Raw genomic sequence first — 115,343 nt, 5'->3', positions numbered from 1 at the left:
CGTTTAAAGTACTGGCTATTAAAAATGAAGGAACTCCCATATCGATTAACCTAGAAACCGTTCCCCATGCAGAATTTGTGTGTATAGTAGATAAAACTAAATGACCTGTTAAAGCTGCTCTAATGGCCATATTTGCAGTAGCTACATCTCTGATCTCTCCTACCATAATAATATCAGGATCTTGTCTTAAAAATGTTTTTAAGGTACTTGCGAAATCTAAACCAATATCTTCTTTTAATTGTACTTGGTTCACTCCTTCCAGAGTGTATTCTATAGGATCTTCAATAGTTAGAATATTAGTATCTTCTTTATTCAATTCTTTTAAAGTAGCGTACAATGTTGTTGTTTTTCCTGAACCAGTTGGACCAGAGATTAGTATAATTCCATTAGGCTTTTTAACGGCTTTTTTATATGATTGTAATTCTTCTAATGTAAATCCTAGTTTATCTAATTGAATAGCAACATTATTTTTAGATAGAATACGAAGTACTAGTTTTTCTCCATGTAAAGTTGGTAGTGATGAAACACGAATATCAAAATCTTCGTAGGCTGTTGTAATATTTATTCTTCCATCTTGTGGCAAACGCTTTTCTGAAATATCCATTCCAGACATAATTTTTAAACGGTTAACGATTTTAGGATACTCATCGAGCGAGATTAAATATTTCTCTATTAGTTTACCATCTATTCTAAAACGGACTTTATTTTGCTCTTCAAATGCCTCAAAATGGATATCACTACTTCCTATTTCTTTAGCTTCATGAATAATGTTTAGTAAAAAATCATCGGAATAGCTTAATGTAGATGTTTGTGTGTTTCTTTTTCTATAATTAATTAGTAAAAACTTATTAATTATTTCTTTTTCTTCTTGTTCTAAATTTACTGTACTACCTAATACAATTTCTAGTTCATTTTTAAGTTCAACTGAATCTTCAGTATCTGTTAAAAAGGTAATTTCTGTCTCTGTTTTTAACTTAGGTATTATTCTATATTCATAGGCCAATTCAGAAGTAATTAACTGTACTAAATCGGTTGCTAAGTCGTATTTTTTCTCTTTCATTTAAATAGTATATAAATTCACTATATCAAACATCAAATTTAGCAATAAAATTAAAAATAAAAATATTGCTTGAAATCCTGCTAAAGGTACTGTCTTGTATTTCATTCTAGATTTCATGATTACAAATAAAAGCAATGAAAACAGCAATGAACTAACGAATAAAATTAAAAAATTAATCGTCGGAAACGCAACAGCCAAGCCCGTAAAAAACAATAGATCTCCCAAACCTATAGCAGAAAAAAAAGGTAATTTCAATTTAAACTTTGTGTAGCCCCACAAACATAAGATTAGAAACAATAAAAAGGAAAAATTGAGGGTAATTGATAATAAATATAATTCTAAAAATGTATTTTGATAAAATACTATACCTCCTAAAAGAACAAACGTTAATAATAAAAAAACATGTACTTTTCTTTCTTTGAAATCTTCAAAAAAAATAGTGATTAAAATGAATAAATACAGGTATAGCAATACGATACAATTTTAAAAGTGTGTAAACTTAATATTTATTTTTCTTAAGAGATGACCGGATTAAAATAAAAATACAATCTTAAAATCATTCATAAAATGCTTACTTATAAAATTTCTTCAACGAAAACTTGATTTCCTTATTAATAACAAAAAACTACCTCAATTATATTTAGATTAAGGTAGCTTATAATATTTTTATTTTATTTGCTCAGCTTGAACGGTACTCGACAGGAGTCGAGCACTAGCTGCAACGTTTATTTATTAATTTGGACACGAGTTAGAATTGATCTGAAATATTTATATTTTTTTTAGGACGAAACAAACAAAAACACACCTAAAATAAAAGCACTAAGAGCAAAATATTTTAAATTAAAATTATTAATAATTTCATCGTTATTATAATCTAAAAAAGAGCTCTCTTTTCTAAAAATATAACTATCTATCAAGTCCTTATGTTCTTGCCATATAATAGCAAGCTTGATAAAAAAATAAACACTAAGTATTCCTAAAAAAAACTTTATTAAAATTTCCATTTCCAAATAGATTATATTCTTGCATCAACTTTCCCGTTCAATCCTTGTTAGCGCTCGATTTCTATCGAGTGACAAAATAAAGATAAATCGTAATGTTTTAATATTATAGTTTACTTGCTCAGCTTTTATTTACTCATTAAAACTTAACAAAAATTTAGGTTCGTTAAGATAAAATAGGGGTCTAAAATCATTCATAAAATGCTTACTTATAAAATTTAAAAATTTCTTCAGTAAAAACTTAATTTCTCACTAATACCAAAAAAACTACCTCAATTATATTAGATTAAGGTAGTTGATAATATTTATATTTTGTTTGCTCAGCTTGAACAGGACTCGAGCACTAGCTGCAACATTTATTTATTAGGGCGCAAGCTGGATTATAAGGTTAATTTGTGATGTTTAAATATTAACTTTTTTTACCTCTTTTAATTAAAAAATAATAAAGAAAACAAAATATTATTACTAAGACTATGAGTGTTAACCATAATGACTGATCAGATGTAATACTAAAAGACATTATAAAAAATAACTTAATCAACTCTATCAGCTTTAAAAATAATAACCTAAACCACGAGCAATCAAAATTATAACTAATGTTAAAACAAACATTTTAAACTTTAATTTCATTCTAATTAGTGTAATATTTTATTGATGATCCTGTATATACTTGATAATTTTTTGTTCTCCACTTCTCAATGTACCATTAATTATTACTTCTGGAAGCATAATTATTTTTTTCTTGAATTTAATTTGAAAAATTTGTGTGCATAGAATTTCCCTGCTAGCGCTCGATTCCTATCTAGTGACCAAATAAAGATAAATCATAATATTTTTATTTTATAGTTTTACTTGCTCAGCTTTTATTTACTCATTCAAACTCCACGAAAGTTTAGTTTCGTTAATATAAACGATAGAGTCCTAAAATCTTTCATAAAATACTTACCAATAAAATTTAAAAAATTCTTCAGTAAAAACTTAATTTCTCACCAATATCGAGAAACTACCTCAATTATATTTAGATTAAGGTAGCTTATAATATTTTTATTTTATCTGCTCAGCTTGAACGGTACTCGACAGGAGTCAAGCATTAGCTGGAACGTTCATTCATTCGTGCGTTAGCGGGGGATTCTGGCGCTAGCATTGAGTTTCATTGCCTAATCTTTAAACTATCTAAATAACTTTTCACAGAATAAGGCTCCATTTTTTTCAATTTATTTTTTATACTAAAACTCCATTCTTTTTGTTTTTCTTTATTTAAAGAGTGCTGTGTCTCCCTATCATAAAAGTCTTGATTTTCATCTAATTTCTTGTTGACACTTTCATAAACTAAAAAATAATCATCTAAACTTACTCTCTCTTTCTTTAAAAGTAGAAATTGTTTTCTTAATTTTCTTGCATATAATTCAACTATATCAAAATGTAGCTGTTCATGCTTTAGTAAATGATTATTTTTTTTAAAAACATACGATTCAAATTTATAAAATTTCGAATGTATATTAAAGCGTATATTATTACCAATTTTTCTGTATGATATAGAAAGCCCAACAGATGCACCAGCTCCGTGTAAATTATCTTTACAAAAATTATGATCTTTAGTTAAAAATTGAAAGTCACTCCAAAATAACGGTCTATCTTTACTCCATAATACAACAGAATCATTGTCACTTAACATACTATTCTGAGCATGTATGCATGATAATGTAAAGAAAATTAAAAAAAATGTAACTATTTTATTCATTACTTAATATATATAGCTATTCGATTATTGTAATCCCTTGCTAGTGCTCGATTCCTATTGAGTGACAAAATAAAGATAAATCGTAACGTTCTAATATTACAAGTTTCACTTCCTCAGCTTTTATTTACTCATTCAAACTTAACAAAAATTTAGGTTCGTTAAAATTAAAATAGAGTCCTAAAATCATTCATAAAATGCTTACTTATAAAATTTAAAAATTTCTTCAGTAAAAACTTAATTTCTCGTTAACACTAAAAAAACTACCTCAATTATGTTAAAATTAAGGTAGTTCATCGTATTCTGATGTTACTTGTTTAGCTTGTACGATACTCGACAGGAGTCGAGCACTAACTGCAACGTTTATTTATTAGTGCTCGAGCGGTTGCACCTAAAATAATATTTACTGTTTTACTAGTTGACTTTTATCTCCATCTAAAATAACTTTATTTAATCTAAGAGTTAACGATTATTAATTATCTTATTTATTCTTTTGGGCGAAAAGTAAAAATGATTGAAAAGACCTATAATCAAAGTAGATGAACAAATTAAAATCACCCTAATTAATTCAAATTTCTGACCGAAAAAAATATTTTCAAGTCCCATTTGTTTTCGTAATACATATATTGAAAAAATTAAAATAAAATATTGTAGTAGTAATATTACTATTTTTACACTATATCTTTTTTTAGAAAAAGATATAGTGTAAAATATAATTTATCTAAAAAATACATTTCATTAATTTAAATTAATACTATAATTCACTTATTCCCTTGCTAGCGTTCTATTCATATCGAGTGACAAAATAAAGATAAATCGTAACGTTTTAATATTATAAGTTTCACTTGCTCAGCTTTTATCTACTCACTTGGTGACGAACGGGAATTTCTATTATAAAAACTAGTAAAAATTAATAAAATTTATATTCATTTAATTTTTTAATAATTTGTTTTCTAGGATTTCGAGTTAATCCATTCTTACATTTCTCTCCTTCTGAAACTATTCCTACTACCTTCATGGTTTCCCTATCAGAAACATTCCAACAAAATGAAGAAAGTTCATATTCAAATGTCTGTAGAGAAGCTATGCTAACTTTAGCTAATAACTTATCTCCATCATACATTAGTAAAAACTGTTGTTTATCATTTAAAGTTTGCAAATAAAAGGCGTTGGCTTTTTTAACACTTTGAAAAAACTGTTTTCTTCCAACTACCTTTAAAGTTGTTATTATTGCTAATTCCGGATTTTTTAGAAGATAATCTCTTATATTTTCATTATTAGCATTTATCGTATTAACTATAGCTACTTTATCTTGAATTTCTAGTTGTACATAATTTGGCACATATTCTAGAGAGTCATTATATTCTATCAGTTCTTGAAGTGAAGTATTTTTTATGTATTCTTTGTAACTTTTGTAATTAGATGTATTGAAACTTTTAAGAGTTGTACTTAATTTAATTTTTTCTGAATATTCAGGAACTCCTATTACTTGGAATTGCGATTTTCTAATTCCTTTTTTATTCAGCCCTAGAACACCAAGATCTAAAGTTGTATAAGATTGATAAAGTTTGTCTTTTTTTGGTAAGGTATTACAAGAAGTAACAATCAAACATAAAATTATTATGTAGCTAATTCTTTTCATATTAATTTTTTAAATTCCCACAACAAAAATACTATTTTAAGTAGAACTTAAAATAGTATAGATAATAAAATTACTCAGCTTATCAACAGCTTATTAACTAGTAGTTCCTATACTGTTTTGACTGTTCAAAAACAGCGGAAAGAATTTTTTGCTCTAGTTCGTCATAAACTATATTTCTTCTTTTCATAACTACTTCTGCTACTTCATTTACTTTATTCATTTTATATTCTGTAAAGCCTGAAGCTCCTCCCCAACTAAATGATGGGACAAAGTTTCTTGGGAAACCACTTCCAAAAATATTAGCAGAAACTCCAACAACTGTTCCTGTATTAAACATCGTATTGATACCACACTTGGAATGATCTCCCATGATTAAACCACAAAATTGTAATCCAGTTTTAGCAAACCTTCCAGTTTCATAACTCCATAAACGAACTTCTGCGTAATTATTTTTTAAGTTAGAATTATTTGTATCCGCTCCTAAATTACACCATTCACCCAATACAGAATTTCCTAAAAAACCATCGTGTCCTTTATTAGAATATCCAAACAACACAGAATTATTTACTTCTCCTCCTACTTTACAATATGGACCTAAAGTTGTTGCTCCATATATTTTAGCTCCAAGTTTTAAAACAGAATTTTCACACATAGCTAAAGCTCCGCGAACAACAACTCCTTCCATGATTTTTGCATTCTTTCCAATGTAAATTGGACCTGTTGTAGCATTTAAGGTTGCAAAAGTTAATTTAGCTCCCTCTTCTATAAAAATATTTTCTCGACCAATACATTGAACAGTTTCAGGAATCGGTTGAGTTTCTCTTCCTTCGGTTAATAATTCAAAATCCTGACGAATTGCTGTATCATTATTTGAGAAAATATCCCAAGTATTATTAATCTTTATAATATTTTCTTCAAACTCTATTTGCGTGTAATCATCAAAATTAACTTCTTCTTGATCTATAACACTGTAAAAAGCAATAACATCTTCACCTTTAAAAATAGCTTCATTTCTTTTTAAATTCTGAACCATATTTACAAGTTCTGGTGTCGGTAAAAAAGAAGCGTTAAGCATTATATTTTCTTCCATTTCAACCATTGGATATTTTTCTTCTAAATACTCTTCTGTTATAGTAGTTGTTGTAAGTCCTAAATACTTTTCCCACTTTTCTCTAATGGTTAAAATACCAATTCTAATATCTGCAACTGGCCTTGTGTATGTAAATGGTAAAAGAGAAGTTCTAACATCTCCGTCGAATAAGATATAATTCATTTTAATCCTTTTTTGAAGCTGCACAAAATTACAATAAAAAACCGATTGTTATTCACAATCGGTTTAGATATAAATATTTAATTTTTCTATTATTTTTTAAGGATTTTTTTTATTCCCAATTTATTCTCAGCTCTAATTACAAGCGTATAAAATCCGCTTCCAACTCCTGAAAAATCAATCTCTTTATCTAATTGAGAAACTTCTCCTGTTTTTATAACTCTACCTGAAAAATCATAAACATCAATTAAAGCAGATTCTACATCTAAAGGTAATTGTACATTCATATTATTAGAAACTGGATTTGGAAATGCATCGAAAGCTAATGTTTCAAAATCATCTTTACCAAGTGTAACTCCTAAAGTTGTAGCTCCTCGGTTGGTAGAACCATGATAAGCATATGTAGTAGATGCACCAAAAGCCCAGATAATATCAATACTTCCAGCAGTATTACTAAATATAAAATCGTTAGAATCTCCTGTATTATTAGCTCTTGTTGCTGTAATAGTTCTAACTCCTCCAGAAACTGAGTTAGATACCATATTCCAATCTTGACTTGTATCTGCAGGAGGCAGCTGATTTCCTACTGTTCTAGCATCTGTAATCGTTATTCCATCTGTTCTGAATACATCAGTATTACTAAACATATTTGTTGCGTTATCATCAAAACCAACAGCAAACCAAGCGTTAGATGGACCTGTTAAAATTAAGGTTGTAGTTGTTGCGTCCGTTTCTAAGTTTATACTTAAATCGCCTCTAAGAACTTGAGTTCCTGTAGAAAAAGTTTGTGCAAATGTTACGCTAGAGATTAGCACAACAAAAAGGAGTAATTTTCTTACCATAATTTAGTTTTTAAATAGAGTTAATAATTTTTGATTTTTCTTTAAAACCGCATAATCTTTAGCTGTATTACCACGATTATCTTTTATATCATATTTTGCTCCTGCATTAACCAATTCTTCAGCAATTGGATTTAAATTAAAAATTACTGCATAATGCAAAGCTGTCGTTCCGTTCGCATCATAAACGTTAACATCTGCTTTTTTAGATAATAAATATGAAACTAATTCTTTATTTCCTTTAACTACCGCTGCCATTAAAGCAGTTCCATAACCATTATTTAAATTGATATTATTAGATTTATCTACTATGTATTTAGCTACCTCATTATTTCCACTATAACAAGCCAAAATAAGAGGCGTATAACCTGCCATATTTTTTTGGTCAATTAATTCAGGTTTTTCTTCTAAAATATTCTTTAAATCTGTTATACTACCTGAACGCGCAATTGAGAATATATCTTTATTGCTTTCTTGTGAAAACAAATTGATATAAGAGAATAATAGAAGAGCAATTGATAATTTGAGATAGTTTTTCATTGGTTTAATATTTGGTTATATATAAATATAATTAAATAAATGTTAAGTATATAAATTACTAAGTCGTAAACTAATTAAAAACCTGACTTTATTTCTATTAAAATATTTGAAAAGGAAAAAAAAGCTTTAAACGAGGAAAAAAAAGCTTTAAAAAAACCGTTAAACTTTAATTAATTTGACTTTTATTTTTGTGGTCTATTGAATTAGGAATATTTTTAATCTTAATTTTGTTTCATGAAAAAAATTCTATTCAAAATTCTAGCAGTTATCTTATTGTTAGCGGCAGCTTATTACACTTTCATTTATTTTGTTCCATACAGTGAAGGAGTTCGTTCTGGAGAATTAATAAAATTTAGTAGAAAAGGTATTACGTTTAAAACATGGGAAGGAGAAATTAGTCAAGGGATTTCTGGAGCTCAAATCTTCAGTTTTTCAGTTGAAGATAAAGAAGAAAAGGCTATCAAAAATCTTCAAAAGTATCAAGGTCGATATGTAAAATTAACCTACAAAGAAAGATTTGGAAAGTTTTTTTGGCTTGGCGATACTAAATATTTTATAACTAAAGTAGAAGAAGAAAACTCTCCACACTTTAGTGGTTTAAGATCTAAAAAAGATGAATAAAACATACAAACACGTAGAAGAAACTAGAATTACAATTTCCGAATTAATGTTACCTTCTCACGCTAACTTTAGTGGAAAAATTCATGGAGGCTACATTCTAAATTTAATGGATCAAATTGCTTTTGCTTGCGCATCTAAATACTCTTCAACATACTGTGTTACTGCTTCAGTAGATACTGTAGATTTTTTAAATCCGATTGAAGTTGGCGAGTTGGTAACCATGAAAGCCTCTATTAACTATGTAGGAAGAACTTCTATGGTCGTAGGAATTAGAGTTGAATCACAACATATTCAATCAGGAAATGTAAAACATTGTAATTCTTCATATTTTACTATGGTTGCAAAAGATGATAATGGAAAAAATGTACCTGTGCCTGGTTTGATTTTAAACAGCGAACTAGAAATAAAACGTTTTTTAAAAGCTATAAAACGCACAGAAATGAAAAAGACAAGACAAGATGAATTTGATAGAGATGATTTTATTCCTGAAAACTATTTAAAAGATTTAGAAAACTACAATGTAAAAATTGAATTAAATGGTTGAAATAGTAGATCTCAGCCAAGAGATATATGAAGGAATGCCTGTATTTAAAAGTTTACCACAAGTTAAAATGCAGGTACATAATACACATGAAGAATGGAATGACGAAATTAACCCTACTACTCAAACTCCTGCTGTTTATAAATTAGAACTCGGTGAACATACTGGCACTCATGTTGACGCTATAAATCATATGGCAAAGGAACATATTGGAAAATCTATCGATACCATGCCACTTTCTATGTTTTATACAGAAGGAATATGTTTAGATCTTTCACACAAAGGGTTTAAAGAACTAATTACTTCTGATGATTTAAAAAAAGCTTTAGAAAAAGAGAATTTATCAATAAATAAAGGAGATACCGTATTAATTTATACAGATCATTATAGAAAAGCTTTCAACACTGAAAATTGGGGAAATGGACCTGGAATAACAGCTGAATGTACAAGATGGTTAGGAAATTATGAGATTTCAGCTTTTGGTGTAGAGACGATGTCTCCAGGTGTTCCGAAAGTTTCAAATAAAGAAGTACATTATATCTGCGGAGAAATAGGATTTACTCATTATGAAAACATGATTAATCTCCATAAACTTATTGGGAGAGGAAGATTCCGTTTTATAGCATTACCCTTAAAAATACGTGGTGGCACAGGCTCTCCTGTGAGAGCTGTTGCTATTTTTAATGAATAAAAAAAGTCAAAGTTTAAACTTTGACTTTTTTATCTTTTTATTGTTATACTTACCAACGAATCACAACCGATCCCCAAGTAAATCCACTACCAAAGGCTGCTAAAACAACTAAATCATCTTCCTTAATTTTTCCTTCTTCCCAAGCTTCTGTTAAAGCTATAATAATAGAAGCTGCTGTAGTATTACCATAACGCATAATGTTATTGTATACTTTATCGTTAGATAACTCAAACTTCTTTTGAATAAATTGAGCGATTCTTAAATTCGCTTGATGAGGAATTAACATATCAATATCATCTTTCTGTAACCCATTCGCTGTTAATCCTTCAATAATAGCTTCAGAAAAACGTACAACAGCATGTTTAAATACAAACTGACCATTCATATGAGGAAAATAAGAAGCATCTTCAGGATCATTTGCTTCTATAATTTCTGGAACCCAACGGTTTGTTGATGGTCCAATTAAAGCTAATTCCTTTGCATGTTTACCTTCAGAATGTAAATGAGAAGATAAAATCCCTTTTCCTTTCTCTTCTGTTCTAGATAAAACTGCTGCTCCTGCTCCATCTCCAAAAATTACAGTAACTCCTCTACCTCTTGTCGATTTCTCTAAACCTCCAGAGTGATTTTCAGCACCGATTACAAGAATATTTTTATACATTCCAGTTTTAATAAACTGATCTGCTACAGATAAAGAATAAATAAATCCAGAACATTGGTTACGTACATCTAACGCACCAATTGTTGGCATGTCTAACATATCTTGAATTTGTACTCCACCACCAGGGAAATACATATCTGGACTTAACGTTGCAAAAATGATAAAATCGATATCATCTTTAGTTAACCCAGCTCTTTCGATAGCTATTCTAGCAGCTTTTGCTCCCATAACAGCTGTAGTATCTTCAGTTTTAGGGTCTATCCAACGACGCTCTTTAATTCCTGTTCGCTCCTGGATCCACTCATCACTTGTCTCCATCCATTGGGTTAAATCGTCGTTAGTTACAACATTTTCAGGAACATAATATCCTAAACCCGTAATTTTTGAACTATACATATTTAAAGTTATAATTTAGTTGTTTGCAAATTAAAAGCCCGTAAAAGTATGAATTTTATCATTTTTGTACAAAAATGCGTAAAGACAATATTATTAAAATGTCAAGGTGTCAGCTGAGTTTATCAATTTTTACGTTTTGTATGAATTCAATTCTTTATTTTTTTTTACCTTTAGAGTATACCTCATTACTTAAGGACTAACCAATATTACTATAATTAACGTTTTACTACTTTGAAGAACTACAAAAAAACGGTACAAATTATTTTTCTGATTTTAGCAGCAGAAATTACATATGCATTACCTTTTGTATTACTTCGCATTTTTCGTCCTACATTTTTAGAAGCCTTTAATATTACCAATAAAGATATAGGAATTTGCTATACATTATATGGTATTACAGCTGTAATTTCATATTTTTTTGGCGGGCTAATCACAGATAAATTTAAGTTAAAATATTTAATGAGTATTGCATTATTTTTAACGAGTTTAGGTGGTTTTGCTTGGGTATGTTATCCTTATTTAACTACGCTTTACGTGTTATACATATATTGGGGATTTACAACTATTATGCTTTTTTGGTCTCCACTTATAAAAGCTACACGTTTATGGGGTGGAAAAGAAAGTCAAATATTAGGTTTTGGATTATTAGAAGGAGGACGAGGAATTGTAGCTGCTTTAATTGGCACCATTGGTGTTTTTATTCTTACTACAATAACTTCTGAAGAAAATTCATCTAGCTTACTTTTACAAAGCGCTATGAATAAAGTATATTTAATTACTTCTGCTCTCGTAATGCTTGTTGCTTTTTTAATTTTATTACTGCCTAATTTTGGAGAACATTCAAAAATTAAAACTACTAATAGCCATAAGTACAATATAATTAAAGCATTAAAATACCCTATAGTCTGGATTTTAATGATTATTGTATTAACCTCATACATAGGTTTTAGAATAGCAGATATTTTTACCCAATACTCTAGTGAAGTGTACGGTTATAATTCTAGAAAATCGGCTGAATTAGGTACATTTATTTCTTACATCAGACCTATAATTTGTTTACTAGTTATATTTTTTGCAAAGAACTCTAATCCTTCTAAGTGGCTGATTATAGGATTCTCAATAATGTCTTTAGGTAGTTTCTTATTTGTTTTTAATATCGATATTTTTAACTTTTCATTATTACTACCTTTAGTTTGTTCCTTAATTGGTGTTTACACAACCAGAGTTTTATACTTTACTGTACTTGAAGAAGCTAAAATTCCAATCACAATGACAGGTACAGTTGTAGGTATCGTATCTGTAATAGGATTTTCTCCTGATATTTTTCTTGGCCCAATAGAAGGGTATTATTTAGATGAAGTTGGTGGTGTATTAGCTTATCAATACTTGTTTATTTTCTTCTTAGCTAGTTCTTTAATTGGTTTGTTTGCTTCAATTTTATACAACAACTCATTAAATTCTAAAAATAAGTTACTGTCAACCTGACATTCTTTAACAATTTGGTATTTTTTTTGACAAGTTTACCTTGAAAATTTAGAATAAAAAATCAAACACATATCATTATGAGTAAAGGAAGTATTAATGTATCGGTGGAAAATATTTTCCCGCTAATTAAAAAATTCTTGTATTCAGATCATGAAATTTTCCTTCGTGAGTTAATTTCAAATGCTACAGATGCAACAACTAAACTAAAACATTTAATTTCTATTGGAGAAGCTAAAGTTGAATATGGTAATCCTCAAATAGAAATTAAGATTGACAAAGAAAACAAAACGCTTCATATTATAGACCAAGGTCTAGGTATGACAGCAGAAGAAGTTGAAAAATACATCAATCAAATTGCTTTTTCAGGAGCTGAAGAGTTTTTAGAAAAGTACAAAGATTCAAATAACGAAACTGGTGTAATTGGTCACTTCGGATTAGGCTTCTATTCTGCATTTATGGTTGCAGATAAAGTTGAAATTATCACAAAGTCTTTTAAAGATGAAGCTGCTGCTCACTGGACTTGTGACGGTTCTCCTGAATATACTTTAGAAGCACACGATAAAACAGAAAGAGGAACTGAAATTATTCTTCATATTTCTGAAGATGAAAAAGATTTCTTAGAAGACTCTAAAATTTCTGGATTATTAACAAAATACAACCGTTTCAACCAAATTCCAATTAAATTCGGAACCAAAACTGAAACATTACCATTACCAGAAGGTGCTGCTGAAGATGCTAAGCCAGAAACAAAAGAAGTTGATAACATCATTAACAATACAAACCCGGCTTGGACAAAAAAGCCTGCTGATTTAGAAGAGGATGATTATAAAAACTTCTACAGAGAATTGTATCCAATGCAGTTCGAAGAGCCTTTATTCAATATTCATTTAAATGTTGATTATCCTTTTAATTTAACTGGTATTTTATATTTCCCTCGTTTATCTCAAAACATGGATATTCAAAAGGATAAAATTCAGTTATATCAAAACCAAGTATTTGTAACAGATAATGTAGAAGGAATTGTTCCAGATTTCTTACAAATGCTAAAAGGAGTTATTGATTCTCCAGATATTCCATTAAACGTTTCTCGTTCTTACTTACAAGCAGATGGAGCGGTAAAGAAAATTTCTGGTTACATTACTAAAAAAGTTGCGGATAAACTTTCTTCTTTATTCAAAAAAGATCGTGAAGATTTCGAACAAAAATGGAACGATATTAAAGTAATTATTGAGTATGGTATGTTATCTGAAGATAAATTCTTCGATAAAGCTAAGAAGTTTGCCTTATACCCTACTGTAAATGATACTTTCTTTACTTACGAAGAGTTAGTTGAGAAAACTAAAGATTCTCAAACGGATAAAGATGGAAATCATATCATTTTATATGCAGCAAATAAAGATGCTCAACACAGTTATATTGAAGATGCTAAAGCTAAAGGATATGAAGTTTTATTATTAGACTCTCCTATTGTTTCGCATTTAATGCAAAAATTAGAAACATCTTCTGGAGATGCTAAATTGCAGTTTAAACGTGTAGATGCAGACCATGTAGATAATTTAATTAAGAAAGATGATGCTATTATTTCTAAACTTTCTGATGAAGAAAAAGAGAAATTAAAACCAGTTATCGAAGGTGCTGTAAACAACACTAGTTATACTGTTCAGTTAGAAGCTATGGATTCTTCTGCTTCTCCTTTCTTAATTACTGTTCCTGAATTTATGCGTAGAATGAAAGAAATGAGTGCTACTGGTGGCGGCGGAATGATGGGAATGGGTAATATGCCAGAAATGTATAATTTAGTAGTTAATACAAATCATGAGCTTGTTTCTGATATTTTAAATGCTGATGAAACAAAACAAAAAGAATTAATTTCTCAAGCTTTTGATTTAGCTAAACTTTCTCAGAACTTATTACACGGTGAAGAACTAACAAACTTTATTAAACGTTCTTACGAATTGATTAAATAAGATAAAACTTTATCATAAATAAAAATCTCTTTACACAACGTAAAGAGATTTTTTTTATGTTTTTATTTACTTCTGTGTAGTAAAAAAAGTATATTTTAAATTCATCTTTTTACTTTTTAATGCACTTATATTATCCATAATATCATTTATACTAACACGTACATGAAATAATTACTTACGTTCATACACTGTGTATTGTAACGATAAGCATTGGCACTTATTTTTACCGAAAAATCATAATAAAATATAGTACATTTTATAAAACCACAATACTCAATGAGTGTGTTATAGACTTAAAATCAGAAAGCTAAAATAATTTACATTACATTTGCATCTTTAAAAATTTAATCCCTTTCTATGAAAAAAATTTACTTTTCATTGCTTTTTTTAAGCATAACTTTAACGATTAACGCACAAATTGTCACGATCCCTGATGCCAACTTTAAGGCTATATTATTGGCTAATACTTTGATTAATAGCAATGGAGATAATGAAATACAAGTAACTGAAGCCGAAGCTTATAATTCTGGGCTTAATGTAAACAATGCTAATATTGCAGATCTTACAGGAATTGAAGCATTTGTAAATCTTCAACAACTATCATGTAATCAAAACCAATTAACAGCTTTAGATGTTACTGCAAATACTAAGTTAACCAGTTTAAGTCTTTTTGGGAATAACGTAGCCAGTTTAGATGTATCGCAACTCATAGAATTAACTTTTCTTGATGTTGGGTTTAATGAATTGATTAGTTTAGATATTTCTAATAATACTAAAATCACAAGCTTGCGTTGTTCTTTTAATGAGCTAACCTCATTAAATCTTGCTAATGGTAACAATGCTTTAATGAGTATAGATTTATCCAGTAACTTTGAATTATATTGTGCAAAGGTGGATAATGTAAATATCGCCACAAATGCTGCTTGGGGTAGAGATGATATTCTTGGATATAGTGAAGAAGACTGTAGTACAAAAACAAGTATCGTTTTAACAGCTTTTAATGGTAGTGTAAATATAAATCCAAGTTCACTTGGAAATTTATACACCATTGGTTCTAGCATTACATTAACAGCGACCCCTGCAACAGATTACGAATTTAGAAGTTGGTATGGAGATTCGAATGAAACTATAAATCCGCTGACAATAACTTTAAATGAATTTACAAGAATTGAGGCATTATTTAGCAGAATTAATGACCCGATAGTTAACATTCCAGATACAAACTTTAAAAATGCATTATTGAACCACAATGTTAATATAGACACGAATAGAGATGGTGAAATTCAAGTTTCAGAAGCTGAAGCTTACAATGGAGAACTCATTATTAATAATAACAATATTTCTGATTTAACAGGTATAGAAGCTTTTACCAATATTATAACATTAAGTTTTGAAAATAACAATGTAACTAATGTCGATTTGTCCCAAAATACAGAGCTAAAAAATCTCAATTGTTTTAATAATAAAATCAATTCGTTAGATCTAAATAATAATATTGAATTAACAAATTTAAGGGCCTATAGTAACCTTATTACAGGAATTGATATTTCAAACTGTGACAAACTATCGGTTATAGATCTCAGAAACAATCTATTAAACACCATTAATACCAATGCACAAGCTGATTTATTTTTATTGGATCTAGGTTCAAATAACCTGTCATCAATAGATTTAACTCAAAATACCAAATTACAATTTCTATCCTTAGGACAAAATCAAAATTTAAGCACTTTAGATGTTAGCAATACTCCTTTGTTAAGAAGGTTGGAAATACGAGGTACTGGTATTGCTGCTGTAGATATTAGTATGCTTTTAGATCTTGATGATTTGGATATTTCTAGAACTCCAATAACGACTATCAATATTGATGCAAATACAAAACTAACAAAATTTGAAGCTCAAATCATGAATGATTTAGAAAACATCTCATTCATTAATAATGTTCTATTAGAGAGAGTAACTGTGTCTAGTAGTAAAATTTCTGAATTTGATCTTTCTTCAAACCCTAATCTAGATGATTTATTTTTGTCTGGAGGTAATGTATTAACACGAATTAATATCGCCAATGGAAATAATGCGAATATTTCCAGATTTTACAGTAATCCTAATTCAAATATCACATGTATTCAAATTGATAGCGGATTTACACCTCCTAGTTCTTGGGTAAAAAGTGCTGCTGCCAGTTTTAGTGATAATTGTACTCAGTATACTGTTAATTTAACTAGTACTAATGGAAAGATCGATACGAATCCTGATCGAAATACACTTGTATTTGAAGAAGATTTAGAGGTAATATTAACCGCTACTCCTGATCCAGGTTACCAATTTGATGGTTGGTCGGGTGATGCTACTGGAAACACGAATCCATTAACTATTACAATGGATGCCGATAAAACTATAACAGCTATTTTCAGTAAAATTCAGCATACATTAACTACAAATGCAACTAACGGAACTATCACTAGAAATCCTGTAACTCCAACTTCTGGAACTTATGATTTTGGAACTGAGGTAGAATTAACAGCAACACCAAATGCTGGTTATCAATTTGATGGTTGGTCGGGTGATGCTACTGGAAACACAAATCCATTAACTATTACAATGGATGCGGATAAAACTATAACAGCCCTTTTCAGTAAAATTCAGCATACATTAACTACAAATGCTACAAACGGAACGATTACCAGAAATCCTATAACTCCAACTTCTGGAACTTATGATTTTGGAACTGATGTAGAATTAACAGCAACACCAAATGCTGGATATCAATTTGATGGTTGGTCAGGTGATGCTACTGGAAATACAAATCCATTAACTATTACAATGGATGCCGATAAAACTATAACAGCTATTTTCAGTAAAATTCAGCATACATTAACTACAAATGCAACGAACGGAACTATCACTAGAAATCCTGTAACTCCAACTTCTGGAACCTATGATTTTGGAACTGAGGTAGAATTAACAGCAACACCAAATGCTGGATATCAATTTGATGGTTGGTCAGGTGATGCTACTGGAAATACGAATCTGTTAACTATTACAATGGATGCCGATAAAACTGTAACAGCTATTTTCAGTAAAATTCAGCATACATTAACTACAAATGCAACGAACGGAACTATTACTAGAAATCCTGTAACTCCAACTTCTGGAACTTATGATTTTGGAACTGATGTAGAATTAACAGCAACACCGAATGCTGGATATCAATTTGATGGTTGGTCTGGTGATGCTACTGGAAATACGAATCCATTAACTATTACAATGGATACTGATAAAAATATAACAGCTTTATTTAGTAAAATTCAGCATACCTTAACTACAAATGCTACAGACGGAACGATTACTAGAAATCCTGTAACTCCAACTTCTGGAACTTATGATTTTGGAACTGAGGTAGAATTAACAGCAACACCAAATGCTGGATATCAATTTGATGGTTGGTCGGATGATGCTACAGGAAATACAAATCCATTAACTATTACGATGGATGCAGATAAAACTATAACAGCTCTTTTCAGTAAAACATCTAATTTAGACATTGAAATCTTTGCTACTGGTTTTACTTCTTTAGAAGGAATTGGAATTAACTCTAATAATGAAGTATTTGTTTCTGAATATAACTCAGGGAAAATTTTTAAAATTGATACTAATGGAAATAGTACAGAATTTGCATCGTCTGGTTTTAGACTTAATGACATTTCCTTTGACAAAAACAACCAGTTATTTGTTGCCCAAGGCTTTATAGATGATATTTTAATATCTGATACAACAGGTAATCTTTCTGAATATGTAGATGCTTTTAATAAAAAACCTAATGGATTAACTTTTTATGATAATGCTTTATACTACACTTCTGATTTTGGAGATGTGTATAAGGTTGATAGTAATAAAAATGTAACAGTTTTTGCCAACGGTTTCTTTGCTTCTGCTGGTATCGATTTTGATTCTAATGGAAATGCATATATTGCTGATAGAAGTGATAGAAAACTTTTTAAAGTAACTCAAAGCGGAATTAAAACAGAAATTACAGGAGGTAGTAAAATTATTTATGGTGTAGCTGTTGTTAATGATATTGTATATTACACTTCAGGAAATAAAATAATTAAATACAATCCTACAGATAATACTTCTGAAGATTATGTTACTACTGATTTAAATGAACCAGGGCATTTAGAAGTAGATCTTCTAGGAAATATGTATATCGTAAATAGAGGTAATGGAACGATAGTTAAAGTTTTTGATGAAAATTTAAAATCCACTACAGCTAGTATTAATGATGAAGAATTTAATAATCAAATAGTACTATATCCAAATCCTGTTAGAGATTACCTAACAATTAGATCTAAAGATTTTTCTGATATACAAAAAGTTACTGTAGTTAACTCAATAGGTAAAGAAATTATAACTACGAAAAAAACTAATGATATAGATGTTACAACATTGGCTAAAGGTCTTTATTTAATAAAGATAAAAGCGACTAACAATAGAGTAGCAATTAAAAAGTTTATAAAAGAATAAAGATCATTTTTTAATATTTTATCCCTTTCTTTACTTTCATAAAGAAAGGGATTTTTTATTTCTAAACTTTTATTATCTCTAAAAACTCAACACTTCGTTATAAAGAATAATCATAATGAAGTTTTTTTGTAACATTGCGTATCAAACCAATACTAATCTAATAAACTATGAAAAGCAATTACACTAGTATTAAATTTAAGCAATGGTTAGATAAACTTCAACAAGAGAGTTGGCAACTAGAATTACTTATATCTGGTTTTGCTGTTCTTGGTTTATTTAATGCTTTTTTTCCACTTAGGAAAAGATTTAGAGAAGCTGGTGCTGTAGATAGTCCTTATGAATTTTTCTACTTCGTTTTATTAACATTCAGTTCTATACTTATTTTAAACCTTATTGTTCATGTAATCTTAAGAGGTATTTGGATTGGTGCTATTGGTTTACGATATATTTCTGGAGAAATAGATTACGACAAACTAAACTACAGTAAGAAATTTACTAATTATCTAGAAAAAAAAGTAGGTCCGTATGACAAATATGTATCTAACTTAGAAGATTTATGTAGTATAATTTTTGCTTTAACGTTTATTGTACTTTTCTATTTTTTAGCATTCTTCATATGCATAATTATCCCAGGAATTGTCATAGCCTTTTTATTTAGTCCAACTAGTGAACCAACATATACACAAGAAGTAATTGGTGGTAGTATCATAATCACAATAATTACAGGTGGATTTATTGTTTTTATTGATTTTATAACTCAGGGTGGCCTAAAAAAGAAAAAATGGACTTCAATTGTATACTTCCCTATTTATAGATTCTTTAGTATTATAACCTTATCTTTTCTTTATAGACATTTAGTTTACAATTTTTTAGATAATAAATTCGGAAAACGTATTTTATTTTTCTTAATTCCAGCTTATTTATTAATAATTACGGTTAGTACTATTGAAAATACTCAATCTAATTTCTTTGACAATTACACACGATCTAATACAAACTACGCATTTAAAAATAACTACCTTAATTTACTAGAAGATGATGATTTTGTAAAAGATGTAGCAATACAATCTAGAATTGTAAATGATACTTACTTAAAAGTATTTATTGTGTACAATAGTAGAATTGAAAATATTATTCTAAAAAAGAATAAAACTTTAGTTCCTGAAAAAGATTCTAGAGGAATGAAGAGTAAAATCATAACAATTGGAAGAGTTAGAAACAAAAAAGATTTGAATGCGTTACAAACAGAATATTTACATACTTTTAAAAAAGTATATAACCTCATGATTGATGATGTAAAAATTGAAACTGATTTTATTGCTACTAAAGTGAATGATTTATTAGGTTTTGAAACTATTCTCCCATTAAAAAATATACCTGAAGGAAAACACGATTTAAAAGTTACCAGAATCAATTATTCCAGTAAAGACAAATCAGAAATCACAGAAAAAGTAATTGAAATTCCTTTTTGGTATTATAAAAATTAAACTTAAATACAACTTAATGTAAACTCACTATAATTAAAAGATGTCAGTTCGAATAAAATTCTGGTAGGGTTTTATATCAAGAACAATCTTTTAGTGATCAGAATTCACGTTATTAAAATTTCACTAAACCAAAACGACTATTCACTCATTAGTCGTTTTGGTTTTTTGTTTTACTATTTATGTTTGAACAGATTTAATCATAAAAAGTAGAACTCTATGAAAAATAAAATTACACTTGATATTGAGAAACCTTGTTCTAAAAAATTTAGTGATTTTACTAAAACAGAATTAGGCGGTTTATGCGATAGTTGCCACAAACAAGTAATCGACTTTACAGGAATGACTTCTCAAGAAATTATTCATTACTTTAAAAATAACAGTAAAAAGAAAACCTGCGGTCAATTTTCAAAGCATCAACTTTCTACAACAATCACAGCAGAACCTACTCCTAAAAAACCATATCTTTTTAAAACGTTAGGTTTAATGTTACTCTCGCTATTCAGTATAAATCATGTAGATGCGCAACAAGCTAAAGCTGCTAAAGAAGTAACCTCTATTCAAATTAAAACAGACAAGACTAGTACACAAAAGAGAAAATTCTCAGTAAAAGGTACAGTTTCAGATGATAGTGGTCCACTACCTGGTGTTTCTGTTCATTTAGAAGGAACTGTACTAGGAACAGAAACCGATTTTGACGGTCATTTTAGTTTTCCTGAAAAATTAAAAGAAGGAGATGTACTTATTTTCAGTTTTGTAGGCATGGAAACAAAGAAAGTCATTATCAAAAATGAAAAATCGGCTTCCACTATAGAAATGAAAATAAATATTGACATGGCAAATTGTAATCTTATTGGTGAAGTATCTGTTAAAAAAGTTTTCTCATCGAAAAAGAAATTGTGGAAAAAGACACCTAAGAAATAATGAGATTAATCATAACTATCTTCTTTTTTATATTCACTATACAACTAAACGGTCAAATTTCTGATTTCAAAAACATTGACTTTACCAAAGCTGATAATACTGCAAAACTATTTCATGGTGAAAGTTTAAAAAATCTTCCTTTATTAACGTATAAATTAACTTCTAAATTAAACACTGATGTAGAAAAATTTAGAGCAATTTATATCTGGGTTTGTAACAATATACAAAATGATTATACTGGTTTTTTAACGATTAATAGAAAGCGTAAAAAATATAAGAACAATCTTGTTGCTTATCAAAAATGGCATGATAATTATAGAAAAAAGGCTTTTAAACTTTTACTGAATAAAAAAAGAACAATTTGTACAGGCTATGCATATCTAATTCAGCAAATGTCTTATATCGCTGGTTTAAAATGTAAAATGATTGATGGATATGGCAGAAACACTATTTCAAATACAGACGAATTAGGAATTCCTAATCATACTTGGAACGCTATAAATTTAAATAACAAATGGTATTTATGTGATGCTACTTGGGCCAGTGGTTACATAGACGAAAATTTTAAATTCTTAAAAACTTATAATAATGGCTACTTTTTAACATCTCCCCTATTGTTTGCAAAAAATCATCATCCGATAGATAAGAAATGGTTATTGGGCATACATCAAACCGCTGATGAATTTGTAAGTTCGCCTTTAGTTTATGATACCACTTTTGAGCATAAAATAATTCCTATCCAACCTCAAAGCTTATATCTAGAAGTTGAAAAAAACAAACCAATAACTTTTCAGTATAAAACTATAAAAAGTATAAACCTGAAAGATGTAAAATTAGTTTACTATACTTTAAACAACAGTGAAAGAAAATTAAAGCTACATAATATAAGTTTAATCAATAATATTTTAAAATTCAACACCATATTTAAGAAAAAAGGTACTTATGATATCCATTTAAAAACAGCTAGCGAAATTGTAGTTTCTTATGCAGTACATGTTAAGAAAACTATATAATGACAAAAAATATTCAGTTTACCTGTAAAATAGCATCGTTTACTCAATAAAAGTATTTATTTACTCATTTTTACTTCAATTAAAATAAATAATAAAGTATATTCGTTTTGCTTAGATTATGTAAAGAGTTTATGAATAAACTACTCATATATTTTAGTATTAACCTGTTGTAAACTAAAGAAGAAACATCTGTATAAAACTGTCTAGAAAAAATTGCATTGCTTAAAAAAAGTCAAAACTTACATAAGTTTTATCATCCCTAGGTATTATTATTTAGATATTCTTTCTTACTAATTATTTTAAAAGATGTCTATGAATATTTCAGCTATCATAATAGATAGCAAAAAAACTGCTAGAATTAAAATTGAAAATTTAATTAACGATCATTCTTCGATTCATATTATTGGAAATTTTGAAACTGGTAAAGAAGCCTTAAAACAAATCAATATTTTAAAACCTGATCTTATTTTTCTTGAAACCAAATTAGATGATATTACTGGTTTTGATATTATAGATCAAACATCACTTTCCTTTAAACCTAAGTTTATTTTTGTAACAGCGCATGAAAATTTTGCCCGAAAAGCCTTTGATTATTTAGCGTTTGATTACATATTGAAACCTTATAAAGAAGAACGTTTTTTAAGATGTTTGCATAAAGTTTTAGATTACATCAGAAGAGAAAAACTCTTAAGTGTTAATATGCAAAATATTATAACAGCAATTGATAACAAGAAAAATGTTGGAAACGGTAAAATTTCGGTAAAATCTGGTAATAAAATTTTCCTGATAGATATAAATTCAATACAATACATTATTGCGTCAGGCTACTATATAGAAATCTTTACAAGTGATAATAAGAAATACTTATTACGTGAATCTTTATCGAGCATTATTACCAGATTAAACTCTAGTTCTTTTATAAGAATTCATCGATCTACTATTATCAATTCTGATTTTATAGAAGAAATAATTTCTTCAAACTATGGAGAAATGGATGTAAAAATTACAGGTACAATGACCAACTTTAGAGTCAGCAAAAGTTATAAGAAAATGTTTCAAGGTACTATAAGAATATAAATCAGCAATATACATTTCAATATCTTTGTGAGACATTGTAAATAATTTATTAATGAAAAAAATATTCTTATCCCTGGTTATAAGTACAATTGTATTTGCTTCTTGTAAAACTGAATCTAAAGAAGAAAAATCTAAAATTAGTGTGCCTAATATTGCATTTAATCAGCTTTTAAATGATTATAATGAAGGTAAATTAGAACTAAATCCAATAAATGCTACTTCTACTGGAGATAATCGATTTAATGATAAATTTCCAAATTTTTTATCTGATGAATATGCTTTAAAAGCAAAAGACTTTTTTACTACGTATAAAATTAAACTGAATGAATTTCCCAAGGATTCATTAACAGAAAGTCAGCAAATGAGTAAAGCCATTCTTGCTTGGGATTGTAATATGATGTTACAACAAATGAGTTTCAAAAACGATCAATTACTTCCTATCAATCAAATGTGGTCTATTAATTTAAAAGTTGGTCAATTCGCAAGCGGTAGCAGTGCACAACCTTTTAAAACGGTTAAAGATTACGATAACTGGCTCAGTAGATTAAATCAATATAATATTTGGTTACAATCTGCAAAAAAAAGAATGCAACAAGGAATTAAAGAAGGTTATGTATTACCTAAATCTTTAATAAAGAAAGTGATACCTCAGTTTAAAGGTTTAGCTAAAGTTGAAAAAACTTCTGAAGGTGTCAAGGATTTTTCTAAACATTTATTTTATACCCCGATAAATAATATACCAGAAAGTTTTTCTAAAGAAGATCAGAAAAGACTAATCGTAGCTTATTCTGAAATGCTAAACGATAAATTAATTCCTTCTTTTAAATCTTTATATGAATTTTTAAAAGAAGATTATTTAGCCGCAGGATTAGAGTCAAGTGGAATCGATGCTATTCCTGAAGGAAAAGATTATTACAATCACGCGATAAAAAATTATACAACCACAACTATGACTGCTGATGAAATTCATGAATTAGGCTTAAAAGAAGTAGCTAGAATTTTATCTGAAATGAAAAAAGTTAAAAAACAAGTTGGTTTTGATGGTGATTTAAAAGCTTTTTTCGATTACGTTAGAAACAATAAGGAATTAATGCCTTATACAAAACCTCAGCAGATCATTAATAATTTTAATGCGATTCATGATAGAATGAAACCTCAACTAGAGAAACTTTTCGATAACAAACCTAAAACTGACTTTATCGTTAAACAAACTGAAAAATTTAGGGAAGCTTCTGCTAGTGCAGAGTATAACCCTGGTTCTTTAGATGGAACAAGACCTGGAGTTTTCTACACTCCTATTCCAGATGCTTCAAAATACAATGTTTTTTCTGATGAAGCTTTGTTTTTACACGAAGCAATTCCCGGTCATCATTATCAAATTTCGTTAACTCAAGAAAATAAGAGTTTACCTGCTTTCAGAAAAACACTTTGGTATAGTGCCTATGGTGAAGGTTGGGCACTTTATACTGAAAGTTTAGGTAAAGAGTTAGGGTTATATACAGATCCGTATCAATATTTTGGAATGTTAGGTATGGAAATGCACAGAGCAATTCGTTTAGTTGTCGATACAGGAATACATGCAAAAGGTTGGAGTCGTGAAAAGGCAATTCAATACTCTTTAGATAATGAAGCAGAAAGTGAAGCTAGTATTATTTCAGAAATTGAACGTTACATGGCAAATCCTGGACAAGCTTTATCCTATAAAATTGGACAATTAAAAATTCGAGAATTACGTGAAAAAGCAAAGAAAGAATTAGGTGATAAATTCGATATCCGTCAATTTCATAATCAAGTTTTAGAAACAGGTTGCATTCCTTTAGCTCTGTTAGAAGATAAAATTGATCAATGGATAACATCAATAAAGTAAAAACACAAAAACAGTAAAAGAAAGAGAAGCTTTAAAAACTTCTCTTTTTTTGTTTAATATAAACACGTTAAACCTTGAAGATGATCAGATGAAATTGCATGCACACAAACTCCAGAACAACAGGCTGAAAAATCATGATCTGGACTTGCACAATCTGCATGTTGTTTGCATTCGTGTCCAAAAAAGTGACGTAATCCTCCTTTTATTTCCTTTTGAGATTCTTTATTTAATAGTTTTCCTAAGTTTAATATTGATGTTTTCATTTCTATTTTTTTAATGATGATTTGTATTATATCCCCACTCGTTTGCATGCCATTCATCAAAAGAACACATTGCACACCTACCAAATTTATTCATGCAAGTCATAAAACCACATGGATTACCTCCCGGACTTTCATCAGGATCTCTTAATCTTCCTCCTAATATTTGTTTCTGATCTTCTCTTGTTAACGATTTTCCTAAGTTTAATATCGATTTTTTCATATTTCGAATTATTTAAGTAAAAGTTATAGCCTTACTATTTTAAGACATAAGGCACTTTAATGTCTTTCTTCGCGAAAAATAAAATGGATAAATACGTATTGGAATTATTTCCTTTTTCCACTTCAAAGAAAAATCAACTAATAATGTTCTACAAGAAGTGTATTCATAGTTTTATAAATTTAGGGAACTTAATCTCTTCAAAGTCAATAAATAAAAGTGTTACAGTAATGATAGAAGTAAAACCCATATTTATAAATTTAGGTATAGAACATCTTTATTATTACTTTTTTTAAGATTTATAATGTTACGTTAGCTATTACTATCCTACTTATAGGTATATGAAAAACACCTCTATTTTTATTATTGCTATCTATTTTTCCATTGTTCATTGTTATACTCAAAATGAAAATTTTGAATTATTAGACTCTTTTGAAAGTTTGACTGGACTCACCTTATATCAAGTATTAGAGAATTACCAACAGAAAAACTATAAATCAATCGAGAAGATAATGGATGGTATAACCTACAAAATTGAAAAAACTAACAATTATCAATTAAAGGGAGATCTTCTGTTTTTAAAAGCATTTATTGCAATGAAAAAAGGAGATAAAACGTATAAAAAAGCTTTGAATAATTATGAGGAATTTGCCAAAGTTAAACTCATAAATCATCCGTACAAAGCCAAACTAAGTATCCTCAAAGCATATAAAACTTATTTTAAAGGAAAATGGTCAGAATCATTACATCATTTTGATCGTAGTTTAATCCTTTCTGTTTCAGAAAAAGATCAAATAATAGAAACTATTTCAAAATTATATAAAGCTTATATTTTTTCTTTTACTATAGATAAGGCTAAAGGTTTAAACAACTTAAAAACACTATATCGAGAACTAGAATTAAAAGAAACGACAAAAGAAAATCAAAAAAACGTTCTAATATATACATCGAGAACACTTGAGCTAATTCTTCGTCACTATATATTGTATGAATCTAAAAACACAGATTCTATTGTGAAGTATAACACTATTTACAGTTCTAAAATCAAATCTTTAAACGATACACTACTATTTCCTAGAATGTTTCTTTTAAACGCTTATACCAAAGCTAGATTGGATGATAAAAAGAGTTCTGAATATTATTTAAATAAGGCTAAACATAATCAACAAAATTATTTTAATCATTTTATTTTAATAAATACCTATTTTCATCAAGATGAATTTTATAAAACTATTTTTACTACTGAAGCACATAAAGCTTTACAAAATATAGATAAAGAGGATTATCCTTGGTTGAGCCCAGAGTTTCTACTTTTAGCTAAAACTTATGAAAAAATTGGTGATTTTAAAAACTCTAGTTTCTACTATAATCATCATAATAAAGCAACCGAACAACTGCAAAGTCTTTTAGATTCAGTTTCGCAAGTCATACGGGAAAATGAACGAAAAAATTACAATGATCAACTACAAAAATTAAACATTGAAAAAAATGACACCTCGTATAAAGTTGATTATTTGAATATCATCGTCATTCTGTTAGTAGGAAGTTTGTGTATCACTTTTATATATTTTTACAATTATAAAAAAACTAAAGAAAGAATACATGTAATTTCACTACATAACTTACTCAAAATACAATCAAAATCAGAAAAAAAGAAGCAAACTACAGTAAAACCTGAAATTGTTAAACATATCATTGAAGCATTAAAAGAATTAGAAAAAGATAAATTCTTTTTGAATGTAAACTGTAATGCATACACTACAGCTAAACAAATACATACAAATACTACCTACTTATCTAAAGCAATTAACTCACATTACAACAAAAGCTTTAACGAATATATAAATACATTAAGGATAACATATGTACTTGATAAACTCGATCATGATAAAAGATATAAATCCTATAGCATAGAAAGTATCGCAAACGAACTAGGATATAAAAGCTCTGATTCGTTTAGAAAAGCTTTTAAAAAACATACAGGAAATTTGCCTTCCAATTACATAAATACTAAGACTTAGTTTGATGTTTTTTGATAACTTTCGCTACTTCTAAAGGACGATCAGTAGCTATAATATTAGCTCCATTTTTCAAATAAGTAATATAAACATCATCATTTCCCTTAGCAACTGCACTTTTATCCAGATTTCCTAAAGTTCCTAATATCGTTTTTATTCTTTTTTCTTTCAATTTCTTGTAGTGGAATTCATCAGGTTGACGAGTACCTACAAAACCTAATAATTTATCTGCAGGTAAATTCGCTTTTTCAATTTGTACTAAAGCCCCTTCGTCTCTGGCAGAAACAGAAATCATCACTTCTTTATTTAACTCATGAACTAATTTTGCATCTGAAACTCTGTAAGTAATGATTGCTGCATAATCTGTTGCATTATGTTTTTCTACCAATTCTAAAACTTTAGCAAAAGGAACTCCTCTTTTCACATCTAAAGTAAATAGAACTTTATTTTTTCCCCATGATAAAACCTCATCTAAAGTTGGGATTTTAAAATCAGTTTGTGTTCCATTGTTGTCTACAAGTCTTAATTTTTGTAGTGCTTCAAAACTCGTTTCTTTAATAGCTCCTGTTCCTGTGGTTGTTCTATCTAAATTTCTATCATGCATTAAAACAAGAACACTATCCTTACTCATCGCAACATCACATTCTATAACAGTAGATGTGTGCTTTACTATGTTATTAAAAGTTTCAATTGCATTCTCTGGGTAACCAGGATAAGGTCCACCTCTATGAGCACTTACTAATGGTACTGGATTTTTTTTCCATGCACTAAAAGATGTTACTAATGCATCGTTAAACGTAGTTTTTTCTTGAGTTGCTTGGGTTTTTACTTCTTTTACTTCATTTGTTTTACAAGCAACACATAATATACTTGAAAATACTAGTACTAATCCTATTTTTGAAAACCTCATAACTCTAATAAATTTGGTTGGTAAAATTACTGTTAAAAATTATTTCTAAAGTACATACTTGCGAATATTATCAAAAATTAACAAGTTTTTATCAGATGAAGTACTTCTGTTTCTTCATAATTTTCGAATTGAAATGAGTTTTATTACCTTTAACTCTTTAAACCACTTTTATGAAAAAGCTAATCTTATTCTTTCTTCCTTTATTTGCGTTAGCACAAGCAAATACTGAAGTACATTTATTTGATATCAAAAAAAATGGTAAAGATTGGGAAGTATCTAACGGCAAAAATATCTCTAATAATAAAGCCTACGATAATCAACCTCACTTTTATGATAACAATACAATAGTATTTTCTTCAACAAGAAATAAACAAACAGATATTGCTAAATATAATATAAGAACAGGTAAAATTAGTTTCATTAATAATACTCCAAATGGTGGTGAATACTCTCCTCAACGTATTCCTGGATCAAAGAATATTTCTGCTGTTCGATTAGATAAAGATGGTAAACAATTGTTTTATGAATATGATTTTACTTCTGGAAAACATAAAACATTAATAAACGACTTAGTCGTGGCCTATCCTGTTTGGTTTGATAACAATACTTTAGTTTCCTCTGCAATAGTTAATGATTCTTTAGAGTTGAATGTAACCAACATTAAAACTCAAAAAAGCATTCCTTTAATTAAAAATGTAGGAAGGTCTTTTCACAAAATACCCAATACAGAACTTATTAGTTATATAAAGAAAAGTGGACAAACATGGCAAGTTTGGTCTTTAAATCCTAAAACTTTAGAAAAAAAATCGATAACTAATATTATGGAAAACCAAGACATTTGTTGGTTACCAGATGGTACATTATTGATTTCTAGTAAAAATGTAATTTTCAAATATCATCCAAAAAAAGATCAAGGTTGGTCTTTATTTCATCAATTTACTAATGAAGAAATTAATAATATTTCTAGAATTACTGTAAACAAGGATGCTACTCAATTGGCTATCGTTGCTGAAGAATCTCCTAAACACGTTGTACAAAAGCAAATTGAAGCTTATAACAATAGAGATTTAAAATCTTTTTTAGCCACTTTTAGTGATAATGTAAAGGTGTATACTTATTTAGATAAACTAAACTATGAAGGAAAGAAAAAGATGAAATTGGTTTACGGACCTATGTTTAAATCAGTTAAAGATTTAAATTGCAAAACATTAACTAGAATTATAAAAGGAAATAAAGTAATAGATGAAGAACAAATTACTGTGAATGGTAAAAGTTTTAAAACTGTTGCTATATATGAAGTTAATAATGGAAAAATAACCACTTTACGCTTTTTAAGACAATAAAAAAACTCTCGTTTTGCGAGAGTTTTAATATCTATATTTTTAATTTTTTTTTCTTTTTAAAATAGGCGTATCGTCAGTTTTTTTTTGTCTCACTGCCTTAGGTTTTTCTACTTTTAAAGTTTTAGATAAAGTACTTTTATTTCTATTTGCATTAATTTTCTTTTGGTCTTTATCTTTTGAAGCAACCATTGTTACTTTATTGGTTTTTGTTTTTTTAACTTCTCGTTTTTTAACTCGTTGCGAATGTGCTAAACTAAAAGAACCTATTAAAAAAGCTATTAATAAATGACGTGAATATTTCATAAATTACAAACTGGTTATGATGAATTTTACAAAAAAATTCTTCGGGGTTAATTCTCTATTTTTTGTTATTTACTAAATATAACATTTTATTTATAATATACTGATTTTTAATTATTAAAATTTAGTTACGTTCAAAAACTTTCTTAAAAAAATAAAACTGACTTAAAATCATTAATAATAAAAAACTTAATATAAAACTTGTAATTTTAGATATGGTAAAAAATTTAATTCCTTCAAAAATATTAATACTAGGAAAATTCAAATCATAGTTAAAATTAGAAAATATACTGGAAGGAGATGTTCTTAGAACGAATACAATAATGATCGTAAAAAAAGTCGATAATATTATCCAAGTTCTTTTTGAAATTAACGGTGTATATTCATAAACCTTTGCACTCTCAATTTCTTGTTGGATAATTGTGTCCATAACTGAGCTCGTAAAATTTAAAGGCGGTACCTCAACTTCTAGCTCTTTAATATACTTTTCACTAAACCTTTCTAACGACTTCTGTTCTTTATTATGATCCATAATTAATCAATTCAGATTTAACATTCGTGTTAATAATAGATACTAATCTTTTTCTAGCTCTATGTAACGTTACTTTAATGTTTGATTCTGTAAGTTCAGTAACCTCTTTTATCTCTTTTAAACTTAGCTCATCAAAATAAAACATCCATAGAATAGAACGTTCTTGTTCTGGTAATTTATGCAGACATTGTTTTAACAAATCGTTACGTTCCCTTTTGGTAATTTGTTCTAAAACATTATCTGTACTTCTTACTTTATTCTCCGTTATTTCATCGATTACATCAGTAACATACTTTTTCTCGTTTTTCTTAATGGCGTCTAAACAATTTCTATAAGCTATTTTATACAACCATGTAGAAAACTTAGAGTCTCCTTTAAATTTACTCAAATTTTTATAAGCTTTTATAAAAGTATCTTGAGAAACTTCTTCGGCTTCCTCCCTATTATTAAGCATTTTTGTAGCTAAACTATATACCATTACCTTATATTTCTCTACTAAAAAAGCAAAGGAATTGGTATCACCATCTAAGGTTTTTAATATATAAGTTTGGTCGTTTTTAATAGTCATTTTTTGTAAGACTGGTTCCAATTTAAAAAGGTTACAAAAAATTAAAAAAAAGATTTTTTAATTTTTTGTAACCTTTTTTAAAATCATACGGTCTCAATTACAAACACAATAAAAACATTTAAAATATAACACATATGGAAGTTGCATTAGTATTTATCTCTTTTTTCGCTGTAATTTTTGGAATCTTTTATTTATACTATTCTACAAGAAATAGAGAACGTTTAGCATTAATTGAAAAAGGACAAGAAGCTAAAATATTTTCAATTGGAGAAAGAAAAAGATCAACATTAACTGGGAGAATTGTTATTTTAAATTTTGCTTTATTATTAATGGGAATTGGTGTCGGTATATTACTTGGAGCCATGTTAAGTCATTATTTTGCTGTTCCTATTGAAGAACAAATGAAAACGATTAATTCTGGTAGAGTTATTATAGAATCTCACGTTTTCTATACGTCTTCTATCTTTTTATGTGGCGGTGGAGCATTACTTTTAGGTTTCTATCTAACCAAGAAATTAGATAAAGAATAAGTTTAAACACACAAATAGAAACTATTAAAAAGAGTGTATTAAAAGATACACTCTTTTTGTTTTTACGAATGAATACATGTTTATATTCAATTACCATAAAAATATCTTTTCCAATCTGTCATGGAAGAAATCAATTCGCTTATGTATTGAAATTAAATTCGTAAAAAACTAAAATCTCATTCCATTATGTAAACAAAATATTAAAAACCAATAACACTATTTATTAAATCGTTAACAATTATTTGAATTTTTTAATAATATTTTTGCATTTCATTAAAGAAAATCAATTTAAAATTTAGTAAAATGTTTACGAAAAAACCAAGATTAGTATTATCTATCTTCTTGGCATTGTTATTTTTTAGTATTAATGATAGTAATGCTCAAAGAAGGAAAAAGAAAAAAGACAAAAACAAGGCTAAAATGGAAATGCCTAAAAAGCCTAAAAAAAAGCCAACAAAAACTATTGCTGATCTTACTAAGAAAAGTGCGAAAATTGAAGGTTTATTTACCATATTTCAAGATTCAATTACAGGATCAGTGAAATTATTAGTAAAGAAAGATCAACTTAATAAAGATTTTATTTACTTTTCTCAAATTGCAGATGGTGTTACAGAAGCTAATGCTTTTAGAGGTTCTTACAGAGGATCAAGTGTTTTTAACATCAAAAAATATTTTAATAAAATAGAATTTGTAGCTCCTAATACTTCATTTTATTTTGATGAAAATAATGCAATTTCTAAATCTGCTAAAGCAAATACAAGTGATGCTTTAATCGCAAGTGCAAAAATTTTAGCTACAGATAAAAAGAAGGGTGAGTATTTAATAGATGCTAGTGGATTGTTCCTATCTGAAGCTTTAACTAGAGTAAAGTCTCCTAGTTTCCCTGGAAGATCTCCTTTCTCTTTTAAATTAGGACGTTTTGATAAAAACAAATCGAAAGTAAATTCTATTAAAAACTATCCAGAGAACACTAATATTAAAACAGAATATGTTTACAATAATCCAAGTGTTTTAAACGGTGGAAGTTCTGCTATTAAAGATGGAAGATATGTTTCTATAAAAGTTTTTCATACGTTCATGAATATGCCTAAAGAAGGATATGAAAGCCGTTTTGACGATCCTAGAGTTGGTTATTTTACTACTCAGGTAAATGATATGACAAGCACAGGTGCAACAAACTACAGAGATTTTGTTCATCGATGGAGATTAGTTAAAAAAGATCCAAATGCTGCTATTTCTGAACCTGTAACTCCAATTACTTGGTGGATAGAAAATTCTACTCCGTTAGAATGGAGAGAAACGATTAAGCAAGGTGTTTTGGCTTGGAATGTTGCTTTTGAAAAAGCTGGTTTTAAAAACGCAATGGTTGTAAAAGTACAACCTGATGATGCCGACTGGGATGCTGGTGATGTTCGCTATAATGTATTACGTTGGACTTCTTCTCCAAATCCTCCATTTGGTGGATATGGACCTAGTTTTGTGAACCCTAGAACTGGTGAAATTTTAGGTGCAGATATCATGTTAGAATATGTACATTTTACAAATCGAGTTCGTATAGATCGAATTTTTAACGCTGCTGCTACTTTTAATTCTGAAGAAGAAACTCATAAAAACTTATTCTTAAATAAAGATAATCACATGTTATGTTCTGCAGGACATGTAATGCATGAAAATACAATGTTTGGTAAAACTGTATTGGCTTCAACTGGTGCTTCTGATATGGAAATGGAAGGAATGAAACGTGAAGCTATGATTGCTTTAATTATGCATGAAGTTGGACATACTTTAGGTTTAAATCACAACATGAAAGCTAGTCAGTTATTTTCTCCTGCTGAGTTAGCTAATCCAGAGTTTATTAAAGGAAAATGTTTAACTGGTTCTGTGATGGATTATGCAGCTATTAATTTAACTTTAGATCCTGCAAAACAAGGACAGTACCATGATACAGCTGTTGGTCCTTATGATATTTGGGCTATTCAATTTGGATATACTCCATTTGGAAATAAAACTGAAATGGATGCTTTATTAGCGCAATCGACAAAACCTGAGTTAATCTTTGGAAATGATGCAGATGATATGCGTTCTCCTGGTAAAGCAATTGATCCAAGAGTTATGACTGGTGATTTATCTAATGATCAAATTTCATATTCTATTGATCGTATTAAATTGGCTAACAACGTTAAGAAAAATATCAAATCTAAATTAACTAGAACTGGTGAATCTTATCAAGAATTAAGAAATGCTTACTACATATTAAGTGGTCAAGCTGCCAGAGCTGGAGATGTAATCTCTAGATTTATTGGTGGAGTTTATGTTGATAGAGCTATGGCTGGACAACAAGGAGAATCTCAACCTTATACTCCTGTAAGTTATACAGATCAAAAGAGAGCTATGAATGCTTTAAAAACATATATTTTTGCACCAAATGCATTTAAAGCTCCAAAAGAATTATATAATTACTTGGCAGCACAAAGACGTGGTTATAATTTCTTCAGTGGTCCAGAAGACCCAAAAATCCATGCACAAGTTTTGTCTTACCAAACAAGGGTTTTGAGTCATATTTTACATCCAAATACCTTACAACGTATAAGTGATTCTGAATTATATGGAAACAAGTACCGCCTTTCAGAATTTATGACGGACTTAAACAATGCTATTTTCAAAAACGATATTTATAGTTCAGTAAACTCTTTCCGTCAAAATTTACAAACTCAATACACTAAGATGTTATTAAGTATGGTAAATGGAAGAGGAAAAAATAGATTTACAAATGCTTCTAAAGCTATGGCTTTATATAACTTAAAGAATATTAAATCTTGGGTGAGTAATGGTACTGGAAATATTGCTACAAAAGCACATAAAAACCAGTTAAAGTTATTAATCACAAACACTTTAAAAGAAATTAAATAATTTCATTTTAAAATAATATAATTTTAAAAAACCGTAGTAAAACACTACGGTTTTCTTTATTTTTACTGTATGGCAAAAATCTTATTAACTGGAGGAACAGGACTAGTTGGAACACTACTAGAAACTAAATTAAAAGAGAAGAATCACGAGATTGTTATTCTTTCTAGAAATCCCAAAAAAGAACATCACTTTAAGTGGGATTTGAAAAAAAATTATGTGGATCCTAAAGCTTTAGAAAATTTAGATTACATAATTCATCTTGCTGGTGCTGGTATAGCCGATAAAAAATGGACTGAAAAACGTAAACAAGAATTGATTGACAGTAGAGTTTTGTCTGCTAATTTATTATTTGAAAAAATTGAAGAAAATAATATCGCCTTAAAAGGTTTTATTTCTTCTTCAGGAATTGGGTATTATGGCGCAACGACTTCAGAAACTATTTTCAAAGAAAAAGATCAACCAGCTAAAGATTTTATTGCTAAAATATGTATTGAATGGGAGAAAGCTGCTCATCAATTTCAAAATTTAAAAGTACCTGTAACTATACTTAGAACAAGTGTTGTATTAAGTAAAGATGGTGGTGCACTAAAAAAGATGAATACTCCTCTTTTCTTATCTGCGCTTGGTTCTGGTAAACAATATCTTCCATGGATTCACATTGAAGATTTGTGTAATATGTATGTGAAAGCGGTAGAAGATTCTTCATTTACAGGAATATACAATGCTTCTTCACCAGAACATCAAACTAACCTATCTTTTACCAAAGTTCTTGGTAAAGTGTTAGGTAAATTTGTTACTCCTTTTAATGTTCCTAAGTTTGTATTGAAATTAGTTGTTGGTGAATTGGCCGTTATAGTATTACAAGGGAGTAGAGTTTCTACTGAAAAAATTGAAAAAGTATATAACTTTAAATATGAATCTCTAAAAAAAGCACTCGAAAATATTTACAAGTAAAATTACACCTTCATATTATTCGTTTTCTTATCTATAGTTTCTTTACAGTCACTGTAGTTGTGTTATTTAGTTTCATTATTGGATTATCTGCTTTCATATTAAAACTAGATGACAATGTAACTCCTGTTTTTCTATCAATTTCTAACATTCCTTTTATTCTTGAACCAGGTAATAGAGGAATTTTCCCAAATAATTCTGCAAAAACTTTATCTGTAGTAATTTCTTTTATTGTGTAAGTTAACTTAACATCTACACCATTTGTGTTTTTTGTATCTGTCCAACTTGAACCTACACTAACTGGTTCTTCAGGATAAATAACCATCTGAAATTGATTTGTTAATTGATCTACTCCTTTTACTTCTGGTTCTAATTTAAGTAAAGTAGGTCTACCTCTTCCATCTATATTAATAAACATTTTTGTATTTAAAAATGGAGCCATATTATTTCGAAACTTTTTTCCTTCTTCAGACAATTCTTCTTCTTTCATGTTAGAATTATAGTCTATCTCTTTTTTACCATCATTTACAATAACAGTTTCTAAATATGTAAACTCACTTTTCGTATCGTAACTTGTTTTGTTTTCTAATGGTTTCTCTACTTTCATTTTCATCTTTATTTCCATCTTCATCACAGTAGATCCCATGTCTTGATTCATTTTGACATGAGTTTCGTATTGATCACCTTTCTTATAATTTAAACGTAATAATACTTTCTCTTGGCTTAATACATTAAATGAATATACACTTAGTAAGAACAGAAAAATAAACTTTTTAAACATGGTTATAAGATTTATTCTCAAAAATAAAGAAAAGGAATTATTTCTATTTCAATTGTTAGTATATCTTACCAAATACAACATAAAAAAACCTTTGAAGTTAACTTCAAAGGTTTCATAATTTTATATGAATATCATCTGTAATTAAAATGATAAATTATTTAATGTTTAGCATCTATCAGCAAACTTGGCTTTGTACTTAAGTTTAGCTACTGATCCATCGTTTTTGTAAACGATCTTAAAACAAATTCCGTTAGTTTCTTCATAACTAACAGTTCTACCACCTTTGATAGAAAGTTGATCCTCTTTAGTAATTACTTTTCCTAATGTTGAAATTGATTTTTTCATTTTAAATTGAATTTTTGGTTAAAAATCTTGATGTTTTTATAGATATTCAAGCTTACATCTACTCTTCGCGAATGAGATTTTGTTTAGTTAAAGTTAACTACGTAAAGAAAGCTTTTTTACTTATCACAAAGAAATGTGATGAATTCAACAATAATCACTACAAGAAACATTTATAGTTCTAATCGTAAAATACTGACTTGGGACTAATTGTATTTTTTTTGGGACAAAAAGATATAGTTATGCAGAGATTCTTTTTAAATTATCTACATAAGTTTTACTTACTGGTATGGTTGTATTGAAAACTGATAATTCTTTATTTCCTTTAATTTCAGCAACTTTATCTAATCGAACATAATATGAACGATGTACTTTTGTAAACTCTACTAAATCAGGTAAATCATGATAAAAATCATCTAGTTTTTTTCTAATTAAATATCTTTTATTGGCTGTGTAAATTTCAACATAATTTCTAGAAGATTTAAAATATCCTATTTCATTGGAGACTAATTTTATGATTTTCCCATCACTTTTTATGTTAACAAACAACTCTTCTTCTTTATATCTCAACTTATTAAGAATCGCAAAATAAATAATCTTTGCTAACTTTTTATCAAAAGTTAAGACTCTAAATCTAAACGACAGAAATACAAGAAGTACTACAACTCCTACTATTATTAGGTTAAACCACCATGTTTTCCAAAACGGTGCAAGTATTATTATTGATTTTTGAATAGATTCTCTCCACATTCCGTCTTCAGTTTTGATTTGAAGTTTGAATAAATAATTGCCAAAAGCTAAATCTGGCAAATCAACTGAAGAATTATTTGTGTAATTCCATTCACTATTTTCGTTAATTTTATATCGATATTCTGCTCCATCTTCATCTTTAAACGATATGGATTTAAAAGCAATTTTAAGATCTGGATCTGGACATTTTATAACTATATAATCTTCAAAATCTAGTCGTTTGTTTCCCAAAGTCACGTGATCTATTTCTAACCATTTTTTTTGTTGTTTGATATGATCAAAAATTGACTTTGGAAATTTAAATAGTCCTTCTTTTGAAGCAATAAAAATATTTTTATCGATGATTTCAATATCAAAAATCTCAGAACATAGTAAACCTTCATTAATAGATAATTTATCAATATCATAGGTGTTATTTTTATACAACGTGATTCGATTTAATCCTCTATTTGTTCCTAGCCATATTGTATATGGATCTTCTACAAATACTTCTGTACAGATATCACTTAGTAAACCCGATTTCTTATTGATAGAAAAAATAGTATCCTTTTTTTCAATGACCAATCCAGCTCCCATAGTACTTACATAAATATTATCAAACTTAGAATCTATATCTGAAATTCTGTGTGTATAGTAAGATGATTTATTTTTTAGATGTTGTAATTTATCATTATCGTAAATATACATTCCGCCTAATGTACCTATCAAAACAGCATTCTCTTTAGTGGATACATCAAATATTCGTTCAGGTATATTTATAGATTTAAACTCTCCGTTTACAGCTACTCTTACAGAATTTTTCTCAAAACCTTTAGTACTATTTTCATCGTCTGAAATTCCATAAATATATTTATATCCTTTTAACTTACTATTTTTATCTAATTCCCAGTTCTTACTAAAATCTCCATAATAGAGTTCTTTGTACTCTTTATCATATTTTACATAAGCAGGAAAGCTTCTAAGCGACTTATATAGCAATTTATATTGATTTTTATCTTTCTTTATCACTTCTCCATTATGAAAAGCTAAATACAATTCATCTTCTTCATTCTTAGTTAAACTAACAGGATAACTTTTAAAAGATTTATGAAGTATCGCTGGTTCTTTACAATAGAATACTCCAGCATTTAATGTAGCTATCCATATTCCTCCTTCATGATCTTTATACAATTTAGTAACTGATTCATTTTTAAGAAAATGATTTTTAAAATTCCCTTTAAAATCTCTTAAGATGACGCCTCCATATTGGTAGCCAACCCAGAATGTATCTTCATCGTACTTTCCACTCATAATAGCAATAGCGTCTTTTTTATAACTTGATAACACTTTATTCGTTTTTTTTCCAGAGCTATGAATTAATGAAAATGAGTTTCCCAATGAAACGATATTCAACTTATGATTTGGAAACTTAAGCGTTCGTGTATACGATGAATTGTTCTTTAATGAATCCAAATGCCATTTAAGTGTTAGAGCTGCATTTTTATAGGAATCTCTATTATCTTCAAAAATGAAATCTGGGGCTAGCTTATGTGCTTTGTAAATGTTAGTTCTCTTTTCTTTTGACTTGAAAGAATACGGGTAGTTTAAAATATTACCTTGAGCATCCACTTGTAAAAATCCATCAAAATTTTGATATGCTAATAAAAGATGATTATCGTCTGAAACTGCTAAATTCGATAAAATTGCTCTTTTAGATATGTTATTTGAAATCAAATCATTGTATGCATACTTACAGAAACCTTCTTTGGCATTTTTAAAATAAAAAATTTTATGACTGCGTGTTGTACACCAAATTGTTCCATCTTCTTGTTCAAAAAAATTGAAGACAACATTATCTGGTAAACCGTCTGTTGTTGTGTAGCGTGTAAATTTACTTCCGTCATATCTGGTTAAACCTCTGTCTGTGGCAAACCACAAATACCCTTGGGTATCTTGGGTGATATCGTAAACTTCTGAGCTAGAAAGTCCATCTATAGCTGTATAATTTTTAAAATATAAACTTTGTGAATTAAGCAATAATTCACTGAAAAAAAATACAATTAGAATAAACTTTAATCCTGAATAATAGCAATAGTTTTTTAATTCAAAACTTGCGTTAACAAATTTGATCATTAATAGTAGGTGGTTAATAGTTATTTATAAAAATAATAACTAACCCCAGTTAAAAATGTTAAAAAACACTTACAATTTTAATAAATCTTGCTTTTTATTATAGAAATTAAAAATCTTGATTAGGATCCCAAGCTTCTATGATATCTTTAAATGTTTTAATAAACATTCCTCCTAGAGCACCATTTACTACTCTATGATCGTAAGAATGAGAAACAATCATTTTGTGACGGATACCAATTAAATCTCCTTGTGGAGTTTCTATAACAGCTGGTTTCTTTATAATAGCTCCTAAAGCCAAAATTGCTACCTGCGGTTGATTTATAATTGGTGTACCTGTAATACTACCAAAACTACCAATGTTAGTAACTGTGTATGTTCCTCCTTGAATATCATCTGGCTTTAACTTATTAGCTCTTGATCTAGTAGCTAAATCGTTAACTTTTTTAGTCATTCCTACCAAACTTAATTCATCAGCATTTTTAATTACTGGTACAATTAAGTTTCCGTCAGGAAGTGCAGCAGCCATACCTAAGTTAATATTCCCTCTCTTGATGATCTTATCTCCATCTAAAGAAATATTGATCATAGGATGTTTCTTTATCGTTTGTGCAACAGCTTGCATAAAGATTGGAGTAAATGTTAACTTCTCTCCTTCTCTTTGTTGGAAAGCATTTTTAACTTTATTTCTCCAGTTAACAATATTTGTTACATCGATCTCTATAAAAGATTGAACGTGAGGAGAAGTTTGTACTGAATCTACCATATGTTTAGAGATCAGTTTCCCCATTCTACTCATTTCAATAATTTCATCTTCTCCACTCATTGTAATTGGAGCAGATTCAACCTTTTTAGGTTTTTCAATATCAAATTGAATAGCATCGTTAGTTTTTACAGGAGCTTTACCTCTATTGTTAACATAATCAAGAATATCGTTTTTAGTAACTCTACCATCTTTACCAGTTCCATTAACTCCTTCTAATTCAGAAAGAGAAATACCTTCTTTCTCTGCTATACTTTTTACTAATGGTGAGTAAAAGCGATCGCTAGACGAAGTATCTATAGAAGTTGTTGTTTCTTTAGCTACTTCTATAGTTTTTTCTACTTCAGCAACTGCTTCAGAAGTAGTTTCTTTTACTGGCTCTGGTTGCGCTACGGCATTTCCTGCATCTTCACCTTCTACTTCGATGATAGCTATAGTTTGACCAACTTGAACTACGGCATCTTTTTCAAATAAAATTTCAACTAATTTTCCATCTACTTCACTAGGAACTTCACTATCTACTTTATCTGTTGCAACTTCAACAATAGTGTCGTCCATTTCAATAGTATCTCCAACTTCTTTTAACCATGAAGTTATCGTTGCTTCTGCAACACTTTCACCCATTTTAGGAAGTTTTAGTTCGAATTTTGCCATAATATTGATCGTTTTTGCTATGCAAAAATAATAAATATAATTGATTTATTTATTATTAATTCCAACACGAATCGTTGTTTTCATTACGAATACCATAAAAAACACCATTTTGACCACCTTTTTTTTAAGTATAATTTAAGGAAAACACTTTTTTTAAAGTACTAAAAAACAATTTATTCACGAATTCAATTTCTTTTTAACTTCTATAAATCAAACATTTAATCAGCTAATTGTTTTTTACCCATTTCATAAAGTCTAGAAAAACGGTATTCCAATGCCTTTTCTTCTTCCCATTTGGTAACTTTTCGTTAAAGCTATGATCTAAATTTGGATATACTTTAAATGTTAGGTTTTCTTTTTCGTTTCTTATAAATTCAACAGGAATTAAATAAGTAGATTCTACTGGAACCGACGTATCTTTAGCTCCCATAGCGACATATAATGGAACATTAATTTGTAGTAAATTTTCAATCGGTGGCTCTGAAAAATAAAACCATCTTTTATAAGGATGTCCGTACCATTTTTTATGAATTGAATCTTTATTTTTTACAATCTCTTTATATTTTATGAATAAAGAATCCATCTGTTTTAAACCTTCTTCTTCGGTTAATTTTCCTGTTAAAACATCTTTTCTAATAAAAAGAGGAAAATCATACCATTGAGAATTTCCACTACCTGACCAAAACCCTACATGTGTTATTTCTTTGTTAATTGAACCTAATTTTGCTACCACATCACTTCCTTCAGAATGTCCTATTACTACTATTCTTTTTGGTTTTTTAATGTAATTACTAAGTATATCTTTTAATACTTTATCTATTTGATAAGCTCTGTGTTTTAGAGTCATTGTTTTGTGATAGATGTCGGGTGCTTTGAACTCTTTTTCTGAATCAACACAAAATGGAATATATTTCTTTGAAACGATAAAAAAAGCATAATCATCTGGTATCTCTTTTAAATCAAAAGGCATCGTACTTCCTCTGTATTGAATTCCTTTTTCTTTAAAAAAACTGTAAAACGGTTTTGAACTTGATCCGTGAATAAACAATAGTATATTCTCTTTGGAAGAAACTTCACCTTTAGCATAAGCATGATAATTAATTGTATCATTATTATTTACAAAGGTGAAGTGTTTATACATATTAATTTTTTCACACTGCGCATGGATATGTAGTAAACCTGTAAGCACCATAAATAATATCCATTGTTTTGAAATATTAATATCTTTCATCTGATTCTTCTTCTTTTTCTCTTTTTATTTCTTTTAGATTTTTAATTGAAGCTTCTAATTCTCTTTTGGCTCTTTCTAATCTTGCTTCTGCTCTTCCTATAGAATTTTCTCTTCTACTTTGGAAGGTATGTCTTTTGTGTGACGATATAAACTCTTGTAAATCTTCTCCTGTCGACTTTATTTTTTTATAGAAACTAAAATTTGTTGCTTTTTTATCTAAATAAATTGATAATCTATTTTTTGATAAAGTACATTCAAAAATTACTTCTCCATTTTCTACAATTTCCCACAATAACTCTCTTCTATTCTTTTTTTCTTTAATATTATCTAAAGCATCGGTAAGAATATTTATAACTCCATCTTTTTTTGACGAATGAAACTTAGATTTGAATTTGTATTGTTTTTTTGAATCAGAAACACTTGTTGAACTACTTATTCTAGACGATGATGATGTAGTTACTTCTGTATGCGAATTTCCTGAACTTGGAGCTTGTGGAGGAGTTGGAATTTCTGGAGTATTTTGCGCACAAGCACTGATTGATATTAAAATTGTTACTAAGGTTGCTTTAATACATTTCATAATATTTAGTTTTTAATTACACTCCAAAACTAGTTGGTATTAAAAACTAAACCTGAGTTTTTTGCTCTGTTAACCTAGCATTAACTTACTTGAACATCTGTATTAACGTATCTTAAATTCGAGCCCAATTCCTCTTGAACTTTCTATAGTTATAGCTGTGTCTTTTTTGAAATATTTACGAAGTCTACTGATAAAGACATCCATACTTCTTCCAGAAAAATAATCGTCGTTTTTCCATACAGCTTTTAATATTTCTTCTCGTTTCAGCATTTGATTCTTATGGTCGAATAAAAACTGAATTAAACTGGCTTCTTTTTCTGTTAATTGCTGAATTTCATTTTCGAAAACTAATTCTAATCGTCTTTGGTTAAAGCTATAATTTCCTATTTGAATAACTCCTTCATTAACAACTTTAGTAACACTAGTTGTCGATCTTTTTATGATATTATTAATTCTTAATACCAATTCATCAGCATCAAAAGGTTTAACGATATAGTCATCTGCGCCTAACTTTAATCCTTTTAATCGATCTTCTTTTAGTTTTCTAGCAGTTAAAAAAATAAAAGGAATTTCTGGATTTATTGCTATTACTTGTTCTGCCAGTGTAAATCCGTCTATTTTTGGCATCATTACATCAAAAACACAAATATGAAAACTACTCTCTTTGAATTTCTCTAAAGCTTCTTCACCATTTTGAGTCCAAACTACAGTATAGCCAGACATTTCGAGGTATTGTTTCAGAAGATTACCAAAATCTACATCATCTTCTGCTAATAAAATATGTTCTTTTGTTTGAGTCATTAATCTAAAGGTAATTTAATACTAAAAGTAGTTCCTTTTACTTTTTCACTTTTTACTGAAATTGTTCCGTTATGTGCTTTTATGATTTGATTGCTATAATACAATCCTAAACCCAAACCTTTCACATTATGAATATCTTTATTTTCAGCTCTGAAAAATTTATTAAAAATCTGCTGAATATCTTTCTTTGAAATTCCAATTCCGTTGTCTCCAATTATAATTTCAACTCCTTTATTATGTTTTAGTTGAACTTCTAATTCAGTTCCGCCATACTTTACAGCATTTTCTAAAATGTTAGACAATACAGTACTTATGTAGAATTTATCGACTTCAATTAAAACATCATGATCACACATAACATTAGTTAAAATAATGTCTTTATTTGAGATTAAAAAATCGTCTATAATCTCTAGTACAAAATCATTCAGACTTACATTTTCTTTTTGTAATTCAATTTCATTATAACCTAAACTATTATTTAACACTTGATCAACTAGTTTTTGTAATCTTATATTTTGCCTTTCTATAGTTTCTATAGTTGATTCAACAAAATTATTTTGTGTATTAAGATCTTGCTTTTTTAACATTTTTGTTGCTAAGGACAAAGTAGCCAAAGGTGTTTTTAATTCGTGAGTGATGTTATTAATAAAATCTGATTTTATATCAGCTATTTTTTTCTGAGTTATTAAATTTTTTATTGAATAATAGAAGAGACCTATCACAAAAAGGAAAATACAACAAGACGAAATGAGTAATCCTCTCATTTCGTTTAATATGATTGAATTTGCCTCGTCAATATTCATGTAATTTACAGTTTTAAAAACTACATCATAATTTCCTTTTTTTAATTCTCCTTTAATTTTTCTTTGAAAAGTTCTATTCGTTTCCCAAGTAGACGTTCCTAATCGTAACTCTGGATCGTTTTCAAATTCATACCCCACTAACTTAAATTTACTTGATTTTTTATCATAAAAAATAGTATCGGTTTTTAAACTATCTACTAAAATTATACTCTCTAAAACCTTGTGATATTTTAAATCGAAATTTAAATTTTTAGACTTCATCTCTTTTTCATATTCTACAATAAATCTTGGATTTAGAGAATCATTTATTTTACGTAATCTATTCAGTAGTTTTTCTTTTAGGAGCATTTGAATACTGTATCTATCTAAATCTTTTAGAAAAGTATTTGAAATAGCATCACTAATTGAATCTATTGATGTTCCATAACTTCCGATTTTCCCTATCGTTTCACTGGTGGTATCAATTAATGCTTCTTTCCTTAAATCATAAGTATTTTGAATTAGTCGAGCTTGAATTAACGATAAAGCTATTAATCCAACAATAGAAGCTACAACCAATAAAATTATTTTTCTAGACATCCTTCAAAAATAACATTTGTTTCTTTATTGCTTAGGTGAACGATACCTGTTAACCTTGAATTAACTTAAAAAAGTGGTCTCATATTTCTAATTATCAATAAGAACATATAATTTCGTCTTATTATTCTGAACCTATAAGATGAAAAGTAATCTAAAAAAATTGCGCTTTAAATTTCAGTGGAGACCTTATCAAGCTAAAGTTTTACAAAATTTTGATGAACATATTGCTGATAATCATTTTCATATTGTAGCTCCTCCTGGCTCGGGTAAAACTATTTTAGGTTTAGAAGTAATTCGAAGAATTGGGAAGAAAACTTTGGTTTTAGCTCCTACTCTTACGATTAGAAATCAATGGAATGATAGATTACAAAGTTTTTTCAGCGAAAATAATGACTTTGAAGAAATTTCTTTTGATATTAAAAATCCGTCTACGTTAACTTTTTCTACTTATCAAGCTCTTCATAGCTTTTTTAAAAATTTTGAAACTAATGAAGCCTACTTTGACTTCTTTAAAAAAGAAAATATAGAAGTTTTACTATTAGATGAAGCACATCATTTGAAAAATGCTTGGTGGAAATGTTTATATGATTTAAAGGAGGAACACTTACAAACTGTTGTAGCACTAACTGCTACTCCTCCATATGACAGTGAAAATTCTGAAATACAAAAATATTTTAAGCTCTGTAATGAAATCGATGATGAAATTGTAGTTCCAGATTTAGTAAAAGAGAAAAATTTAGCTCCACATCAAGACTTAGTATATTTATCAAAACCTGAGGATGATGAAGTTAAACTTATTACAGAGTTCAAAGAAAAAGTTGATCAGTTTAAAGTTTCATTAACTACTGATTCAGCTTTTATAAATTTAGTTAAAAACCATCGTTTTTATACAAGAACAGAAAGTCATCTTGAAAGTATCTACAAAAATTCAAATTTCTTCTCATCAATATTAATTTTCTTAAATGCTAGTAATGAAAGTATACCTAGAGAAAAACTGGAGATCTTAGGTTTTAATCACGAAGAAAGTATAGAGTTTCCTAAATTATCAAATTATTGGTTGGAAACTTTACTTCAGTTTCTGCTTGTTACTGACAGAGAAATATTGATAAAACAAAAAGTATATTTAGATAAACTTGAAAAACAACTTCGTTTACTTTCTATATTCAGTAAAAATAAAGTCAATTTAACAGGCGATGATTTAGTCTATAAATCATTAAGTAATAGTCCCAGTAAACTTAAGAGTATTGTTGAAATTGTTCGACAGGAACAAAAAAACTTGAAAGATAATTTACGTTGTGTTATCCTTACAGATTACATTAGAAAAGAATATTTAAGTGTCAAAAAGGATGCTTCAAATGATATTCAAAAAATGGGAGTTATCCCTATTTTTCAACGTATTAAAAATGTAATCTTTTACCCAAAATCTCTTGCTGTTTTAACAGGATCTATAGTTATTATTCATCAAGAAATTATTCATGAATTAGAACAAATTGACACTCTTGAAAACTACATTATTACTTACCTCGAATCAGATGAAAATTTTGTTTTAATTTCTCCAAAAACTTCTTCTCAGAAAAGTATTGTTGAAATTATAACTCAACTTTTTGAAAAAGGCCATATAAAAGTACTTATTGGTACTAAATCGCTTTTAGGAGAAGGATGGGACGCTCCTAGTATTAATAGTTTAATTCTAGCTTCTGTAGTTGGTTCATTTGTTTCTTCAAATCAAATGCGAGGAAGAGCAATTAGAGTAGATAGTAATAATTCAAATAAAGTGGGATTAATATGGCATTTAGCCTGTTTAGATCCAACCAATGAAAATGGTGGTAAAGATTTTACTGTTCTTAATAGACGATTTAACTCCTTTCTTGGCATCTCTAACTTGGAAGATAGCACTATACAAACAGGTATTAAAAGATTAAATTTACCTGACTCTATTTTTCCTAATGATGTTGAAAGTTTAAATCAAAAAACTTTAGCGTTATCTAGTACAAGAAATGCTATAGCTAAACAATGGGAAAAAGCTATTTTTAAGGGCCAAAAAGTTAATCAACAACTTACCTTTATTAACCGTGCTAAAAAACAACCTAAACCCAACGGTGAAGACTATACAAATGCTGTGTCATTTGCCTTGAAAGAAACTTGGTATATTCTTTTATTGTTTGCAATTTATGGCGCTTTAATGTTAATTATTGATCACAAAATTACTTTATACTTTCTCAGCTTTACTCTTGTACTAATTGTAATTTGGTTCACTTTTAAAATAAACTTATTTGTAAAATATTATTTAAAATACGGAATAATAGATAAGAAAATTTACAATAGAGCTTTAGTTGTATTGAATTCTCTATATGAATTAAATTTTATTACTACTCCAAGAGACAAAATAAAACTAAAGACTAAAGTTAAAGAAAATGGTAATGCTATTTGTACTATAGACGGAGTTAATAGACTTGAAAGTCAAATCTTTGTAGATGCTTTAAATGAAATATTGATCCCTGTTGAAAATCCGAAGTACATTATCTACGAATCTACTTGGTTAACTAAAAAACTTGAACAACAACAGTTTTTTAATGTTCCTGAAGTTTTTTGTACCAATAAGAAAAGTGCTACAATTTTCGAGAAAAATTGGAACAAACATATTCATAAAGCTACACTTGTTTATACCCGAAATACAAATGGTAGAAGACTCTTGTTAAAAGCTAAACTCCAAGCTATCAAAAGATCTAATAGAAAAACAACGAGAAAACAAGTGATATGGGAATAAGAATTATAAATTTTTAGAAATAAAAAAGAAACTACAATTAAGTAGTTTCTTTTTTACATATTATTCTATCCAGTCTACTGGATTAGCTAATACTTCAAGTAATTTAGCTTCATCTGTTCCTCTTTCAGGAACTTGATTGTACTTCCATTGTACTTTTGGAGGTAAACTCATTAAAATACTTTCTATTCGTCCGTTAGTTTTTAACCCGAACAATGTACCTCTATCATGAACTAAGTTAAACTCAACATAACGTCCTCTTCTTACTTCTTGCCAATCTTTATGCTCTTGAGTATACTCAGTATCTTTTCTATTTTCAACTATCGGCACATAACTGTTTAAAAAACTATTACCAACCTCAGTAACAAAATCAAAACGATTTTGCATCGAAAACTCTTCAGTTTCTTTTAAATAATCAAAAAATAATCCTCCCACTCCTCTAGCCTCATTTCTATGGGTATTCCAAAAGTAGTTATCACAAGTTTCTTTAAATTTAGGATAAAAATCTGTGTGGTGTTTGTCACAAGCTTCTTTACAAATTGTATGAAAATGTTTAGCATCTTCAGCAAAAAGATAGTATGGAGTTAAATCTTGTCCTCCACCAAACCATTGTGTCACTATTTCTCCTTTTTCATTATACATTTCAAAATAACGCCAATTTGCGTGAACAGTAGGTACAAAAGGATTTATTGGGTGAATAACTAAGCTCAAACCACATGCAAAGAAATTTCCTGTTTCAACTTTAAACTGATTTCTTAATACTTCAGGTAACTCTCCATGTACTGCAGAAATATTTACACCTCCTTTTTCAAATACATTCCCATTCTCTATAACACGAGTTCTACCTCCACCACCTTCAGCTCTCTTCCATATGTCTTCTTCAAATTTAGCTTTACCATCAATTTCTTCTAACTTTGATGTGATTGTATCTTGTAATTCTTGGATGTATCCGTAAAATTGATCTTTCATTATCATGTAAATATTGTACAACAAAAATACAGATAATAGTAGATTATTTAAGGTATTTTTTTCATGGTTTCAGTTGTAGCAGCAGTAACAGAAAAAGGTAAAACCAATATAACTCCAATAACTGGTATTAATAGAAAAAGAATAAAAACTATACCATTTCCAATTGCAACGCCCTTGTTTTTGCTTACAAACTTTACACTATCTCTGTATTTGTAATGACGTTCTAATGTATAATCCATATTACCAAAACCAGCATAGTAAGCTTGGACTAAAAATAATGCTATAGATGAAAAAACACCTATCAAAGGTATAAACCCTAAAACTATAATTAATAAGGTTAATAATAATTCTCTACCCAAATTTCTTACACTAATTCGAATACCTCTAGCTAAAGATTCTGAAAAAGTACTTTTGGTATGTTCGTGTTTATCTCCATAAAAATGCTGTTCTATCTTTAGAGAAACAGGACTCATAAATGGTGAAGATAAAGCCAAAACTATATGTTTATATAAAATTAAACCTACAGCAACTATAGCTATTCCACTTAAAAAATTACCTATTGTAGTAAATGTTTCTTTACCGAATTCCCAAGGCCATAGTTTAGCAAAGTAATATCCTAAATTATCAGAAAGAATATATGAAAATGAACCTATAATTAATGCAGTAACTATACTTATCACTACAGGTATTAAGAAATATTTCCATAAATTCAATTTTTTAATGATGCTTAGTGCATTGAAATATGCTTTTATAGCATTTATGGCTGATTGTATCATAGCTTAAAAATAAAAAAACCTCTTTCAAAATTAAGAAAGAGGTTTTAAATATTGTAAATATTAGACTATTAATTTACTACTTGACTTATAAAAGTTTCTAATTCTGAAACATTAGTTGCAGTAGCTTGATCTTTACTAACAGTTTTTGTAGGTATCGCAGCACCGCGTTTTACATCTACAAATTTCTTAGATTTATCGATTAAATATGCTGTTGGATAATCTAATTTATGAACAAAACCACTAATATCTAAATTACCTTTTTGTACTTTATCAGCTTCTCCTGCAGGAACTAAAAGGATTCTATCGTCTAGTTTCTCTTGCATTCTTCCTAATTTATCTTTTTTATCCCAGAAAATCATGACGAATTGAACCTTATCATTGTATTTTTCAACCATTTGATTTAAAGCTGGTATCTGACCAAAACATGGAGCAGACCATGTAGCAGCGGCTATAAGAACGATAGGTTTTTTAATTGACTTTGTACTTATTACTTTATCAGTGTCTGTTGTGAAATCGTAGTTCAATAAATAACTATCTTTGATACACTTATTAATTAATTCGTCTGAAGATTTATCTGCACAACTATTCACCGCTTGGTTATAGTACTTTCTTTGCGCAAATACACTAGACGTAATCACAATTAATATTAAAGTTACTAATCTTTTCATGGGAATCTCGATTAATTTTTAATTCTTTTATTGTTTGTATTCTTTTACTGCATCAACAAATGCTTTTGCGTTTTCCAAAGGTATATTTGGTAAAATCCCGTGCCCTAAGTTAACAATATATTTATCCTTTCCAAAATTGTTGATCATTTCTGTCACCATTTTTTTGATTTCATTTGGTGGAGAAAGCAATCTTGAAGGGTCAAAATTACCTTGTAAAGTAATATTTCCTCCTGTTAAATATCTTGCATTTCGAGCAGAACAAGTCCAATCTATTCCTAAAGCTGAAGCTCCTGATTTTGACATTTCATTTAATGCAAACCAACATCCTTTACCGAATGCTATTACTGGAATTTCATCTTTTAACGCTTCAATTATGTCATTGATGTACTGCCATGAAAACTCTTGATAGTCTACTGGGGATAGCATGCCTCCCCAAGAATCAAAAATTTGAACAGCATTAACACCGGCCTTAACCTTTGCTTTTAAATAAGCAATTGTGGTGTCTGTTATCTTTCTAAGCAATTCGTGTGCCAAAACTGGTTGAGTAAAACAAAATTCTTTTGCTTTATCAAAGTTTTTAGATCCTTGACCTTGTACCATGTAACATAAAATTGTCCATGGAGATCCCGCAAAACCTATTAATGGAATTTCATCATTCAACTTTTCTTTAGTTGCCTTAATTGCATCCATTACATAACCTAATTCCTCATTTACATCTGGTATAATTACCTGATCTAAACTTTTTTTATCACGAATTGGATTTGGTAAATATGGTCCAAAATTAGGTTTCATCTCTACCTCAACATTCATAGCTTGAGGTACTACAAGAATATCTGAAAATAGAATTGCAGCATCCATACCATATCTACGAATTGGTTGAACTGTTATTTCTGAAGCTAATTCAGGAGTTCTACAACGTGTAAAGAAATCGTATTTCTTACGAATTTCCATAAACTCTGGCAAATACCTTCCTGCTTGTCTCATCATCCAAACTGGTGGTCTATCTACAGTTTCTCCTTTTAAAGCTCTTAAAAATAAATCGTTTTTTATCATATTATTCTTCAACAAAAACTATGTTCTTGTCTGTTTTATTAATTGTAACTATATGTATTGGTTGCGTAATTGCCATACCAACCATATCGGTTGGTTTTGGTCCTTTATGATTAATTACAATTTCTAAAGTTTTCCTCTTGTGTGAAACTTCATTAATCTTAATCGTAAAACCTGTAGTATTCCTTACACTATCTATGGCAACAATTACACTTTTTTTTGAAAAATCTATGTTGGTATCAAATTCTCCTGAAACTTTGTTTGTTGAATCTAACTTAGTTAAGAAAGCTTTCCACTCTTCAACAGTTTGAATAACAAGGTTTTCTTTTTTAAATCCTTCTCCTCCAGCTCCAGTAAGACTTCCTTCATACAAACTTTTCATGATTTGCTGTACATCTATCGAATTTGTAGTTTTTGGTGAACATGATAAATAAAAGAAAATTGATATTATTAAACTAAATAATTTCATGACTTATTTTTTTACATTTCTGAAACTGCTTTTAATGCGTTATCTAAAGCTTTCTTGGTTTTGCTAATATTCTTTTCAGTTAAAGCACTAGATAAGAACCAAGCTTCAAACTGAGATGGAGGTAAAAATATTCCATTTTTAATCATCTCCCAGAAAAATACAGCAAACTTTTTAGTATCAGAAGTCTGTGCTTCTTCAAAATTAGTAACTTTTTTATTAGTAAAAAAAGGATTCATCATAGAACCAAACCTATTCACCGTAACATCTACTCCATATTTTTGAGCTGATGATAAAATCGCTTCTTCTATTTCTACTCCGACTGCATCAAATTGCTTGTACGGATTTTGCTTTTTCAATGTTGACAAAGTGGCAATTCCTCCAACCATTGCAATTGGATTACCACTTAATGTTCCTGCTTGATACATTCCTCCTAATGGAGCAACATTTTCCATAATCTCGTTTCTAGCTCCGTAAGCTCCAACAGGGAAACCTCCACCGATAACTTTACCTAAACACGTAATATCTGCTTCTACTCCTAAAACTTCTTGAGCCCCACCAAATGTAGAACGGAAACCTGTCATTACCTCATCAGCAATAAGTAAAGCTCCGTTTTTATTTGCTAATTCTTTTAAATCTTTTAAGAAGTTATTTTGAGGAATTACAACTCCCATGTTTCCTCCTACTGGTTCAATAATTACTCCAGCAATATCATCATGCTTTTCGAAATGTGCTTTTACACTTTCTAAATCATTATAGTTTGCGATTAAAGTATTTTTCACTGCTCCTTCTGGAACACCTTTACTACCTGGTAAACTTAAGGTTGCTAAACCAGAACCTGCTGCAACTAATAGCGAATCTTGATGACCATGGTAACAACCAGAAAACTTAATAATCTTATCTTTTCCTGTGTAAGCTCTAGCTAAACGAATTCCACTTAATACAGCTTCTGTACCTGAGTTTACAAAACGAACTTTATCCATTCCTGGAAAAGCATCACAAACTATTTTAGCTAGTTTAATTTCGTTTTCTGTTGAAGCTCCAAAAGAATATCCGTTTTTTAAAGCTTTCGTTACTGCTTTTTGTACTTTCTTGTGACGATGACCTAAAATCATTGGCCCGTAAGACAATACATAATCGATGTAAGAGTTTCCATCTACATCGATTATTTTACTTCCTTTAGCTTTTTCAATAAAAAGTGGATTTCCACCAACAGAAGCGAATGCTCTTACTGGTGAATTTACTGCTCCAACTAAATTAACTAAACCTTTATTATATAGTTTTTGTGATTTTTTGAATTTCATTAAACTTTGAGTTTTTTATAAAATATCAATAAGAAATAACATTAAAAATTATCAACAATAAAACTCCTATTACCAAAACTTTTAACCATAATAAAACATCATGCACGTCAGGAAATAAGAATTTTACAATACTTTCACTAAAAAGGATGTAAATTATTGATAATAATAAAAATGCTAAAAAATGATATGTTATTAATTTAATCTTCAATTTTATTTTCTTTCTAAAAGAATTTTAGCAACTTCTTTCGCAAAATAAGTTAAAATAATATCTGCTCCTGCCCTTTTAATGCTTAACAAGCTTTCTAACATTACTTTTTCTCCATCTAACCAACCTTTTTCTGCGGCTGCTTTAAGCATTGCGTACTCTCCACTTACATTATAAGCTGTGATTGGCACATTGTAGTTATCTTTAAGTAACTTGATGATATCTAAATACGCTAAAGCTGGTTTTACCATAATCATATCTGCTCCTTCTTGAATATCTAAATCTGCTTCTATTAAAGCTTCACTAGTATTAGCAGGATTCATTTGGTATGTTTTTTTGTCTCCAAACTTTGGAGCCGAATCTAATGCATCTCTAAACGGACCGTAAAAAGCACTTGCGTATTTTGCTGTATACGACATTATAGATACTTGCGTATATCCAGCTTCATCTAAAACATTTCTAATATATCCGATACGACCGTCCATCATATCAGATGGACCTAAAATATCTGCTCCAGCTTTTGCTTGCGCAAGAGCCATTTTTCCTAAAATCTCTAAAGTTTCATCGTTAAGAATTTCTCCTTTTTCAACAATTCCATCGTGACCATCACTTGAATATGGGTCCATAGCAATGTCCGTCATTAAAGCAATTTCAGGAAACTTTGATTTGATTTCTTTTAATGCTGTATTATATAAACTGTCAGGATTATAACCTTCAGTTGCATATTTATCTTTTTTGTCATCTCCTAATGAAGGAAATACACAAAATCCTTTAATTCCTAAATCTACACATTCTTGAATTTCTTCTAAAAGTAAATCTAACGAATAGCGATAAATACCAGGCATAGAAACAATTTCTTCTTTCTTTCCTATACCTTCAATAAGAAATACAGGGTAAATAAAGTCGTTTACAGATAAGGTAGTTTCTTCTACCATAGCTCTTATTGCTGCTGACTTACGATTTCTTCTTGGTCTTCTTGTATTTAACATATACCTAACTTTTAACAAAGTGTAAATTCACTAATTCTAAAATACTTTCTACTGTTGGAACTTTAGCAACTTGTACTTCTTCAAAATACTTAGATGCTTCTTTTGCTGTAGTTTCTCCAATACAAAAAGCAATTTTATCTCCTTTATTCTCTTGCATGTAGCTCTCTACAGTAGAAGGACTGTAAAATAATACTCCGTTCACTGTTTCATCTACTTTAGCTGGACTGTACATTGTTTTGTAAGCCTCTATTTCATTAACAGTAATATTATTTTCTGATAAAACTGTTGGTAAAGTATCTAAACGTAAATCACTACAGAAATAAGTTACAGTTTGTCCAGATAATTCTTCAGACAAATAAGCTGCTAGTTTTTTAGCGTTTCTTTCTGAATTTTTAACCTTACCTATTTTTTGTTCTATTAACTTCTTTGTTCTTCTACCAACACAGTAGATATTTTTAAACTGTAATTCTTCTTTTGTAAAATTATGAAGTAACGCTTCTACTCCATTTTTACTTGTAATAATTACATGTTCTAATTCTTGTTTAACTAATTTAGGAGCAATTCTATTAAATCTAATTTTGATAAAATCACTATCCTCAACTGTCATAGATTCTGCAAGAAGATTCTTTTGTGCTTCAGAAAGTGCTTTTGTAGAATAAATTGAAAATTCTTTAGCTACAGCTACATCATCACTCATTAAATCTTTTCCACCTCTATCTAAAATATAGTTTGCACAATCTTGTGCTAAATATTTCTTTTTAATTAAAGGAACTGTTCTTTGGACTTCAATTTTTTTCTTTCCATCTCTACTTAATAGAATTCCTTTAAACTCTATTTCTTTATTTACCTCATCAATTCTTGCAAAACCTCCGATTGGTGCAGTACAACCTCCTTCTAATCTATTTAAGAATTCACGCTCAATAGCTGTACAGATCTCGGTATCTTTATGATTTAAATAAGAACATGCTTCTCTGATATCTTCGTTTTCTTCTAAAGCAGTAATCATTATTGCTCCTTGTGCTGGAGCAGGAATCATCCAAGATAAATTAACAGCACCTTTTGGTCTTTTCCCAATACGTTCTAATCCTGCTGCAGCAAAAATAGCTCCGTTCCATTCGTTATCTTTAACCTTTTGTAAACGTGTATTTACGTTTCCTCTTAAATCTTCTACGCTATGTGTTGGATAACGATCTAACCATTGGGCTTTTCTTCTTAAACTACTAGTAGCAATAACTCCTTTCGGTTGAGCTAAAAACTCTTCATTATCTTTTAGTACTAAGATATCGTTATGATTTGCTCTTTTTAATACCGCAGCTTGTACAATTCCTTCTGGTAAAACTGTAGGAACATCTTTCATAGAATGAACAGCAATATCGATTTCATAATTCAACATTGCTATATCTAAATTCTTAGTAAAGATTCCTGTAATTCCTAATTCGTATAAGGGTTTATCTAAAATAATATCCCCTGTAGATTTGATAGGGACAATTTCTGACTGATAACCTTCTTGGTGAAGTAATTTTTGAACTTTTTTAGCTTGCCATAGTGCTAATTCACTATCTCGAGTACCAATTCTAATTATTTTTTGCATCTATTGTTTCTAAATTTGTGCCAAACACTTTTGCCATAACTTGAATACTTTGATTAACAGAAGTATTCTCTTCTTTTAGGTGTTTTACAAATTGTGTAGTAATTTTCTGTATAAATCTTGATGTGATCGCTTCAGCTTGATCAATATCAAAGTTTGATATTTTCTTTTTGTGAAAGTTTATTTCGTCTTGCTGAATTGCTTCTAGAGACTGTTTTAAAGCATTGATTGCTGGTGTAAAACGGCGGTGATTTAACCACTCGTTAAACTCTTGTTTGTGCTCACTAATAATTGCTTCTGCAACTGGCACTTCTTGTTTTCTTACAGCTAATGTTTCATCTGTTACTTTAGATAATTCATCAACATTAATTAATGTTATATTATCTAATTGCTTTACTTCTTCACTAACATTTGCCGGTACAGATAAATCTAAAACTAGTAAATCTTTATTTGAAGTAATATTTTCTTTAGTGATTGTAGCTGTTGACGCTCCTGTAGAAACAATTAAAACATCTGTATTTTCTATTTCAGAAGTTAAGTTTTCTAATTTAGCTTTTTTAATAAAGTCGTAATCTTTAATAAACTCATCTACTTTCTCTTCAGTTCTATTAACTAAAGCTACTTGTTTGTTTTGAGTGTACTGCGCTAAATTTTTACACGTATGTTTTCCCATTTTTCCTAAACCGTAAACCAAAATATTTTTTGAATTATAGTCTGGAAGATTTTTGATTAAATATTGAACTGCTGCATACGATACCGATGTTGTACCTGAACTTAACTTTGTTTCGTTTTTAACTCGTTTACTCGATTGCAACACTAAATTAATTAAACGTTCTATATAAGCGTTAATAGTTCCAACTTCTTTGGCTTGCTTCACTGCCATTTTTAACTGACCAACTATTTCGTAATCACCTAAAATCTGACTTTCTAAACCAGTTCCCATTCTGAATAAATGATTTACTGCTTCTTGATTTTGTTGAATAGTAGAAATACTTCTAAACTCTTCTACAGTACCTTGAGAATACTTACATAACAATTCGATAAGCAAACAAGGTCTTGATGCAAATCCAGAAATTTCAGTTCTGTTACAAGTAGACAGCACAAAAATACCATCGAACCCCATTGATTTTGCCTCTTCTAATAACGAAATTTGATCTTCTTTTGATAAAGAAAACTTTCCTCTCGTTTTTGCATCTGCCTTAACATAGCTTACACCAATATTGTAAAAATTCTTGTGCTTTGTATTCGTCAACATTCAATAAATATCTAAAATCTCGACAAAAATAGAAACTTACTTTAGATAAAAGTATCGCCAAAAGAACTTAAAATGTCGATTTTTGTCTTTATCGTTATTTTTTTCGTAAAACACCTGATTTTCTTTATTTTTGCAGTAAAACCAATGTTTACAAGTTTTTTTATATAGAATCATTCTAAATAAAAATGTTTTATTCTTAAACTTAATATCGTTTGAAAAATACCGCTGAAAGTACTTTTAATGAAACCAATCTTGAGAACGGTTTTCTACTCCTAGAATTCATAAATGATTCTATGGAAACACAACGTTTTGAGAGAGATATAGATAATTCTTTTATCCAATTGCACTTTTCAATTCATGGGAATTCTAAGTTTCACTTTAATGGTGGCACTTACACTTTAGATGTTTTAGAAGAACATTCTATTCTTTTGTACAATCCGCAACAACGATTACCACTAAATCTTGAAATTAAACCTAAAAGTGCTTTAGTATCTTTATTAGTATCGATTGAAAAGTTTCATTCGTTATTTTCTAACGAAGCAGGTTACATTCCTTTTTTAAGTGAAGAAAATAAGAATAGAAAATATTACGATGATTCAATTATTAAACCGACAGTATTAATCGTTTTAAAGCAATTGATTAATGCTAATGTGAATAGTTCTATTCGAAACCTGTATATAAAAGGAAAGATATACGAACTTTTGAGTTTGCATTTTCAAAAAGATGAATCTATAGAAGGAGAATATTGTCCGTTTTTAGTAGACGAAAGAGACGTTTCTAAAATTAGAAAAGCAAAAGACATTATTATCTCTCGTATGGCTGAACCGCCAACTTTACAAGAACTTTCTAATGAAATAGGTCTAAATCTTAAAAAATTGAAAGAAGGTTTTAAACAAGTTTATGGAGATACTGTTTATAGTTTTTTATTCGATTACAAGATGGAACATGCAAGAAAACTATTAGAAAGTAATCGTTATAACGTAAATGAAGTTGGATTACAAGTTGGTTATAGTACCGCAAGTCATTTTATCGCTGCTTTTAAGAAGAAATTCGGTACCACTCCGAAGCAATATGTGTTATCTCTTAACTCTTAATTATGGAAGCTTTTGAAATAACAACTCCGCTTGGTCACGCCATAAGTCTTACTAAATTCTCTAGTAATTCGAATAAAAACAAAGTTGTTTTGATATGTTCTGCAACTGGAGTTTTACAAGGATATTATCAGAAGTTTGCATCATTTTTAAGTTCAAAAGGAATTACTGCATATACATTTGATTATGCTGGAATTGGTGCTTCTAAAAAAGACAACTTAAAAGCATTTGATATTTCTCTTACCAATTGGGCAATTAACGACATTAATAGTGTCTTACATTATATCAAAGAAAAACATCCAGAAGCTCAGATAGATTGTGTTTGCCATAGTATAGGCGGACAAATCTTAGGGTTAACTCCAGCTAACAAATACATTAATAATGTAGTTTTAGTAGCTAGTCAATCTGGTTATTTTAAACATTGGAAAGGTTTTGGTAGGCTTCAAATGTATTTTAACTGGCATGTTATTTTTCCAGTTTTCACGACTGTATTTGGATATTTACCAAGCAAAAAAATCACAGGAATGGAAAATCTTCCGAAGTCAATGGCACAAGAATTTGCAAGCTGGGGACGCAAGAAAGATTATTTATTTCATTACAAGAAAAAAGAAGAATTATATCATCATCAAATAAAAGGTAAAGTCACATCTTACAGTACAGACAACGACACTTTTGCTCCTAAAAAAGCAATTGATTGGATGACTAAAAAATACTTTAATGCAGAAATCACCCGTAAACATTTAACTCCAAAAAACTATAATGTTGATAATATTGGACATTTTGGATTCTTTAAATCGAAGTTTAAAGATAATTTATGGAATGAGTTCTTATTAGATTTAGAAGTTTAAATGAAACAACTGACACATTACGAAATAGAAAATAAAGTAAAAGAGTTTCCTATAACTATAGTTTGCGATGCCATTAGAACACCTGAAAATATTGGAATGTGTTTTAGAATCGCAGAAAGCTTTGGTGTACAACAAATCTATTTGCACGAAAGTTCACCAGCTTTAAACAATAGAATTGTAAAAAAAACAGCGCGAAATACAATTCAACAGATTCATAATAAAACCTATTCAGATTTTTCTGAGTTAATCGCACAATTAAAAAAAGAAGGAAATACAATTATTGGTATCGAAATAACTGATAAAAGCATAAATATTCAAGATTTTGATTTTAAAAATCATGAAAAATTGGTTTTACTTTTGGGTAGCGAACGACATGGCATAGAACATATAGATTTGGTAGATGCAACTATCTCTATCCCAATGTTTGGAAGAAATTCTAGCATGAATGTTATTCATAGTTTAGCTATTACCTTATATGAAGTTACGAATCAATTGAATGAATTAGATGTTAGATGTTAGATGTTAGATGTTAAATGTTAAATGTTAAATGTTAAATGTTAAATGTTAAATGTTAAAATATCTTTCTTATTTAGAAATAAAAACAAATAGACATAAACAAGTTTAGTCTTAACGATCAAACTTGCATTAGATAAATTATAAAGAATGAAAGGAGTATTATTAGTAAACTTAGGATCTCCAGATAGTACAGATCCAAAAGATGTAAAACGATATTTAGGAGAGTTTTTAATGGATGAACGTGTGATTGATTTTCCATATTGGTTTCGTTCGTTCTTAGTTAAAGGAATCATTTTAAATACGCGTCCGAAAAAATCTGCTGCTGCATACAAAAAGATTTGGTGGGAAGAAGGTTCACCTTTAATTGTACTTTCTGAACGTTTACAAGAAAAAGTACAAGCCAAAACAGACCTTCCAATAGCTTTAGCAATGCGTTATGGAAACCCTTCAATCAAACAAGGATTACAAGAATTACATGATAAAGGAGTTACAGATGTACTTTTAGTTCCTTTATATCCACAATTTGCAATGGCAACTACTGAAACTATTTTAGTATTAGCTGAAGAATTAAGAAAAGAACATTTTCCTAATATGACGTTGACTGACCTTCCTCCTTTTTACAATAAAAAAGAGTACATCAGTGCATTGTCAAATAGTATAAAAGATTATTTGTCCGATAAAGATTATGATCATATTTTGTTCTCTTATCACGGAGTTCCAGAAAGACATATTCGTAAATCAGACGTTACTAAATCGCACTGTAAAATTGATGGAAGCTGTTGTAATACACAATCTGCTGCGCATAACTATTGCTACCGCCATCAATGCTTTCAAACTACAAAAAATGTTATTGCTGAATTAGGTCTTGACGAAAACAAAGTAACAACTACTTTCCAATCTCGTTTAGGTGTAGATCCTTGGTTACAGCCTTATACTGATAGAACAATTATTAAAAAAGCAGAAAAAGACGGAATTAAAAAATTAGCAATTGTAACTCCTGCTTTTGTTTCAGATTGTTTAGAAACTTTGGAAGAAATCGCCATGGAAGGTAAAGAAGAATTTGAAGAAGCTGGTGGTGAAGAATTCTACACTGTTCCTTGTTTAAATGATAATGAAGAATGGGTTGATGCGTTAGCAAAATGGATTCATGAATTTGAAAAAAATTAGATTATGAGTTTTGATTATGTAAAATCCTTACACATCATTTTCGTTGTAACTTGGTTTGCAGGTTTATTCTATATTGTTCGTCTGTTTATTTATCATACAGAAGCTGAAAAAAAAGAAGAACCAGCAAAAAAAATATTACAAGATCAATATAAATTAATGGAAAAAAGGCTTTGGTATATTATATCTTGGCCTTCTGCCATTTTAGCCAGTCTTTTTGCTTTTTGGATGCTTTATTTAAGACCTTGGTATTTATCTGAAGTATGGATGCACATAAAACTTTCTTTTGTTTTAGCTCTATATTTCTATCATGGTGCTTGTCATTCTATTTTCAAACAATTACAAAAAGATGTTATTAAATACAGTTCTCTTAAACTTAGAATCTGGAATGAGTTAGCTACAATCATTCTTTTTGCAGTTGTATTTTTAGTCGTTCTGAAAAATGCCATCAACTGGATTTGGGGTGTTGTAGGAATCATATTAGTTTCAGTTCTCTTGATGCTAAGTGTTAAGCTTTACAAAAGCATTAGAAATAAGAAAAGTTGGGATAAATATGAAAAAGAACTTATGGAAAACAATAAAAACTCAGAAGACACGCTTTAAAAATAAATACCTATATTTCGAAAAATTTTTAAATCCCCATATTATGAAAAAAATTATTATTCTTTCATTTGCATTTTTATGTCTATTTTCTTGTTCTTCTAACGACTCTGAAGTAGTAGGAACTGATGGCGACGAAGTAGTTACAGATGGTTCTGGTTCTGATGGTGAATCAGACAATGGAAACGGTTCAGAAGCGAAAGATCCTATTATTGGTACATGGACTCTATTTACAGGTACAGACGGTGTTGAAGTTACTGAATGTAAAAAAAAGACTACATTTACTTTTAATGAAGACAACACATACAGCCAAATAGAATTCAATACAGTTAATAATAGTTGTAGTGAAGTTGTAAATGTTACAGGTGAATGGAAAAATGAAGGCAATAATGTATACAACCTAAGAAGAGATGGTTTTACTTCTGGACCTAGTGTTGATTTTGAGTTTTCTGAAGATGGTAAAACTATGGTTCTTGTTCGCCAAACTTACGTAAGAAACTAAACAATTTTAAGATGAATAAATTTATTTACGCTTTAATTTTTATAACAATATTTAGTTCATGTTCAAGTGATTCTAACGAAGAAAACACCAATGATCCTATTTTAGGAACATGGAATTTATTATCTGTAGGAGGTTCTGAAGTAACTGATTGTGAAAAACAATCTACTATAACTTTTAATATTAATGGAAGCACTTCTTCAGAAACTTTTCAAGATTTAGCTGGAAACTGTGTATCAATTACGGGTACTAATACTTGGGAAAATAAAGGAGATAATTTGTATAACTTTAATAATATTGAATCGAATATTGAGTTTTCAAATGAAAACACATTTAGAATCGTTAGCGGAAATATTGTATATACAAAGCAGTAAATAAAAATATCATAATAATATAAAAAAGTGCTTAGGCACTTTTTTTTTATGTCTACTCTAATCAACTGAGAATGTTAAATACATCTTAGGTAAATTTAATTACATTTGCCACCATTAAATAAATTATGAAATACATTATGAAAAAATTATTATTAATTACTGCATCAATCTTATTATTTGTATCGTGTTCGGATGATGAAACAGTTTCAGATCCAATTCTTGGAACTTGGAAGTTAGAAATGCAAGGTTTTACTGACACTAATGGTGAATTTATTGATGAGACTAATGAATGTACTAAAAAATCTATTTTAGTTTTCAATAGTGATGGAACCCATACTACTGAATTATTTGGCGGTACAGACGCTTCAAATTGTGATTCTGATGGAATTGAAAAATATACTTGGAAAAACAATGGTAATAATGTTTATGAACTTTTAGAAGATGGAGAGACTACTCCTGATCTTATAACTATTAACTTTACCGATAACAATACTAAATTTAAATATGGTACTATTACTTGGAAAAAACAATAATTTCAGAATAGTCCATTAAGATAAAAAACGTCTCTAAGGGGCGTTTTTTTATTGCTTTAAACTGTCTCCAAACGGAATTCTATTCAATATACTTCTCCCAAGAGTAACCTCATCTGCATATTCCAACTCATCTCCTACCGAAATACCTCTAGCTATTGTTGAAGTTGTTATATTGTATTTTTCTATCTGCTTGTAAATATAAAAGTTAGTTGTATCACCTTCCATCGTTGAGCTTAAAGCAAAAATTATCTCTTTAACTTCTCCACTCTTCACCTTATTTACCAACGATTCAATATTTAAGTTTTGAGGTCCTACTCCTTCTATTGGTGAAATTTTTCCTCCTAAAACATGATACAAACCTCTAAACTGACCCGTATTTTCAATTGCCATTACATCTCTTATATCCTCAACAACACAAACAATCTCTTCTTTACGATTTGGATTACTACAAATATGACATAACTCTGTATCTGAAATATTATGGCATTTTTTACACTCCTTAACTTCAGTTCTGAGCTGAGTTAATGCATTTGTTAAATACTTCGTATTATCTGAAGGTTGCTTTAATAAATGTAAAACTAAACGTAAAGCTGTGCGCTTTCCAATTCCTGGTAATCTGCTAACTTCATTAACAGCATTTTCGAGAAGTTTAGATGAAAAATCCATATTGCGAAATTACAACAATATAAAGGAAAGACATAGTATAAAAACAAATCATCTAAATACTTCAATCGCTTCTATAGAACTCTCAAAAAATGTACCTTTGAATTATCAAACAAAACTAAAAGGAATGAGTGCAGAAATAAGAAATATTGAACCAAAAGTTGTGTGGAATCACTTCGCAGATTTAAACGCAGTTCCTCGTCCTTCTAAAAAAGAAGAACGTGTGATACAATTTATGGTTGATTTTGGTAAAAAATTAAACCTAGAAACTTTTGTAGATAAAGTAGGTAACGTTATTATTCGTAAACCTGCTACTGCTGGAATGGAAGATAGAAAAACCATAGTAATGCAAAGTCATTTAGATATGGTTCACCAAAAGAATGCAGACACAAATTTCGATTTTGATACTGAAGGAATTAAAATGTTTATTGATGGCGATTGGGTTAAAGCTCAAGGAACAACTTTAGGTGCTGACAACGGATTAGGAGTTGCCTCTATCATGGCTGTATTATCTTCTAACGATATTCCTCATCCAGCGATAGAAGCTTTATTTACTATTGATGAAGAAACTGGAATGACTGGAGCAATGGGACTTGAAGGTGGAATTTTAACTGGAGACATTCTTTTAAATTTAGATACTGAAGAAGATGATGAAATTGGAATTGGTTGTGCTGGTGGTGTAGATATTACTGCTACGAGAACTTACGAATCTGAAAATACTCCAGAAAATACAGTTGCTTTCGAACTTTCTGTAACAGGCTTAAATGGAGGTCATTCTGGAATGGATATTCATAAAGGTTTAGGTAATGCCAATAAAATAATGAACCGTTTATTATTTGATGGTTTTACAAATTATGGTTTACGCATTTCTGAAATTAATGGAGGTAGTTTACGTAACGCTATTCCTAGAGAAAGTTTTGCTACTATGGTTATTGATACAGTTTCTAAAGAACCTTTCTTATTTGAATTAAATGAATTAATTAACGAAATTAAAAGCGAGTTTGCTTCTTTAGAAGAAAACTTAACTATTGAACTTAAAGAAGTAGAAACTCCTGAGACTGTAATGGATTTGGGTGTTCAAATCGGTGTAATTAAATCTATTTACGGAGCTTTAAATGGAGTTTACCGTATGAGTCCAGATATTGAAGATTTAGTTGAAACATCGAATAATGTTGCGAGAGTTATTGTTAAAGATGGAGCTATTAAAATAGGTTGTTTAACACGTTCTTCTTCTGAAACTAATAAATGGGATTTAGCAAATTCTTTACGTTCTGTTTTCGAATTAGCTGGATTTGATGTAGAATTCTCTGGTTCTTATCCTGGTTGGCTACCAAATACAAATTCAGACATTTTAAAAGTACTTAAAAATTTATATGTAGAAATGAATAATGCTGAACCACACGTTGCTGCATGCCACGCTGGTTTAGAATGCGGAATTTTAGGTCAGAATTATCCTAAAATGGATATGATATCTTTCGGACCAAATATTAGAGGTGCGCATTCTCCTGATGAAAGAGCGCAAATTTCTTCAATGCAAAAATTCTGGAAATATTTATTAGAGATTTTAAAGAATATCCCAAGTAAGAATTAGACTTTTTTAATTCATACACTAAAGCGTACAATAATACCATGAGATAACCTGAGTTCGATTCCTCAAATCTAGTACAAACGAATATTTAATTCGAGAGATTTTTGGGTAATTGAACCCAGGTTGTTTTTAACATAATCCTTCTCTAGAAAGATTTCGTATCTACATCTAAAACTTATATTAATACTCTTTTAAAATCTTCTTAAAAAGCTATCTCAAAAGATAAGTAACTCGTGAACAACCCTTAAGAAAAAAACAAATTTTAATTCTTCAAAACTAAGTTTACTAACGAATGAATTAAAATGTTAAAAAAATATTTTCAGTTATTTTTTTACCTAAATTTATTGCGACTAAGTCTATTTAAAGAAAAATTAACCAAATAAATAACTATGAAAAGAATCCCCTTTTTTCTTTTTGTTTTTTTATTATGCTATACAGTAAAATCTCAAAATTTAGATCATTCTTTATATAAGAAATTTGATCAAATAATTGGAGTGAAAAACACTCCTTTGAGCTATGGCGCTATTTACTTAGAAAAGTATCGTGTACTAAATAAAACTAACCATAACTTTCTTCTAGATAATGGTTTTCAAAAAGGAAATATCAAGTATAGAAATCAAAACTTTTATGATGTAGATCTTAAATATGATATTGTTGATGATTTTATTGTTGTTAGAATCAAAGATCAAAATCAAATCATTTCAATTATTCCTGAAAAAAGCTTGATCCAAAATTTTGAACTTCACCAACTAAACTTTAAAAATGCAGGAAATTTGGGCTTTTTAGAAGAGATGGTAAATACAGACAATTATTCACTGTATAAAAAACATCAAAAAGATGTGATTGAGAACAAAGAAAAGAACTACTTACGACATCAGTTTAAAAAGAGAAGTGATCAATATTTTCTTTTTTATCAAAATGAATATTACGAAATAAACTCAAAAAAAGATTTTATTAGAATCTTTCCTAATCAAAAAAAAGCTATCAATCATTTTTACAAAAACCATGTATTCTATTTAAAGAATGATTTCAAAAGCTTTGTAGTTAAACTCATGAACCAACTTCAATATTAATGTTATAATGATAACATCTACTATACAAAAAATAATATTGGTCGTGTCCTTATTTTTAATATTACCAATATTTGCTCAAGAAAAAGAAAAAAAGATCTCAATGGAGATTAAAAATCTTAACAAAAAACAAATCATAAAACTCATAGAAGAAAATAGTGAATATCAATTCTTCTTTTTAGAAGATTGGCTAGATGATTCTTTACTATCTAAGTCTTTTATAAACGCTTCTATTGAAGATATTTTAAAGAATATTTTTGAAAGTAGTGATTTAAATTATTTCATTTTAGAAGACAATAAAATAGTTTTAACTAAAGGAAATTTAATTAAAAAAGGTGTTTATAGTAGTACTAACTTACTCACTAAAAGTGAAAATGATACTCCCATTATAATAGATACAGAAACAAACAATGAAATTAATTTTTTAAGGATAGGAAAAGAAGAGAAGAAAAAGAAAGCTTTTTACACTATTACCGGATTTGTAAAAAATGATAAAGATGGATCGCCAATCGAAGGAGTAACAATAATTAATAAGAACACAAATAATTATACGACCACAAATAGTAAAGGTTTTTATCGTATAAGACTTCCTTTCGGAAAAAACAAACTCGAAACTTTATTTGTAGGATTTGAATCTACTCATCAAAATATTATTTTATACAATAATGGTGATCTCAATTTCACTATAAATGAGAAATCTGAACAATTGGAGGAAGTATTTATTAGTGCCAATAAAAATAACAACATCAGAAAAACGATGTCTGGTATTAGCCAAATTAAAGCTCAAGAAATAAAGAAAATCCCATTAGTTTTAGGTGAAAGAGATATTTTAAAAGTTGCGACTACACTACCAGCTATAAAAACTACAGGAGAAGGTTCTGAAGGAGTAAATGTTCGAGGAGGAAAAGTAGATCAAAATTTATTTTTATTAGATGATGGTGTTATTTACAATCCGACTCATTTTCTAGGCTTATTTTCTGCTGTAAATCCATTTACTACAAACGATTTAAAAGTATACACAGGAAATATTCCTGCGGAATATGGAGGAAGGCTATCTTCTGTTTTTGATATTAGGACTAAAGATTCTAGCACGAAAAAATTCTCTGGTGAAGCTTCTATAGGCCCAGTTACAGGTAATTTAAATGTTGAAATTCCTATAGTAAAAGATAAGTCTGGTTTAAATCTTGGTGTACGAAGCACGTATTCTGACTGGGTTTTAAATTTAGTCGATAACAAAGAAATTAAAAACAGTAGTGTTTCATTCTTAGATGTTATTGCAAAATACGCTCATTCCTTTAACGAAAAAAATAACTTAAAAGTTACAGCATATCACAGCCAAGATGAGTATCAAATTGCATCAGATACAATTAATCAATACAAAAACACAATGTTTTCTTTAAATTGGGAACATAAGTTCAATGATAAAAATAAAGGGAATTTAATTCTATCGAACAGTCAATATGCTTTTGATATCAACTATGAAACTTTAAACACCAATGCTGGCTATGACCTGAACTATAATATCAATGAGACTGATTTAAAATTAAAAATGAAATATAATTTTTCTAAAGCTCATAAATTTGACTACGGTTTAGAGTCTAAATTATATCGAATTAGTCCTGGAACTATTTCTCCTAATGGAGAAAACTCAGTTATAAACCCGCTTACAATTCCTAAAGAAAAAGCTTTAGAAAGTGGAATATTTATTTCAGATGAAATTACTGTAAATCCTAAATTAAATTTCAATGTTGGATTACGTCTTAATCAATTTTTAGCTTTAGGACCTTCTACACAAAGAGAATATCAAGAAAATACTCCAAAAAATACAACAACTTTAGTTGATAGTTTCTCTTTTGATGATAATGAAATTTTTAAAACTTACTATGGATTAAGCTATAGAATCGCTTCTCGTTATGCTTTTGATGATAGTTTTTCTTTAAAAGCCAGTTTTAATAAATCTTTTCAATATATCCACAGATTAAATAATAATACCACTGCTACTCCTGTAGATACTTGGCGACTTTCAAACACCAATATTAAACCTCAAGAAGGATCACAATTAACATTAGGACTTTTCAAAAACATTGGTGATAACAATAATTATGAACTAAGTTTAGAGAGTTATTACAAACGTTATGAAAACTTACTCGATTATAAAGTAGGTGCTACTCTATTACTCAATGAAACTATTGAAACCGAAGTTTTACAAGGAAAAGGAAAATCTTATGGTATCGAATTTCTAGTAAAAAAGAACAAAGGAAAATTGAATGGATGGATGGGCTATAGCTATTCTAGAGCATTAATACAATTAGATAGTCAATTTGATGAGGAACGTGTTAATAATGGTTTATTTTTTCCTACCAACTACGACAAACCTCACGACTTTAATGCAGTTCTTAATTATAAACTTACAGAACGTTATAGTATTTCTACAAACTTTACTTATCAAACTGGTAGACCTATAACCTATCCTGAAGGTAAATTTTTTATAGACAATAAAGAGTTTTTAACGTATAGCAATCGAAATCAGTTTAGAATTCCTGATTATTACAGACTTGACATAGGAATTAATATTGAAGGAAATCATAAAATAAAAAAGTTTGCGCATAGTTTTTGGAATATCTCCATATACAATGTATTAGGTAGAAATAATCCTTACTCTGTATTTTTTCAAACTTCTGAATCTGGTAATATAGAAAGTTATCAAAACTCTATTTTTTCTGTTCCAATTCCAACTATAACTTATAATTTCAAATTCTAAAGATAATGAAACAAAGATTTTTTCTCATATTCATGTGTACTTTTACACTTCTAATGATAGGAAGTTGCATAGAACCAATAGAATTAAATAATGACCAAAGTTTTAAAAGTAATATTGTTGTTAGAGCAATAATTACCAATGAATTTAAAAAACACACGGTAAAAATTTCAAAAACAGTTCCTATAAATGCTACTGAAGCAAATCCAGAAAAAAATGCAACTGTAAATATTATTGATAATAACGGAACCACATATAACTTTGTAGAAACCAGTGATGGTATTTACACTTCTACTATGGAATTTGCTGCAGTAACTGACAAAGAATATACCTTAAAAATAAAAACTGAAAATGGTAACAGTTATACTTCTACTCCTGAAAAATTGCCATTAGTTGCTGAAATCGATGAGATAAAAATTTCTGTAGAAGATAATACTACAGAAAACATTCAAGAAGCTGTAGTAAGAGTAAATAGTAAACAAACTAATGATTCAGGAAAATATTATCGATACGAATTTGACGAAACTTACAAAATACAGGCTTTGTTTTGGGTTAATGAAACTATCTCGATAAGATCAAATACTAGCCCTTATGAATTTGAGTTGGTAAGAAAAGATCCTGATATTTTTGGTGATGGAACTTGTTATGGAAATGAAAAATCTAAAGAGATATTAATAACAGAAACTGCAAGTTTGAACGAAGACCAAGTCTTAGGATTTGCTATTCAAAAAATACCGATTAAGCATTTCAAAATAGGAAGACGTTACTCAATTTTAGTTAAACAATATGTAGTTAATCAAAATACTTATAATTTTTATGAGAATTTGAAAAAATTCTCAGACTCCAATAATATCTTTTTTGAAACTCAAGTAGGTAATATTCCAAATAATATTTCTTCAGAAACCAATCCTGATGATATTACTGTTGGTTTTTTCGAAGTTTCTTCTGTAAGCTCTAAAAGAGTATTTTTCAATCGATCGGAATTTACAAATATTGATTTTGAAGATTACACTAGTCTTTTGGTTTGTGAAGGTACCAGACAACCCAGAGTTGAAGACAGCTCTGGAAACTCACCTCTTTTAAAATCTTTGGAAGGTGGATGGATTTTTCTTAAAGAACCAGCCGACCCTTCTCCTTCTAATCCTTATATATTGATCAGAAAATTTTGTGGGGATTGTAGTCATTTAGGACAACCAACTGTTCCAAGTTTTTGGGTTGAATAACAATTTACAATTATGATTAAGAAATCTATTTTAAACTTCGCTTTTTTTTTAATTCTCAACTTGCACGGACAATCGTCTAAACAAAAAATTGAGAATATCAATTTTCCTATAGAAAAAATACAAATACATAATAGTAATAACTTCTTAATTACTGGTGAAACGCTGTACTACTCAATAAATTGTTTAAACAATCTTAATTTACCAAGTCCTTATAGTACAATTGCTTATGTAGAGATTATAGATAAGAATAATACGAGTATTTTGAAACAAAAAGTCTCATTAAATGAAGGGCATGGATATGGTGACATTTTTATAAACTCTAAAATAAAATCTGGTACTTATAAAATAGTAGGATACACACAATTAATGAAAAATCATAAAGCTTTTTATGAACAAGAACTGTATGTTATAAATCCATTTACTAGTAAAATAAAAGTTAAAAACACAAGCACTTACCTTCCTGATTACAAAAGCACAAATAAAAAAGCATTTAGTAATTTAAAGAGTGATTATAAGAGAAGAGAAAAAGTTAAAATAAACCTTGAAAACACTGTTATTGACAACATTGAAAAACTTTCTGTTTCTATTAGAAAAACAAATGATTTTAACTTACCTAATCGTAAAGGAGAATTCAAATCCAACGGTAAAAATCAAACGTTTTATTTACCAGAGTTAAGGGGAAGTTTAATTCATGGAAAACTAACCTCAACAACCAATAAGAATTTAGCTAATATCAATTTATCTATAGCTACTCAACATAACGATCGACTTCCAATTAATGTAACTACCAATATCAAAGGTGAATTCTTTTTTAACCTTACAAACATAACTGATGATAAAGTATACATTCAAATCGTAAATCAGCCAAAAAATGAATATCAAATTTCAATAATACCTCATAAAGGAATTGAAAAAAAATTCAACGATTTTACAACCATAACAATTGATGATAAAATAGCAACAGCTATTCAAAAACGAAATATTTATGCTCAGATCGAGAATTCGTACGCTGATGTAAAAAAAGATACAATTATCAACATAAAATCAAAAAGTAATCTATTCAGTAAAATAAAAGAAACCTATAATTTAGACGATTACAAAAGGTTTAAAACAACTAAAGAAACCTTTATAGAAATCATTCCTTTAGCGGGTTTCAACTCAAAAAATAACAATTATCAATTTTATGTAATTCCAGATAACGCTTCAAAAATATTTAGACATTTAAATGCTTTAGTTATAGTAGATGGAAGAATTCTTCAAAATCATAATGACTTAATAAATTATGATGCAAGAAAAATAAAATCTATAGCTATAGTTAGAAGTGAATATTATTATGGAAATTCTAGATATAAAGGTGTAATACTGGTTGACACTTTTAAGAATGACTTTTTTAATAATTCAATTGGAGCTTCTGACTCATATACAATAATGCCAACTGAACCCTACAAAAAATACTTCTTTCAAAGCGAAAAGAATAGAATGGATACTAGAATTCCAGATTATAGAACACAATTATACTGGAATCCAAATTTAGATATAACTTCAAAAGCAATTGTTTTTTTTACCTCAGATGTTACAGGAAAATTTGAAATAGAAATTGAAGGATTTACCAAGAAAGGAGTTCCTATTTACATAAAAGATTATTTTACTGTAAATGAATAAAGTCAATTCTTACTATTTTTATTTACATTTACTACATGAATTTTTTGGCTCACCTCTATTTATCTCCTCCAAATAATAACGAAATTATGATTGGTAACTTTATTGCCGATCATGTTAGAGGTAACAAATTCAAGCATTATCCAGAAAATATTCAACGTGGTATCTATTTACATCGTGCTATAGATACATTCACCGATTCTAATGAAATTGTTAGAATAAGTAAACGTCGTTTGCATGAACGTTACGGACATTATGATGGCGTTATTATCGATATATTTTACGATCACTTCTTAGCTAAAAATTGGGATAATTATTCCCAAATTCCTTTAGATATTTATACGAATAGTGTTTACCAATTACTCGTCGATAAAAAAGAAACTTTGCCAGAAAAAACACAAGAATTACTTCCATACATGATTCAGTATAATTGGTTATATAACTACCAATTCATAGATGGAATTCAAGATGTTATGAATGGAATGAACAGACGAACCAAAGGGAAATCTCAAATGAATTTAGCAATTGAAGATCTCGAATTATATTATACAGATCTCGAAAATGATTTTCAAACCTTTATGTTTGAATTAATCAATTTTGTGGCTATAGAAATTGATAAAATTTAATTTATTACAACCAAATTCTACTAAAAACCTCAACCAAATGAAACAAAGTTTTGCCTTACTTTTATGTATCATATTACTATTTAATTGTAAAAAACAACCAGAAATCGGATTAATTACTGAAAAAGCTATGGTTGTTTCTGCAAGAGAAGAAGCTTCTAAAATTGGAGCCGATATTCTTAAAAAAGGTGGTAATGCTTTTGATGCTATGGCTGCTACTGAACTTGCTTTAGCCGTTTCTTTTCCATATGCTGGAAATATTGGTGGTGGCGGATTTATGGTGTATCGAAAAAATAACGGTGAAATTGGTGCTTTAGATTATCGAGAAAAAGCTCCGATAGCTGCTACTCAAAATATGTATTTAGACTCTTTAGGAAATGTAATAAAAGGAAAAAGTACTTTAGGAGCAATGGCTGTTGGTATTCCTGGAACTGTTGCTGGAGTTTTTGCAACTCATGAAAAATTTGGATCACTTCCAATGGAAGAAATTATTCAACCCGTAATTGATTTGGCTAAAAAAGGAGTAATCGTTACCCAAAAACAAGAAAACAGACTAAAAAAACATATACCTGCTTTTAGAAAGGCAAACTCAGAAACTATTTTACTAGATAACAACTGGAAAAAAGGCGACACCATAAAATATATGGCTTTAGCTGAAACATTAACTCGAATTCAACAAAACGGTCGTGATGAATTTTACAAAGGAGAAACCGCAAAAACGCTTGCTAAATTTATGCAAGAAAATGGCGGATTAATTACTGAGGAAGATTTAGCAAAATACGAAGCAAAATGGAGAACTCCGGTTGTATTTAATTACGATGATTTAAAAGTTATTTCAATGGCTCCGCCTTCTAGTGGAGGAATCTGTTTAGCGCAAATTATGAATGCTATCGAACCTTATGATTTAGATAAATACGGACATAATTCTGTTAAATCTATTCAAGTAATTACAGAAGCCGAACGAAGAGCTTATGCTGATAGAAGTTTTTTCTTAGGTGATCCTGATTTTGTAAAAATTCCAAAAGAAACTTTAATTAGTAAGCCTTACAGCACTTCTAGAATGGAGAGCTTCTCTTTTGATAAAGCTACTTCTTCTAGCGATGTTTCTCATGGTGATATCACGTTTTCAGAAAGTAATGAAACTACCCACTACTCTATTGTGGATCAATTCGGAAATGCAGTTTCTGTAACTACAACAATTAATGCAGCTTTTGGTTCTAAATTATATTGTAGTGAATTAGGTTTCTTTTTAAATAATGAAATGGATGATTTTAGCAGCAAACCTGGCGTTCCAAATATGTTTGGTTTAGTTGGTGCTGAAGCAAATAAAATTGAACCAGAAAAAAGAATGTTAAGTTCTATGACACCAACTATAGTTGAGAAAAACGGAAAATTATTCATGGTTGTTGGAACTCCAGGAGGTTCAACAATTATCACTTCAGTTTTACAAACAATTTTAAATGTTCATGAATACAAAATGGGAATGCAAGAAGCCGTTAATCAACCTCGTTTTCATCATCAATGGTTACCAGATGATATAAAAATGGAACCAAATGGTTTTTCTGAAAATATTAGAAATAAACTAAAATCTTTAGGGTATAAATTAGATGAATCTAACGCTCCTGTGATTGGTAAAGTGGATGCTATTTTAGTACTTCCTGATGGGAAATTAGAAGGTGGTGCAGATCATCGCGGTGACGATAAAGCTGTTGGGTTTTAAATGATAAAATGTAACAAAAGATCCTTTTTAACTACTAATATTAAAAACACTAACTATGATTTTAACAACAACCAATTCAATTGAAGGACATAAAATAACGGAATACAAAGGTATTGTAACTGGTATTTCTTACAATTCCTCTTACAATTACAACGGAACTAAAATGTCTTTTAAAGATATGTTTAGCATGAAAAAGTATTACGAAGCTTATGAATTAGGTTTAGATGGTATTAAAGAAGAAGCTTTTCAAAAACTCAAAAGCAATGCTGAAAAACTAAATGCAGATGCCGTTGTAGGAATTAAAATTGATATTGAAACTGTATCAAGTTCTACAGTATTGGTTGTTTCTATTACTGGAACTGCTGTGCGTATTTCTCCTGAATAAGAGCTAAATATTAAATAAATATAAAAAGACGAAAAGCCAATAAATTAATTATTGGCTTTTTTATTATTTCTATATCTTTTTTAGAATAGTAAGTAACATTTCTTTTTAGTAGTCGTCATATGAAGTAAATTATAGAAATAGAATAGTTGTATTACTATTAACTTTTGCTAAAAACTATGTTAAAGACAGGAAAAAAGATATTCTATATACTTTGGGGTGTATTACTCATTTATCTACTATACCGATACATTGAAAATCCACAGATATTCTCTGTAGACTATATCAAGGATTTTATTAGTTCATACAAAGAACATATTATGATAGTCTATATTACGCTATCATGTATAAGAGGTTTCTTTTTAATTCCTAGCACACCTTTTGTAATCGCTGGAGCCTTATTATTTCCAGATCAGTTACTTCTCGTATTAGTTATTTCTATGATAGGAATCATGTCATCTGCTACATCATTATATTATTTTGCTGATATTTTAGGTTTTAGTGACTATTTGGAAAAGAAATATCCTAAAAAAGTCAAAAAATGGGAATCTAAACTTCAAAGTTCTAAGGCTACATATTTAGTCTTAGGATGGTCGTTTTTCCCTTTAGTTCCAACAGATATTATTTGCTATGTTGCTGGAATTATTAAAATGCCTTTTAAATATATGTTCACAGGCGTATTTATTGGGGAATTAGTTTTGGTTACTTTTTATGTGTATTGTGGAGCTATGTTAGGTTTATAGATATAGATATTGATTTAAAAACTGAAGTATAGTATCTTTGAGTCTATTCAATATTAGACACAAAAAATGATACAACCTTTTCACATTGCCATACCTGTTCAAAATTTAGAAAAATGTCGTTCTTATTACAGAGATATTTTACAATGTGAAGAAGGCAGAAGTGCTGAACATTGGGTTGATTTTAATTTCTTTGGACATCAATTGGTAATTCATCAGAAAGAAAACTTTATTCCTACAAAAGCAATGACAAATCCGGTTGACGGTCATGATGTTCCTGTTCCGCATTTTGGTGTTGTGTTATCTTGGAATGACTGGCATAAATTAGCAGATCATTTAAAAAGTGTAGATACAAAATTTGTTATAGAACCTACTATTCGTTTTAAAGGAAAAGTTGGTGAACAAGCAACCATGTTTTTTAAAGATCCTGAAAACAATGCTTTAGAGTTTAAAGCTTTTAAAGACATGAGTCAGCTTTTTGCTAAGTAAATTTTAATCCATTAATATTTGTACTTTATACAAAGCAGATGGTTGAAAGATTGTACTTTTAGTTTTATAAAGTGAAAATATATCTGTGAGTTTTAAATCTTGTATTTCTATACACTTCATATTTTTTATTCCTTGAGGTAAATTATTTTGTTCCAAAGCCATTAGTTTATTTTGTATGAATATCGTTTGTTCAAAAAACTTTAATGACTCATAATAGTCTTCAAAATTTGAAAGTAATGATAGATATAAATTATAGATTTTTTCACTCTTATGCTCTCTCTCAAAGTGTAGTAATGTAATGACTATTTTATTCAAATTCTCAACAGGAATTTCGTCTTTAGCATCAATAATTCTATTAGCAATAACAACATTGCTTCCTACCTGAAACTTTTCTTGAATTTCTCTGTTAAATAAATCAACTATAAAATTTATAGATTTTAATATCATAATTATTGCTTCTTTTTGGTTTTCCAAGGACCTAAACTTAATTTTAACTGAGTAGTTTTTTCAGGATAGGCTCCAGGAAATTCAGACGGAACTTGTGGTTGATTATTTTGATTTCCTCCAATTGGATTTTCATCATATGCGAAACCATAAGCTTTTGCCATTAAAGGTCCTCTACTAGATTTTACAGGATTTTTAGGTAAAGAAAATATATGTTTATCTCCCACTTTGGCTGTGTGCATAAAATAAGAAAACATATTTTGTGGTTGCTTAGCTGGATACCATGCAGTTTCATCTCCCCAATTCGTTGTTGTTCTTCCCGGAGAAGTAACATCTGCAAATTTCACTAAAGCAACTCCCCTATTCAAAGCCGTACTAATTTGATTTTCTAAACCATTTACCACAATTTGATTATTAGCATCTGAATATCTAAACGGTCCATCTGCAAACAAACCTAACCCTGCAAAAACCATGTGCCCAGGTGAGTAATAATAATGAGTTGGTGCTTTTGAAAACTTATATTGAAAGTAATTTGAATAATTAGTACTAGAATTTAAAGTAACCGATGTTATTTTCTTTTTCGTTTTCGATATTGCAGTAATCTTAGTTACTCCATCTGTAGAACCTCCACCAGAATTAACATACATTCCGACTTTTAAACCACAATCTAATGGTAATGGATCTTTAAACGTTAACGTATTATCGTTAATTTTACCTAAGATTGGTAACATCGTTCCACTAGTCACATCCTTGTAAGAAACTACAGAAAAACCAACTGGATTAAATACATGTAATGTCGTTGCATTAGAACTTGTAAATTCTAAAGCAGAATGCGTATTCGTTGTCCCAGGAAATACTTTTGTTACCGGAGTTACTTTATAATTTCTAGCAAAACCCGCAGCTCCATTTTGCCAAATATTCATCTTCATTGTTGTACTAGTAAACATTTGTTGAAGAGCTTTATTAAACTCAGTATCTAAAGCATTTACCGTATCATTTAAATACATTCCAGGATTCAATAATACTGGTAACTCTCCTTTAGGTGTATAAATTAAATCTTTGTATCCTTTAGAAACATCTTTCTTTTTAAGAAAGAGTCGATAAGCTTCAATTACTTGTTCACTACTTATGCCTTCAGTTTGACCAATACGATCTAACTCATTTCCTAATTTATCTTCAGCTAAAATAGAAATCGGGAAGAAAAATCCATCTACAAAAGAAGCATCTATATATAAATTTTGATCCTTTAAAAATGTAGCTTCTACATAATTATATTGCGGAAATGCTTTTTGTGGAGGATTCTTTACTTGATAAACATTAGTACCAGATGCACTATATTTGAAACCTAGATTACCATTTTTTGTCTTGTTAGCATTATCTTGATATACTTTAGTACTATCTTTTACAAAAAAATAGATTCTAGCACCATTTATTTCATTCGTATTCGATAAGGTGATATTCGCTATATCTTTTCCTAATTCGTAAGATTCTATATATCCCGTTTCTTTAGAAAACTTTTTAAAACTACCCAATTTAGTGTTCTTATCAACTGTGAGATATTTTTGTGATGCTGTACTGTAACCTAAAACATAAACTTTATATGAACTACCTAAACCTGTTAGATTTTCTAGAGATAAATTATATGTGTTTTTTATTGATTCATTCTTATATTTAAATTGAAAAGGAACAGGTACATATTTTGCTTGAACATCAACAGATACAGATACATTTCCAGCAACATGCGGAGGATTCATTACTGTAATTATTGAATCATTAACTGAAATAGGCGTATTCCCTGATTTTCCAAATTTCACATAAGTAGCTCCAGTAAAATACTTTCCTTTTATTGTTATTTTTTTTCCTCCTTTAATTGAAGTACTACCCGGACTCATCGTATTTACTTCTGGTAACTTATATTCAAAATCAGTTGGTGAATAAATTTCTTTAGCTCCTTTTTTTAATTCTAAGTACACCGAAAACGTTCCTTTATTTGGTCTAGAAGGAGTTTTAAAGGTGATTGTGTCTCCACTTTTACTATATGAGACACCTAAAACTGCAATACCATTAGGGTTATTTGTGTCTTTAAAAAATATTCCTACTGCTTTACTTTGATCAAATCCAGTTCCTTTTAGAGTAACTAAAGTTCCTCCTGCTATAGAACCTTTAGACGGACTCATGCTGGTAATAGTTTGACCTGAAACTAAAACAATTCCTAATATTAATAACATGTACACATTCACTAAATTTCTGTAATTCAATATTTTCATATTTGTTGTAGTTTAATTTTTTAGATGTTCAATCATATATTAGACATGGCTAAATTAGCTTGATAACTTGTATATAATTTCTACTTTTCCTTAAGCGCAGATAGAATTGGTATAAAAGTCTATTTTTCTGGAATAAAACTTTAATACAAAACATACACTTAACATTCAAACTAATTAACTAGTACAATCGCAGTGCTTTAACATATTTTTCACGCTTTTAACTTTTAGTTTTCACTACCTTTAATTTCTTCATTAACCAAATAAAACATCATGAAAAAAATTTTCATAGCTATAGCTTTGTCAATTTTCTACATAGGAAATTCACAAGGCACAAGACTATTAAGACAACCTACACTTTCGCAAAACGATGTAGTTTTTGTTTATGCAAATGATTTATGGAAAGCCTCTTTAAACGGAGGAGACGCTGTTAGGCTTACAAGTCATGAAGGATATGAATTTAATCCTCATTTTTCTAAAGATGGAAAAATGATTGCTTTTACAGCGCAATACGATGGTAATATCGATGTATATGTAATTCCTTCCGAAGGTGGAGAACCAAAAAGATTAACTTATCATCCTGCTGGTGATTTTGTACAGGGATGGACTCCTGATAACAAAATCTTATTTCGCTCAGGAAGAGAGTCGAGACCAACACAAACTAGTAAGTTTTTTACAGTTTCTCCAAAAGGAGAAATGCCAACTGCTATCGAAATTCCGAGAGCTGCTTATGGTGAAATTTCTGCTGATGGGAAATACATTGCCTATACTCCTATTACAAGTTGGGATGCAGAATGGAGAAATTACCGAGGTGGACAAGCAATGCCTATTTGGATTGTAAATTTAAAAACGAAAGCTCTACAAACCACACCACAAAAAGACAAAGAAAGACACTTAGACCCTGTTTGGCACAAGGGAATTGTATACTATTTATCTGAAAGAGATTATACAAGTAATATTTGGTCATACGATACTAAGACTAAACAAGAACGTCAGATTACTTTTCATAAAAAATTTGATGTAAAAAGCTTAGATGCAAATACTAATGGAATTGTTTACGAACAAGGCGGATATATTCACTTTTTAAATCCTGAAACTAAAGCTACAAGACAAATAAAAATCAATGTCAAAGGTGATTTAAATTATTCAAGAACACGCTGGATGAATGTTTCTGGTAGAAGCTTAACTAACCCAAATGTATCTCCAAAAGGAAAAAGAGCTATTTTCGAACATCGTGGAGAAATCTTTACAGTACCAAAAGAAAATGGAACTTGGAGAAATCTTACCAACTCGCCAGGTGTTGCCGATCGTTCTCCTATTTGGTCTCCAAAAGGTGATAAAGTTGCTTGGTTTTCTGATAAAAGCGGAGAATACGAATTAGTTTTAGCCGATCAAGACGGACAAAACCAACAATATATTTCGTTACCAAATCCGACTTTCTACTTTAGATCAGACTGGTCTCCAGACGGAAAACATATCGCTTACACAGATACAGATTTTAATATTTGGATTATAAATTTAGATACTAAAAAGACTTTTAAAGTAGATACAGATCGTTACGCACATCCGAACAGATCTATGAATCCTGTTTGGTCTCCAGATAGTGACTGGATTGCCTACGCAAAACAGAACGATAGTCACTTCAAATCTATTTTTGCTTACCAAATAAGCACGAAAAAGAAAGTTCAAATTACCGATCCCATTGCTGATGCAATTTCTCCTGTTTGGGATGCATCAGGAAAATATATTTATACTCTTGCCAGTACAAATTACGGTTTAAAATCAGGTTGGCTAGATATGAGTTCCTATGATCCAAGTGTTTCTAGAAACTTATATGCTGTTGTTTTAAACTCAAAAGACAAAGCTCCTAATCTTCCAAAAACAGATGAAGAAGCAGTTAAAAAAGATAAAACAGCTTCTAAAGATAAAAAAGAAGCGAAAAAACCTAGCAAGAACGACAGTAAAAAGATCACAGTTATTATAGATGAAAATGGAATTTTTGATAGAGCTGTGGCCTTAAAATTGCCAGCTAGAAACTATTTAGCTTTAGCAAAAGGACCTAAAAATAAAGTTTTTGTTGCTGAAGCAGTACCAAATACACCTGGTATTACTATGCATACTTATGATGTAGTTAAAGAAAAAGCCACCATATTTTCAAAAGGTGTATCTGGAATGGTAACAACAGAAGATAGAAACTCTGTATTATTATCTAAAAGAGGAAGTTGGAGTATTGTAAGTAGCAAAGCACCTGTAAAAGGAACAAAAGGAAGGTTAAAAACCAATCTTAAAGTAAAAGTAGATCCAAAAGCTGAAGCACATCAAATCTTTAAAGAAGGATGGAGATATATGCGGGATTTCTTGTATGTTGATAATGTTCACGGTGCTCCTTGGGACGATGTTTACAAATGGTATTCTGAATGGATTGATCACGTAAGACATCGTACAGACTTAAATTATGTAGTAGATATTATGAGTGGTGAAGTTGCTATCGGACATTCTTATGTTTCTGGTGGAGATACTCCAAGAGTTGATAGAGTTCCTGTTGGATTATTAGGTGCAGATTTAGAACAAAATAAAGGTTTGTACCGTTTTGCTAAAATTTATAAAGGAGAACGTTGGAATCCTAATATTTCGGCTCCATTAGGCTTGCCTGGAATAAATGTAAATAAAGGTGATTATCTTATTGAAATTAATGGTGTAAAATTAACCAGTGAAATGAATCCGTATCAATTATTAGAACAAACAGCTGGACGAGAGATTTATATCAAAGTAAATTCTAAACCGAGTTCAGACGGAGCTAGATCAATTTTAGTAAAACCTACTTTTAGCGAACGTTTCTTAAGATCTATCGATTGGGTTGAAAGCAATAGACGAAAAGTAGATCAATTATCTAACGGAAAGCTTGCTTACGTTTATGTTCCTAATACTTCTGGACCAGGATTTACATCTTTTAACCGTTATTATTTCTCTCAACAAGATAAAAAAGGTGCTGTTATCGATGAAAGAAATAATGGTGGTGGATCTGCTGCTGATTATATGATTGATATTATGTCTCGTGATTTATTGGGGTATTTTAACAGCAAAGCCAGCGATCGCAGACCTTGGACTACCCCAATGGCTGGAATTTGGGGACCAAAAGTTATGATTATAAACGAACGTGCTGGTTCCGGTGGAGATTTACTTCCGTATATGTTTAAGTTTAAGAAAATCGGTCCCTTAATTGGAACTAGAACTTGGGGTGGATTAGTTGGAACTTGGGACACACCTCGCTTTATTGATGGTGGTAGAATGGTTGCGCCTCGTGGAGGATTCTTTGATGTTGATGGAAAATGGGCTGTAGAAGGCGAAGGTGTTGCTCCGGATATTGAAGTAATTCAAGATCCTAAGAAAGTATTACAAGGAAACGATCCGCAGTTAGAAAGAGCAGTTCAAGAAGCGTTACGATTATTAAAAGGAAACGAATTCCAATTGAAACCAGAACCTAAAGCTCCAATTCGTTCTAAGCGACCAAAAGGATACGAAAAAGAAAAATAGATAAATTACATATTTATTTAAGACATAAAAGATTGTTTTACGTCATTCTGAATTTACTTGCACTGAATCTATTTCAGTATTTCGGAATCTCATAATGAGAATCTGAAACAAATTCAGATTGACGTATACTTTTTATTAAACAATACGAATATTATTTAAATTACATAAAAATATTATTATGCCACATTTTGTAATTGATTGTTCAGAGCATATTATAAAATTGAAATCTCCTCAAGAGATTATACAACAAGTTTACGATACCGCAGATGCTTCAGGTTTGTTTGCCAAAGGAGATATTAAAGTGAGAATACATCCTTTTCAATATTATACTGTTGGAAACACTTCTGATGATTTTATCCATGTGTTTGGAAATATTATGGAAGGAAGAACTACAGACCAAAAGAAAAAACTTTCTGAAAGTATTGTATCAACATTAAAATCAATGTTTCCAGATGTTCCAATTATCTCGATTAATATCAGAGATTTTGAAAAAGCAACATACTGTAATAAAACTATGGTGTAATCTGTTGTACATTTAGAATAAAAATCTGTCAATTCGAGTAATTTTTCATAATGAAATGAAGAAAAATTTTTATCGAGAATCAGGATTTAAACTTCGAAATAGTTCTCGATACACTTTTTTAGCTTCGCTAGGTGTCTTCAATTAAAATATATTTTGATTTCGCCAATCTCAAAAACACTCGAACTGACACACACCATAGAATTTTTAAGTTTTTAAATGCATAACGGATTGGTATAATTAAAATCTTAGAGATAGATAACAAACGAAGTTGAAAACTATTTTTCAGCTTCGTTTTTTTATACCATCTTGCCATAAAATTAATTCTACTTGAAATTAAAAGAACAACATAAAGTACCTCAACTAGAACAACCGATACGTTTACAAGAATATGGAATTGGTATTTTTACTACAAATCCGACTAGATCTGGTTTTAAAAAGGCCATTAAAAAGGGATTAGTTCTTGTAAATGGAAAAACTGCAACTACTGCTCTATTTATAAACGGAGGTGAATTAATTGAATTATTACAAGAGGAATCGAACAAAAAAGCATTTGATTTTCCTTTAGAAGTTATTTTTGAAGATGAATATTTAGCTGTAATTTTTAAACCTGCTGGAGTTTTAGTTAGTGGAAATTCGTTTGCAACTATTGCTAATGCTTTAGAACAAAACTTAAAAAAGAGTACTCTTAAAGATGCAGTACTACCTCGACCTGTTCATCGTTTAGATTATCCCACAAGTGGATTATTACTTATTGGTAAAACGAATACAGCAACAATAGCTTTGACAAAACTTTTTGAAGTAAAAGAAATCGAAAAAACATATCATGCTATAACTATTGGTAATATGAAATCATCTGGAGAAATTACAATTCCAGTAGATGATAAAGAATCTCAATCTCAATTCACTGTTTTACAAAGTATTCCTTCAGAAAAATATACCTTTTTGAACCTTGTAGAATTGCATCCAAAAACAGGACGAAGACATCAACTTCGAAAACATTTACATGGAATTGGTAATCCGATTTTAGGTGATAAAGAGTATTATATCGAAGCATTACTTTCTTATGGAAATGGACTATATCTACATGCTTCAAAACTAGAATTTACACATCCGTTTATAAATCAAAAACTGATTTTTGAAAAAGAGTTACCTAAAAAGTTTAAGCGAATTTTTCCAGATTTGCTAAATCAATCATTGTAAGTTTCATTCGCTTAATTAGTTCGTGTAATTCTGCTACATTAAATCTAGCGAATCCCATTCGTATTGCATTATGATTCGTTTTTGCCATATCGTAACGAGAAAAATTACCTATTTCTAATTTATATTTTCTTGCTGCTCTAGTTACTTCTAACCAAGTATATTTTTTATTCAAAGTTAACCAAACTGCCATGCCTCCTTTTGGCTTTTTAAAACTGAAATATTCATTCAACTCTTCTCTTAATAAATCACAAAATAAGTCACGCCGTTTTTCGTATACTTTATGTACTTTTCTAATATGACGATCTAAATCTCCAGATTCAATAAATTCAGCAAAAGTTAATTCTAACAATGCATCTCCTTGTCTGTCTACGAGTCCTCTAATTTGCGATGCTTCATTTACAAATTCTTTATTCGCAATTAAATAACCTACTCTAAAAACTGGTGCCACTGTCTTACAAACTGAACCAATATAAATTACATTATTATGAACATCGTGACTTGCTAACGGCAAAATTGGAGCATGATTATAATTAAAATCATAATCGTAATCATCTTCTATGATGGCAAAACTGTACTTCTTAGCTAAATTCAATAAACAAATACGACGTTCCGCTGATAAAGTTACTGTTGTAGGATGATGATGATGTGAAGTAACATACACGCCTTTTATTTGCTGAGATTCACAAATATTTTCTAAAGCAACTGTATCTATTCCATTTTCATCAACAGGAACTCGTAAAACTTTTGCTTTTTGATGTAAAAAAGTAATATCTGCTGAAGCATAATTGGTTTCTCCTACCACAATAATATCTTCTTCTTTTAAGAGTAATTGCGCAGACAACCATATTCCCATTTGACTCCCTCTAGTAATCAAAATATGTTCTTTAGTAATACTTAAACCTCTAGTTTCATTTAAATAATTCGCAAGTACGTTTCGTAATTGATCATTTCCTTGAGTAGAAATATACCCTAAATGCTTTGTTATATTTTTTCTGGAAGAAATTCTTCTATAAATCTTAGCTAAATCTTCAGTAGGCGTTAATCTGCCATCAGAAACACCATCATTAATATACATCCAATCATCTTTCTTTTCAATAGTTCTATGATGTAAATTAGATTTGTAATATGAAAAACCTATTTGATCCGTATGATTAGAAATCTCATTTCCTCTATAATCTTCAGATTTTAAAAATGGTAAATCCTTAGGAACAAACGTCCCTTTTTTAGGTATGGCTTCTAACCAACCTTGCATTACTAATTCTTCGTAACAAGCTACAATGGTTTTTCTGTGTACTTGTAACAATTCTGCTAAACTTCTGGTTCCAATTAATTTTGTTCCAGATGGAATCGTACCTTCTTTAATTAAATGGATAAATTGATTGGTTAATTGTAAAAACAAAGGCTCTTTACTCCTTCTGTTTATATGTAAGCTTGTTTTATAAGGAAACATCTGGACTACTAATTAAATTAATTCTGGACTAACAGAACACACCATAAATGTAGTATTTTTGACTGTAAATAATTTATAAACCATGAAAAAAACAGTAGGTATATTTATTTTTGATAATGCAGAAGTGTTGGATTTTGCTGGACCTTTTGAAGTTTTTTCTGTGACTTCAGAATTAAATAATTTTGAATTATTTGATGTTTTCACCGTCGCAAAAACTAAAGATCCTATTTCTGCTGTAAACGGATTATCTGTAAACCCAAAATTCGATTTCAACGATTGTCCTAAAGTTGATATACTCATTTTAGCAGGTGGAGATGGAACTAATCAAGCCATTTTAGATAAAGAAGTAATTGATTGGATAGACAAAACAAATCAAGAAACTGAAATTACAATGAGTATTTGCTCTGGTTCACGATTCTTGGCAAAAATTGGAGTTTTAGATCATAATTCATATTGCACTCACCATCAAGTTTATGATGATATGCAGAAATTGGTTTCTTCTGGAAAACCTGTAACCGATAAAAGGTTCGTACAATCGAATTCTAAAACGTATACTTCTGGTGGAATTTCAGCAGGTATAGATTTATCTTTTCACATCGTTGAGAAAATTCATGGTAAGAAAATAGTAGAAAAAACGGCAAAGTACATGGAATATATAATTAATGAAGCTTAGCTTTATGAATGCAACAATATCACATACAGATACAATAGAAATAAAACAGGCAACACTAAAAGATTTAGAAGTTTTAGCTTTATTAGGTAGAGTTACATTTCGAGAGTCTCACAGTAAATATATCGAAGACAAAACAAATTTAAATGCGTATTTAGAAAAAGCTTTTTCTGTTAGTACTACCAAAAAAGAGTTAGCAAACAACAATAACCTATATTTTATATTGTATAGAAATCAGCTTCCTGTTGGTTATGTAAAACTAGTTTTAAATGCTCCATCAGAATTTATAGAAAATCAGAATTGCTGCCGTTTGGAACGTATTTATGTTTTAGATGAATTTATAACTCACAAATTTGGATTAGAACTTTTCAAAAAAACTGTTGAAAAAGCTAAAGAATTACAATTTGATATGATGTGGCTTACAGTTTATATTAAAAATACAAGAGCAATTAATTTTTATGAAAAAAACGAATTTAAAGAAGTAGGCAGCATTTCTTTCCAAATAGGTGAACAAGGTTATGAAAATCCAATTTTAGCTAAAAAATTATAAACTATGGGAACTTTTGAAAAAACAAAACTTAATAGAGTAAAAAGAGGTCAGAATAGAGCTATTTACGATACTGAAGTAATTCATCAAATTATAGATGCAGGATTTATTGGACATGTTGGATATATTTATGATGGATACCCAATTAGTATCCCTATGGCTTATGCCAGAAAGGACGATAAAATATATGTTCACGGGTCAACAGCAAACCGGATGTTAAAAGCTATTCTCGATTCTGGGAAAACTTCTATCAATATTATGCATTTAGACGGATTGGTAATCGCGCGTTCTGGTTTACATCATTCTGTTAATTATCGTTCTGTAACACTTTTTGGTGAAGTAAAAGAAATTGTAAATGATCAAGAAAAGACAACGTTTATAAAAGATATTGTAGATCAAATGATTCCTAATCACTGGGATACTTTACGCCCAATGCATCAAAAAGAATTAGATCGTACTATGGTTATTGAATTTACTATTACTTCAGCTTCTGCAAAAGTAAGAGCCGAAGGTGTTAATGACGAACCTGAAGATTACGATTTACCATATTGGGCTGGCGTTATACCGGTGAAACAAGTTTTAGAAGCACCTGTTGCTGATAAAGGTTATCCTTCTACAATTGCTATTCCAGAACATATAACAGCGCATTATAATAATTTTAAACAATGAAATTAGTATTCTCTTTTAAAGAGTATTAATGCCACAGTAATTACCGAAATATATAAAATTACTCTAGATACAATCCAAGGAGTTTTACTTTTATGATTCTTGAAATATTTTTCAAGAATCATTTCTGTTATACCAAAAGCTAATATTGTTCCTAGAGTAAAATAGCTCAATTTATCACTTAACATAAAGCGAAAATACGCAGTTTTTTCAGTAATTTGCAGCATGAAAAAATTCGATATTGTAATTCTTTCTGAAAGAAGATATGTAAACCCTAAAATTGTAGACAACTACACTAAAAATGTTTTACTTGAAGACGATTTAGTCCAAAAAGCATTAGAAAAAGAAGGGTTGAAAGTTACTCGATTATCTTGGGACAACCCTGATTTTAATTGGTCTAACACAAAGTATGTTCTTTTCCGTACGACTTGGGATTATTTTGATCGATTCACCGAATTTTCTGCTTGGTTGAAAACGATAAGACAGCAAACAAAACTTATAAATTCAGAAGCTATTATTCGATGGAATCTAGACAAACATTACCTATTAGATCTTCAAAAAAAAGGTATTCATATATGTGAGTCTTATTTTATTGAAAAAGGAGAAAGTAATAGTTTACAAGAAATAGCTGCTAAACATAATTTAGAAAACTTTGTCATAAAGCCTTGTATTTCTGGAGCGGGCAGACATACCTATAAAATAACTTCTGAAACAATTGCTGAATACGAAAATACTTTTCAGAAGTTAATTGCAGAAGAAGCTTTTATTGTGCAACCATTTCAAAAAAACATTGTTGAAAAAGGAGAAATCTCGTTAATTATTATCAATGGAAAATTTACTCATGCTGTTTTAAAAATCGCAAAACCTGGTGATTTTAGAGTTCAAGATGATTTTGGAGGTACAGTACACGACTATAAGCCAACTTCGCAAGAAATTGCTTTTGCAGAAAAGGCTGTTCTAGCTTGTAACGAATTACCTGTATACGCTAGAGTTGATATTTTTACTGATAATGATAACAAACTAGCTATTGCAGAATTAGAATTAATTGAACCAGAACTTTGGTTTAGAAATCATCCTGAAGCTGCAATACAACTTTCACAAACTATAAAACAATTAATTATACCGAACTAATGAAAAAATTCTTAAAAATTATAGGAATTCTATTACTACTGATTATTGGAGTATTTACTTTTATATACTTAAAATATAATGAAACTTTACCTACAGGAAAACAAGGTGAAGAAGCTGATGCTTTAGCCAATAAAATGTTAGTAGCACTACAACATGAAGCTTTTGAAAATACAGAAATTATAGAGTGGTCTTTTGTTGGTAAACATTTTTACAAATGGTATAAACAAGAAGATAAAGTTGAAGTTTCTTGGGGCAAGAATAAAGTAATATTGAATACTAAAAACCCTAACGAAAGTGAAATCTTTGTGAACGGACAAAAATCTGATGATAAAACACTAATTGAAAAAGCAGAAGCTTTCTTTAATAACGATAGTTTTTGGTTAATTGCTCCGCATAAAGTTTTTGACAATGGAGTGGAAAGACGAATAGTAAAACATAACGATAAAGATGCTTTACTTGTAACTTATACTTCTGGGGGAACAACTCCGGGTGATTCTTATTTATGGATTTTAAATGATAATGGTTTTCCTACCCATTATAAAATGTGGACTCAAATTATTCCTGTTGGTGGTCTTGGAGCTTCTTGGAGCGATTGGACCACTACTGAGGCTGGTTTACAACTTCCAACAAAACATAAGTTAGATGTATTAGGATTAGAAATCAACATGGGAACTCCAAAGGCTTCTAATCCAAAATCTGATGGATTAGCTAATAAGATTTTAAAAGCTATTAAACACGACGCTTATAAAACCACAAATACTTTAGAATGGAGTTTTGGTGGTAGAAGAGCTTACAAGTGGAACAAAAAAGAACATATTACAGAAGTTACTTGGGATTCTACAATGGTGCTACTTCATCCAAACAATATTGAAAAAAGCACAATTTATTTTAATGGAAAATTATCTGATTCAAAAGATAAAGCGATCATTAAAAAAGCAGAAGATTACTTTAATAACGACAGTTTTTGGTTAGTTGCTCCTCATAAATTATTTGAACCTGGAATAATTCGTACTGTAAAAGAAGTAGACGGAAAAGAAGCTTTACTTGTAAAGTATACAACTGGTGGAACAACTCCTGGTGATTCGTATTTATGGACTTTAGATGAAAATTATATTCCAACAAGTTATAAAATGTACGTGCCTAGTATGAAAATGGAAGGTGTTCCTGCTACTTGGGAAGATTGGATTACTACCGAAAGTGGAACTCTATTACCTAAAATGCATCGTTTTGGAAAAAATGGTGAGTTAAGCATGGGGGAAGTTAAAGGATACTAACAATAATAAAACATAAATAATCTTACACCTCTATATCTCATTTAGGTATGGAGGTTTCTTATTTAAAAATTGATAATTTATATCACAAATTCTAGCAACTAATTTTACCAGAATTTCCACCAACTCCTGTTGTTTGTCTTATATAAATTTGATTCAGAATTTGACTCAATTACACATACAATATATTCATTTTCATTCAGAGTTTTTACAGTAGCTTTAACAAGATCGTTTTCATTTATGCCTATATTTTGGTTAGGCTGGTTAAGAATATTACATGTTAAGTAATCTTTCTCTAATTTTTCAACTCTACCCCACACTAATTCTGGTTGAAAAGGGTTATTTGGCAATAATAAAATTTGTACATCATCTGGATATCCTTCAGCTCTGAATTTATGAATTCTATTATTTAACCTAAACTCCTCTAGATCAAACCTTTCATATACTGAAAGATATTCAGGAGCTTTTAAGTTTAATTCATTAATAGACTCTTCACTCAAAACACTTATCTTTTTAGAGTTGATTATTCCATGAAAGCGAGAAATTATTCTAGTTCCTTTATCAGCTGGAGATTCTCTGAAAACTAATTGATCATTTTTGATATCGAAGATCTTTATGACATCTAATGTAATACCTGCTGTATGATCTATATAAACATATCCTACTAAATTATCTCCTTCAAAATCATGTAAAACATTTTTCAATTCATTACTTATTCCTCTTATCTCAATCCATTTGTTTGCTATTTCAGTGTGTATTTTTTTCAGTTGCATTTTTTATTGTTTATAGAGTTTTCAAATATAAATAAACTAAACTTACTTGTTCGTTTATAAAATCCTACTTTTGTAGCATGCGAGTAGATATTATAACAGTTGAGCCAGATTTAATTAAAAGTCCTTTTCAGAATTCAATGATGAAAAGAGCCATTGATAAAGGATTAGCAGAAGTTCATTTTCATAACTTAAGAGAATTTGGATTTGGAAATTACCGTCAAATCGATGATTATCAATTTGGTGGTGGTGCTGGAATGGTATTAATGATTGAACCCATAGCGAAATGTATCGAAGGATTATTAGCTGAACGTAAATACGATGAAATTATTTACATGACTCCAGATGCACCAACTTTAAATCAAGCTACTGCAAATACATTATCACTTAAAGAAAATATTATTATTCTTACTGGTCATTACAAAGGTGTAGATCAACGTGTAAGAGATAAATACATCACCAAAGAAATCTCAATTGGAGATTATGTTTTAACAGGAGGAGAATTAGCGGCTGCTGTTTTATGCGACGCTGTTATCCGTTTAATTCCTGGAGTTTTAGGAGATGAAACTTCTGCCCTAACCGACTCTTTTCAAGATAATTTATTGTCGCCACCAGTTTACACAAGACCTTCGGAATATGAAGGTATGAAAGTTCCTGAAGTATTATTATCGGGAAATTTTCCTAAAATAGAAGAATGGCGTTCAGAAAAAGCTTACGAAAGAACTAAAGCTATACGTCCGGATTTACTAGATGAAGAATAATTATTTTTCTAATACGTAGAGAAAAACATATTTTACAACTACTCTGTTTCTTTCAATAGGAATTTCTTTTATCTTTTTTATGGTTGAGTATTCATTCGTATAAACTTCTTTAGGATGTTTATAATTTCTACTATCAGTAATGTATAAAACTTTATTTCCGAGTTTAGGATATGTCTTATTTATCCAATAGTATTTATGAATATCTGTCAACTCTCCTACTCCATAAACTCTCATTTTATTTGGTTGAGCTATGTAATAATCAATATGAGCAGCAGGATACCATCTATTTGATACAATAGGCAAACTTTTTAATTCTTCTTTCTCAAAAAATAAAGTCAGTTTTTCTGAAGCTTGCTGCCATCCATACATATCTAAAACTGCATCTTTTCTACCTAAACTTTCTTTAGTCTTAGATAAATTCTCGGGTAATAAAAATCCTGTAGTAATTATCACAGAAGCGAAAATCAATAACATAAAAAAACTCGACATTCCAATAATCGACTTTTTAATAATTCGCTTCTTTTCTGAAAGAAAAACTGCTAATAATGGCAATAAAGTTAAATATGAAACTCCAGACCAATGTGGTAATGTATTTCTTGAAAATGACAAATAAATTGTAGTTAAAATTAAAGGTAGTGAGCAACTAAGAAAAAGATAAGAAACTTTACTATCGACAATAAACTTCTTCTTTCTTAATGCTAAAAACATAATAAGTAACATTACAACTATGTAAGGATTATTATAAATAAACTGTCCTAGAACTTCTCTTAAAAATGAATCTTTATTGAACTTCAGACTAAAAAATGAAACTCGATTTCCATGAAACTTGTAACTGATAAAATCGTTTAAATAATTCCAATAAAAAATAATTCCAACAGCTATAATTGGAAGAATAAAACCTAAATAGAAAATAGGCTTTTTTAGCCACACGCTATTTTTAACAACAACAAATAGAGCAACTCCGAAGAGTAAATAAATAGCTTGATATTTAGAATAAATCGCTAAACCAGCAAATAAGAAAGCTAGAAGTAATTTTAGATATAATTTTTGATCAGGATCTTTTGGTAAAACTTGAATAAAAAAATAGAAACTCAACAACCAAAAAAATACTAAAGGAGAATCTGGTAAAATAAAAGTTCCTGCGATTACAAATCCGTAAATATGAATATTATATAATAAAACAGCTATAAAACCTATTTTTTCTCTTCTCAAGTATTTTCCTATTAAAAAAAGAACATACATAGTTACACTTGTAGGAATAATAGCAGCTAACCTAATAGCTAGTTCAGAACTAAATAATAAATCTAAAGTGAAGAATTGTATAAAAAAACCAACCATTGGTGGGTGATCGAAATGACTTATATCTGGATACTTTGCATATAACCAATAATACACTTCGTCATTTCCAAACTCTAAACTTCCTGCTAAAAAAAGTCTTAAAATTGTACTGATTACAATAGTAATTAAAGTAATCTTTTTATAATCGTTTTGCATTAATGAACTCTTTTTCTTTCAGGAAAAAACAAACTCATACTAACAAAACCGATTACAATTCCTAAAATTGAACCAACAAAAATATCCATCAAAAAATGCTGAGAAAGATATACTCTTGAAATTCCGGCAATAATGGCTAATAGAATCCAGATATATTGTGAAACACACTTTCTAAAGTATAAGCAAAGTATTGCAAATATTGTGAAAGCTGTTATGGTATGACCTGATGGAAATGAATTCCAAAAAGCTATTTTAACACCATCAATTAGATGCAAATTTTCTAACCCTAAAAACTCTGCCGGTCTTGCTACTCCTTTAAAAATTATCTTCTTAAAAAAGTGTGTAATTACTAATGTTAACAAACCTCCTACAACGAACACTAAAGTCATTTTTCGTTTAACAAACAAAAAAATAATCGCCAATACAGCAAACATAATTCCGTCACCTAAAAAAGTAGAATACTTGAAAAAGACATCAAAAAAAGATGAATGGTAGCTGTTTAATATTAAATGTAAGTCTGCTTTATTATACAATGCCACTAATAGTACGGAAGCAAAAAAGAAGACAAAATAAGTAATTGATACTTCTTTTCTTATTATTTTAATAAAGGATACAAGAGAGTTCAAGAACCTTTTCAATCCAGAATTTAAAGATCTTTTTTTATAAATTACAGTTTCCATTAAATAGTTTTTTTAAGCACTGTAATATATTTCGGAAGCTTTTGTTAGAGTTTAAGCAGGTTTTAAAAAACCATCACTAAAAAAAATACTATTAACTATTAATCAATAGTTTATTAATACAACAAGAAACTTTTTTCACGATAATTTAATTTCATTTTTTTTATAATTACTTAAATATATATTCTATATTTGCACTCGCAAAAACAACCTCTGACGAGAATCGTGAATGTTGTTTTGTTAAAACTACAAGAATTTAAACAAATGGATTTAATTAAATTTGTTCAAGACGAATTCGTAACAAAAAACGATTTACCAGAATTCGCAGCAGGAGATACAATCACTGTATACTACGAAATTAAAGAAGGAAACAAGACTCGTACTCAGTTCTTTAGAGGAGTTGTAATCCAAAGAAGAGGAAACGGTTCTTCTGAAACTTTTACAATCAGAAAAATGTCTGGTACTGTTGGAGTTGAGCGTATTTTCCCAGTTAATTTACCATCTATCCAAAAGATAGAAATTAACAAAAGAGGTAAAGTACGTAGAGCTAGAATTTTCTACTTCAGAGGTCTTACTGGTAAGAAAGCAAGAATCAAAGAAAGAAGAATCTAATCTGTCTTTTAAAAATATTAAAAAAGCGATGCTTAAAGCATTGCTTTTTTTTTGTTTCATATACAACAAATCCTAAATAAGAGTTAACTTTTTTTTTAATAAGAAATTAACTTTAAAAAAATCAATTGTAATACTTAAATTTGCATCACTTCAAATTAAAATAACTAGATAATTTATGAGCGCAACTGCAAAAATTATGTATACAAAAACAGACGAGGCTCCAGCACTTGCTACCCGTTCGTTTTTGCCTATCGTAAAAGCATATACAAAATCATCTAACATAGAAATTGAAACTAAAGATATTTCTTTGGCTGGTAGAATTTTAGCAAATTTTTCTGAATACTTAACAGAAGATCAAAAAGTAGAAGATGCATTAGCATTTTTAGGAGAATTAGCTACAAAACCAGAAGCAAACATTATTAAATTACCTAATATTAGTGCTTCTGTACCTCAATTAAAAGCAGCTGTTAAAGAATTACAAGCTTTAGGTTACGCTTTACCTGATTATCCTGAAGAAGTTGAAACTGAAGAAGACAAAAAAGTTTTAGCTCTATATAATAAAGTAAAAGGTTCTGCTGTAAACCCTGTGTTACGTGAAGGAAATTCTGACCGTCGTGCACCTAAAGCAGTTAAAAATTACGCAAAGAAAAATCCACATTCTATGGGAGCTTGGAGTTCAGACTCTAAAACTCACGTAGCTACAATGGGAGAAAATGACTTTGCTCACAATGAAAAGTCTGTAACAGTTTCTAATGCTACAGATGTTAAAATAGTACACACAGATGCTAGTGGTTCTGAAACCGTTTTAAAAGCTAGCACTACTCTATTAGCAGGAGAAATTATCGATGCTTCTGTTATGAATAAAAAAGCTTTATTAGCTTTCTTAGACAAAGAAATTAAAGATGCTAAAGATCAAGGTATCTTATTTTCTTTACACATGAAAGCTACAATGATGAAGGTTTCTGATCCAATTATTTTTGGACATGCTGTAAGAACTTTCTTTAAAGACGTTTTTGCTAAACATGGTGAAACTTTTGAAGAAATTGGAGTTGACGTTAATAACGGTTTTGGAAACTTATTAAGCAATTTAGAAGAAGTTTCTGCTGAAAAGAAAGCTGAAATTTTAGCTGATATTGAAACGGTTTATGCTAATAACCCTGACGTAGCTATGGTAGATTCTGATAAAGGAATTACCAATTTACATGTTCCTTCAGATGTTATTATTGATGCTTCTATGCCAGCTATGATTCGTACTTCTGGTCAAATGTGGAATAAAGAAGGTAAGCAACAAGATACTAAAGCTGTAATTCCAGATAGTTCATACGCTGCATTATACCAAGCTACTATTGATTTCTGTAAAGAAAATGGTGCTTTTGATCCAACAACAATGGGAACTGTTCCTAACGTAGGATTAATGGCTAAGAAAGCTGAAGAATATGGATCTCATGACAAAACTTTTGAAATCGCTACTGATGGAAAAGTTTCTGTTATCGATAGTGAAGGAAACACTTTAATTGAACACACTGTTGAAACAGGTGATATCTGGAGAATGTGTCAAACTAAAGATGCTCCAGTTAAAGATTGGGTAAAGTTAGCTGTAACTAGAGCTAAAGCAATGCAAGCTCCTGCTGTATTTTGGTTAGACAAAAACAGAGCTCACGATGCTGAATTAATTAAAAAAGTAGAAGCATATTTACCAGAACATGATACAACTGGATTAGAAATTTTAATCAAATCTGTTTCTGAAGCAACTTCATATACTTTAGCAAGAGTTAAAAACGGAGAAGATACTATTTCTGTTACAGGAAATGTATTACGTGACTACTTAACAGATTTATTCCCTATTTTAGAATTAGGTACTTCTGCTAAAATGTTATCTATTGTTCCTTTAATGAATGGTGGTGGTTTATTTGAAACTGGTGCTGGTGGATCTGCTCCTAAACACGTTCAACAATTTGTTGGAGAGAATCACTTACGTTGGGATTCTTTGGGTGAATTCTTAGCTTTAGCAGTTTCATTAGAACACTTGGGACAAACTAATAATAACGATAAAGCGTTAGTTTTAGCTGAAACTTTAGATGACGCTATTGAGAAGTTATTAGACAATAAAAAATCTCCTTCTAGAAAAGCTGGAGAATTAGATAACCGAGGTAGTCATTTCTATTTAGCTATGTATTGGGCTGAAGAATTAGCTAATCAATCTAAAAACGAAGAATTAAAAACACAATTCGCTTCTGTAGCTGAAAATATGAAAGCTAACGAAGATAAAATTGTAAATGAATTAAATGAAGTACAAGGTAAAGCTATTGAAATAGGTGGATATTATGTACCAAATGATAATTCAGCTGATAGTTTCATGAGACCTAATGAAACTTTAAATGCGATATTAGCAGAAGTATAAATTTTATACTTTTTAAAATATAAAAAAGCCGGTTTTATAACCGGCTTTTTTGTTACGTAAATAAATCAAAGTTATTTATTCATAGTTACTATTCTTTGCGGCAACGGAGCTTCATATCCTGCTGCCCCTAAAGCTTCTACAATCTTCTGACGAGTATCCCAATACACATCCCAATAATTATTACAGTCTACATAAGGTAAAGCTAACAACTCAACACTATTAACTCCTAAATTGTTTACTGCAACTCTTGGTTCCTTCCCTTCTCCACTTAAAACATTTACGTCATTTCTTAATACATCAAGAACGATTTGCTTTGCTTTATCTATATCAGATCCATATCTAATAGCAAAAGGCATATCTACCCTTAAATTACCTATTGCTGTTAAGTTTGTTATTTTATTTGATGTTATAGCTGAATTTGGAATAATTTCAGTTTCATTTTGAAAAGTTTCTATTACCGTAACAAAAACAGAAATCTCTTTTACAAATCCAAAAGCACCATTTGTTTTGATTAAGTCTCCAACTTTAAACGGTCTAAAAATTAATAACATAACACCAGATGCTAAATGACCAAGAGACCCGTTAAATGCACTTCCAATAGCAAAAGCCGCCGCCGCAATAACAGCGGCAAAAGATGCTGTTGGTATACCTACTATTCCTGCAATTGAAATTAGTAATAATGCTTTTAATGCAAAACCTACAAGTGTTGTTAAAAACGGACGTAAAGTTTCATCTACATGTCTAGTTTCAAATACTCTTGAAACTGCCCTCATAATCATTCCTATAATCCATAAACCAAGAATTAAAGCTGCTAAAGCACCTAATAATTTTAATCCCCAATCTCCAAAACCTGAAGCTACAGAATTATAAAAATTTGAAAGTGATTGTGTTAATGTTTCCATATTTTGATTTTTTATTGATTCAAAATGTTAGACACTTCTAATTCATTTTAGTCACTAAGCAAATAATAATAAGTTGTAAATTTGATGTATGAATTTTATTAAAACTACAGAACAAGAGTCTAACTATAACGATCTTGATAAAATGGATCTTAACGAGTTATTGGTTAATATTAACAATGAAGATAAAACTGTACCAAATGCTGTGGAAAAAGCTATTCCACAGATAAAACAGTTAGTAGAAGTAGTCGTTAATAAACTAAAAAATGGTGGTCGTTTATTTTATCTTGGTGCAGGTACAAGTGGTAGATTAGGAGTTGTAGACGCCTCTGAATGTCCTCCTACTTTTGGTGTTTCTCATGATCTTGTTATTGGTTTAATTGCAGGTGGTGATACTGCAATTCGAAAAGCTGTAGAATTTGCAGAAGACTCTACTGAACAAGGATGGTTAGATCTTGTGAATCATAAAATTTCAGAAAAAGACGTTGTTGTCGGTATAGCAGCCTCAGGTACTACTCCATATGTTGTTAATGCCTTAAAAAAATGCAACGCCAGTCATATAGCAACAGGATGTATCACTTGTAATGAAGAAAGTCCTTTAGCCTTAACTGCCAAATTCCCAATTACAGTAATTGTAGGCCCAGAATTTGTTACAGGAAGTTCACGTATGAAAGCTGGTACAGCACAAAAATTAGTTTTAAATATGATTTCTACGACTTCTATGATACAACTTGGTAAAGTAAAAGGAAACAAAATGGTTGACATGCAATTATCAAACAAAAAGTTAGTAGAACGAGGACAAAAAATGTTAGTTTCAGAACTAAATATAGACCAAGATACTGCGAAAGTATTATTAGAAAAATACGGAAATGTTAGAGAAGCAATACTTAAATTTAAAGCAAATGACTAATAAATCTTATGAAAAACCGATAAAAAAATTCCTAATTTTATTATCACTTTTAGTGATTTCTCCTGTTATTTTAAGTCTAGCTTTTCGAGCTCAACGAGCTTTTACAGAAATGCCTAAAATAATTATAGCTTACGTTTTATTAATTTTAGGTATTTTGCTAATATTATACACAGTTTATTTTGGATTTAAAACATTCAAATCTTTATTAGATACTTTATTTGAAGATTAATGACGAAAACTAAATTTGAAAAAATAAGAAATTGGGAACATTGGCCTTCTTCAATGTTCTATGTCCCAAACCTTCCTTATGCTTTTTATTTAGCCATAAGAGCAAAGCACCCTGCTTTCTTTAGTGCTGCTAACCCTGCTATAAAAAGTTCAGGTAATGGAACAGAAAGTAAATTTCATACCATTCAATTAGTTCCTGAAAAATATCGTCCAAAATCAGTTCTTGTAAAACCAAACACAAACTTCAACACAGTTTTAAAAGAATTAAATTCTAAAAACATTACTTTCCCCTTAATAGCTAAACCAGATATTGGTTTTAGAGGCTTATTAGTTGAAAAGATAAATTCTGAAAGTGATCTAGAAAAGTATTTAATTAATTATCCAATAGACATTATCATACAAGAGTTTTTAACTCATGAAAATGAATGTGGTGTATTTTATCACAGGAAACCAAACGAAGAAAAAGGTCACATTAGTTCTATCACACTAAAAAAGTTTTTAACAGTTATTGGTGATGGTAAATCTACATTAAGAGAACTCATTCTTAAAGATGAAAGAGCTATAATTTATCTTGATTTACTGGAAAAAATTCACACTGGTAATCTCAATAACATTCCAGATTATAATCAAAAAATAAAACTTACAGTCATTGGAAATCATTCCAAAGGAACACAATTTATAAATGGAAATCATTTAATATCAACACAATTAGAAAATACTTTTGATAGCTTAAGTAAATCAATTAATGGTTGGTATTACGGAAGAGTAGATCTGAAATATAATTCTTTTGAAAGCTTAGAAAACGGTTCTGATTTTAAAGTTTTAGAAATTAACGGAATTATTGCTGAACCAACTCACATTTATGATTCCAAAAAATTTTCTTATTTTCAAGCTTTAAAAGCTATTAGAACACACTGGAAATCTTTATTCCAAATAGCTACTGTTAATCACAAAACCAATAAAATCCCCTACAAAAGTGCAAAAAAATTTATTACAGAAATGTACGAACTAAAAAGTTACATTTCATCGATTAAAAAACTCCAATAGAAGAACAAAAACGTCCTTCCATCTTATACAGATATTGAAAATCAACTTTTTGTGACTATTTTAATGTCCGTGTGTCTTAATTATACAACAACGTTTTATTACATTTATGCAATAGAAAATTACCCCGATCATGAAGAAAATCATATGTATTCTAATAGTTATAATTGGATTTTCTAGCTATTCACAAGTAAAAGTAGGTGATAATCCTAATACAATAGACATCAATTCTTTACTTGAATTAGAAAGCCCAGATAAAGTTTTCGTCCTAACAAGAGTTAGTACCCTACAAATGAACAGAATTACTCCTCTCGAAGGTGCCTTGGTTTACAATACTGACGAGAAATGTGTTCACCAATATATTGGTACAAGTTGGGAAAGCCTTTGTAATGCAGGTGGAGGAGCCAGACAATTAATTTTCAATCCAGCAACCAATATTCTTACGCTATCAAATGGAAACTCGGTAGACCTTTCTTCTTTAGCAGAAGATAATGATAGTGATCCAACAAATGAAATACAAGATCTTCAATTGAATGGAAATATTCTTACTATTACCAATAACTCTAGCGCAACAGCTATAGATTTATCTGTCCTTTCTAGCAGTTCAGATGATCAAAATATTGATAACTTAACATTCAATTCTACGACAAATGAATTAACAGTAGGAATAGAAAATGGGAACAGTGTAACTGTTGATCTATCTTCACTAGTCACTAATGGATCTGAAACTAAAATTAGCGTAGCTGGTATTAATACTATATCTGGAACAGGAACAACTGCAGATCCTTATATCATTACTGCTACTGAAGTCGATGGATCGGTAACCAATGAGGTAAATACTGCTTTTGCTGTCAATGCTGGTAATTTAGAAATCACAGATTCTAATGGAACACTTTCTGTACCGCTTACTGCTTTAGGTACAGATGATCAAGATATTGATGTATTAACACTCAATGCAACAACTAATGTATTAACCGTAGGTATTGAAAATGGAGCGGATCTTACTGTAGACCTTTCTTCTCTTGTTGCTGATGGTTCTGAAACGAGTGTACAAGGGGCGGGAATTAATGTGGTAACTGGAACAGGAACAACTGCAGATCCTTATATCATTACTGCTACCGAAGTCGATGGATCGGTAACCAATGAGGTAAATACTGCTTTTGCTGTCAATGCTGGTAATTTAGAAATTACAGATTCTAATGGAACACTTTCTGTACCGCTTACTGCTTTAGGTACAGATGATCAAGATATTGATGTATTAACACTCAATGCAACAACTAATGTATTAACCGTAGGTATTGAAAATGGAGCGGATCTTACTGTAGACCTTTCTTCTCTTGTTGCTGATGGTTCTGAAACGAGTGTGCAAGGGGCTGGAATTAATGTGGTTACTGGAACAGGAACAACTGCAGATCCTTATATCATTACTGCTACCGAAGTCGATGGATCGGTAACCAATGAGGTAAATACTGCTTTTGCTGTCAATGCTGGTAATTTAGAAATCACAGATAGCAATGGAACGCTATCTGTACCGCTTACTGCTTTAGGTACAGATGATCAAGATATTGATGTATTAACACTCAATGCAACAACTAATGTATTAACCGTAGGTATTGAAAATGGAGCGGATCTTACTGTAGACCTTTCTTCTCTTGTTGCTGATGGATCTGAAACGAGTGTGCAAGGGGCTGGAATTAATGTGGTTACTGGAACCGGAACAACTGCAGATCCTTATATTATAACAGCAACCGAAGTCGATGGATCGGTAACCAATGAGGTAAATACTGCTTTTGCTGTCAATGCTGGTAATTTAGAAATCACAGATTCTAATGGAACACTTTCTGTACCGCTTACTGCTTTAGGTACAGATGATCAAGATATTGATGTATTAACACTCAATGCAACAACTAATGTATTAACCGTAGGTATTGAAAATGGAGCGGATCTTACTGTAGACCTTTCTTCTCTTGTTGCTGATGGATCTGAAACGAGTGTACAAGGGGCGGGAATTAATGTGGTTACTGGAACCGGAACAACTGCAGATCCTTATATTATAACAGCAACCGAAGTCGATGGATCGGTAACCAATGAGGTAAATACTGCTTTTGCTGTCAATGCTGGTAATTTAGAAATCACAGATTCTAATGGAACACTTTCTGTACCGCTTACTGCTTTAGGTACAGATGATCAAGATATTGATGTATTAACACTCAATGCAACAACTAATGTATTAACCGTAGGTATTGAAAATGGAGCGGATCTTACTGTAGACCTTTCTTCTCTTGTTGCTGATGGATCTGAAACGAGTGTACAAGGGGCGGGAATTAATGTGGTAACTGGAACAGGAACAACTGCAGATCCTTATATCATTACTGCTACCGAAGTCGATGGATCGGTAACCAATGAGGTAAATACTGCTTTTGCTGTCAATGCTGGTAATTTAGAAATCACAGATTCTAATGGAACACTTTCTGTACCGCTTACTGCTTTAGGTACAGATGATCAAGATATTGATGTATTAACACTCAATGCAACAACTAATGTATTAACCGTAGGTATTGAAAATGGAGCGGATCTTACTGTAGACCTTTCTTCTCTTGTTGCTGATGGATCTGAAACGAGTGTACAAGGGGCGGGAATTAATGTGGTTACTGGAACAGGAACAACTGCAGATCCTTATATCATTACTGCTACCGAAGTCGATGGATCGGTAACCAATGAGGTAAATACTGCTTTTGCTGTCAATGCTGGTAATTTAGAAATTACAGATTCTAATGGAACACTTTCTGTACCGCTTACTGCTTTAGGTACAGATGATCAAGATATTGATGTATTAACACTCAATGCAACAACTAATGTATTAACCGTAGGTATTGAAAATGGAGCGGATCTTACTGTAGACCTTTCTTCTCTTGTTGCTGATGGATCTGAAACGAGTGTACAAGGGGCGGGAATTAATGTGGTAACTGGAACAGGAACAACTGCAGATCCTTATATCATTACTGCTACCGAAGTCGATGGATCGGTAACCAATGAGGTAAATACTGCTTTTGCTGTCAATGCTGGTAATTTAGAAATCACAGATAGCAATGGAACGCTATCTGTACCGCTTACTGCTTTAGGTACAGATGATCAAGATATTGATGTATTAACACTCAATGCAACAACTAATGTATTAACCGTAGGTATTGAAAATGGAGCGGATCTTACTGTAGACCTTTCTTCTCTTGTTGCTGATGGATCTGAAACTCGTGTACAAGGAGCTGGAATTAATGTGGTTACTGGAACCGGAACAACTGCAGATCCTTATATTATAACAGCAACCGAAGTCGATGGATCGGTAACCAATGAGGTAAATACTGCTTTTGCTGTCAATGCTGGTAATTTAGAAATCACAGATAGCAATGGAACGCTATCTGTACCGCTTACTGCTTTAGGTACAGATGATCAAGATATTGATGTATTAACACTCAATGCAACAACTAATGTATTAACCGTAGGTATTGAAAATGGAGCGGATCTTACTGTAGACCTTTCTTCTCTTGTTGCTGATGGTTCTGAAACGAGTGTGCAAGGGGCTGGAATTAATGTGGTTACTGGAACCGGAACAACTGCAGATCCTTATATCATTACTGCTACCGAAGTCGATGGATCGGTAACCAATGAGGTAAATACTGCTTTTGCTGTCAATGCTGGTAATTTAGAAATCACAGATTCTAATGGAACACTTTCTGTACCGCTTACTGCTTTAGGTACAGATGATCAAGATATTGATGTATTAACACTCAATGCAACAACTAATGTATTAACCGTAGGTATTGAAAATGGAGCGGATCTTACTGTAGACCTTTCTTCTCTTGTTGCTGATGGATCTGAAACGAGTGTACAAGGGGCGGGAATTAATGTGGTAACTGGAACAGGAACAACTGCAGATCCTTATATCATTACTGCTACCGAAGTCGATGGATCGGTAACCAATGAGGTAAATACTGCTTTTGCTGTCAATGCTGGTAATTTAGAAATTACAGATTCTAATGGAACACTTTCTGTACCGCTTACTGCTTTAGGTACAGATGATCAAGATATTGATGTATTAACACTCAATGCAACAACTAATGTATTAACCGTAGGTATTGAAAATGGAGCGGATCTTACTGTAGACCTTTCTTCTCTTGTTGCTGATGGATCTGAAACGAGTGTACAAGGGGCGGGAATTAATGTGGTAACTGGAACAGGAACAACTGCAGATCCTTATATCATTACTGCTACCGAAGTCGATGGATCGGTAACCAATGAGGTAAATACTGCTTTTGCTGTCAATGCTGGTAATTTAGAAATTACAGATTCTAATGGAACACTTTCTGTACCGCTTACTGCTTTAGGTACAGATGATCAAGATATTGATGTATTAACACTCAATGCAACAACTAATGTATTAACCGTAGGTATTGAAAATGGAGCGGATCTTACTGTAGACCTTTCTTCTCTTGTTGCTGATGGTTCTGAAACGAGTGTGCAAGGGGCTGGAATTAATGTGGTTACTGGAACAGGAACAACTGCAGATCCTTATATCATTACTGCTACCGAAGTCGATGGATCGGTAACCAATGAGGTAAATACTGCTTTTGCTGTCAATGCTGGTAATTTAGAAATCACAGATAGCAATGGAACGCTATCTGTACCGCTTACTGCTTTAGGTACAGATGATCAAGATATTGATGTATTAACACTCAATGCAACAACTAATGTATTAACCGTAGGTATTGAAAATGGAGCGGATCTTACTGTAGACCTTTCTTCTCTTGTTGCTGATGGATCTGAAACGAGTGTACAGAGCGGAATTAAACTGAAACGTAGATGTACAAGGAGGCTGGGAATTAATGTGGTTACTGGAACCGGAACAACGGCAGATCCTTATATTATAACAGCAACCGAAGTCGATGGATCGGTAACCAATGAGGTAAATACTGCTTTTGCTGTCAATGCTGGTAATTTAGAAATCACAGATAGCAATGGAACGCTATCTGTACCGCTTACTGCTTTAGGTACAGATGATCAAGATATTGATGTATTAACACTCAATGCAACAACTAATGTATTAACCGTAGGTATTGAAAATGGAGCGGATCTTACTGTAGACCTTTCTTCTCTTGTTGCTGATGGTTCTGAAACGAGTGTGCAAGGGGCTGGAATTAATGTGGTTACTGGAACAGGAACAACTGCAGATCCTTATATTATAACAGCAACCGAAGTCGATGGATCGGTAACCAATGAGGTAAATACTGCTTTTGCTGTCAATGCTGGTAATTTAGAAATCACAGATTCTAATGGAACACTTTCTGTACCGCTTACTGCTTTAGGTACAGATGATCAAGATATTGATGTATTAACACTCAATGCAACAACTAATGTATTAACCGTAGGTATTGAAAATGGAGCGGATCTTACTGTAGACCTTTCTTCTCTTGTTGCTGATGGATCTGAAACGAGTGTACAAGGGGCGGGAATTAATGTGGTAACTGGAACAGGAACAACTGCAGATCCTTATATCATTACTGCTACCGAAGTCGATGGATCGGTAACCAATGAGGTAAATACTGCTTTTGCTGTCAATGCTGGTAATTTAGAAATTACAGATTCTAATGGAACACTTTCTGTACCGCTTACTGCTTTAGGTACAGATGATCAAGATATTGATGTATTAACACTCAATGCAACAACTAATGTATTAACCGTAGGTATTGAAAATGGAGCGGATCTTACTGTAGACCTTTCTTCTCTTGTTGCTGATGGATCTGAAACGAGTGTACAAGGGGCGGGAATTAATGTGGTAACTGGAACAGGAACAACTGCAGATCCTTATATCATTACTGCTACCGAAGTCGATGGATCGGTAACCAATGAGGTAAATACTGCTTTTGCTGTCAATGCTGGTAATTTAGAAATTACAGATTCTAATGGAACACTTTCTGTACCGCTTACTGCTTTAGGTACAGATGATCAAGATATTGATGTATTAACACTCAATGCAACAACTAATGTATTAACCGTAGGTATTGAAAATGGAGCGGATCTTACTGTAGACCTTTCTTCTCTTGTTGCTGATGGTTCTGAAACGAGTGTGCAAGGGGCTGGAATTAATGTGGTTACTGGAACAGGAACAACTGCAGATCCTTATATCATTACTGCTACCGAAGTCGATGGATCGGTAACCAATGAGGTAAATACTGCTTTTGCTGTCAATGCTGGTAATTTAGAAATCACAGATAGCAATGGAACGCTATCTGTACCGCTTACTGCTTTAGGTACAGATGATCAAGATATTGATGTATTAACACTCAATGCAACAACTAATGTATTAACCGTAGGTATTGAAAATGGAGCGGATCTTACTGTAGACCTTTCTTCTCTTGTTGCTGATGGATCTGAAACGAGTGTGCAAGGGGCTGGAATTAATGTGGTTACTGGAACCGGAACAACTGCAGATCCTTATATTATAACAGCAACCGAAGTCGATGGATCGGTAACCAATGAGGTAAATACTGCTTTTGCTGTCAATGCTGGTAATTTAGAAATCACAGATTCTAATGGAACACTTTCTGTACCGCTTACTGCTTTAGGTACAGATGATCAAGATATTGATGTATTAACACTCAATGCAACAACTAATGTATTAACCGTAGGTATTGAAAATGGAGCGGATCTTACTGTAGACCTTTCTTCTCTTGTTGCTGATGGATCTGAAACGAGTGTACAAGGGGCGGGAATTAATGTGGTTACTGGAACCGGAACAACTGCAGATCCTTATATTATAACAGCAACCGAAGTCGATGGATCGGTAACCAATGAGGTAAATACTGCTTTTGCTGTCAATGCTGGTAATTTAGAAATCACAGATTCTAATGGAACACTTTCTGTACCGCTTACTGCTTTAGGTACAGATGATCAAGATATTGATGTATTAACACTCAATGCAACAACTAATGTATTAACCGTAGGTATTGAAAATGGAGCGGATCTTACTGTAGACCTTTCTTCTCTTGTTGCTGATGGATCTGAAACGAGTGTACAAGGGGCGGGAATTAATGTGGTTACTGGAACCGGAACAACTGCAGATCCTTATATTATAACAGCAACCGAAGTCGATGGATCGGTAACCAATGAGGTAAATACAGCTTTTGCTGTGAATGCTGGTAATTTAGAAATCACAGATTCTAATGGAACACTTTCTGTACCGCTTACTGCTTTAGGTACAGATGATCAAGATATTGATGTATTAACACTCAATGCAACAACTAATGTATTAACCGTAGGTATTGAAAATGGAGCGGATCTTACTGTAGACCTTTCTTCTCTTGTTGCTGATGGATCTGAAACGAGTGTACAAGGGGCGGGAATTAATGTGGTAACTGGAACAGGAACAACTGCAGATCCTTATATCATTACTGCTACCGAAGTCGATGGATCGGTAACCAATGAGGTAAATACTGCTTTTGCAGTCAATGCTGGTAATCTTCAAATAACAGATAGCAATGGAACGCTTTCTGTACCGCTTACTGCTTTAGGTACAGATGATCAAACTGTAGATCAGTTTACATTTAATACAACAAACAATCAGTTATCGATCTCTTTAGAAGATGACGGAGCTGCACCTTTAATTGTAGATCTGTCTTCGCTTGTTTCTAATGTGACAACAGTAGCACAAGCTGGAAGTTTAAGTGGTAGAACAATTGCAACACATTCGTCTAATGGTACGAATACCAATATTCAAGAAACTGTAACAACACTTACACAAAATGATACTCCTAGTTCTTCAGATCCAAGTGCAACTGGTGAAATTACCTACACAGATGAAAGTGGTACAACTAGTACAGCTCAAGTAGTAAGTGCCGATGCTAACAATAATTTACAAGTAGGTACTGATGGTGGTGCATATTTATCTGGATCAACCATAAGAGCTATGGGTAAAGTAAATGGTACTACAGGGAACTTATTAAGATCTCAAGGAGTAACATCTGTAACTAGAAATGGAGTTGGTAATTATACAGTTACAATACCAGATAGAGGAAATGCAGACTATGTTGTGCAACTAACTGTTTTTAGTGTTGGTAACTTACAAGTCACTGGACAAGTAATTGCTCAAACAAGTAATAGTTTTACTGTACAATTGTATGGAAGTAATGTGTATTTATACAGGTTAGATCGTAATTGGTATTTCTCAGTTCAAGATTTTTAATCCAAAAGTTATGAAAATGTCTTTTAAAAAAATACTTGTTCTGTTAATTTTAATTTCAACTTATCAGAATATATTTTCTCAGGTGTTTCCAGATATTCCTGTTTCAGGTTTGCCAAGCGGAACAACGGCTCAAATATTAGCTACACCTTCTCCTGTTGAAGGAGTTATGGCATACAGTACAGATCAAAGAATTATATATTATTTTGATGGTATTAATTGGGTATCTACAAGTGGTAGTAACTGGTTATTAAATGGTAATGCAGGAACTACAAATACAAACTTTTTAGGTACTATTGATGATGTTCGTATGCAAATACGATCTAATAATTTACCTCTTTTGGAATTTGGTAGAAGAGCAACTTTAGGCTTAGTACAAGGATTTCCTGATTATACCGATGGTGATCAACCTATAGTTCATTTAAATGGAAATGGAAATATAGCAGCGTTACAATTTGCAGCCTCTGGCGCAGCCTTCTACAGACCTATGTTCTTTACTACACCAAACGGTAGTTTTCGATTGAAGGGAAGTTCTGGAGAAACCGATTTATTTGAAATAGGTTCTGGTGGACCTTCTAACGATGGAAGATTAGAGTTTATTATTGGAGATGACGGTGCAGAACCTATAATTTTCAAAAGATATGATTATAGAAGAGGACAATTTCATCGAGAATTATTTAGAGTTCAAGGAAGCAACAACTCAGCTGACGCCAAAACTCGCTTTGGAATAAATTTAAATACTAATGAAGTTCCAGTTGATACTGATTATGATGATTCTCAAGCAGGTTTCAATATTGCTAATTCAACTTTACAACTTGTAGGGTCTTTCTCTAAATCTGTGTTTACTACAACAGGTAATTTAACATTAACAGAAGATCATTATAGTGTTATTATTAACGGTAATCATACCATTACTTTACCTAATGCAAACACTAGTAATGGTAGAGAATATGTGTTAAAAAATAGTACTGGTAATACTATTTCAATTTCAAATTATCTCAACTTATCAAACACTAATAGCAATTCCATAACACCAAATAGTACTTTAAAAATTCAGAGTAATGGAAGTAATTGGCACCAAATGAATAATAATTCATCTACAACTGGAGGTTCGAGTGGTACATTAACTTATGTGGATAAATTTAACAGTACAGATGCTACTATTACTGTAGCAGACTTTAATACAAATGGTACACTAATTCCTTTAAACTCTGTTAGACTTTCAAGTGGTTCTGTAGCAAATACTACCAATGATCAAGTACAGGTTACTCAAGCTGGCTTATATGAAATTACATATACTGTTTCTTTGAGAAAAGAAAATGGAAATGACTTTAATAATGGAGGAAATAGTTCCTTAGAAATAGTCGTTTGTCAAAATAATAATCCAATTGCTAATACTGGAAGTTTAGTTACTTTAATAGGAAATACAAACCAAAGATATGTTACAGCTTCTAGAACTGTCTTACTAAATTTATCTGCTTTTCAGAGTTATGGTATAAAAGTTCGCGAAAAAAATATAAATAGTACAGGACAGGTAGTTATTGATTCTAATGCTACTGGAATGACTATCAAAAAAATAGACTAATTCAGAAATTTTAATTAGAATAAATTTTCACGTTATGATAACTAGAATTTTAATCATATTTTTATTTATAACTACATATTCATTGTATAGCCAAGTATTACCTGGTGAACCTGTGGTTGGTTATCCTAAAGGAACTACAGCACAAATTACTTCAATAACGACTACTGAAAGTGTTATTGCTTACAGTACTGATGAGAAGATATTTTACTATTACGACGGTACAAAATGGGTTAAGTTATTCAGTGAAAATTCAAAAGTGATTGTTGATAATGAATTATTTTTTGAAGACGCTAATTATTACTATGTATCGGTAAGAATTAATTCTACAGATTGGATGGTTTCTCGATTTTCAAGGACAAACTTAAATGATGAAGCGTTTGCCATGGGTTCTGGAACACAACCTGCAGATCAAGCTACAGTAATCGGATTAACTTATTCTTAAATAAAATATGAAAGGAACTAGTTACATATTCATATTCTTATTTTTTATTTCTTTAAACATTTTCTCTCAGATAAGTTTTAATGCAACTGCTCCTTCTACAGGAAGTCCTGGTGGAAATAGACCTACTATTTTTATTACAGGACCAACAACTGGAGACCAATTAAGAAATTTTATACAAGCCAACCCAACTACAGGTACTGTAGTAAATCGTGATATTACTTTTAATGCAGAATTAAAAGTTCAAGGTGCTGGTACTTTAACTGATAATAATGCAGTCTATCATTTTCCTGACATATATAGATATGCTCCACAAGCAGGAACAACAGTTACTTTTACTGATGTAACAATTCATTATACAGGATCTCCAAAAGGTCATTCATATAATGGTGCCTACACAGCGAACTTTACCAGAGTATTTTATTTGTTAGGTGTTACTAGTGGGCGAAGTGATTTTTTTAATAATGGTAATTATACTTTTAATTTTGAAGATGTAACTTTTTCTGGATATGGTGGTTCAGACTTTTTACATTTTCAGACTAATACAACTTTAGAAAATATTACAATTAATACTACGAATCGTTTAAATTTTGAGCCTGGAGCTAGATTAGCTGGAGAAGTTGAAATCATTAGAAATTTAAAACTAAGAGGAGTTACTAGGATTGTAGGTGGATCTGGATCTAATGGTGATTTTAAAGCTTTTAATATGGATTGGGATGCAACTAATTGGAATTTTAGTCAACGTAATGTTGATTTTTTCTTTGTTAATCCTGTAAAACCAACAGGATGGACTGGTTACTCTGGAGCTGCTAATAGAGTTCAAGAATTTTATACTCACGATGTTATTGTTACAGAACCAAACCTTACCCCTATAAATAATATCAATATACTACTGTATAATAATAATGCGAATACTTTTGATTATAACTTAACTTCAGATACAAGTGGTCAAATTCCTACACAAGAAGTACTAAAAATAGATAATTCTGTTAGTTTAAACTTCGACAGAGGAAATTCAACTTTAGTTGTAGCTGATTATTTAAAAACCTATTACGCAGTAGATCGAAATTTTAATGAACCTATCTCAGATAACATTGTTGTGACTGATGATGAATTTATTAGCGAGACTAATACAACAACAGTAGCGGCTTACGCAGGAATAACAGTTAATCATTCTGCTAGAACATTAACAATCTCTGCAAACAGAACACTTTGCGAAGTTTATGATTTTATTAAACTGAATAAAATTAACAATCTTGAACAACCTAATATTACCACTTTTTTTGCCACTCCAAGAGCAGATGTTATAGATCTTAATGATTATCAATTAATACTTAGTGGTAGTGCTATTTTATCTCCATGCGATAAATTTGTAAAATTAGAGTCTGATGCAACTTCTTCAATTGCAGATTTAAATAATTTAGACGTAGGCTTACAAGATGCTACCCAATTCTATAAATTCATTTCAATAGCTAATATAAACAATGCCAATTTATTAATTACAGATTTAAATACATCTACTGAATTTTTAAGTGAAACTAATTTTACTGGTACTAGTAATAGTGTAACTACTTTTGCAAGTAATCAGGTAAGATTAGAAATTACTCGAGATGGTTATACCAATTGGGCTACAATACAAGATTTTTCTGGTCCAGAAGATATTTACAAATTTGTAGCTCATCAAGCTCCTTTAATAGATCCTTCTACTTCAATTAATCAAGAAGAAATGATCTTTTTAGCAAAAAAAATATTGCAAAAAAATGTTGGTATTCTAAAAGAACTAAATGGTACAAACCCTACTTTAAATATTACTAATATTAATCAGAATGCAACTATTCAAGCTACAGAAGAAAGACAAATTGAAATTTTAAATCTTCTAAAGAGAATATTAACAAAAACTACTGCCATTAAAAAAGGAATCTAAAATGAAAAACATAAAATATTTATTCTTCTTCATCTTATGCATATCATCTATAACTACAGAAGCGCAAGTATTTCCTGGTAGTCCTGTTTCTGGATTTCCAAGTGGTACAACAGCTCAGATAACCAGTGTAGCTTCCCCTGTAGAAGCAACAATAGCATACAGTACAGATGAAAAGATTTTTTATTATTATGACGGTACAAATTGGATAGCGTTAAGATCAGATCCAAATGTTTTTGTAGGATCATTCATTATAACCGCACCAGGCGGAACAACAGCTACATCTTTTAATGTAAATGTTAATACTTTACCTTTTAGACCTAGTCAAATTACTTTTAATGCTCATGCTAATATAGAAGCTTTCAATATTAATGCTGCTGGGTCTGCAGGATTAAATACGCCAACATTACAAAATGCATTTGGAGTTATGCAAGGCTATGCAAGGAACGATGCTGGTACAACTACACAAGCTACAATTTATATTGGTGGAAGTGGTAGTTCTATAAATTCAATCTCTAGATACTCTTCAAATAGTCAATGTATAGGTTTAAGATACGGTAATCAGAATGCCGTTAACATGGGAGTAATCTCAGGTACATTATCTTCATTTGATCTTAACGGTTTTACTATTAATGTGAGTTATACATTAGGAACTTCAGGTAACACCAATAGAGATAATGATATTTTAGATGAAAGTTTAGTAGTCTTCTTTACTGCTTACAGATAGAAACCCTCAATTACTTATTTATTAGTTAAAACACTGAATGTGACTTTAATACATTTTTTGTGTCTTAATTTATATAAGACAGTAATTGGTTCAAGAGAAAATTAGCAGTTTACACTTTAAAAACCGCATTTCATAACTAATTATCAACGTTTTATAACAAAAAAATGAATATTTTTTTGTAAGTTCGCAACGTCTTAGACGACCAATTTAGCAGTTAGTCCTAAACTAATTGTTTTTCACCGAAGGTCAGCTATATTGATTTAAGGTTTTAAGTAATTTAGTTGTCGAGATAAACAATCAAATAATTGATAAAGTAAGTTTGATATATCAATTATTAAGATTTGAAATAGTAAGTAGTTAATTCTATTGAAAGTAAGTTTTAAGTAAGTAGTAAGTAAATCCCTAAGGAATAATGAAAATCCTTAATATTTTGCCATTTTTAATGGCCTTAACAATTAATGCTCAAACAGAAGGTTTTAAAAACTTTGGAAACATCCAAATGCATAATAATGCAGAAATAGGATTCCATACTGATTTAATAAATGATGGGCAGTTTGAAAATAACTTAGGTTTAGCTGGTTTCTACAGTGATAATGAAGTAAGAATTGTTTCAGGTACAAATAGTCCTATTTTTAATAATGTAGAAATAGATGCTATTAATGATCTACAATTAAATACTTCTCTTGGTGTTAGAAATGAGCTAGAATATGTAAATGGTAAAATTGTTACACCCCGATCAAACCCTTCTATTTCTTTAGATTTTATTCGTCATGATTTATATGTAGGTGAAGATGATGATAGACATACAGATGGGTATGCTTCTGTTACTGGAAATAATGAATTTATTTTTCCTATCGGAGATGATGACCGATTAAGACCTATGATTACACCGAACCAAAATGCTGAATCTTATTTCAATGGCGCATATTTTTTTGAAAACCCAAATTCTCCCTCAACTTTTTCAGACACTTTCGCAACAGAAGAAAAACAAGTATTCTTAAAAAATATAAGTACTGATGAATTCTGGGATTTAGATGGATCTAATCAAACTAATGTAACTTTAACTTGGGATAGTTTTAGTAATATTGAAAACATATCACCTGTAATAAGTTTTCTACGTGTAGTCGGATGGAGTAAATCAGAACAAAAATGGATTGACTTAGGTAATACAAATGTTACAGGAGACCTAGATAACGGAAGAATTACATCTACAGAATTTATTCCTAATGAATATGAAATCATTACTATAGGTTCAATTTTCTCTGATATTGAACAAGGAAGTGATAATTTTTTAATTTCTCCTAACGATGATGACGTAAATGATGCTTTAGTATTTGAAGGTTTAGAGTTATACAAAAAAAATAAACTAACTGTATTTAACCGTTGGGGTAATATCGTGTTTGAAGCTACAAACTATGAAAATAACTGGGAAGCTTTATCTAACGGTAGGGCTACTATTAAAGCTGACAAAAAGTTACCTGTAGGTACTTATTTTTATACTCTTGAATTTGGTAATGATGATACTAATAATACAAGAAAAGGATGGGTATATATTAATTACTAAACCTTAAACTCTAGTTTCTTCTACGATTTTTTAGAAATACTTTCTCTAGGTGTTGTCGGATTATATCCAAAATCAGCATCTGGTAATTCAATCCCTAATGTGTGAATTATGAATCCAATACTGGCGTAATGATGAATCGTATGGCTATGTGCCTGCACTAAAGCACTAGATAAAGTGTAGTTAGTAGTGATTTTACCGGTACCTAAATCGTCAGTTACTCTTACAATTTTATCAAAGTCTTCAGTTTCTATAGATTTTAATTGATGAATTATTTCATTAAAATAAGCAATACCTGCATCCGTTTTGATTTGAGCTAACTCATTTCTTTCCCTATCGGAAAAATCTATATCTCCCCTATCAATACCTTTAAAAATACATGAAAACACATCTAAAATATGTCTCATGTTATTTCCTATACTAGAATAATAAGGTGGTACGGAACAATCACTATATTGTTTATCAGATATTGTATTTAATAACTTAATACCTCTTTGAAGATTTTTCTCTATCGCATCAATCATTAATCAAAAATCATAATAATTTTTTAATCACAAAAATTATTTTCCAAAATAATTAAGCTTTTAACAATATAAATCTATTTAACTAATTAATATGATCATAATCAGAATAAAATCAATTTTGAATTTTACTCTTAATCGTCCAAGCATAAGTTATAAGTGTAAGAGTTTACAATAGTTTTTAAGCTCTTTTATTATTTTATATGATACTTACTTAAGAAAAGTTCTAAAGGAGCTAAGACATCCTTTTAGAGTTTTGTTTATTATGTTTTGGTGAGTATTGGGTGAGGGGTATTGATATAAACAAAAAACTCCGATTAGAGTATTCTAATCGGAGTTTTGTATAAAGAAAGGCGACGACCTACTCTCCCACCAGTGGCAGTACCATCGGCGCTAATGGGCTTAACTTCTCTGTTCGGAATGGTAAGAGGTGAGCCCCATTGCTATAATCACCTTAAGTTGTTTCAGTATATTTCAACTGTATAAGTTAACATATTAGTAAAATGGTATTTTAAATCATCAAAAGAGTTGTCTTCCCCTCACTTGGAGGGGAAGTACGTACATAAGCCTATGGGTTATTAGTACTACTCAGCTACATACATTACTGCACTTACACTTATAGCCTATCAACGTTGTCATCTTCAACGACCCTTTAAAGAAATCTCATCTTGTGGTGGGTTTCGCGCTTATATGCTTTCAGCGCTTATCCCTTCCGAACGTAGCTACTCTGCAGTGCCCCTGGCGAGACAACAGATACACTAGAGGTTCGTCCAACTCGGTCCTCTCGTACTAAAGTCAGATCCACTCAAATTTCTAACGCCCACAGCAGATAGAGACCGAACTGTCTCACGACGTTCTGAACCCAGCTCGCGTGCCACTTTAATGGGCGAACAGCCCAACCCTTGGGACCTTCTCCAGCCCCAGGATGTGACGAGCCGACATCGAGGTGCCAAACCCCCCCGTCGATGTGAGCTCTTGGGGGAGATCAGCCTGTTATCCCCGGAGTACCT

General features: G+C 30.2%; 96 protein-coding genes and 2 rRNA genes (2 of these 98 running past the window's edge). 55 read left to right on the top strand and 43 right to left on the bottom strand.

Annotated elements, in window-relative coordinates:
* The 7 genes from AQ1685_RS08405 to AQ1685_RS08375 all read right to left on the bottom strand — a co-directional run.
* Window positions 1–1,060 carry the 5' portion of a GspE/PulE family protein gene (locus AQ1685_RS08405; protein WP_095071179.1) on the bottom strand. The gene continues 350 nt to the left of window position 1, outside the view, so only the first 1,060 of its 1,410 coding nucleotides appear in the window; it begins with the start codon at window positions 1,058–1,060; the stop codon falls past the left edge of the window.
* A gap of 779 nt (window positions 1,061–1,839) precedes the next feature.
* A complete protein-coding gene (locus AQ1685_RS08400) occupies window positions 1,840–2,064 on the bottom strand; it encodes a hypothetical protein (RefSeq protein WP_095071175.1) in 225 nt (74 codons plus the stop codon).
* A 1,147-nt stretch (window positions 2,065–3,211) separates the two neighbouring features.
* A complete protein-coding gene (locus AQ1685_RS08395; protein WP_157730157.1) occupies window positions 3,212–3,802 on the bottom strand; it encodes a hypothetical protein in 591 nt (196 codons plus the stop codon).
* Window positions 3,803–4,709: 907 nt separating this feature from the next.
* On the bottom strand, window positions 4,710–5,441 hold the full coding sequence (locus tag AQ1685_RS08390) for a hypothetical protein (RefSeq protein ID WP_095071171.1): 732 nt from the start codon (window positions 5,439–5,441) through the stop codon (window positions 4,710–4,712).
* Window positions 5,442–5,538: 97 nt separating this feature from the next.
* Complete coding sequence (locus AQ1685_RS08385) at window positions 5,539–6,714, bottom strand: GlmU family protein (RefSeq protein WP_095071170.1); 1,176 nt, start codon at window positions 6,712–6,714, stop codon at window positions 5,539–5,541.
* Window positions 6,715–6,803: 89 nt separating this feature from the next.
* Window positions 6,804–7,553 carry a T9SS type A sorting domain-containing protein gene (locus AQ1685_RS08380; RefSeq protein ID WP_095071168.1) on the bottom strand — a complete coding sequence of 250 codons (750 nt, stop codon included), beginning with the start codon at window positions 7,551–7,553 and terminating at the stop codon, window positions 6,804–6,806.
* A gap of 3 nt (window positions 7,554–7,556) precedes the next feature.
* The gene (locus tag AQ1685_RS08375) at window positions 7,557–8,090 is read right to left on the bottom strand and encodes an ankyrin repeat domain-containing protein (protein ID WP_095071167.1); all 534 of its coding nucleotides are present in this window, start codon (window positions 8,088–8,090) and stop codon (window positions 7,557–7,559) included.
* 234 nt (window positions 8,091–8,324) lie between these two features.
* Here AQ1685_RS08375 and AQ1685_RS08370 point away from each other — a divergent pair, with 234 nt between their 5' ends.
* From AQ1685_RS08370 to AQ1685_RS08360, 3 genes are read left to right on the top strand one after another with little or no spacing between them, the layout of a single operon-like run.
* Window positions 8,325–8,711, top strand: coding sequence for a 6-phosphogluconate dehydrogenase (locus tag AQ1685_RS08370; protein ID WP_095071165.1), 387 nt, complete (start codon window positions 8,325–8,327; stop codon window positions 8,709–8,711).
* A complete protein-coding gene (locus tag AQ1685_RS08365; RefSeq protein ID WP_095071163.1) occupies window positions 8,704–9,255 on the top strand; it encodes an acyl-CoA thioesterase in 552 nt (183 codons plus the stop codon). The genes AQ1685_RS08370 and AQ1685_RS08365 overlap by 8 nt, the downstream gene beginning before the upstream one ends.
* Window positions 9,248–9,943 (top strand): cyclase family protein, encoded by a 696-nt coding sequence (locus AQ1685_RS08360; protein WP_095071161.1) that lies wholly within the window; start codon window positions 9,248–9,250, stop codon window positions 9,941–9,943. The genes AQ1685_RS08365 and AQ1685_RS08360 overlap by 8 nt, the downstream gene beginning before the upstream one ends.
* Window positions 9,944–9,992: 49 nt before the next feature.
* Here the strand turns inward: AQ1685_RS08360 and AQ1685_RS08355 are convergent, their stop codons facing one another.
* Window positions 9,993–11,000, bottom strand: coding sequence for a 3-oxoacyl-ACP synthase III family protein (locus AQ1685_RS08355; RefSeq protein WP_095071159.1), 1,008 nt, complete (start codon window positions 10,998–11,000; stop codon window positions 9,993–9,995).
* Between the two features lie 231 nt (window positions 11,001–11,231).
* Here AQ1685_RS08355 and AQ1685_RS08350 point away from each other — a divergent pair, with 231 nt between their 5' ends.
* The 8 genes from AQ1685_RS08350 to AQ1685_RS08315 all read left to right on the top strand — a co-directional run bounded on the left by AQ1685_RS08350 (window position 11,232) and on the right by AQ1685_RS08315 (window position 25,341).
* The gene (locus AQ1685_RS08350) at window positions 11,232–12,485 is read left to right on the top strand and encodes an MFS transporter (RefSeq protein WP_095071158.1); all 1,254 of its coding nucleotides are present in this window, start codon (window positions 11,232–11,234) and stop codon (window positions 12,483–12,485) included.
* Between the two features lie 77 nt (window positions 12,486–12,562).
* Window positions 12,563–14,452, top strand: a complete 1,890-nt coding sequence (htpG, locus tag AQ1685_RS08345) for a molecular chaperone HtpG (protein WP_095071156.1) — start codon at window positions 12,563–12,565, stop codon at window positions 14,450–14,452.
* A gap of 357 nt (window positions 14,453–14,809) precedes the next feature.
* Window positions 14,810–18,976, top strand: a complete 4,167-nt coding sequence (locus AQ1685_RS08340; RefSeq protein WP_095071155.1) for an InlB B-repeat-containing protein — start codon at window positions 14,810–14,812, stop codon at window positions 18,974–18,976.
* Between the two features lie 167 nt (window positions 18,977–19,143).
* Window positions 19,144–20,463: a hypothetical protein gene (locus tag AQ1685_RS08335; protein ID WP_095071154.1), complete on the top strand. Its 1,320-nt coding sequence runs from the start codon at window positions 19,144–19,146 to the stop codon at window positions 20,461–20,463.
* 216 nt (window positions 20,464–20,679) lie between these two features.
* Window positions 20,680–21,384, top strand: coding sequence for a carboxypeptidase-like regulatory domain-containing protein (locus AQ1685_RS08330; protein ID WP_095071153.1), 705 nt, complete (start codon window positions 20,680–20,682; stop codon window positions 21,382–21,384).
* A complete protein-coding gene (locus AQ1685_RS08325) occupies window positions 21,384–22,397 on the top strand; it encodes a transglutaminase domain-containing protein (RefSeq protein WP_095071151.1) in 1,014 nt (337 codons plus the stop codon). Before AQ1685_RS08330 ends, AQ1685_RS08325 begins: the two co-directional genes overlap by 1 nt.
* Before the next feature lie 312 nt (window positions 22,398–22,709).
* Complete coding sequence (locus AQ1685_RS08320) at window positions 22,710–23,474, top strand: LytR/AlgR family response regulator transcription factor (RefSeq protein WP_162288567.1); 765 nt, start codon at window positions 22,710–22,712, stop codon at window positions 23,472–23,474.
* 52 nt (window positions 23,475–23,526) lie between these two features.
* Window positions 23,527–25,341 (top strand): DUF885 domain-containing protein, encoded by a 1,815-nt coding sequence (locus tag AQ1685_RS08315; protein WP_095071147.1) that lies wholly within the window; start codon window positions 23,527–23,529, stop codon window positions 25,339–25,341.
* 53 nt (window positions 25,342–25,394) lie between these two features.
* Here AQ1685_RS08315 and AQ1685_RS08310 read toward each other — a convergent pair whose 3' ends face one another.
* Window positions 25,395–25,604: a hypothetical protein gene (locus AQ1685_RS08310; RefSeq protein WP_157730156.1), complete on the bottom strand. Its 210-nt coding sequence runs from the start codon at window positions 25,602–25,604 to the stop codon at window positions 25,395–25,397.
* A gap of 10 nt (window positions 25,605–25,614) precedes the next feature.
* Window positions 25,615–25,824 carry a hypothetical protein gene (locus AQ1685_RS08305; RefSeq protein ID WP_095071144.1) on the bottom strand — a complete coding sequence of 70 codons (210 nt, stop codon included), beginning with the start codon at window positions 25,822–25,824 and terminating at the stop codon, window positions 25,615–25,617.
* A gap of 338 nt (window positions 25,825–26,162) precedes the next feature.
* On the opposite strand from AQ1685_RS08305, the gene AQ1685_RS08300 reads away from it, so the two are divergent.
* Entirely contained in the window at window positions 26,163–27,842 is a 1,680-nt protein-coding gene (locus AQ1685_RS08300; RefSeq protein WP_095071143.1) for a helix-turn-helix domain-containing protein, read from the top strand.
* Here AQ1685_RS08300 and AQ1685_RS08295 read toward each other — a convergent pair.
* Entirely contained in the window at window positions 27,832–28,749 is a 918-nt protein-coding gene (locus AQ1685_RS08295; RefSeq protein ID WP_095071142.1) for a glycerophosphodiester phosphodiesterase family protein, read from the bottom strand. The two genes, AQ1685_RS08300 and AQ1685_RS08295, sit on opposite strands and share 11 nt — an antisense overlap.
* A gap of 170 nt (window positions 28,750–28,919) precedes the next feature.
* Here AQ1685_RS08295 and AQ1685_RS08290 point away from each other — a divergent pair, with 170 nt between their 5' ends.
* Window positions 28,920–30,092, top strand: a complete 1,173-nt coding sequence (locus tag AQ1685_RS08290; protein WP_095071140.1) for a nuclear transport factor 2 family protein — start codon at window positions 28,920–28,922, stop codon at window positions 30,090–30,092.
* A 39-nt stretch (window positions 30,093–30,131) separates the two neighbouring features.
* On the opposite strand, the gene AQ1685_RS08285 is transcribed toward AQ1685_RS08290, so the two are convergent.
* The 3 genes from AQ1685_RS08285 to AQ1685_RS08275 all read right to left on the bottom strand — a co-directional run bounded on the left by AQ1685_RS08285 (window position 30,132) and on the right by AQ1685_RS08275 (window position 31,492).
* Window positions 30,132–30,395 (bottom strand): hypothetical protein, encoded by a 264-nt coding sequence (locus AQ1685_RS08285; protein WP_095071137.1) that lies wholly within the window; start codon window positions 30,393–30,395, stop codon window positions 30,132–30,134.
* Between the two features lie 121 nt (window positions 30,396–30,516).
* Window positions 30,517–30,924 (bottom strand): hypothetical protein, encoded by a 408-nt coding sequence (locus tag AQ1685_RS08280; protein ID WP_095071135.1) that lies wholly within the window; start codon window positions 30,922–30,924, stop codon window positions 30,517–30,519.
* Window positions 30,914–31,492 (bottom strand): RNA polymerase sigma factor, encoded by a 579-nt coding sequence (locus AQ1685_RS08275; protein WP_095071133.1) that lies wholly within the window; start codon window positions 31,490–31,492, stop codon window positions 30,914–30,916. Before AQ1685_RS08275 ends, AQ1685_RS08280 begins: the two co-directional genes overlap by 11 nt.
* A 134-nt stretch (window positions 31,493–31,626) precedes the next feature.
* Here AQ1685_RS08275 and AQ1685_RS08270 point away from each other — a divergent pair, with 134 nt between their 5' ends.
* The 3 genes from AQ1685_RS08270 to AQ1685_RS08260 all read left to right on the top strand — a co-directional run bounded on the left by AQ1685_RS08270 (window position 31,627) and on the right by AQ1685_RS08260 (window position 35,886).
* Window positions 31,627–32,022, top strand: coding sequence for a DUF6249 domain-containing protein (locus tag AQ1685_RS08270; protein WP_095071131.1), 396 nt, complete (start codon window positions 31,627–31,629; stop codon window positions 32,020–32,022).
* A gap of 303 nt (window positions 32,023–32,325) precedes the next feature.
* Entirely contained in the window at window positions 32,326–34,932 is a 2,607-nt protein-coding gene (locus AQ1685_RS08265) for a zinc-dependent metalloprotease (RefSeq protein ID WP_095071129.1), read from the top strand.
* A 69-nt stretch (window positions 34,933–35,001) separates the two neighbouring features.
* Window positions 35,002–35,886 carry a TIGR01777 family oxidoreductase gene (locus tag AQ1685_RS08260; RefSeq protein ID WP_095071127.1) on the top strand — a complete coding sequence of 295 codons (885 nt, stop codon included), beginning with the start codon at window positions 35,002–35,004 and terminating at the stop codon, window positions 35,884–35,886.
* Between the two features lie 31 nt (window positions 35,887–35,917).
* On the opposite strand, the gene AQ1685_RS08255 is transcribed toward AQ1685_RS08260, so the two are convergent.
* From AQ1685_RS08255 to AQ1685_RS08220, 8 genes are all read right to left on the bottom strand, one after another.
* Entirely contained in the window at window positions 35,918–36,664 is a 747-nt protein-coding gene (locus AQ1685_RS08255; protein WP_095071125.1) for a DUF6263 family protein, read from the bottom strand.
* Window positions 36,665–36,829: 165 nt separating this feature from the next.
* The gene (locus AQ1685_RS08250) at window positions 36,830–37,009 is read right to left on the bottom strand and encodes a hypothetical protein (protein ID WP_095071123.1); all 180 of its coding nucleotides are present in this window, start codon (window positions 37,007–37,009) and stop codon (window positions 36,830–36,832) included.
* A 237-nt stretch (window positions 37,010–37,246) separates the two neighbouring features.
* Window positions 37,247–39,868 carry a ligand-binding sensor domain-containing protein gene (locus AQ1685_RS08245; protein ID WP_095071121.1) on the bottom strand — a complete coding sequence of 874 codons (2,622 nt, stop codon included), beginning with the start codon at window positions 39,866–39,868 and terminating at the stop codon, window positions 37,247–37,249.
* A 106-nt stretch (window positions 39,869–39,974) separates the two neighbouring features.
* Complete coding sequence (locus AQ1685_RS08240) at window positions 39,975–41,282, bottom strand: dihydrolipoamide acetyltransferase family protein (protein WP_095071119.1); 1,308 nt, start codon at window positions 41,280–41,282, stop codon at window positions 39,975–39,977.
* A gap of 226 nt (window positions 41,283–41,508) precedes the next feature.
* The gene (locus AQ1685_RS08235) at window positions 41,509–42,513 is read right to left on the bottom strand and encodes an alpha/beta hydrolase (RefSeq protein WP_095071117.1); all 1,005 of its coding nucleotides are present in this window, start codon (window positions 42,511–42,513) and stop codon (window positions 41,509–41,511) included.
* A complete protein-coding gene (locus tag AQ1685_RS08230; protein WP_095071115.1) occupies window positions 42,500–43,093 on the bottom strand; it encodes a hypothetical protein in 594 nt (197 codons plus the stop codon). The genes AQ1685_RS08235 and AQ1685_RS08230 overlap by 14 nt, the downstream gene beginning before the upstream one ends.
* 102 nt (window positions 43,094–43,195) lie before the next feature.
* A complete protein-coding gene (locus AQ1685_RS08225; protein WP_095071113.1) occupies window positions 43,196–43,894 on the bottom strand; it encodes a response regulator transcription factor in 699 nt (232 codons plus the stop codon).
* The gene (locus tag AQ1685_RS08220) at window positions 43,894–45,276 is read right to left on the bottom strand and encodes a sensor histidine kinase (RefSeq protein WP_095071111.1); all 1,383 of its coding nucleotides are present in this window, start codon (window positions 45,274–45,276) and stop codon (window positions 43,894–43,896) included. The genes AQ1685_RS08225 and AQ1685_RS08220 overlap by 1 nt, the downstream gene beginning before the upstream one ends.
* A 139-nt stretch (window positions 45,277–45,415) precedes the next feature.
* Between AQ1685_RS08220 and AQ1685_RS08215 the strand changes: the two genes are divergently transcribed.
* Window positions 45,416–48,043 (top strand): DEAD/DEAH box helicase family protein, encoded by a 2,628-nt coding sequence (locus AQ1685_RS08215; RefSeq protein WP_095071109.1) that lies wholly within the window; start codon window positions 45,416–45,418, stop codon window positions 48,041–48,043.
* Between the two features lie 60 nt (window positions 48,044–48,103).
* Here AQ1685_RS08215 and hemF read toward each other — a convergent pair whose 3' ends face one another.
* The 9 genes from hemF to hemA all read right to left on the bottom strand — a co-directional run bounded on the left by hemF (window position 48,104) and on the right by hemA (window position 57,310).
* A complete protein-coding gene (gene hemF / locus AQ1685_RS08210) occupies window positions 48,104–49,009 on the bottom strand; it encodes an oxygen-dependent coproporphyrinogen oxidase (RefSeq protein WP_095071107.1) in 906 nt (301 codons plus the stop codon).
* A 47-nt stretch (window positions 49,010–49,056) separates the two neighbouring features.
* On the bottom strand, window positions 49,057–49,785 hold the full coding sequence (locus AQ1685_RS08205) for an EI24 domain-containing protein (protein WP_095071105.1): 729 nt from the start codon (window positions 49,783–49,785) through the stop codon (window positions 49,057–49,059).
* A gap of 68 nt (window positions 49,786–49,853) precedes the next feature.
* A complete protein-coding gene (locus tag AQ1685_RS08200; RefSeq protein WP_095071103.1) occupies window positions 49,854–50,453 on the bottom strand; it encodes a TlpA family protein disulfide reductase in 600 nt (199 codons plus the stop codon).
* 27 nt (window positions 50,454–50,480) lie between these two features.
* Window positions 50,481–51,506, bottom strand: coding sequence for a uroporphyrinogen decarboxylase (gene hemE / locus AQ1685_RS08195; protein WP_095071101.1), 1,026 nt, complete (start codon window positions 51,504–51,506; stop codon window positions 50,481–50,483).
* 1 nt (window position 51,507) lies between these two features.
* Window positions 51,508–51,972: a protease complex subunit PrcB family protein gene (locus AQ1685_RS08190; RefSeq protein ID WP_095071099.1), complete on the bottom strand. Its 465-nt coding sequence runs from the start codon at window positions 51,970–51,972 to the stop codon at window positions 51,508–51,510.
* 11 nt (window positions 51,973–51,983) lie between these two features.
* Window positions 51,984–53,273, bottom strand: a complete 1,290-nt coding sequence (gene hemL / locus AQ1685_RS08185; RefSeq protein ID WP_095071097.1) for a glutamate-1-semialdehyde 2,1-aminomutase — start codon at window positions 53,271–53,273, stop codon at window positions 51,984–51,986.
* Window positions 53,274–53,483: 210 nt separating this feature from the next.
* Complete coding sequence (hemB, locus tag AQ1685_RS08180) at window positions 53,484–54,467, bottom strand: porphobilinogen synthase (RefSeq protein ID WP_095071095.1); 984 nt, start codon at window positions 54,465–54,467, stop codon at window positions 53,484–53,486.
* A 4-nt stretch (window positions 54,468–54,471) separates the two neighbouring features.
* Window positions 54,472–56,058, bottom strand: coding sequence for a hydroxymethylbilane synthase (gene hemC / locus AQ1685_RS08175; protein WP_095071093.1), 1,587 nt, complete (start codon window positions 56,056–56,058; stop codon window positions 54,472–54,474).
* Window positions 56,042–57,310: a glutamyl-tRNA reductase gene (gene hemA, locus AQ1685_RS08170; RefSeq protein ID WP_095071091.1), complete on the bottom strand. Its 1,269-nt coding sequence runs from the start codon at window positions 57,308–57,310 to the stop codon at window positions 56,042–56,044. The genes hemC and hemA overlap by 17 nt, the downstream gene beginning before the upstream one ends.
* Before the next feature lie 212 nt (window positions 57,311–57,522).
* Between hemA and AQ1685_RS08165 the strand changes: the two genes are divergently transcribed.
* The 8 genes from AQ1685_RS08165 (at window position 57,523) to AQ1685_RS08130 (ending at window position 62,935) form a co-directional block, all read left to right on the top strand.
* On the top strand, window positions 57,523–58,404 hold the full coding sequence (locus tag AQ1685_RS08165) for a helix-turn-helix transcriptional regulator (protein ID WP_231970268.1): 882 nt from the start codon (window positions 57,523–57,525) through the stop codon (window positions 58,402–58,404).
* Between the two features lie 2 nt (window positions 58,405–58,406).
* Window positions 58,407–59,249 carry an alpha/beta hydrolase family protein gene (locus AQ1685_RS08160; protein ID WP_095071089.1) on the top strand — a complete coding sequence of 281 codons (843 nt, stop codon included), beginning with the start codon at window positions 58,407–58,409 and terminating at the stop codon, window positions 59,247–59,249.
* Entirely contained in the window at window positions 59,250–59,768 is a 519-nt protein-coding gene (locus tag AQ1685_RS08155) for a TrmH family RNA methyltransferase (protein ID WP_095071087.1), read from the top strand.
* Between the two features lie 144 nt (window positions 59,769–59,912).
* A complete protein-coding gene (hemH, locus tag AQ1685_RS08150; protein ID WP_095071085.1) occupies window positions 59,913–60,932 on the top strand; it encodes a ferrochelatase in 1,020 nt (339 codons plus the stop codon).
* A gap of 3 nt (window positions 60,933–60,935) precedes the next feature.
* On the top strand, window positions 60,936–61,532 hold the full coding sequence (locus tag AQ1685_RS08145) for a CopD family protein (protein WP_095071083.1): 597 nt from the start codon (window positions 60,936–60,938) through the stop codon (window positions 61,530–61,532).
* Window positions 61,533–61,575: 43 nt separating this feature from the next.
* Complete coding sequence (locus tag AQ1685_RS08140; RefSeq protein ID WP_157730155.1) at window positions 61,576–62,031, top strand: lipocalin family protein; 456 nt, start codon at window positions 61,576–61,578, stop codon at window positions 62,029–62,031.
* An 11-nt stretch (window positions 62,032–62,042) separates the two neighbouring features.
* Window positions 62,043–62,402, top strand: a complete 360-nt coding sequence (locus AQ1685_RS08135; RefSeq protein ID WP_095071079.1) for a lipocalin family protein — start codon at window positions 62,043–62,045, stop codon at window positions 62,400–62,402.
* A gap of 137 nt (window positions 62,403–62,539) precedes the next feature.
* Window positions 62,540–62,935: a lipocalin-like domain-containing protein gene (locus tag AQ1685_RS08130; RefSeq protein ID WP_157730154.1), complete on the top strand. Its 396-nt coding sequence runs from the start codon at window positions 62,540–62,542 to the stop codon at window positions 62,933–62,935.
* Between the two features lie 48 nt (window positions 62,936–62,983).
* On the opposite strand, the gene recR is transcribed toward AQ1685_RS08130, so the two are convergent.
* Window positions 62,984–63,601 (bottom strand): recombination mediator RecR, encoded by a 618-nt coding sequence (recR, locus tag AQ1685_RS08125; protein WP_095071075.1) that lies wholly within the window; start codon window positions 63,599–63,601, stop codon window positions 62,984–62,986.
* A gap of 124 nt (window positions 63,602–63,725) precedes the next feature.
* Here recR and AQ1685_RS08120 point away from each other — a divergent pair, with 124 nt between their 5' ends.
* The 10 genes from AQ1685_RS08120 to AQ1685_RS08075 all read left to right on the top strand — a co-directional run bounded on the left by AQ1685_RS08120 (window position 63,726) and on the right by AQ1685_RS08075 (window position 75,850).
* On the top strand, window positions 63,726–65,189 hold the full coding sequence (locus AQ1685_RS08120) for an aminoacyl-histidine dipeptidase (protein WP_095075028.1): 1,464 nt from the start codon (window positions 63,726–63,728) through the stop codon (window positions 65,187–65,189).
* A 386-nt stretch (window positions 65,190–65,575) separates the two neighbouring features.
* Window positions 65,576–66,259, top strand: coding sequence for a hypothetical protein (locus AQ1685_RS08115; protein ID WP_095071073.1), 684 nt, complete (start codon window positions 65,576–65,578; stop codon window positions 66,257–66,259).
* Window positions 66,260–66,359: 100 nt separating this feature from the next.
* A complete protein-coding gene (locus AQ1685_RS08110) occupies window positions 66,360–69,017 on the top strand; it encodes a TonB-dependent receptor (protein ID WP_231970265.1) in 2,658 nt (885 codons plus the stop codon).
* A 5-nt stretch (window positions 69,018–69,022) separates the two neighbouring features.
* Window positions 69,023–70,237, top strand: a complete 1,215-nt coding sequence (locus tag AQ1685_RS08105) for a DUF4249 domain-containing protein (protein ID WP_095071069.1) — start codon at window positions 69,023–69,025, stop codon at window positions 70,235–70,237.
* 12 nt (window positions 70,238–70,249) lie between these two features.
* On the top strand, window positions 70,250–71,899 hold the full coding sequence (locus AQ1685_RS08100; protein WP_095071067.1) for a hypothetical protein: 1,650 nt from the start codon (window positions 70,250–70,252) through the stop codon (window positions 71,897–71,899).
* A 35-nt stretch (window positions 71,900–71,934) separates the two neighbouring features.
* Window positions 71,935–72,522 (top strand): acyl carrier protein phosphodiesterase, encoded by a 588-nt coding sequence (locus tag AQ1685_RS08095; RefSeq protein ID WP_173862349.1) that lies wholly within the window; start codon window positions 71,935–71,937, stop codon window positions 72,520–72,522.
* 37 nt (window positions 72,523–72,559) lie between these two features.
* A complete protein-coding gene (gene ggt, locus AQ1685_RS08090) occupies window positions 72,560–74,239 on the top strand; it encodes a gamma-glutamyltransferase (protein ID WP_095075026.1) in 1,680 nt (559 codons plus the stop codon).
* A gap of 55 nt (window positions 74,240–74,294) precedes the next feature.
* Window positions 74,295–74,624 carry a YbjQ family protein gene (locus AQ1685_RS08085; RefSeq protein WP_095071065.1) on the top strand — a complete coding sequence of 110 codons (330 nt, stop codon included), beginning with the start codon at window positions 74,295–74,297 and terminating at the stop codon, window positions 74,622–74,624.
* A 176-nt stretch (window positions 74,625–74,800) separates the two neighbouring features.
* Window positions 74,801–75,364, top strand: coding sequence for a TVP38/TMEM64 family protein (locus AQ1685_RS08080; protein WP_095071063.1), 564 nt, complete (start codon window positions 74,801–74,803; stop codon window positions 75,362–75,364).
* A gap of 66 nt (window positions 75,365–75,430) precedes the next feature.
* A complete protein-coding gene (locus tag AQ1685_RS08075; RefSeq protein ID WP_095071061.1) occupies window positions 75,431–75,850 on the top strand; it encodes a VOC family protein in 420 nt (139 codons plus the stop codon).
* 3 nt (window positions 75,851–75,853) lie between these two features.
* On the opposite strand, the gene AQ1685_RS08070 is transcribed toward AQ1685_RS08075, so the two are convergent.
* Window positions 75,854–76,324 carry a hypothetical protein gene (locus tag AQ1685_RS08070; RefSeq protein ID WP_095071058.1) on the bottom strand — a complete coding sequence of 157 codons (471 nt, stop codon included), beginning with the start codon at window positions 76,322–76,324 and terminating at the stop codon, window positions 75,854–75,856.
* Window positions 76,300–78,561 carry an IPT/TIG domain-containing protein gene (locus AQ1685_RS08065; protein WP_095071056.1) on the bottom strand — a complete coding sequence of 754 codons (2,262 nt, stop codon included), beginning with the start codon at window positions 78,559–78,561 and terminating at the stop codon, window positions 76,300–76,302. Before AQ1685_RS08065 ends, AQ1685_RS08070 begins: the two co-directional genes overlap by 25 nt.
* Before the next feature lie 270 nt (window positions 78,562–78,831).
* Between AQ1685_RS08065 and AQ1685_RS08060 the strand changes: the two genes are divergently transcribed.
* From AQ1685_RS08060 to AQ1685_RS08050, 3 genes are all read left to right on the top strand, one after another.
* The gene (locus AQ1685_RS08060) at window positions 78,832–82,092 is read left to right on the top strand and encodes a S41 family peptidase (RefSeq protein WP_095071054.1); all 3,261 of its coding nucleotides are present in this window, start codon (window positions 78,832–78,834) and stop codon (window positions 82,090–82,092) included.
* Between the two features lie 178 nt (window positions 82,093–82,270).
* The gene (locus AQ1685_RS08055) at window positions 82,271–82,615 is read left to right on the top strand and encodes a 5-carboxymethyl-2-hydroxymuconate Delta-isomerase (RefSeq protein WP_095071052.1); all 345 of its coding nucleotides are present in this window, start codon (window positions 82,271–82,273) and stop codon (window positions 82,613–82,615) included.
* A 327-nt stretch (window positions 82,616–82,942) separates the two neighbouring features.
* Window positions 82,943–83,815, top strand: a complete 873-nt coding sequence (locus AQ1685_RS08050; protein WP_095071051.1) for an RluA family pseudouridine synthase — start codon at window positions 82,943–82,945, stop codon at window positions 83,813–83,815.
* Here AQ1685_RS08050 and pdxR read toward each other — a convergent pair.
* Window positions 83,775–85,265 (bottom strand): MocR-like pyridoxine biosynthesis transcription factor PdxR, encoded by a 1,491-nt coding sequence (pdxR, locus tag AQ1685_RS08045; protein WP_095071049.1) that lies wholly within the window; start codon window positions 85,263–85,265, stop codon window positions 83,775–83,777. The genes AQ1685_RS08050 and pdxR overlap by 41 nt on opposite strands.
* An 82-nt stretch (window positions 85,266–85,347) precedes the next feature.
* Here pdxR and AQ1685_RS08040 point away from each other — a divergent pair, with 82 nt between their 5' ends.
* Genes AQ1685_RS08040 through AQ1685_RS08030 form a run of 3 tightly spaced genes read left to right on the top strand, consistent with a single transcriptional unit; the run spans window position 85,348 to window position 87,151 of the window.
* Window positions 85,348–85,938, top strand: a complete 591-nt coding sequence (locus tag AQ1685_RS08040; protein WP_095071047.1) for a DJ-1/PfpI family protein — start codon at window positions 85,348–85,350, stop codon at window positions 85,936–85,938.
* Window positions 85,928–86,485, top strand: coding sequence for a GNAT family N-acetyltransferase (locus AQ1685_RS08035; protein ID WP_095071046.1), 558 nt, complete (start codon window positions 85,928–85,930; stop codon window positions 86,483–86,485). The genes AQ1685_RS08040 and AQ1685_RS08035 overlap by 11 nt, the downstream gene beginning before the upstream one ends.
* A gap of 3 nt (window positions 86,486–86,488) precedes the next feature.
* Complete coding sequence (locus AQ1685_RS08030) at window positions 86,489–87,151, top strand: pyridoxamine 5'-phosphate oxidase family protein (protein WP_095071043.1); 663 nt, start codon at window positions 86,489–86,491, stop codon at window positions 87,149–87,151.
* Window positions 87,152–87,153: 2 nt separating this feature from the next.
* Here the strand turns inward: AQ1685_RS08030 and AQ1685_RS08025 are convergent, their stop codons facing one another.
* Window positions 87,154–87,375 (bottom strand): hypothetical protein, encoded by a 222-nt coding sequence (locus AQ1685_RS08025; RefSeq protein WP_095071041.1) that lies wholly within the window; start codon window positions 87,373–87,375, stop codon window positions 87,154–87,156.
* Between AQ1685_RS08025 and AQ1685_RS08020 the strand changes: the two genes are divergently transcribed.
* Entirely contained in the window at window positions 87,374–88,279 is a 906-nt protein-coding gene (locus AQ1685_RS08020; RefSeq protein ID WP_095071040.1) for an ATP-grasp domain-containing protein, read from the top strand. The genes AQ1685_RS08025 and AQ1685_RS08020 overlap by 2 nt on opposite strands.
* Window positions 88,279–89,553: a hypothetical protein gene (locus AQ1685_RS08015; RefSeq protein ID WP_095071039.1), complete on the top strand. Its 1,275-nt coding sequence runs from the start codon at window positions 88,279–88,281 to the stop codon at window positions 89,551–89,553. The genes AQ1685_RS08020 and AQ1685_RS08015 overlap by 1 nt, the downstream gene beginning before the upstream one ends.
* 104 nt (window positions 89,554–89,657) lie before the next feature.
* On the opposite strand, the gene AQ1685_RS08010 is transcribed toward AQ1685_RS08015, so the two are convergent.
* Window positions 89,658–90,323 carry a hypothetical protein gene (locus tag AQ1685_RS08010; protein WP_095071037.1) on the bottom strand — a complete coding sequence of 222 codons (666 nt, stop codon included), beginning with the start codon at window positions 90,321–90,323 and terminating at the stop codon, window positions 89,658–89,660.
* Window positions 90,324–90,400: 77 nt separating this feature from the next.
* On the opposite strand from AQ1685_RS08010, the gene trmD reads away from it, so the two are divergent.
* Complete coding sequence (gene trmD, locus AQ1685_RS08005; RefSeq protein WP_095071036.1) at window positions 90,401–91,081, top strand: tRNA (guanosine(37)-N1)-methyltransferase TrmD; 681 nt, start codon at window positions 90,401–90,403, stop codon at window positions 91,079–91,081.
* On the opposite strand, the gene AQ1685_RS08000 is transcribed toward trmD, so the two are convergent.
* Window positions 91,082–92,575, bottom strand: a complete 1,494-nt coding sequence (locus AQ1685_RS08000) for an ArnT family glycosyltransferase (RefSeq protein ID WP_095071035.1) — start codon at window positions 92,573–92,575, stop codon at window positions 91,082–91,084.
* Window positions 92,575–93,255: a phosphatase PAP2 family protein gene (locus tag AQ1685_RS07995; protein WP_095071033.1), complete on the bottom strand. Its 681-nt coding sequence runs from the start codon at window positions 93,253–93,255 to the stop codon at window positions 92,575–92,577. The genes AQ1685_RS08000 and AQ1685_RS07995 overlap by 1 nt, the downstream gene beginning before the upstream one ends.
* A gap of 261 nt (window positions 93,256–93,516) precedes the next feature.
* Between AQ1685_RS07995 and rplS the strand changes: the two genes are divergently transcribed.
* The gene (gene rplS, locus AQ1685_RS07990) at window positions 93,517–93,864 is read left to right on the top strand and encodes a 50S ribosomal protein L19 (RefSeq protein WP_095075025.1); all 348 of its coding nucleotides are present in this window, start codon (window positions 93,517–93,519) and stop codon (window positions 93,862–93,864) included.
* A gap of 175 nt (window positions 93,865–94,039) precedes the next feature.
* Entirely contained in the window at window positions 94,040–96,265 is a 2,226-nt protein-coding gene (locus AQ1685_RS07985; RefSeq protein WP_095071032.1) for an NADP-dependent isocitrate dehydrogenase, read from the top strand.
* Window positions 96,266–96,336: 71 nt separating this feature from the next.
* Here AQ1685_RS07985 and AQ1685_RS07980 read toward each other — a convergent pair whose 3' ends face one another.
* Window positions 96,337–97,167, bottom strand: a complete 831-nt coding sequence (locus AQ1685_RS07980; protein ID WP_095071030.1) for a mechanosensitive ion channel family protein — start codon at window positions 97,165–97,167, stop codon at window positions 96,337–96,339.
* A gap of 88 nt (window positions 97,168–97,255) precedes the next feature.
* Between AQ1685_RS07980 and murQ the strand changes: the two genes are divergently transcribed.
* The 9 genes from murQ to AQ1685_RS07935 all read left to right on the top strand — a co-directional run bounded on the left by murQ (window position 97,256) and on the right by AQ1685_RS07935 (window position 113,815).
* The gene (gene murQ / locus AQ1685_RS07975) at window positions 97,256–98,074 is read left to right on the top strand and encodes an N-acetylmuramic acid 6-phosphate etherase (protein WP_095071028.1); all 819 of its coding nucleotides are present in this window, start codon (window positions 97,256–97,258) and stop codon (window positions 98,072–98,074) included.
* Window positions 98,067–98,303: a DUF6095 family protein gene (locus AQ1685_RS07970; protein WP_157730153.1), complete on the top strand. Its 237-nt coding sequence runs from the start codon at window positions 98,067–98,069 to the stop codon at window positions 98,301–98,303. Before murQ ends, AQ1685_RS07970 begins: the two co-directional genes overlap by 8 nt.
* Window positions 98,303–99,349, top strand: a complete 1,047-nt coding sequence (locus AQ1685_RS07965; protein WP_095071024.1) for an ATP-grasp domain-containing protein — start codon at window positions 98,303–98,305, stop codon at window positions 99,347–99,349. Before AQ1685_RS07970 ends, AQ1685_RS07965 begins: the two co-directional genes overlap by 1 nt.
* A 130-nt stretch (window positions 99,350–99,479) precedes the next feature.
* Window positions 99,480–107,582: a hypothetical protein gene (locus AQ1685_RS07960; RefSeq protein WP_095071022.1), complete on the top strand. Its 8,103-nt coding sequence runs from the start codon at window positions 99,480–99,482 to the stop codon at window positions 107,580–107,582.
* Window positions 107,583–107,598: 16 nt separating this feature from the next.
* The gene (locus tag AQ1685_RS07955; RefSeq protein ID WP_095071020.1) at window positions 107,599–109,164 is read left to right on the top strand and encodes a hypothetical protein; all 1,566 of its coding nucleotides are present in this window, start codon (window positions 107,599–107,601) and stop codon (window positions 109,162–109,164) included.
* 34 nt (window positions 109,165–109,198) lie between these two features.
* Entirely contained in the window at window positions 109,199–109,606 is a 408-nt protein-coding gene (locus tag AQ1685_RS07950) for a hypothetical protein (protein WP_095071018.1), read from the top strand.
* 7 nt (window positions 109,607–109,613) lie between these two features.
* The gene (locus AQ1685_RS07945; RefSeq protein ID WP_095071016.1) at window positions 109,614–111,527 is read left to right on the top strand and encodes a hypothetical protein; all 1,914 of its coding nucleotides are present in this window, start codon (window positions 109,614–109,616) and stop codon (window positions 111,525–111,527) included.
* A gap of 1 nt (window position 111,528) precedes the next feature.
* Complete coding sequence (locus tag AQ1685_RS07940; RefSeq protein WP_095071014.1) at window positions 111,529–112,251, top strand: hypothetical protein; 723 nt, start codon at window positions 111,529–111,531, stop codon at window positions 112,249–112,251.
* A 412-nt stretch (window positions 112,252–112,663) separates the two neighbouring features.
* Window positions 112,664–113,815, top strand: coding sequence for a gliding motility-associated C-terminal domain-containing protein (locus AQ1685_RS07935; protein ID WP_095071012.1), 1,152 nt, complete (start codon window positions 112,664–112,666; stop codon window positions 113,813–113,815).
* A 20-nt stretch (window positions 113,816–113,835) separates the two neighbouring features.
* Here AQ1685_RS07935 and AQ1685_RS07930 read toward each other — a convergent pair whose 3' ends face one another.
* From AQ1685_RS07930 to AQ1685_RS07920, 3 genes are all read right to left on the bottom strand, one after another.
* Complete coding sequence (locus AQ1685_RS07930) at window positions 113,836–114,336, bottom strand: DinB family protein (RefSeq protein ID WP_095071010.1); 501 nt, start codon at window positions 114,334–114,336, stop codon at window positions 113,836–113,838.
* A 345-nt stretch (window positions 114,337–114,681) separates the two neighbouring features.
* A 5S ribosomal RNA gene (gene rrf, locus AQ1685_RS07925) occupies window positions 114,682–114,790 on the bottom strand.
* A gap of 101 nt (window positions 114,791–114,891) precedes the next feature.
* Window positions 114,892–115,343, bottom strand: a 23S ribosomal RNA gene (locus AQ1685_RS07920) (it continues 2,332 nt past the right edge of the window).

This window comes from Tenacibaculum jejuense, from assembly GCF_900198195.1.
Taxonomy (GTDB): domain Bacteria; phylum Bacteroidota; class Bacteroidia; order Flavobacteriales; family Flavobacteriaceae; genus Polaribacter; species Polaribacter jejuensis.
The sequence above is the reverse complement of the archived record's forward strand: the minus strand, read 5'-3'. Positions and strand labels throughout refer to the sequence as shown.

Bases quoted from the DNA above. Each gene is read 5' to 3' on its own strand.
- AQ1685_RS08240 (WP_095071119.1), bottom strand. From the start codon at position 41,282: ATGGCAAAATTCGAACTAAAACTTCCTAAAATGGGTGAAAGTGTTGCA.
- AQ1685_RS08140 (WP_157730155.1), top strand. From the start codon at position 61,576: ATGAAAAAAATTATTATTCTTTCATTTGCATTTTTATGTCTATTTTCT.
- AQ1685_RS08205 (WP_095071105.1), bottom strand. From the start codon at position 49,785: ATGATACAATCAGCCATAAATGCTATAAAAGCATATTTCAATGCACTA.
- AQ1685_RS08220 (WP_095071111.1), bottom strand. From the start codon at position 45,276: ATGTCTAGAAAAATAATTTTATTGGTTGTAGCTTCTATTGTTGGATTA.
- AQ1685_RS08375 (WP_095071167.1), bottom strand. From the start codon at position 8,090: ATGAAAAACTATCTCAAATTATCAATTGCTCTTCTATTATTCTCTTAT.
- AQ1685_RS08030 (WP_095071043.1), top strand. From the start codon at position 86,489: ATGGGAACTTTTGAAAAAACAAAACTTAATAGAGTAAAAAGAGGTCAG.
- AQ1685_RS07955 (WP_095071020.1), top strand. From the start codon at position 107,599: ATGTCTTTTAAAAAAATACTTGTTCTGTTAATTTTAATTTCAACTTAT.
- hemE (WP_095071101.1), bottom strand. From the start codon at position 51,506: ATGATAAAAAACGATTTATTTTTAAGAGCTTTAAAAGGAGAAACTGTA.
- AQ1685_RS07985 (WP_095071032.1), top strand. From the start codon at position 94,040: ATGAGCGCAACTGCAAAAATTATGTATACAAAAACAGACGAGGCTCCA.
- AQ1685_RS08190 (WP_095071099.1), bottom strand. From the start codon at position 51,972: ATGAAATTATTTAGTTTAATAATATCAATTTTCTTTTATTTATCATGT.
- AQ1685_RS08365 (WP_095071163.1), top strand. From the start codon at position 8,704: ATGAATAAAACATACAAACACGTAGAAGAAACTAGAATTACAATTTCC.
- AQ1685_RS08010 (WP_095071037.1), bottom strand. From the start codon at position 90,323: ATGCAACTGAAAAAAATACACACTGAAATAGCAAACAAATGGATTGAG.
- AQ1685_RS08025 (WP_095071041.1), bottom strand. From the start codon at position 87,375: ATGCTGCAAATTACTGAAAAAACTGCGTATTTTCGCTTTATGTTAAGT.
- AQ1685_RS08355 (WP_095071159.1), bottom strand. From the start codon at position 11,000: ATGTATAGTTCAAAAATTACGGGTTTAGGATATTATGTTCCTGAAAAT.
- ggt (WP_095075026.1), top strand. From the start codon at position 72,560: ATGAAACAAAGTTTTGCCTTACTTTTATGTATCATATTACTATTTAAT.
- AQ1685_RS07995 (WP_095071033.1), bottom strand. From the start codon at position 93,255: ATGGAAACTGTAATTTATAAAAAAAGATCTTTAAATTCTGGATTGAAA.
- AQ1685_RS07980 (WP_095071030.1), bottom strand. From the start codon at position 97,167: ATGGAAACATTAACACAATCACTTTCAAATTTTTATAATTCTGTAGCT.
- AQ1685_RS08230 (WP_095071115.1), bottom strand. From the start codon at position 43,093: ATGAAATGTATTAAAGCAACCTTAGTAACAATTTTAATATCAATCAGT.
- AQ1685_RS08265 (WP_095071129.1), top strand. From the start codon at position 32,326: ATGTTTACGAAAAAACCAAGATTAGTATTATCTATCTTCTTGGCATTG.
- AQ1685_RS08320 (WP_162288567.1), top strand. From the start codon at position 22,710: ATGAATATTTCAGCTATCATAATAGATAGCAAAAAAACTGCTAGAATT.
- AQ1685_RS08130 (WP_157730154.1), top strand. From the start codon at position 62,540: ATGAAAAAATTATTATTAATTACTGCATCAATCTTATTATTTGTATCG.
- AQ1685_RS08330 (WP_095071153.1), top strand. From the start codon at position 20,680: ATGAAAAATAAAATTACACTTGATATTGAGAAACCTTGTTCTAAAAAA.
- AQ1685_RS08280 (WP_095071135.1), bottom strand. From the start codon at position 30,924: ATGGATCATAATAAAGAACAGAAGTCGTTAGAAAGGTTTAGTGAAAAG.
- AQ1685_RS08035 (WP_095071046.1), top strand. From the start codon at position 85,928: ATGAAGCTTAGCTTTATGAATGCAACAATATCACATACAGATACAATA.
- AQ1685_RS08270 (WP_095071131.1), top strand. From the start codon at position 31,627: ATGGAAGTTGCATTAGTATTTATCTCTTTTTTCGCTGTAATTTTTGGA.
- AQ1685_RS08400 (WP_095071175.1), bottom strand. From the start codon at position 2,064: ATGGAAATTTTAATAAAGTTTTTTTTAGGAATACTTAGTGTTTATTTT.
- AQ1685_RS08340 (WP_095071155.1), top strand. From the start codon at position 14,810: ATGAAAAAAATTTACTTTTCATTGCTTTTTTTAAGCATAACTTTAACG.
- AQ1685_RS08285 (WP_095071137.1), bottom strand. From the start codon at position 30,395: ATGAAATATTCACGTCATTTATTAATAGCTTTTTTAATAGGTTCTTTT.
- AQ1685_RS07930 (WP_095071010.1), bottom strand. From the start codon at position 114,336: ATGATTGATGCGATAGAGAAAAATCTTCAAAGAGGTATTAAGTTATTA.
- AQ1685_RS08275 (WP_095071133.1), bottom strand. From the start codon at position 31,492: ATGACTATTAAAAACGACCAAACTTATATATTAAAAACCTTAGATGGT.
- murQ (WP_095071028.1), top strand. From the start codon at position 97,256: ATGAATTTTATTAAAACTACAGAACAAGAGTCTAACTATAACGATCTT.
- AQ1685_RS08395 (WP_157730157.1), bottom strand. From the start codon at position 3,802: ATGAATAAAATAGTTACATTTTTTTTAATTTTCTTTACATTATCATGC.
- hemC (WP_095071093.1), bottom strand. From the start codon at position 56,058: ATGCAAAAAATAATTAGAATTGGTACTCGAGATAGTGAATTAGCACTA.
- AQ1685_RS08300 (WP_095071143.1), top strand. From the start codon at position 26,163: ATGAAAAACACCTCTATTTTTATTATTGCTATCTATTTTTCCATTGTT.
- AQ1685_RS07935 (WP_095071012.1), top strand. From the start codon at position 112,664: ATGAAAATCCTTAATATTTTGCCATTTTTAATGGCCTTAACAATTAAT.
- AQ1685_RS08085 (WP_095071065.1), top strand. From the start codon at position 74,295: ATGATTTTAACAACAACCAATTCAATTGAAGGACATAAAATAACGGAA.
- AQ1685_RS07965 (WP_095071024.1), top strand. From the start codon at position 98,303: ATGACGAAAACTAAATTTGAAAAAATAAGAAATTGGGAACATTGGCCT.
- trmD (WP_095071036.1), top strand. From the start codon at position 90,401: ATGCGAGTAGATATTATAACAGTTGAGCCAGATTTAATTAAAAGTCCT.
- AQ1685_RS08225 (WP_095071113.1), bottom strand. From the start codon at position 43,894: ATGACTCAAACAAAAGAACATATTTTATTAGCAGAAGATGATGTAGAT.
- AQ1685_RS08135 (WP_095071079.1), top strand. From the start codon at position 62,043: ATGAATAAATTTATTTACGCTTTAATTTTTATAACAATATTTAGTTCA.
- AQ1685_RS08095 (WP_173862349.1), top strand. From the start codon at position 71,935: ATGAATTTTTTGGCTCACCTCTATTTATCTCCTCCAAATAATAACGAA.
- AQ1685_RS08060 (WP_095071054.1), top strand. From the start codon at position 78,832: ATGAAAAAAATTTTCATAGCTATAGCTTTGTCAATTTTCTACATAGGA.
- AQ1685_RS08260 (WP_095071127.1), top strand. From the start codon at position 35,002: ATGGCAAAAATCTTATTAACTGGAGGAACAGGACTAGTTGGAACACTA.
- AQ1685_RS08360 (WP_095071161.1), top strand. From the start codon at position 9,248: ATGGTTGAAATAGTAGATCTCAGCCAAGAGATATATGAAGGAATGCCT.
- AQ1685_RS08255 (WP_095071125.1), bottom strand. From the start codon at position 36,664: ATGTTTAAAAAGTTTATTTTTCTGTTCTTACTAAGTGTATATTCATTT.
- htpG (WP_095071156.1), top strand. From the start codon at position 12,563: ATGAGTAAAGGAAGTATTAATGTATCGGTGGAAAATATTTTCCCGCTA.
- hemB (WP_095071095.1), bottom strand. From the start codon at position 54,467: ATGTTAAATACAAGAAGACCAAGAAGAAATCGTAAGTCAGCAGCAATA.
- AQ1685_RS08065 (WP_095071056.1), bottom strand. From the start codon at position 78,561: ATGAAAATATTGAATTACAGAAATTTAGTGAATGTGTACATGTTATTA.
- AQ1685_RS08080 (WP_095071063.1), top strand. From the start codon at position 74,801: ATGTTAAAGACAGGAAAAAAGATATTCTATATACTTTGGGGTGTATTA.
- AQ1685_RS07970 (WP_157730153.1), top strand. From the start codon at position 98,067: ATGACTAATAAATCTTATGAAAAACCGATAAAAAAATTCCTAATTTTA.
- AQ1685_RS08055 (WP_095071052.1), top strand. From the start codon at position 82,271: ATGCCACATTTTGTAATTGATTGTTCAGAGCATATTATAAAATTGAAA.
- pdxR (WP_095071049.1), bottom strand. From the start codon at position 85,265: ATGTTTCCTTATAAAACAAGCTTACATATAAACAGAAGGAGTAAAGAG.
- AQ1685_RS08325 (WP_095071151.1), top strand. From the start codon at position 21,384: ATGAGATTAATCATAACTATCTTCTTTTTTATATTCACTATACAACTA.
- AQ1685_RS07940 (WP_095071014.1), top strand. From the start codon at position 111,529: ATGAAAAACATAAAATATTTATTCTTCTTCATCTTATGCATATCATCT.
- AQ1685_RS08335 (WP_095071154.1), top strand. From the start codon at position 19,144: ATGAAAAGCAATTACACTAGTATTAAATTTAAGCAATGGTTAGATAAA.
- AQ1685_RS08100 (WP_095071067.1), top strand. From the start codon at position 70,250: ATGATTAAGAAATCTATTTTAAACTTCGCTTTTTTTTTAATTCTCAAC.
- AQ1685_RS08305 (WP_095071144.1), bottom strand. From the start codon at position 25,824: ATGAAAAAATCGATATTAAACTTAGGAAAATCGTTAACAAGAGAAGAT.
- AQ1685_RS08015 (WP_095071039.1), top strand. From the start codon at position 88,279: ATGAAAAAATTCTTAAAAATTATAGGAATTCTATTACTACTGATTATT.
- AQ1685_RS08310 (WP_157730156.1), bottom strand. From the start codon at position 25,604: ATGAAAACATCAATATTAAACTTAGGAAAACTATTAAATAAAGAATCT.
- AQ1685_RS07945 (WP_095071016.1), top strand. From the start codon at position 109,614: ATGAAAGGAACTAGTTACATATTCATATTCTTATTTTTTATTTCTTTA.
- rplS (WP_095075025.1), top strand. From the start codon at position 93,517: ATGGATTTAATTAAATTTGTTCAAGACGAATTCGTAACAAAAAACGAT.
- AQ1685_RS07950 (WP_095071018.1), top strand. From the start codon at position 109,199: ATGATAACTAGAATTTTAATCATATTTTTATTTATAACTACATATTCA.
- AQ1685_RS08000 (WP_095071035.1), bottom strand. From the start codon at position 92,575: ATGCAAAACGATTATAAAAAGATTACTTTAATTACTATTGTAATCAGT.
- AQ1685_RS08215 (WP_095071109.1), top strand. From the start codon at position 45,416: ATGAAAAGTAATCTAAAAAAATTGCGCTTTAAATTTCAGTGGAGACCT.
- AQ1685_RS08290 (WP_095071140.1), top strand. From the start codon at position 28,920: ATGAAAAAGCTAATCTTATTCTTTCTTCCTTTATTTGCGTTAGCACAA.
- AQ1685_RS08200 (WP_095071103.1), bottom strand. From the start codon at position 50,453: ATGAAAAGATTAGTAACTTTAATATTAATTGTGATTACGTCTAGTGTA.
- AQ1685_RS08245 (WP_095071121.1), bottom strand. From the start codon at position 39,868: ATGATCAAATTTGTTAACGCAAGTTTTGAATTAAAAAACTATTGCTAT.
- AQ1685_RS08390 (WP_095071171.1), bottom strand. From the start codon at position 5,441: ATGAAAAGAATTAGCTACATAATAATTTTATGTTTGATTGTTACTTCT.
- AQ1685_RS08105 (WP_095071069.1), top strand. From the start codon at position 69,023: ATGAAACAAAGATTTTTTCTCATATTCATGTGTACTTTTACACTTCTA.
- AQ1685_RS07960 (WP_095071022.1), top strand. From the start codon at position 99,480: ATGAAGAAAATCATATGTATTCTAATAGTTATAATTGGATTTTCTAGC.
- AQ1685_RS08040 (WP_095071047.1), top strand. From the start codon at position 85,348: ATGAAAAAAACAGTAGGTATATTTATTTTTGATAATGCAGAAGTGTTG.
- AQ1685_RS08020 (WP_095071040.1), top strand. From the start codon at position 87,374: ATGAAAAAATTCGATATTGTAATTCTTTCTGAAAGAAGATATGTAAAC.
- AQ1685_RS08295 (WP_095071142.1), bottom strand. From the start codon at position 28,749: ATGAGGTTTTCAAAAATAGGATTAGTACTAGTATTTTCAAGTATATTA.
- AQ1685_RS08145 (WP_095071083.1), top strand. From the start codon at position 60,936: ATGAGTTTTGATTATGTAAAATCCTTACACATCATTTTCGTTGTAACT.
- hemL (WP_095071097.1), bottom strand. From the start codon at position 53,273: ATGAAATTCAAAAAATCACAAAAACTATATAATAAAGGTTTAGTTAAT.
- AQ1685_RS08110 (WP_231970265.1), top strand. From the start codon at position 66,360: ATGGAGATTAAAAATCTTAACAAAAAACAAATCATAAAACTCATAGAA.
- AQ1685_RS08250 (WP_095071123.1), bottom strand. From the start codon at position 37,009: ATGAAAAAATCAATTTCAACATTAGGAAAAGTAATTACTAAAGAGGAT.
- AQ1685_RS08075 (WP_095071061.1), top strand. From the start codon at position 75,431: ATGATACAACCTTTTCACATTGCCATACCTGTTCAAAATTTAGAAAAA.
- AQ1685_RS08235 (WP_095071117.1), bottom strand. From the start codon at position 42,513: ATGAAAGATATTAATATTTCAAAACAATGGATATTATTTATGGTGCTT.
- AQ1685_RS08155 (WP_095071087.1), top strand. From the start codon at position 59,250: ATGAAACAACTGACACATTACGAAATAGAAAATAAAGTAAAAGAGTTT.
- hemH (WP_095071085.1), top strand. From the start codon at position 59,913: ATGAAAGGAGTATTATTAGTAAACTTAGGATCTCCAGATAGTACAGAT.
- hemF (WP_095071107.1), bottom strand. From the start codon at position 49,009: ATGAAAGATCAATTTTACGGATACATCCAAGAATTACAAGATACAATC.
- AQ1685_RS08120 (WP_095075028.1), top strand. From the start codon at position 63,726: ATGAGTGCAGAAATAAGAAATATTGAACCAAAAGTTGTGTGGAATCAC.
- AQ1685_RS08385 (WP_095071170.1), bottom strand. From the start codon at position 6,714: ATGAATTATATCTTATTCGACGGAGATGTTAGAACTTCTCTTTTACCA.
- recR (WP_095071075.1), bottom strand. From the start codon at position 63,601: ATGGATTTTTCATCTAAACTTCTCGAAAATGCTGTTAATGAAGTTAGC.
- AQ1685_RS08315 (WP_095071147.1), top strand. From the start codon at position 23,527: ATGAAAAAAATATTCTTATCCCTGGTTATAAGTACAATTGTATTTGCT.
- hemA (WP_095071091.1), bottom strand. From the start codon at position 57,310: ATGTTGACGAATACAAAGCACAAGAATTTTTACAATATTGGTGTAAGC.
- AQ1685_RS08370 (WP_095071165.1), top strand. From the start codon at position 8,325: ATGAAAAAAATTCTATTCAAAATTCTAGCAGTTATCTTATTGTTAGCG.
- AQ1685_RS08115 (WP_095071073.1), top strand. From the start codon at position 65,576: ATGAAAAGAATCCCCTTTTTTCTTTTTGTTTTTTTATTATGCTATACA.
- AQ1685_RS08160 (WP_095071089.1), top strand. From the start codon at position 58,407: ATGGAAGCTTTTGAAATAACAACTCCGCTTGGTCACGCCATAAGTCTT.
- AQ1685_RS08380 (WP_095071168.1), bottom strand. From the start codon at position 7,553: ATGGTAAGAAAATTACTCCTTTTTGTTGTGCTAATCTCTAGCGTAACA.